At 68.8% G+C, this 115,343-nt stretch carries 100 protein-coding genes, 2 pseudogenes and 2 riboswitches (1 of these 104 running past the window's edge); of the genes and pseudogenes, 62 read left to right on the top strand and 40 right to left on the bottom strand.

Going from position 1 to position 115,343, the window contains the following annotated elements:
- Positions 1 to 368, bottom strand: a 368-nt coding sequence (locus tag A5673_RS10410; protein ID WP_231970992.1) for a molybdopterin-dependent oxidoreductase, incomplete at its 3' end; no start/stop codon positions are given.
- Between the two features lie 109 nt (positions 369 to 477).
- Here A5673_RS10410 and A5673_RS10415 point away from each other — a divergent pair.
- Positions 478 to 1,017, top strand: a pseudogene (locus A5673_RS10415) (molybdopterin-dependent oxidoreductase); the annotation flags it as partial.
- Positions 1,018 to 1,026: 9 nt separating this feature from the next.
- On the opposite strand, the gene A5673_RS10420 reads toward A5673_RS10415, so the two are convergent.
- The 3 genes from A5673_RS10420 to A5673_RS10430 form a co-directional block, all read right to left on the bottom strand.
- A complete protein-coding gene (locus A5673_RS10420) occupies positions 1,027 to 1,518 on the bottom strand; it encodes a DUF2231 domain-containing protein (RefSeq protein ID WP_068230983.1) in 492 nt (163 codons plus the stop codon).
- 34 nt (positions 1,519 to 1,552) lie between these two features.
- Positions 1,553 to 2,182 (bottom strand): hypothetical protein, encoded by a 630-nt coding sequence (locus tag A5673_RS10425; RefSeq protein WP_068230986.1) that lies wholly within the window; start codon positions 2,180 to 2,182, stop codon positions 1,553 to 1,555.
- Between the two features lie 102 nt (positions 2,183 to 2,284).
- Positions 2,285 to 3,088, bottom strand: coding sequence for a SigB/SigF/SigG family RNA polymerase sigma factor (locus tag A5673_RS10430; protein ID WP_068230989.1), 804 nt, complete (start codon positions 3,086 to 3,088; stop codon positions 2,285 to 2,287).
- 437 nt (positions 3,089 to 3,525) lie between these two features.
- Here A5673_RS10430 and A5673_RS10435 point away from each other — a divergent pair, with 437 nt between their 5' ends.
- From A5673_RS10435 to A5673_RS10460, 6 genes and pseudogenes are all read left to right on the top strand, one after another.
- The gene (locus A5673_RS10435; RefSeq protein ID WP_068230992.1) at positions 3,526 to 4,404 is read left to right on the top strand and encodes an SDR family NAD(P)-dependent oxidoreductase; all 879 of its coding nucleotides are present in this window, start codon (positions 3,526 to 3,528) and stop codon (positions 4,402 to 4,404) included.
- Positions 4,405 to 4,455: 51 nt separating this feature from the next.
- Positions 4,456 to 5,664, top strand: a complete 1,209-nt coding sequence (locus A5673_RS10440) for an FAD-dependent oxidoreductase (protein ID WP_369806474.1) — start codon at positions 4,456 to 4,458, stop codon at positions 5,662 to 5,664.
- Between the two features lie 50 nt (positions 5,665 to 5,714).
- A complete protein-coding gene (locus A5673_RS10445) occupies positions 5,715 to 6,284 on the top strand; it encodes a DUF4389 domain-containing protein (RefSeq protein WP_068231287.1) in 570 nt (189 codons plus the stop codon).
- Entirely contained in the window at positions 6,281 to 6,910 is a 630-nt protein-coding gene (locus tag A5673_RS10450; RefSeq protein ID WP_068230995.1) for a class I SAM-dependent methyltransferase, read from the top strand. Before A5673_RS10445 ends, A5673_RS10450 begins: the two co-directional genes overlap by 4 nt.
- 112 nt (positions 6,911 to 7,022) lie before the next feature.
- Positions 7,023 to 7,586 (top strand): annotated as a pseudogene (locus A5673_RS29970) (PPE family protein); the annotation flags it as partial.
- A 463-nt stretch (positions 7,587 to 8,049) separates the two neighbouring features.
- Positions 8,050 to 9,678, top strand: coding sequence for a PPE family protein (locus tag A5673_RS10460; RefSeq protein WP_068231002.1), 1,629 nt, complete (start codon positions 8,050 to 8,052; stop codon positions 9,676 to 9,678).
- A 38-nt stretch (positions 9,679 to 9,716) separates the two neighbouring features.
- Here A5673_RS10460 and A5673_RS10465 read toward each other — a convergent pair whose 3' ends face one another.
- A complete protein-coding gene (locus A5673_RS10465) occupies positions 9,717 to 12,230 on the bottom strand; it encodes an ABC transporter permease (RefSeq protein ID WP_068231005.1) in 2,514 nt (837 codons plus the stop codon).
- Complete coding sequence (locus A5673_RS10470; protein WP_369806475.1) at positions 12,227 to 12,970, bottom strand: ABC transporter ATP-binding protein; 744 nt, start codon at positions 12,968 to 12,970, stop codon at positions 12,227 to 12,229. The genes A5673_RS10465 and A5673_RS10470 overlap by 4 nt, the downstream gene beginning before the upstream one ends.
- A gap of 345 nt (positions 12,971 to 13,315) precedes the next feature.
- Between A5673_RS10470 and A5673_RS10475 the strand changes: the two genes are divergently transcribed.
- From A5673_RS10475 to A5673_RS10485, 3 genes are all read left to right on the top strand, one after another.
- Complete coding sequence (locus A5673_RS10475) at positions 13,316 to 14,716, top strand: wax ester/triacylglycerol synthase family O-acyltransferase (RefSeq protein ID WP_068231008.1); 1,401 nt, start codon at positions 13,316 to 13,318, stop codon at positions 14,714 to 14,716.
- An 82-nt stretch (positions 14,717 to 14,798) separates the two neighbouring features.
- The gene (locus A5673_RS10480; protein WP_068231011.1) at positions 14,799 to 15,584 is read left to right on the top strand and encodes a heavy metal-binding domain-containing protein; all 786 of its coding nucleotides are present in this window, start codon (positions 14,799 to 14,801) and stop codon (positions 15,582 to 15,584) included.
- The gene (locus tag A5673_RS10485) at positions 15,584 to 15,961 is read left to right on the top strand and encodes a DUF5073 family protein (RefSeq protein WP_068231014.1); all 378 of its coding nucleotides are present in this window, start codon (positions 15,584 to 15,586) and stop codon (positions 15,959 to 15,961) included. The genes A5673_RS10480 and A5673_RS10485 overlap by 1 nt, the downstream gene beginning before the upstream one ends.
- Before the next feature lie 11 nt (positions 15,962 to 15,972).
- Here the strand turns inward: A5673_RS10485 and A5673_RS10490 are convergent, their stop codons facing one another.
- The 5 genes from A5673_RS10490 to A5673_RS10510 all read right to left on the bottom strand — a co-directional run bounded on the left by A5673_RS10490 (position 15,973) and on the right by A5673_RS10510 (position 19,120).
- Entirely contained in the window at positions 15,973 to 16,443 is a 471-nt protein-coding gene (locus tag A5673_RS10490) for a nuclear transport factor 2 family protein (RefSeq protein WP_068231018.1), read from the bottom strand.
- Between the two features lie 7 nt (positions 16,444 to 16,450).
- Positions 16,451 to 17,092, bottom strand: coding sequence for a cutinase family protein (locus A5673_RS10495; RefSeq protein ID WP_197518347.1), 642 nt, complete (start codon positions 17,090 to 17,092; stop codon positions 16,451 to 16,453).
- 137 nt (positions 17,093 to 17,229) lie between these two features.
- Positions 17,230 to 17,694 (bottom strand): hypothetical protein, encoded by a 465-nt coding sequence (locus tag A5673_RS10500; RefSeq protein ID WP_197518344.1) that lies wholly within the window; start codon positions 17,692 to 17,694, stop codon positions 17,230 to 17,232.
- Positions 17,695 to 17,773: 79 nt separating this feature from the next.
- Positions 17,774 to 18,445 (bottom strand): TetR/AcrR family transcriptional regulator, encoded by a 672-nt coding sequence (locus A5673_RS10505; RefSeq protein WP_068231020.1) that lies wholly within the window; start codon positions 18,443 to 18,445, stop codon positions 17,774 to 17,776.
- Between the two features lie 99 nt (positions 18,446 to 18,544).
- A complete protein-coding gene (locus A5673_RS10510; protein WP_068231023.1) occupies positions 18,545 to 19,120 on the bottom strand; it encodes a TetR/AcrR family transcriptional regulator in 576 nt (191 codons plus the stop codon).
- A 44-nt stretch (positions 19,121 to 19,164) separates the two neighbouring features.
- Here A5673_RS10510 and A5673_RS10515 point away from each other — a divergent pair, with 44 nt between their 5' ends.
- On the top strand, positions 19,165 to 19,710 hold the full coding sequence (locus tag A5673_RS10515; RefSeq protein ID WP_068231026.1) for a bifunctional 2-polyprenyl-6-hydroxyphenol methylase/3-demethylubiquinol 3-O-methyltransferase UbiG: 546 nt from the start codon (positions 19,165 to 19,167) through the stop codon (positions 19,708 to 19,710).
- Positions 19,711 to 19,819: 109 nt separating this feature from the next.
- Positions 19,820 to 20,671: an enoyl-CoA hydratase-related protein gene (locus tag A5673_RS10520; protein WP_068231029.1), complete on the top strand. Its 852-nt coding sequence runs from the start codon at positions 19,820 to 19,822 to the stop codon at positions 20,669 to 20,671.
- Here A5673_RS10520 and A5673_RS10525 read toward each other — a convergent pair.
- The 10 genes from A5673_RS10525 to A5673_RS10570 all read right to left on the bottom strand — a co-directional run bounded on the left by A5673_RS10525 (position 20,668) and on the right by A5673_RS10570 (position 32,025).
- Positions 20,668 to 22,368 carry an FAD-binding protein gene (locus tag A5673_RS10525; RefSeq protein ID WP_068231031.1) on the bottom strand — a complete coding sequence of 567 codons (1,701 nt, stop codon included), beginning with the start codon at positions 22,366 to 22,368 and terminating at the stop codon, positions 20,668 to 20,670. The two genes, A5673_RS10520 and A5673_RS10525, sit on opposite strands and share 4 nt — an antisense overlap.
- Entirely contained in the window at positions 22,365 to 23,741 is a 1,377-nt protein-coding gene (locus A5673_RS10530; protein WP_068231033.1) for a Rieske 2Fe-2S domain-containing protein, read from the bottom strand. The genes A5673_RS10525 and A5673_RS10530 overlap by 4 nt, the downstream gene beginning before the upstream one ends.
- A 19-nt stretch (positions 23,742 to 23,760) precedes the next feature.
- A complete protein-coding gene (locus tag A5673_RS10535; RefSeq protein WP_068231036.1) occupies positions 23,761 to 25,302 on the bottom strand; it encodes an acyl-CoA synthetase in 1,542 nt (513 codons plus the stop codon).
- 83 nt (positions 25,303 to 25,385) lie between these two features.
- Positions 25,386 to 26,579 (bottom strand): PPE family protein, encoded by a 1,194-nt coding sequence (locus A5673_RS10540; RefSeq protein WP_068231039.1) that lies wholly within the window; start codon positions 26,577 to 26,579, stop codon positions 25,386 to 25,388.
- A gap of 38 nt (positions 26,580 to 26,617) precedes the next feature.
- Positions 26,618 to 27,766 (bottom strand): PPE family protein, encoded by a 1,149-nt coding sequence (locus A5673_RS10545; RefSeq protein ID WP_156748077.1) that lies wholly within the window; start codon positions 27,764 to 27,766, stop codon positions 26,618 to 26,620.
- 208 nt (positions 27,767 to 27,974) lie between these two features.
- Positions 27,975 to 28,844 (bottom strand): enoyl-CoA hydratase/isomerase family protein, encoded by an 870-nt coding sequence (locus A5673_RS10550; protein WP_068231046.1) that lies wholly within the window; start codon positions 28,842 to 28,844, stop codon positions 27,975 to 27,977.
- A 26-nt stretch (positions 28,845 to 28,870) separates the two neighbouring features.
- Entirely contained in the window at positions 28,871 to 29,107 is a 237-nt protein-coding gene (locus tag A5673_RS10555; RefSeq protein WP_068231049.1) for a lipoyl domain-containing protein, read from the bottom strand.
- The gene (locus A5673_RS10560; RefSeq protein WP_068231052.1) at positions 29,100 to 30,110 is read right to left on the bottom strand and encodes an alpha-ketoacid dehydrogenase subunit beta; all 1,011 of its coding nucleotides are present in this window, start codon (positions 30,108 to 30,110) and stop codon (positions 29,100 to 29,102) included. Before A5673_RS10560 ends, A5673_RS10555 begins: the two co-directional genes overlap by 8 nt.
- Before the next feature lie 14 nt (positions 30,111 to 30,124).
- Positions 30,125 to 31,093 (bottom strand): thiamine pyrophosphate-dependent dehydrogenase E1 component subunit alpha, encoded by a 969-nt coding sequence (locus tag A5673_RS10565; protein WP_068231299.1) that lies wholly within the window; start codon positions 31,091 to 31,093, stop codon positions 30,125 to 30,127.
- 68 nt (positions 31,094 to 31,161) lie between these two features.
- Positions 31,162 to 32,025, bottom strand: coding sequence for a mycofactocin-coupled SDR family oxidoreductase (locus tag A5673_RS10570; RefSeq protein WP_068231055.1), 864 nt, complete (start codon positions 32,023 to 32,025; stop codon positions 31,162 to 31,164).
- Positions 32,026 to 32,260: 235 nt separating this feature from the next.
- Between A5673_RS10570 and A5673_RS10575 the strand changes: the two genes are divergently transcribed.
- Positions 32,261 to 33,481: a CaiB/BaiF CoA-transferase family protein gene (locus tag A5673_RS10575; protein ID WP_068231058.1), complete on the top strand. Its 1,221-nt coding sequence runs from the start codon at positions 32,261 to 32,263 to the stop codon at positions 33,479 to 33,481.
- Positions 33,482 to 33,492: 11 nt separating this feature from the next.
- Here the strand turns inward: A5673_RS10575 and A5673_RS10580 are convergent, their stop codons facing one another.
- Complete coding sequence (locus A5673_RS10580) at positions 33,493 to 33,867, bottom strand: co-chaperone YbbN (protein WP_068231061.1); 375 nt, start codon at positions 33,865 to 33,867, stop codon at positions 33,493 to 33,495.
- A gap of 125 nt (positions 33,868 to 33,992) precedes the next feature.
- Between A5673_RS10580 and A5673_RS10585 the strand changes: the two genes are divergently transcribed.
- The 5 genes from A5673_RS10585 (at position 33,993) to A5673_RS10605 (ending at position 37,052) form a co-directional block, all read left to right on the top strand.
- On the top strand, positions 33,993 to 34,262 hold the full coding sequence (locus A5673_RS10585; RefSeq protein ID WP_067881621.1) for a metal-sensitive transcriptional regulator: 270 nt from the start codon (positions 33,993 to 33,995) through the stop codon (positions 34,260 to 34,262).
- A 41-nt stretch (positions 34,263 to 34,303) separates the two neighbouring features.
- Complete coding sequence (locus tag A5673_RS10590) at positions 34,304 to 34,714, top strand: DUF302 domain-containing protein (RefSeq protein ID WP_068231302.1); 411 nt, start codon at positions 34,304 to 34,306, stop codon at positions 34,712 to 34,714.
- Between the two features lie 16 nt (positions 34,715 to 34,730).
- Complete coding sequence (locus tag A5673_RS10595; protein WP_068231064.1) at positions 34,731 to 35,099, top strand: carboxymuconolactone decarboxylase family protein; 369 nt, start codon at positions 34,731 to 34,733, stop codon at positions 35,097 to 35,099.
- Between the two features lie 110 nt (positions 35,100 to 35,209).
- The gene (locus tag A5673_RS10600; RefSeq protein WP_068231067.1) at positions 35,210 to 36,571 is read left to right on the top strand and encodes a wax ester/triacylglycerol synthase domain-containing protein; all 1,362 of its coding nucleotides are present in this window, start codon (positions 35,210 to 35,212) and stop codon (positions 36,569 to 36,571) included.
- Between the two features lie 193 nt (positions 36,572 to 36,764).
- Complete coding sequence (locus A5673_RS10605) at positions 36,765 to 37,052, top strand: ANTAR domain-containing protein (protein WP_068231070.1); 288 nt, start codon at positions 36,765 to 36,767, stop codon at positions 37,050 to 37,052.
- Between the two features lie 76 nt (positions 37,053 to 37,128).
- Here the strand turns inward: A5673_RS10605 and A5673_RS10610 are convergent, their stop codons facing one another.
- A complete protein-coding gene (locus A5673_RS10610) occupies positions 37,129 to 38,487 on the bottom strand; it encodes a DUF2254 domain-containing protein (RefSeq protein ID WP_068231073.1) in 1,359 nt (452 codons plus the stop codon).
- Positions 38,488 to 38,604: 117 nt separating this feature from the next.
- The gene (locus tag A5673_RS10615) at positions 38,605 to 39,351 is read right to left on the bottom strand and encodes an IclR family transcriptional regulator (RefSeq protein WP_068231076.1); all 747 of its coding nucleotides are present in this window, start codon (positions 39,349 to 39,351) and stop codon (positions 38,605 to 38,607) included.
- A gap of 67 nt (positions 39,352 to 39,418) precedes the next feature.
- Between A5673_RS10615 and A5673_RS10620 the strand changes: the two genes are divergently transcribed.
- Positions 39,419 to 40,759: an FAD-binding oxidoreductase gene (locus tag A5673_RS10620; protein ID WP_068231305.1), complete on the top strand. Its 1,341-nt coding sequence runs from the start codon at positions 39,419 to 39,421 to the stop codon at positions 40,757 to 40,759.
- Positions 40,760 to 41,569 (top strand): DAPG hydrolase family protein, encoded by an 810-nt coding sequence (locus tag A5673_RS10625; RefSeq protein ID WP_068231079.1) that lies wholly within the window; start codon positions 40,760 to 40,762, stop codon positions 41,567 to 41,569.
- A 76-nt stretch (positions 41,570 to 41,645) separates the two neighbouring features.
- On the opposite strand, the gene A5673_RS10630 is transcribed toward A5673_RS10625, so the two are convergent.
- The 3 genes from A5673_RS10630 to A5673_RS10640 form a co-directional block, all read right to left on the bottom strand.
- Positions 41,646 to 42,095, bottom strand: coding sequence for a hypothetical protein (locus A5673_RS10630; protein WP_068231082.1), 450 nt, complete (start codon positions 42,093 to 42,095; stop codon positions 41,646 to 41,648).
- Positions 42,096 to 42,281: 186 nt separating this feature from the next.
- Entirely contained in the window at positions 42,282 to 42,629 is a 348-nt protein-coding gene (locus A5673_RS10635) for a DUF732 domain-containing protein (RefSeq protein WP_068231085.1), read from the bottom strand.
- Positions 42,630 to 42,776: 147 nt separating this feature from the next.
- On the bottom strand, positions 42,777 to 44,537 hold the full coding sequence (locus tag A5673_RS10640) for a DUF4407 domain-containing protein (RefSeq protein WP_068231307.1): 1,761 nt from the start codon (positions 44,535 to 44,537) through the stop codon (positions 42,777 to 42,779).
- A 234-nt stretch (positions 44,538 to 44,771) separates the two neighbouring features.
- Between A5673_RS10640 and A5673_RS10645 the strand changes: the two genes are divergently transcribed.
- Together A5673_RS10645 and A5673_RS10650 are read left to right on the top strand one after the other, a co-directional pair.
- Positions 44,772 to 45,329: a hypothetical protein gene (locus tag A5673_RS10645; protein ID WP_068231088.1), complete on the top strand. Its 558-nt coding sequence runs from the start codon at positions 44,772 to 44,774 to the stop codon at positions 45,327 to 45,329.
- Positions 45,330 to 45,407: 78 nt separating this feature from the next.
- Positions 45,408 to 45,836, top strand: a complete 429-nt coding sequence (locus A5673_RS10650; protein ID WP_197518345.1) for an SRPBCC family protein — start codon at positions 45,408 to 45,410, stop codon at positions 45,834 to 45,836.
- Between the two features lie 31 nt (positions 45,837 to 45,867).
- On the opposite strand, the gene A5673_RS10655 is transcribed toward A5673_RS10650, so the two are convergent.
- The 5 genes from A5673_RS10655 to malQ form a co-directional block, all read right to left on the bottom strand.
- Positions 45,868 to 46,113 carry a hypothetical protein gene (locus tag A5673_RS10655; RefSeq protein ID WP_068231095.1) on the bottom strand — a complete coding sequence of 82 codons (246 nt, stop codon included), beginning with the start codon at positions 46,111 to 46,113 and terminating at the stop codon, positions 45,868 to 45,870.
- 87 nt (positions 46,114 to 46,200) lie between these two features.
- On the bottom strand, positions 46,201 to 48,006 hold the full coding sequence (locus tag A5673_RS10660; protein ID WP_068231309.1) for a molybdopterin-dependent oxidoreductase: 1,806 nt from the start codon (positions 48,004 to 48,006) through the stop codon (positions 46,201 to 46,203).
- 254 nt (positions 48,007 to 48,260) lie between these two features.
- Entirely contained in the window at positions 48,261 to 48,731 is a 471-nt protein-coding gene (locus tag A5673_RS10665) for a nuclear transport factor 2 family protein (protein ID WP_068231098.1), read from the bottom strand.
- A complete protein-coding gene (locus A5673_RS10670) occupies positions 48,728 to 49,621 on the bottom strand; it encodes an LLM class F420-dependent oxidoreductase (RefSeq protein WP_068231101.1) in 894 nt (297 codons plus the stop codon). The genes A5673_RS10665 and A5673_RS10670 overlap by 4 nt, the downstream gene beginning before the upstream one ends.
- Positions 49,622 to 49,650: 29 nt before the next feature.
- Positions 49,651 to 51,798: a 4-alpha-glucanotransferase gene (gene malQ, locus A5673_RS10675; RefSeq protein WP_068231104.1), complete on the bottom strand. Its 2,148-nt coding sequence runs from the start codon at positions 51,796 to 51,798 to the stop codon at positions 49,651 to 49,653.
- Between the two features lie 364 nt (positions 51,799 to 52,162).
- On the opposite strand from malQ, the gene eccB reads away from it, so the two are divergent.
- Together eccB and eccCa are read left to right on the top strand one after the other, a co-directional pair.
- A complete protein-coding gene (gene eccB, locus A5673_RS10680; protein WP_068231107.1) occupies positions 52,163 to 53,686 on the top strand; it encodes a type VII secretion protein EccB in 1,524 nt (507 codons plus the stop codon).
- A complete protein-coding gene (gene eccCa / locus A5673_RS10685; protein WP_068231110.1) occupies positions 53,683 to 57,849 on the top strand; it encodes a type VII secretion protein EccCa in 4,167 nt (1,388 codons plus the stop codon). Before eccB ends, eccCa begins: the two co-directional genes overlap by 4 nt.
- Positions 57,850 to 57,976: 127 nt before the next feature.
- Here the strand turns inward: eccCa and A5673_RS10690 are convergent, their stop codons facing one another.
- On the bottom strand, positions 57,977 to 59,152 hold the full coding sequence (locus A5673_RS10690; RefSeq protein WP_068231113.1) for a cytochrome P450: 1,176 nt from the start codon (positions 59,150 to 59,152) through the stop codon (positions 57,977 to 57,979).
- Positions 59,153 to 59,348: 196 nt separating this feature from the next.
- Here A5673_RS10690 and A5673_RS10695 point away from each other — a divergent pair, with 196 nt between their 5' ends.
- The 20 genes from A5673_RS10695 (at position 59,349) to A5673_RS10790 (ending at position 83,704) form a co-directional block, all read left to right on the top strand.
- On the top strand, positions 59,349 to 59,543 hold the full coding sequence (locus A5673_RS10695) for a ferredoxin (RefSeq protein WP_068231312.1): 195 nt from the start codon (positions 59,349 to 59,351) through the stop codon (positions 59,541 to 59,543).
- Positions 59,544 to 59,965: 422 nt separating this feature from the next.
- On the top strand, positions 59,966 to 61,216 hold the full coding sequence (locus tag A5673_RS10700) for a PPE family protein (protein ID WP_068231117.1): 1,251 nt from the start codon (positions 59,966 to 59,968) through the stop codon (positions 61,214 to 61,216).
- Between the two features lie 166 nt (positions 61,217 to 61,382).
- Positions 61,383 to 61,682 carry a PE family protein gene (locus A5673_RS10705; protein ID WP_066912455.1) on the top strand — a complete coding sequence of 100 codons (300 nt, stop codon included), beginning with the start codon at positions 61,383 to 61,385 and terminating at the stop codon, positions 61,680 to 61,682.
- Between the two features lie 9 nt (positions 61,683 to 61,691).
- Positions 61,692 to 62,897 carry a PPE family protein gene (locus tag A5673_RS10710; protein ID WP_068231314.1) on the top strand — a complete coding sequence of 402 codons (1,206 nt, stop codon included), beginning with the start codon at positions 61,692 to 61,694 and terminating at the stop codon, positions 62,895 to 62,897.
- 420 nt (positions 62,898 to 63,317) lie between these two features.
- The gene (locus A5673_RS10715) at positions 63,318 to 64,550 is read left to right on the top strand and encodes a PPE family protein (RefSeq protein WP_068231121.1); all 1,233 of its coding nucleotides are present in this window, start codon (positions 63,318 to 63,320) and stop codon (positions 64,548 to 64,550) included.
- Positions 64,551 to 64,634: 84 nt separating this feature from the next.
- Complete coding sequence (locus tag A5673_RS10720) at positions 64,635 to 65,855, top strand: PPE family protein (RefSeq protein ID WP_068231317.1); 1,221 nt, start codon at positions 64,635 to 64,637, stop codon at positions 65,853 to 65,855.
- A 309-nt stretch (positions 65,856 to 66,164) separates the two neighbouring features.
- Positions 66,165 to 66,464: a PE family protein gene (locus A5673_RS10725; RefSeq protein ID WP_068231124.1), complete on the top strand. Its 300-nt coding sequence runs from the start codon at positions 66,165 to 66,167 to the stop codon at positions 66,462 to 66,464.
- A 221-nt stretch (positions 66,465 to 66,685) separates the two neighbouring features.
- A complete protein-coding gene (locus A5673_RS10730) occupies positions 66,686 to 66,982 on the top strand; it encodes a WXG100 family type VII secretion target (protein ID WP_066914021.1) in 297 nt (98 codons plus the stop codon).
- 39 nt (positions 66,983 to 67,021) lie between these two features.
- Entirely contained in the window at positions 67,022 to 67,306 is a 285-nt protein-coding gene (locus A5673_RS10735) for a WXG100 family type VII secretion target (RefSeq protein WP_068226688.1), read from the top strand.
- A 97-nt stretch (positions 67,307 to 67,403) separates the two neighbouring features.
- A complete protein-coding gene (locus A5673_RS10740; protein WP_068231127.1) occupies positions 67,404 to 68,306 on the top strand; it encodes an ESX secretion-associated protein EspG in 903 nt (300 codons plus the stop codon).
- Positions 68,307 to 68,575: 269 nt separating this feature from the next.
- On the top strand, positions 68,576 to 70,093 hold the full coding sequence (gene eccD / locus A5673_RS10745; protein ID WP_068231130.1) for a type VII secretion integral membrane protein EccD: 1,518 nt from the start codon (positions 68,576 to 68,578) through the stop codon (positions 70,091 to 70,093).
- Complete coding sequence (locus A5673_RS10750) at positions 70,071 to 71,897, top strand: type VII secretion-associated serine protease mycosin (protein WP_068231133.1); 1,827 nt, start codon at positions 70,071 to 70,073, stop codon at positions 71,895 to 71,897. Before eccD ends, A5673_RS10750 begins: the two co-directional genes overlap by 23 nt.
- A gap of 19 nt (positions 71,898 to 71,916) precedes the next feature.
- A complete protein-coding gene (eccE, locus tag A5673_RS10755) occupies positions 71,917 to 73,122 on the top strand; it encodes a type VII secretion protein EccE (RefSeq protein ID WP_068231136.1) in 1,206 nt (401 codons plus the stop codon).
- A complete protein-coding gene (eccA, locus tag A5673_RS10760; protein ID WP_068231139.1) occupies positions 73,119 to 74,951 on the top strand; it encodes a type VII secretion AAA-ATPase EccA in 1,833 nt (610 codons plus the stop codon). Before eccE ends, eccA begins: the two co-directional genes overlap by 4 nt.
- Before the next feature lie 813 nt (positions 74,952 to 75,764).
- On the top strand, positions 75,765 to 76,982 hold the full coding sequence (locus A5673_RS10765) for a PPE family protein (RefSeq protein WP_068231142.1): 1,218 nt from the start codon (positions 75,765 to 75,767) through the stop codon (positions 76,980 to 76,982).
- Positions 76,983 to 77,062: 80 nt separating this feature from the next.
- Positions 77,063 to 77,239: riboswitch (M-box (ykoK) riboswitch) on the top strand.
- Positions 77,240 to 77,619: 380 nt separating this feature from the next.
- The gene (locus A5673_RS10770) at positions 77,620 to 78,819 is read left to right on the top strand and encodes a PPE family protein (RefSeq protein ID WP_068231145.1); all 1,200 of its coding nucleotides are present in this window, start codon (positions 77,620 to 77,622) and stop codon (positions 78,817 to 78,819) included.
- Between the two features lie 932 nt (positions 78,820 to 79,751).
- Complete coding sequence (locus A5673_RS10775; RefSeq protein ID WP_068231148.1) at positions 79,752 to 81,041, top strand: PPE family protein; 1,290 nt, start codon at positions 79,752 to 79,754, stop codon at positions 81,039 to 81,041.
- 50 nt (positions 81,042 to 81,091) lie between these two features.
- Positions 81,092 to 82,504, top strand: a complete 1,413-nt coding sequence (locus A5673_RS10780; protein ID WP_068231152.1) for a PPE family protein — start codon at positions 81,092 to 81,094, stop codon at positions 82,502 to 82,504.
- A 29-nt stretch (positions 82,505 to 82,533) separates the two neighbouring features.
- Positions 82,534 to 82,857 (top strand): DUF732 domain-containing protein, encoded by a 324-nt coding sequence (locus tag A5673_RS10785; RefSeq protein WP_068231320.1) that lies wholly within the window; start codon positions 82,534 to 82,536, stop codon positions 82,855 to 82,857.
- A gap of 139 nt (positions 82,858 to 82,996) precedes the next feature.
- Positions 82,997 to 83,704, top strand: a complete 708-nt coding sequence (locus tag A5673_RS10790) for an MgtC/SapB family protein (protein WP_068231156.1) — start codon at positions 82,997 to 82,999, stop codon at positions 83,702 to 83,704.
- 5 nt (positions 83,705 to 83,709) lie between these two features.
- On the opposite strand, the gene A5673_RS10795 is transcribed toward A5673_RS10790, so the two are convergent.
- Positions 83,710 to 84,909, bottom strand: coding sequence for an NAD(P)/FAD-dependent oxidoreductase (locus tag A5673_RS10795; RefSeq protein ID WP_068231159.1), 1,200 nt, complete (start codon positions 84,907 to 84,909; stop codon positions 83,710 to 83,712).
- Positions 84,910 to 84,973: 64 nt separating this feature from the next.
- On the opposite strand from A5673_RS10795, the gene A5673_RS10800 reads away from it, so the two are divergent.
- Together A5673_RS10800 and A5673_RS10805 are read left to right on the top strand one after the other, a co-directional pair.
- Entirely contained in the window at positions 84,974 to 85,918 is a 945-nt protein-coding gene (locus A5673_RS10800) for a sterol desaturase family protein (RefSeq protein ID WP_068231163.1), read from the top strand.
- 97 nt (positions 85,919 to 86,015) lie between these two features.
- Entirely contained in the window at positions 86,016 to 86,690 is a 675-nt protein-coding gene (locus A5673_RS10805) for a hypothetical protein (protein ID WP_068231166.1), read from the top strand.
- 6 nt (positions 86,691 to 86,696) lie between these two features.
- Here the strand turns inward: A5673_RS10805 and A5673_RS10810 are convergent, their stop codons facing one another.
- The gene (locus A5673_RS10810) at positions 86,697 to 87,143 is read right to left on the bottom strand and encodes a nitroreductase family deazaflavin-dependent oxidoreductase (protein ID WP_068231170.1); all 447 of its coding nucleotides are present in this window, start codon (positions 87,141 to 87,143) and stop codon (positions 86,697 to 86,699) included.
- Positions 87,144 to 87,254: 111 nt separating this feature from the next.
- On the opposite strand from A5673_RS10810, the gene A5673_RS10815 reads away from it, so the two are divergent.
- The 3 genes from A5673_RS10815 to A5673_RS10825 all read left to right on the top strand — a co-directional run bounded on the left by A5673_RS10815 (position 87,255) and on the right by A5673_RS10825 (position 90,014).
- Positions 87,255 to 87,938, top strand: a complete 684-nt coding sequence (locus A5673_RS10815) for a TetR/AcrR family transcriptional regulator (protein ID WP_197518346.1) — start codon at positions 87,255 to 87,257, stop codon at positions 87,936 to 87,938.
- Between the two features lie 115 nt (positions 87,939 to 88,053).
- Positions 88,054 to 88,557 carry a VOC family protein gene (locus tag A5673_RS10820; protein ID WP_068231176.1) on the top strand — a complete coding sequence of 168 codons (504 nt, stop codon included), beginning with the start codon at positions 88,054 to 88,056 and terminating at the stop codon, positions 88,555 to 88,557.
- Positions 88,554 to 90,014 (top strand): FAD-binding protein, encoded by a 1,461-nt coding sequence (locus A5673_RS10825; RefSeq protein WP_068231179.1) that lies wholly within the window; start codon positions 88,554 to 88,556, stop codon positions 90,012 to 90,014. Before A5673_RS10820 ends, A5673_RS10825 begins: the two co-directional genes overlap by 4 nt.
- Before the next feature lie 84 nt (positions 90,015 to 90,098).
- Here the strand turns inward: A5673_RS10825 and A5673_RS10830 are convergent, their stop codons facing one another.
- Positions 90,099 to 92,018, bottom strand: coding sequence for an ABC transporter ATP-binding protein/permease (locus A5673_RS10830; protein WP_068231182.1), 1,920 nt, complete (start codon positions 92,016 to 92,018; stop codon positions 90,099 to 90,101).
- Between the two features lie 92 nt (positions 92,019 to 92,110).
- Between A5673_RS10830 and A5673_RS10835 the strand changes: the two genes are divergently transcribed.
- The 13 genes from A5673_RS10835 to gcvP all read left to right on the top strand — a co-directional run bounded on the left by A5673_RS10835 (position 92,111) and on the right by gcvP (position 108,843).
- Positions 92,111 to 93,748: an acetolactate synthase gene (locus tag A5673_RS10835; protein ID WP_068231186.1), complete on the top strand. Its 1,638-nt coding sequence runs from the start codon at positions 92,111 to 92,113 to the stop codon at positions 93,746 to 93,748.
- 110 nt (positions 93,749 to 93,858) lie between these two features.
- Positions 93,859 to 96,183, top strand: coding sequence for an accessory Sec system translocase SecA2 (secA2, locus tag A5673_RS10840; protein WP_068231189.1), 2,325 nt, complete (start codon positions 93,859 to 93,861; stop codon positions 96,181 to 96,183).
- A 94-nt stretch (positions 96,184 to 96,277) separates the two neighbouring features.
- On the top strand, positions 96,278 to 99,406 hold the full coding sequence (locus A5673_RS10845; protein WP_068231192.1) for a type 2 lanthipeptide synthetase LanM family protein: 3,129 nt from the start codon (positions 96,278 to 96,280) through the stop codon (positions 99,404 to 99,406).
- An 87-nt stretch (positions 99,407 to 99,493) separates the two neighbouring features.
- On the top strand, positions 99,494 to 100,123 hold the full coding sequence (locus tag A5673_RS10850; RefSeq protein WP_068231195.1) for a CDP-alcohol phosphatidyltransferase family protein: 630 nt from the start codon (positions 99,494 to 99,496) through the stop codon (positions 100,121 to 100,123).
- Positions 100,116 to 101,039, top strand: a complete 924-nt coding sequence (locus A5673_RS10855; RefSeq protein ID WP_068231198.1) for a DUF881 domain-containing protein — start codon at positions 100,116 to 100,118, stop codon at positions 101,037 to 101,039. The genes A5673_RS10850 and A5673_RS10855 overlap by 8 nt, the downstream gene beginning before the upstream one ends.
- Positions 101,040 to 101,091: 52 nt before the next feature.
- Complete coding sequence (locus tag A5673_RS10860; RefSeq protein ID WP_066960535.1) at positions 101,092 to 101,424, top strand: small basic family protein; 333 nt, start codon at positions 101,092 to 101,094, stop codon at positions 101,422 to 101,424.
- Between the two features lie 100 nt (positions 101,425 to 101,524).
- Positions 101,525 to 102,289 (top strand): DUF881 domain-containing protein, encoded by a 765-nt coding sequence (locus A5673_RS10865; protein ID WP_068231323.1) that lies wholly within the window; start codon positions 101,525 to 101,527, stop codon positions 102,287 to 102,289.
- A 37-nt stretch (positions 102,290 to 102,326) separates the two neighbouring features.
- Positions 102,327 to 102,725, top strand: a complete 399-nt coding sequence (gene gcvH, locus A5673_RS10870) for a glycine cleavage system protein GcvH (protein WP_068231201.1) — start codon at positions 102,327 to 102,329, stop codon at positions 102,723 to 102,725.
- A 257-nt stretch (positions 102,726 to 102,982) separates the two neighbouring features.
- Positions 102,983 to 103,462: a glycogen accumulation regulator GarA gene (gene garA, locus A5673_RS10875; RefSeq protein ID WP_068231204.1), complete on the top strand. Its 480-nt coding sequence runs from the start codon at positions 102,983 to 102,985 to the stop codon at positions 103,460 to 103,462.
- On the top strand, positions 103,462 to 104,208 hold the full coding sequence (locus A5673_RS10880) for a MerR family transcriptional regulator (protein WP_068231207.1): 747 nt from the start codon (positions 103,462 to 103,464) through the stop codon (positions 104,206 to 104,208). The genes garA and A5673_RS10880 overlap by 1 nt, the downstream gene beginning before the upstream one ends.
- A gap of 64 nt (positions 104,209 to 104,272) precedes the next feature.
- Positions 104,273 to 104,767, top strand: coding sequence for a bifunctional nuclease family protein (locus tag A5673_RS10885; protein ID WP_066933175.1), 495 nt, complete (start codon positions 104,273 to 104,275; stop codon positions 104,765 to 104,767).
- A gap of 240 nt (positions 104,768 to 105,007) precedes the next feature.
- Complete coding sequence (locus A5673_RS10890; RefSeq protein WP_068231210.1) at positions 105,008 to 105,637, top strand: MerR family transcriptional regulator; 630 nt, start codon at positions 105,008 to 105,010, stop codon at positions 105,635 to 105,637.
- Between the two features lie 123 nt (positions 105,638 to 105,760).
- Positions 105,761 to 105,858, top strand: a riboswitch (glycine riboswitch).
- 159 nt (positions 105,859 to 106,017) lie between these two features.
- Positions 106,018 to 108,843, top strand: a complete 2,826-nt coding sequence (gcvP, locus tag A5673_RS10895; protein ID WP_068231213.1) for an aminomethyl-transferring glycine dehydrogenase — start codon at positions 106,018 to 106,020, stop codon at positions 108,841 to 108,843.
- Between the two features lie 10 nt (positions 108,844 to 108,853).
- On the opposite strand, the gene A5673_RS10900 is transcribed toward gcvP, so the two are convergent.
- From A5673_RS10900 to A5673_RS10915, 4 genes are all read right to left on the bottom strand, one after another.
- The gene (locus A5673_RS10900) at positions 108,854 to 109,714 is read right to left on the bottom strand and encodes a haloalkane dehalogenase (RefSeq protein ID WP_068231216.1); all 861 of its coding nucleotides are present in this window, start codon (positions 109,712 to 109,714) and stop codon (positions 108,854 to 108,856) included.
- Positions 109,715 to 109,855: 141 nt separating this feature from the next.
- Positions 109,856 to 111,901 carry a substrate-binding domain-containing protein gene (locus tag A5673_RS10905; RefSeq protein WP_068231219.1) on the bottom strand — a complete coding sequence of 682 codons (2,046 nt, stop codon included), beginning with the start codon at positions 111,899 to 111,901 and terminating at the stop codon, positions 109,856 to 109,858.
- Between the two features lie 104 nt (positions 111,902 to 112,005).
- The gene (locus A5673_RS10910) at positions 112,006 to 114,195 is read right to left on the bottom strand and encodes a malate synthase G (RefSeq protein WP_068231222.1); all 2,190 of its coding nucleotides are present in this window, start codon (positions 114,193 to 114,195) and stop codon (positions 112,006 to 112,008) included.
- 302 nt (positions 114,196 to 114,497) lie between these two features.
- Positions 114,498 to 115,343, bottom strand: the 3' portion of a protein-coding gene (locus A5673_RS10915) for a hemolysin family protein (protein ID WP_068231225.1). The gene runs 210 nt beyond the window's last position; the window shows 846 of its 1,056 coding nt (coding positions 211-1,056); its start codon lies beyond the right edge, outside the window — the gene reads right to left on this strand; the stop codon is at positions 114,498 to 114,500.

Consider the following 115,343-nt stretch of genomic DNA (forward strand, 5'->3'; position numbering starts at 1 on the left):
GGTGGGAGGGTTTCGGAGTTCATCTGCCACGCGAGCAGCACCTCGTGCGACATGGCCTTGCTCAACGAGATGGAGCTGCCGTAGCGCTGCGCGGGCGTCGCCTCCTCGGCGATGTCCAACGCTTCGAAGGCGACGTGCAGCCCGTCGTCGTGCTGCACTCCCGCGGCTGCCAGGACGTCGGCCAGCCGGACGCCCCGCCACCGCGCGGTGGAGATCGCCCCGTGCGCCCAGGGCTCTTTCCCGGGTATGGGCCGCACCCGCAGCAGCTCGGCGCGCCGATTGCCGGCGCAGGCCAGCGTCGCCACCACCTCGTGTTGCTCGAATTCGGTGGTCAGCTGCTCATAGGTCAGGCTGAGCGGCCTGTCCACCCGCCCGTTCACCACCAGTTGCCAGTCCTGCGGCGCGGTCGCGGGGAACCGACCGTGATTGCGGGCGTAGAACGCGTCGATCGGGGTGATGCCGCCGTCGGCCAGCGCCGCCCACGGCGGTCCGGTGCGGGTGGTGGTGCCCGGCTACATCGGTGCGCGCAGCGTCAAGTGGATCTCCGCCATCACCGTGCAAGCGGGCCCCTCGGAGAACTACTTCCAATCGCGCGACTACCGCATCCTGCCGCCGGACGCCGACCCCGACGCGGTCGCCGCGGGCGAGGGCATCCCGCTGTCGTCCCTGGCGCTCAACTGCGACATCCTCGACCCCACCGACGACGACCGGGTGCCGCGCGGTCAGTTGACCATCCGCGGCTACGGCATCGCCGGCGACGGCCGCAGCGTCGAGCGCGTCGACGTATCGCTCGATGACGGGCTCACCTGGCGGCAAGCCGATCTGCATCCGGCGCCCAGTCAGTGGTCATGGCGACCGTGGTCGCTGGTCGTCGACGTGGCGCCGGGACCGTTGCGCATCACCGCCCGCGCCTGGGACGAGGCCGGCGCCGCACAGCCGGAATCCGCGGCGTCGCTGTGGAACCCGCGGGGCTACGGCAACAATGCGTGGGCGCGCGTCGCGTTGAGCGTGCACTGAGCGAGTTGGCTAGGTCCCGTTGGACTTCTTCAGGTGCGCGATCTCGCCTCCCCATACCGATTGGGCGCCCGCATCACCGGTCCGGTAGACCTGCACGATCGACGAGACGCTCACGGCGAGAACGATAATCGCGACGACGACCTGGGCGGTCACCCGGCGCTTGTCGGATCGGCGTTCGATGAAACGCAGTACGACCAGCCCGACTGCGACCACCAGCAGGGCGGCGGCGAAGTACACCATCGTGCTGCCGCGCTCGGCATGTTCCTGCAGGATCGGGCTGGGCTTCTTCCTCAGGTCATAGAGCCATTCGCCGGCGTTGGCGGTGATGGGCGTGATCACCATTGTGGCGACGGCCATCAGCAGCGTCAGCCACAGCAGCTGGCCCCGCCGGGCGGCCGGCCACAAACCGCAGGCGATTTCCAGCAGGGCCGTGAGCGGCACGAACACCACCACGATGTGCAGCAACAACGCATGCGCCGGAAGGCCGTTGACGACGTTCATGAACCCCCTCGGGTGATCGCGATGGGCACCCGGGTCAGCCGCCGAGGCCCTTCTTTACGGCCGCCTGTTGCTTCTGGGCCACGTCGGTGACGAACTCCTGCGGTGGCAGCGAGTCGACCGGTCCGTCGAACTCCAGCGTGACGAATGCCCGGCCCTCGGTGAAAAGCAAGATCAGGACACCCTTCGAGTTGTCCGGCGAGTTACCGGTCAGGGTCGTTCCGCCGGTTCCGACGTTGAATGGCTCGCTCTTCGGATTCTTGACGTTGTCGCCCTGAGCGCCCTTGGCAGCGTTCAGCGCGTTCGTGGCGGCCGCCGGGTCCGGGAAAACCTGGATGGTGTCCTTGATGACGTGGCTGTTGTCCTGGGTGCTGAAGACCGTCGCGACGCCCGGCTGGCCGTTGGGGTTGTTCGTCGGCGGGCTGCCCGTGAACTGGATCGGTGCGTCGATGTCGGTCGCCTGGATCAACAGCGAGGCGTAGTCGGCGCCTTGCGCCGGCGCCGACGGTTTCGGAGCCGAGCTGCTGGTATTCGTCCCGGGGCTGGATGACCCCGATTGCGACGTCGGGGAGGTCGACGGAGCCGGCTTACTGCCGCAACCGGCCACCGACACCGAGAGCGCCGTCGCCGCCGCGAGGCCCGCGATCACCGTCCGAGAAACCCTCATCGCATCGCGCTCCTTCCAGGCTGACTCCGGCGACACAGTCGACTCGTTTCCGAATCGCACAGTACATCGCCCGGAGCCGCCGAAGGTGGCGGCGCGAGGGAGTCAATCCAGTTGGTCGCGCAGGCAGCGCAGCGTGTTGGCCAAGATGCGAGAGACCTGCATCTGCGAGACGCCGATTCGCTCGGCGATCTGGCTTTGGGTCATCGATTCGAAGAACCGCATGTGCAGCACCTGGCGTTCCCGCTCGGGGAGCGCACCCACCAGTGCGCGCACCGCCTCGCGGTTGGTGATGTGGTCGATTTGCGGATCGTTGTCGCCCACCGCGTCCGCCACCGATCGCGGTTTGCCCGAGTCGTCGGCGCCGAGGGGCGCGTCCAGCGAGTCGAGCCGGTAGGCGTCGCCCGCGACGAGGCATTCGACGATTTCCTCCCGCGGGACTTCCAGCACCTGAGCCAGCTCGCCGGCAGTGGGCGCGCGACCCAGCCGTTGCGCCAAATCGCTTGTCGTCCTGCTGATTTGGACATGCAGCTCGCGAAGCCGGCGCGGCACACGCATGCCCCAGCTGTAGTCGCGGAAGTAACGCCGAACCTCGCCCATCATGGTGGGAACCGCGAATCCGATGAAGCTGGGCCCTTTGTCGGGGTCAAATCGGTTGACGGCGTTCATCAACCCAAGGCGGGCGACCTGAATCAGGTCGTCGAGACCTTCGCCGCGGCGGGCGAAGTGGCTGGCCACATGGTCGGCCAGGGGCAGGCATCGGGCAACGATGCGTTCGCGTTGTCGGCGGTACTCGTGAGACTCACCCGGCATCCGGCGCAGCGCAACGAACATCTCGACAACGTCGTCGTATGAATCGTCAGTGTTGGTTGATCGGGTGGGGCGGGGTGCAGTCGCGACGTCGGTCATCGGCTGAATCGCGTCGAGCCGACGCAACTCGCAGTGAAAAGATAAGCGCACGAATGGATTTGCATGGGGCCCACTTCCTATGGGTCACGTGCGGCAGGGCATCGCAACTATGCGTACAGTCGCCTCCGCCGCACTTGTATCCGCAGGACGGGTCGATGATCAGCGCACGAAACAACAACGGGAAATGGGTGACAGTGCTGATGTCGCCGAAGCCACGTCAAGCCCAGAGCCCGAGGGCTGATTGACCGCTTTGAGCTAAACGGCGACAGGTCCAGATCGGATCTCATCCGTGACTATACGCCTCATCGCACGAACACGCGATTTCGCTCCCATAACGGCGCGAGGGCGGGCTTCGCTGACCGGGAGTCCTCGAGAACGTCCGCCGCTGGTCTGCTACGGGTTTCTGTTTCGGTCCTCGCCTGAGTACCGTTCGCCCCATGGATCTGCTGGGCGGCCGCGGTGTGGTGGTCTCCGGCGGCAGCCGCGGTATCGGGCGCGCGGTGACCGAACTGATGTGCGAGCTCGGCGCCGGCGTCGTCGTCAACGGCCGCGACGCCGATGCCGTGGGGGAGACCGTCGCGGTGATCGCGGCCTCCGGCGGCCGCATCACCCCGGTGGTCGGCGCCGCGGACGACGAACGGGTGGCCGGCGCGCTGATCGACGAATGCCTGAACACTTTCGGGCGGTTCGACGCCCTGATCAATTGCGCCGGGATCGCCGAGCCGCCCGGCTCGTCGATCCTCAACATCTCGCCGGCGGACTTCGACCACCTGATCAGCGCGCACCTGGGTACGGCGTTTCACACCAGCCAGGTCGCGGCCCGCGTCATGGCCGCCCAAGGACACGGAGCGATCATCAACACCGGTTCGGTGGCCTTTCTCGGCGACTACGGCGGAACCGGCTACCCCGCGGGCAAAGGCGCCGTCAACGGGCTGACGATGGCCATCGCTGCGGAGCTGAAGCCCTATGGGGTGCGGGCGAACGTGGTGTGTCCCGGCGCGCGGACGCGCCTGTCCACCGGGGCCGAGTACGAACAACACATCGCGGACCTCCACCGCCGCGGATTGCTCGACGAGATGACGATGCGCGCCTCGCTGGACAGTGCGCCGGCCACTTTCGTGGCCCCGCTTTACGCCTATCTCGCCAGCGGGTTGTCACGCGACGTGACGGGTCAAATCTTCGTCGCCGCAGGCGGATTCGTCGGCAGCTTCGATCGGCCGGCGCCGCGCGTGCTGGCGTATCGCGACCATCACACCGCCGAACCCTGGTCCGTCGAGGACCTGCACAAAATGATCGGCCTGCCCGCACCCGGCTGACCGGCGCGCGAGCGCGTGAACCGATCGGCCGGCGGTTACGTATCCACTGGAGTGACGAGCGGCGGGGCCCTTCGGATCCTGGTTATCGGCGCGGGCGTGAGCGGCATTTCCATCGCGCGGGGACTGCTGCGGGACGGCCATGACGTCACGGTTTTCGAACAGCGCGCCGACACCCGCGCCGGCGGTGGCGCGGTGACCGTCTGGCCCAATGGCGCGGCGGTGTTGCGGCAGCTGGGCGTCGACATGGACGGGGCCGGCCAGCCGCTTTCCCGCGTGCGCGTCCAGACATCTCGGGGACGCCGGCTCGCCACCTTGGACGTGACCGCGATGGCGGACCGGCTGGGCGAACCCGTTCGAATGGTCCCCCGTCGCCTCCTGTTGGATCGGTTGTCGGACGGCTTCCCAGTCGATCGCATCCGGTGCAACGCGCGAGCGGTGGAGGTCGCCCCGGCGCCCGGTGGCGCGGAAGTCCGATTCGAAGACGGCAGCGTGGCCCGCGGCGACGTGGTGATCGGTGCCGATGGTTTGCACTCGATCCTGCGCGATGTCCTCGGCGCGCCCGCCGCCGAGCCAACCGGCTGGTGCAGCTGGCAGGGCCTCGCGGCCGTTCCGGAGGTCACCGACTCGCGCGTGGCGATGATCGCCATCGGTGCAGGGGGGAACGTCGGCGTGTGGCCGGCGGGCGGTTGCGAAGTGCAGTGGTGGTTCGACTTGCCGTGGTCGCACGACTTCGTCAGGCCGCCGCGCCCGCTCGAGCTGCTTCGGTCCAATTTCACCGGCTGGTCCGACATTGTCGACCTCGTCCTGGGCCGACTCACCGACGACGACCTGACGGGCTCGCCGTATCCGCATTTCCGGCACCCCGTTGCCGCCGCCCTGCCCGCTGGTCCGCTGACGTTGCTCGGCGACGCGGCCCACACCATGCCGCCCACCCTCGCCCAGGGAACCAACCAGGCGCTGCTCGACACCATGGTGTTGTGCAAGGCGCTGTCGCAGGTCCGCAACGAGGGCAGGCAGATTTCCCGCGCGCTGCGCCGGTATGAGCAGACCCGGCGACGCCGCGTCGCGGCCGTGTCACGGGTGGCGGCGCTGCAGGTGGCCCACGGCGAGTCCGTGCTGCGGCCCGCGGCGTTGATCCCCGACCGGCTACATACCCGGTTGCTGACCGCGTTCCTGGGCGCGACGAGTCACCGCCGGATGTCGGCGGAGATCGATCGGGGCCTCGCCGCCGCAACCCCTGTCCCGGCGGTGCGCCCGTGAGCGCGACTCCCGTCCTCACCACCGTGCGTCACGCCGACGGTCCCGTCCGGGTGCGCGGGGACCTCGACGCGCCGTCGCGCAAACGATGGCTCGTCAAGTGGTGCGTGCTGGCCGTTCCGCACTACCCGATATTGATAGCGCTGTATGCGGTGTATCCGCTGCTGACGATCGTCGCGGGCGTCGCGATCCTGTTCACCGGGCGCTATCCGCGCCCGATCTTCGACTTCAACGTGGGGGTGCTGCGCTGGTCGTGGCGGGTGATGAATTACCGATTCCCGATGAACAGCACCGACAAGTACCCGCCTTTCACGTTGGCGCCGCGGCCCGACTACCCCGGTGACCTGTCGGTCGACTACCCGGAGCGGCTGACCAGATGGGCAGTGCTGGTGAAGTGGTGGCTACTGGGGCTCCCGCAGATACTTCTGTGTTGGGCGATGGAGCCGCTGTTGCAGGTGCTGTGCGTCATCTCGGCGGCCTGGCTGTTGTGCACCGGGTCCATCCACCCCGGCATGCACGACCTCCTGATGGGGATCGTTCGGTGGCGCTACCGGGTGGCGGTGTACGTATCGTTGATGTCTGACGAATATCCACCGTTCCAACTTGATCTAGGCGGTCGATAACGCGCGAAAATCCTTTGTTCCCTTACATCTATCGGTTTGGACAGCCGGTTTTCGACCGGCTCTTCTACAACCGCTATCGTCGCGCGGCGATCGCCCACGCGACCGGCCGGCTGCTGATGGTCGGCCTGGGTCCGGGAACCGACCTGAAGTTCGTGCCGCCCGCGGTGACGGCGGTCGCCGCCGTGGAGCCGGTCGCCGCGTTCCGCCGGATGGCGTCGCGCCTCGCCGACCGACACGGCGTCGCCGTCGAAGTCGTCGACGGCACTGGCGAGTCGATCCCATTCCCGGACAACAGTTTCGACTCGGTCCACATCGGGCTGGTGCTGTGCTCGGTCGACGATGTGGCAGCGACGCTGCGCGAGATCCGGCGCGTCCTGTCCCCCGGGGGGAGGTTGGTGGTCCTCGAGCACGTCCGCGGCGAGGGCGCCACGGGCCGGCTGCAGGATCTCGTTGCGGGGCCGTGGTCGTGGTTGGCCGCCGGCTGCCATCCGAACCGCCGAACGGTCGACGCCATCGCCGCGGCCGGCTTCGATACCTCGGGGCTGCGGCGCGTCCGAACCCCGGTGCCGTTTCCGTGCAAGCCGCATCTACAAGGCTTCGCCACCGCGATCGCCGATGCCGGCTAGATCGGCATTGAACCAACGGGGCGCGTATTTCGTGTAGTCCTCGACGCTGCGTGTCGTCGGCGAGGACGGCGCCGACGCGATCGTCGCGGCCCTCAGGGAAGGGACTGTGGTCATGAATTTTTCCGTGTTGGCGCCCGAGATCAATTCGGCGCGGATGTTCGCCGGCGCGGGTTCCGCTCCCATGTTGGGAGCGGCCGCCGCTTGGGACGCGTTGGCCTCCGAGCTGGGGTCCGCGGCGTCATCGTTTTCCTCGGTCACGTCGGGCCTGACGGGCCAGGCGTGGCAGGGTCCGGCGTCGGCGGCGATGGCGGCCGCGGCGGCCCCGTACGCGAGATGGTTGAGTGCGGCGGCGAGTCAGGCGACCGGGGCGGCCGGGCAGGCCCGGGCGGTGGCCGGCGCGTTCGAAGCCGCTCGGGCCGCGACGGTGCATCCGCTGGAGGTCGCTGCCAACCGAAATGGGTTGGTGCAGTTGATAATCGCGAACTTGTTCGGGCAGAACGCGCCGGCGATCGCGGCCGCCGAGGCCGACTACGAGCGGATGTGGGCGCAGGACGTGGCCGCGATGGTTGGCTACCACGCGGGAGCCTCGACCGCCGCCGCGCAGCTGCCGCAGTGGCAGCAGTCGGTAAACGGTTTGGCAACCCGGCTGGCGGCCGCGCTGGGCCTCAGCCCGGTCACCAACCCCGTGCCCGGCGACCCGGACTTCATGAGCCAAACGGGCGGGTTCGCGGGCTTGCTGTCGAACACGTCCGTGGCCGACCCCGACGACAACAATTTCGTCGGGACGACCTTCACCAGCCCGCTCTTCACGGCCGCGGTCACCTCCGGCGCCGAGCCCACGCTGGGCTTGGGCGCTCCCGGCCAGACGATACTGACGTTCCAGAGCCCGGTTGCCCCGTTCTTGAATAGTTCGCTCGCCCTTCCGGTTACCGATCCGCTGGCGCCCCTGTTCACCGCGCTGCTTCCGCTCGGGTTCTGAGCGTTCGGCAAACGCCGGCGCAACGACCGGCAAAGGTGAGGTTTCGCATGGCGCCGGTTTCCGGCGGAACTCCAAAATTTCGCCAATCGAAGTCCTAAAATTCGGCTGCGCGGCTCTCCGGCACCCATCGTCCGGCGAGGCGGAGTGATAGGAGGCCATCATGGTCAGTTATCCGATGTTGCCGCCGGAGATCAATTCGCTGCTCATGTACAGCGGTGCGGGGTCCGCGCCCATGCTGGAAGCGGCCGCGGCGTGGAACGGGCTATCCGATGAGCTTGCGGCAGCGGCCAATTCGTTCTCCTCGGTGACTTCCGGGCTGGCCGGCGGGGCCTGGCAAGGCCCGGCGTCGGCGGCCATGGCGGCCGCCGCGGCCCCGTATGCCGGATGGCTGAGCGCCGCGTCGGCGCAGGCCGCCGGGGCGGCCGGGCAAGCCCAGGCGGTGGCCGGCGCGTTCGAGGCGGCGCTGTCGGCCACGGTGCACCCGCTGGCCGTGGCCGCGAACCGCAACGCAATCGTGCAGCTGGTGCGGTCGAATCTCCTCGGCTTCAACGCGCCGGCGATCATGGCTTTCGAGCACCTGTATGAGGACATGTGGGCCGCCGACGTCTCGGCGATGACGGCCTATCACGCCGGCGCGGCGGCGGCGGCCGCCCAGTTGAACCCCCTCGCGCAGTTGTTGGCTTCGTTGCCGGTCAACTTGGGCATCGGCAACAAGGGCGGCACCGGCAACATCGGCAACGGCAACAACGGCGCCGCCAACATCGGCGTCGGCAACCGCGGCAGCGGGAACACCGGCGGGGGTAATACCGGCAATTCCAATGTGGGCAGCGGCAACTTCGGTAACAACAACTTCGGCGCCGGGAACACCAACAACGGCAACATCGGCTTCGGCAATACCGGCAACATCGTCACCAGCTCCAACCCGGGCCACAACGTGGGCCTGGGCAATACCGGCAACAACAACATCGGCTTGGGCAACTCCGGCGACGGAAACCGGGGTGCCGGCAACACCGGCAACAACAACATCGGTTTCGGTTTGACCGGCAACAACCTCGTCGGGATCGGCAACGCGTATTTCAACACGGCAACCAATCAATTCGTCGTCACCGGGCTGAACTCCGGCGTCGGCAACATCGGTTTCGGAAACTCCGGCACCAACAACATCGGCTTCTTCAACTCGGGCAGCGGCAACATCGGCATCTTCGATTCGGGTTCCAACCCTTTCACAACAACGAGCCATCTCAACGGCTTCGGCCTCGGCAACTCCGGCACCGCCAACATCGGCATCGGCAATTCGGGGTTCAACAACTTCGGCGCCGGCAACGGGGGCCAGGTGAACACCGGGTTCGGGAACTCCGGCGGGATCAACACCGGAATCGGGAACTCCGGCAGCATCAACAGCGGTTCGTGGAATTCTGGCGGCTTCAACACCGGTGACGGAAACACGGGCGACCTGAACACCGGCTCATGGAATTCCGGCAACACCAATACCGGCGTCGGGTTTACCACCGACAGCGGGGCCACCAGTTCCGGCTTCGGCAACACCGCCAACAATTCGGGCTTCTTCAACTCGGCCGTCGGCGGATCGTTCAACGGCCATGTGTCCGGCTTCTTCAACACGGTCAGCGGCGCCACCGGCACCGACGGCCAGAGCTCCGGGGTGGGAAACATCGCCATCCCGGCCGGCCCCTACCTGGGCCCGCTCAACAGCGGGTTCGATTCGGGCGTCTTCAACACGGGAGGCAGCTTCCTGGCGGGTTTGTTCGGCCTCGCCCGACTGCTGTGGTGATGGTTTCGGAGCGGCCAGGCAAGCTAGGTCGCGGCGAACTACTCGACGCTGACGGCCTCAACGATGTTGAGCCGGGCCGCGCGCCGCGCGGGCGACACCGAGCCGAGCAGGCTGATCGCCACCGCGCCGAGACAGAACGCGAACGCCGTCCAGCTCGGGCGGAACGCGACCTGGAAATTCATCATGTCCCCGCTGACGAGGCTGAACAGCCACTGGTCCGCACACCCGAATGCCAGCCCCAACGCACCGCCGATGACCCCGATGCCGGTCGCCTCGGCCAGCACCATCCGCAACGTGAACCGGCGGCTGGATCCCATGGCGCGCAGCACACCGAGTTCGCGGCGCCGCTCCAGCACCGACAGGGTCAGCGTGTTGAGCAGTGCCACCGCCGCCACGCACACCACGATGATCCACACCGCATTCGCGATGAACATGCTCTGGCGCATCGGGGCCTGTAGACCGGCCAGCTTGGCGCGACCGTCGTACACATAATCCGGCGAGGGCACCACGCGGCGGACGTCGGCCAGCAGGCGATCGGGATCCACACCCGGCCCCGCGGCGATCTCCAGGGTGGTCGTGACCGGGCGGTCGAACCACGAACGCAGGTCGTCGAGGCTCATCCCGACCGTCCCGACGACCGTCGAGAAGTACGGGACGAGGGCCAGCACCCTCGCCTGCCGCACGCCGTGCGGCGTTGGCATCCGTAATTGATCGCCGACCCCGACGTGCAGCGTCTTGCCCAGATTCTGTGAGAGCACCACACCCGCGCCGGCGAGCACTTGGTCGCGCACCCGCGCGTCGAGCGCGCGGTAGAGCGGATCGGCCGTACCCGGCGCGAAGCCGTCGAGCATGACGCGGGTGCCCCCCACCTCGGCGAACCCGAGCGCGCCCTCGGTGACGTGCCGCACCCCCGGCAGCGCGGCTATTTTGGCCGAAAGTCCTTGCGGCAGAGCGCCGGTGGGATAGCTGTCGGGCGAGTTCGCGCTCACCCAGACGGGCGTGTCGACGACCGGGGCGAACACGTTCCGCGCGGAGCGGATCATGTCGCTGTTGGTGCCGGTGATCGTGACGGTGGTGACCACGGCGATGAGCACCGTCATCACCGTCGCCCACACTCGTCGCGGCGCCCGCTCGACGGTCGCCGCCGCGAGCGCCCCGACGGACCCGAACACGCGGGCCGCGGCGGCGGTCGCGTTGACAATCGGCGCGGCGAGCGCGAAGCCGAGCGCTACCTCGGCGGAGAACACCGCCGACACCGCGACAAAGGCCAGGGCGCCACGCTGGTTGAGCACGACCGCGATGGACAGCGCGAAGACCGCGACGGCCGCCGCCCCGGTGGTGACCCGCAGCCACCGCGGCACCCGGTCGGCGGCCGAAACCCCGACGGGCGCCAACGCCTCGATGGGGGCGACCTTGTACACCTGCCGGGCCGCCATCGCCGACGCCACCACGCTGGTCAGCGCGGTCACCGCAACTGCGGCCGGGATGGCGTAGCCGGGCAGCCAGTACTCGATGCGGGCTTCCAGACCCTGAGTCATCGCCGCGGGCAATCGGCCAATTGCGATGCGGCCCAGGACGATTCCAGCGGCCGATCCGATCGACCCGCCGATGATTCCGAGTATCGCCGCCTCCGCCAGCATGTCGCGGACGATGGTGGCGCGGCGACCGCCGATCGCGCGCAACAGCGAGATGACCGGCCGGCGCTGGGTGATCGCCATCGTCATCGTGGTGTAGATCAAAAACGCGCCGACCATCAGCGCGACCATGGCGCCCATCAGGGCCATGTAGTTCATCAACTTGACGCCGTCGCCGGCGCGCGTGGCCCGCATGCTGGGGTCGGCGACGACGGCCCGGCCGTTGACCGCGCGGGTGACGGCGGCGCGAACCTGGGCGAGATCGGCGCCGGGCTTGGTGGTGATCAGGATCGAGTCGAGCTGGCCCTGCCGCCCGGTGATGTTCTGCGCCAAGGCGAGTGGAGCCAGGACATAGTGTCCGCCGTCGAGGGCCGCGGCCTGCTTGCCGGTCAGCACCTCACCGACCGTCACCGAGGCGGAACCGAGTTGAAACGTTGCCCCCTTGGCCCGGCCGGTGCCGGGCCCGACCCGGACGGCGTTCGCCGCGGGCGGTCCCGCGGCCCCGGTTTTCGGGTCGGCCCGCAAGGCGTCTTTCAGGGCGCCGCCCAGGGCGGCGAGGCGATCGTCGGCGCCGAACAGCAGGACCGGCCCCGACGAGGTGGACACCGTCGTGCGGATCATCGGCGCCGCGGTCGCAACGCCGGGAACCGCAGCCACGTCGGCGGCGATCGCGTCGGGAAACCCGGCGTCGGTGATGCCCGACACCTCCAGCGAGGCGATGCCCGCGATCCCGTCGGCGAGCCGGTTGACCGATCCGGTGATCGAGCCGAAGATGCCGAACACCGCGACCAGGTACATGGCCGACGCCGCCATCACGGCGATCGACGCGATCGTACGGCGGCGGTGCACCGCAAGTTCACGCAGGCTGAACAGCCGCAGCCGGCTCGCCGCCGCCCCGATCGGCCAGCCCGGTGTCACACCGGGACCGCCAACCGCTCGTCGGAACCGATCCGGCCGTCCTGCAGGACGATCACCCGATCGGTCGCGTCCGCGGCCTGTTCGTTGTGGGTCACCATCACCACCAGCCGTCCGCGGCCGGGCTCGTGCGCCACCTCGCCGAGCAGCGCCAAGATGGACGCTCCCGTGGCGGAGTCGAGGTTCCCGGTCGGTTCGTCCGCGAGGATCAGGGGCGGGTCCATCATGAGGGCGCGCGCCACGGCGACGCGCTGCATCTGGCCGCCGGACAGCTCGGCGGGCCGGTGGTCTATCCGGTTGCCGAGCCCGACGCGGTCCAGCAGCCGTGTCGCATCCGGTTTGGCCTTGCCCAGCCGGACGCCGTCGAGCAGCTTGGGTACCGCGACGTTCTCCCACGCCGACAGCGTCGGCAACAGGTTGAAGAACTGAAAGATGAACCCCACGCGCCGATGGCGGAACGCCGACTGCTGCTCGTCGCTGAGCCGGCCGATCTCGTCGCCATCGAACGTGATCGACCCGGAATCGGGGGAGTCCAGCGCGCCGAGCAGGTGCAGCAGGGTGCTCTTCCCCGCCCCGGACGGGCCGACGACCGACAGGAAGTGCCCGCCCTCGAGCCGGAGGCTGATCTCGTCGAGCGCGCGCACGGATTGACCGCCCACCCGGTACTCGCGCACCACGTCGCGCAGTTCGATGGCCAACGGTCGCTGCCTCGAGGGATTGCCGGTGTCGATGCGTCTGAACATGGTCCTCCCGCGCGTCCGCACTCGTCAGCGCACGACCGCCGCCACGCAGAGCGTGCCCCCAAGACGCTGATATGGCAGATAACGAGACGGCGCCACGATCGGTTCATGGGACGGGAGGTTTAACCGTCGCGGCGTTTGGGGAAACCGGTCGGTCTCTGTCGGGGCGCACACCGCACCCGGGGGATTGGCGTGTCCTGTTTCGGAACGGGACCGGCGAAATAACATCGCGGTCATCAACAATTAACGCGAAAAGATTTGTTAAGCAGTGGCTTTCCACATTTTCGCTACCTAAACTCTGTGGGGTTAGGGCGGGGGATTTAGAGGTCACTAGTCGAGCGGGCGGCTATGGAACGACTAAGCGGACTTGACGCATTCTTTCTCTATCTGGAGACTCCGACGCAGCCGTTGAACGTGTGTTGCATTTTGGAGTTGGACACCTCGACCATGCCCGGCGGTTATACCTACGGCCGCTTGCGCTCCGCGGTGGCCAAGCGGGTGGCCGGGATGCCCGAATTTCGAATGAAGCTGGCCGACACGCAGCTGAACCTGGATCACCCGGTGTGGGTGGATGACGAAGACTTCCAACTGCGACGCCACCTGCGCCGCGTCGGGGTGCCGGCGCCCGGAGGGCGCCGCGAGCTGGCCGACATCTGCGGCTACATCGCGGGGCTTCCGCTGGACCGCGATCGCCCGTTGTGGGAGATGTGGGTGCTCGAAGGCGGCGCCCGCCCGGGTGCGGTGGCGGTGCTGCTCAAGGTCCATCACGCCGTGGTCGACGGGGTGGCCGGTGCGAACCTGCTCGCCCAGCTCTGCAGCGTCGAGCCCGACGCGCCGCCCCCGGAGCCGGTGCGCGGCGCCGGTCACGGCAATCCGCTGCAGATCGCAGCGAGTGGACTGATCGGATTCGCCTTGCGGCCGTTGCGGCTTGCGACCGTGGTGCCGGCAACGCTGCTGACGTTGGCGCAGACGGCGCTTCGCGCGCGCGACGGGCGCACCATGGCCGCACCGTTTTCGGCGCCGCCCACCCCCTTCAATGGCGCCGTCAGCCGACTCCGCAACATCGCCTACTCCCAGTTGGATATGCGTGACGTCAAGCGGGTCAAGGATCGGTTCGGGGTGACGGTCAACGACGTCGTGGTGGCGCTGTGCGCGGGAGTGCTGCGGCGGTTCCTGCTCGACCGCGGCGAGTTGCCCGACCACCCACTGGTGGCGACCGTGCCGGTGTCGGTGCACGACAAGTCGCAGCGGCCCGGCCGCAACCAGACCACCTGGATGTTCTGTCGGGTGGCAAGCCACATCGCCGATCCGGCCGAACGCATCCGCACCATCGCGGCGGGCAATGCCGCCGCGAAAGACCACACCGCGGCAATCGGTCCCACGCTGCTCCACGACTGGACGCAGTTCGGCGGACCCACGATGTTCGGTGCGGCCATGCGGATCTTGCCGCGCATCCCGATATCGCACAGCCCGGCGTACAACCTGATCCTGTCGAACGTGCCCGGCCCCCGGACCGAGTTGTACTTCCTGGGGTGTCACGTTGACGCCATGTATCCGATGGGCCCGATCATCGGCAGCGCCGGGCTCAACATCACGGTGATGTCGCTGAACGGGGAGCTCGGCATCGGCATCATCGCCTGCCCCGACCTGCTGCCGGAGCTGTGGGACATCGCCGACGCGTTCCCCGATGCGCTCAAGGAGCTGCTCGAGTGCACCGACGTTCAGCCGCAAGATAGCTGTCCGCGCTAGTTTCCGCGGGGGCAAACCGCCCGGTGATCACGCCCCGCCCGGGCTACGCTGTCCTTCCCAACCTCAGGAGGGCCGGTAGCCGATGCAACCCAACCCGCTCGACCCAGTTGCCAGCGAGCGCCTGTCTCACGCAGGCAAGGTCTTTACGTCCGACCTGTCGATCAACGAATTCGCCCTGCTGCACGGCGCCGGGTTCGAACCGATCGAACTCGTCATGGGCGTGTCGGTCTATCACGTGGGATACCAGTTCACCGGCATCAGGCAGCAGTCCGAGCTGCCGGTGCTCACCGAGGCGACCTACCGCGCGCGGTGGAACGCGATGTCGCGGATGCAGGCCGAGGCCGATTCGCTGGGCGCCGACGGGGTGGTCGGCGTCCGCCTGGAGTGGCGCCATCAGGGGGAGGGCGAGCACCTCGAGTTCATCGCGGTCGGCACCGCCGTCCGGTACACCGCAAAGCCCGGGGCATACCGGCGTCCCACCGGGCAGGCGTTCACCAGCCACCTGTCCGGCCAGGACCTGACGACCCTGCTGCGGTCCGGGTACACCCCGGTCGCCTTCGTGATGGGCAACTGCGTGTTCCACGTTGCGGTGCAAGGGTTTATGGCGATGCTGAAGCAGGCGGGGCGCAACACCGAGATGCCGCAATGGACGCAGGGCAGCTACCAGGCCCGGGAGCTGGCGATGTCGCGCATGCAGGGCGAGGCGGAGCGGGACGGCGGAAACGGCGTCGTCGGTGTGCATTTCGCCATCTCGAACTACGCGTGGGGTCACCACACGGTGGAGTTCTACGTGGCGGGCACGGCCGTCCGCCGCAGCGGCGAGGCCCAAACCCTGACGCCGTCGTTCGTCCTGCCGATGAGTGATTGATGACGGCCTTCGATCACGAGCGGGTCAGCCACGCCATCGGGGCGGCCCTGGCCGGCCCCGGGGGAGTCGCGTTGGTGGTCAAGGTGTTCTGCGCGGTTCCCGGGGTGGTCCTCGTTCCGGCGCGCCGAGGCTTTTTCCGCTCCGAGCCGGAGCGGATCCAAATCGGCGACTGGCGGTACGAACTCACCGCTGACGGCCGGTTGCGCGCCGCCCACGTGGTGAGTGGCATCGTCCTGGCCGAGGAGGTGCTGGCCGCGGGCGCCGTGGGTCCGCACGTGGCCCGTGCGCTCGGACAATTGGTGAGCAGCTACGGCCCGACGATCGTTCCGAATATCGACGCGGCGCTGGAAGTTCTCGAGAGCGCGCCCCGTTTCTGACCGCGCCCGTCTCACCCGCCGTCGCCGGGTTGAGCCTGGTCGATCGCCACCACCCACCGGCTGAACCGCCACACGCCGTCGTGTTTCGTCGCGGTGAACTCATAACGCCCGGTCAGATCGGGGACCGGCGGGCCGCCGTCTTTGACGGCGAAAACCTGGACATAACAGTGCCCCGTCGCCTCGGTGTCGCCCTGGCTGGAGAACCAAAACGAATTCAGCGCGTGGCGCCGTTGGTTGTTTTCGGCCTTGAACCCCGCCTTGCGGACCGCGAGCAGGCTCATGACCGTATCGATGTCCGCCGACAGCGGGCGACCCTCGTGCCACAGGACGAGCTCGGGTGACTCGGTGAACAGCCCACGAAAGTCGTCGAGCCGGTTCTCGTCGTAGGTGTAGGCGTAGGCGCCGAACAGGTTGATGATCGCCAACCTGTCGGCGACGTCGAAGGCGGCGCTGCCGACCCCCTCGAGCGGCCCGTTCGTCACGGCGCGGCTACAGGCGGCTCGCGGCGAAATCGGCCGCCTGATCCACCATCCCGGCGTCGACGTACTGCCGGTGCGCGGCCGGGAAGCCCGATCCGGAACAGACCGGATCGTTGGGGACGCACAGGTCGATCGTCTTGGGTGCATACAGCGGGCCGACGGTGACCGGCGGCTCGTTGATGATGCTCATGAACTGGCCCGACGGCTTGCCGAACAGGGCGACCGCGGCGACGTGATTGGCGACGTCGGGCGGCATCGGCTGGGGTGGTTGCGCGAGATTCGCGCCGTCCGGCACCTTGTTCGCGGTGACGAAGCCCATCACCGCCGCGCCCTGGGAGTATCCGCCGAGCACCATTTTGGTTCTGGGGCAGCTCGCCGCCATGGACTCGACGTGGTGGCCGGCGTCGTTGATGCCGTCAATGGCGGTGGGGAAGTCCGTGGTGGCCGGGTAGTTGACCGGATACACGCCCAGCGACTTGCCGCCCACCCGGGAGCGCAGCGTGTCGACGAAATGCTGGCCGATGCCGCCGACCCCGGGGGGCTCGCTGGTACCGCGCGCGAATACCACCTCGACGTCGGGGCACGGCTCCGCCGATGCCGAGGGAACGGGCGCGATCACCAAAACCCAAATCGGTGCTACCGCAGCGCAAATCAGCTTGAAAAGGGGAGACAACTTCACGCCAAAATTTTGGCATAAGGCGGTGACAGATGCTCGCCGAGCGCGCCGACCTGGAAGCCAACCGACCCCCCCGTCCGGCGAAGTGGCAGGTCAGGGCCATAACGGCGGCGCTAGTTCGCGGTGTCCTGTCTGCGCAGGAAAGAGGTGACGGCGCGCACCACGCCGCGGAAGGCGTACGCGGCGGTCACCACCGCCAGCAGGATCAGCAGGACGAACATCGGCAGCCAATTGCCGCGGCTGTGATCGACCTCCCACCAGATGACGGTGAACAGGACGACGCATGCCAACAGCACCACGTCCCGCCAATTGCCCCGGTACGACAGTGCGGCCTTGCGCAGCGCCCGGTTCCGGTCGGCGACATCGACCAGGTCATCGATGCGGTCGTCGATGGTGCGTTGCAGCTCGGCGCGCCGCGCGATCGCCTCCGGCGGGAGACGATCCAGCAAATCCATGTCCTGTTTGATCAGCTCCCGATAGTTCGGGCCCCTGAATTGCCCGGCCGCAACGGCCAGCATCACACCACCGAACACGGGTGCGCTGTTGAGCGCGACCTGTCCCAGACCCACCACGTCCACTCCTTAACCGGTCGTCAACGTCGGTTCGTTGAGGATCGCCGAACCCGCCAAAGGGATCAACCACCCGGCCGCGACGCCGTCAGGACGCCTTCGAGCGGCGTCCCCGGGTCGGCGCCGCATCCGGGTCCCGCAGCGCGTCCATCGCCCGCGCCAGTTGCGGATACGCGATCGCCGGCCCGATCCAGCGAGTGAGGTACCGGCGGAGATCGTCGCCACCGCGGGCCGGACGGCCCGGGTCGGCGAGGAACGAGTGCAGCACCCGCAGGCAGAACTCGTTCAGTTCGTCCAGGCCGGCCTCGTCGAAACCGTAGTGCTCCCAATCGATGTCGTAGCGATGCAACATCGAACGCCCGAACGCCAACGCCGTATCGGAGATGATGGAAACGGCCTGCCCGCCGCGGTGGCGCCGGTTCAGCACGAATTCGACCTGATTGTCCGACGCCAGTTGCTCGATGGCGAATGCCATGCCCTCGGTCATCGCGACCACCGGGTCGGTCACGCCGTCGAGGTGGCTCGCCAGCCGGTCCAGGAAGCCGTCGGCCGATCGCATCGCGGTGGCCACCAGCAACGCCTGGGTTCCGGGGAAGTATCGATACACGGTCTGCCGGGTCACGCCGAGCGCCCGCGCCACGTCGGTGATCCGGGTCGCCGGACCGCGTTGGTCGATGATCTTGTCCGCGGCGTCCAGGATGCGCTCGATCGCCTCCTCGTCGGAGGCGGGCGTGTTCCCTGCCCAGCCGTGACTGCGCATGGCTAGCGGACGCTCAACCCCATCGCTGGATCATAACGTCTCTCGCGCGCCGCACGTGCGGAACGGCCACGTCGCCGGATCCCTTTCCACCGCAATCCTTTACGCGCGGGATGCACCGAGGATCACGTCGACGGCCTCGTCCAGCTGGCCCGCGATCTCCTGGTAGCTGACGAACCGTGCCGTCAGGAGCGCCCCGGCAAACGTCATCTGCAACGCAGATTTCACCGCGCGGGGCCATCCGGGGCCCAGCGCGGCACCGATCCGCCTCGACACCTCGGCGCCGATCTCCTCGCGCAGCGGCTTGACCGCGGGATCGTCGGCCATCAGCGCGGCGCCGCAGGCCGTCATCAGCTCCGGCTCGTCGGCGACCATCAGCGCCATGTCCCGCAACGTCGCGCCGACGCGGGCGGGGATGGTGTCGTCGACGTCGGTGTGCAGGGGGAGATCGCGCAGAAAGCGTAGGTAGACCGCCGCCACCAGCGCGCTCTTCGAGGGGAAGTACGTGTATGCGCTGGCCGGGGACACCCCGGCGCGGGTCGCGACCGCCCGCATCGTCAGGTTCGCGTAGGACGACGTGCGCAGCTCCTCCAGCCCGGCGTCGAGGACCTTGCGAATCGTCTGCGCCGGCCTGCGGTCCGAGCGGCGGGGCGTGGTGGCGGCCGCTTCCCTAGACACCGGTCCAGTGTAGAAACGGCCGCGAGCGCTCTAGGGTAGCGCCTATGGCCGAGGGCGACCGGCGCCGCTGGGACGAGCGCTACGCCGCTCAGGGGCCGCCGCCGAGCCGCGCGGTGGACCCGCCCGACCTGCTGGCGCGCCATGCGGAGGAATTTCCGGCGGCCGGCCGGGCGCTGGACCTGGCCTGCGGCCAGGGGTTCGGCGCGGTGTGGCTGGCCCGGCGCGGCCTGGACGTCCGTGGCTTCGACGTCTCCGCGGTCGCCATCGGCCAGGCCCGCGAGGTGGCCCGGCTCGCCGGCGTCGGTGAGCGCTGCCGCTTCGAGGTGTTCGATCTCGACGACGGTCTGCCGCCCGGGCCGCCCGTCGACGTCATCCTCTGCCACAAGTTCCGGGACCGCCGCCTCGACGGCGCGATCGTCGAGCGGCTGGCGCCGGGCGGGCTCCTCGCCATCGCGGCGCTCAGCGAGGTCGGGGCGGCGCCGGGGCCGTTCCGGGTGGCACCCGACGAGCTGCCGGCCGCGTTCGCCCAACTCGAGCTGCTGGACGCGGGGGAGGGTGACGGTCAGGCCTGGCTGCTGGCGCGCCGCTGAGGCGGCGCGGTCGAGACTGCGTCCAGAGCGTCGATCCGGGGCAAAATTGCGATCTGAGCGCAGGCTCGGCGACCTCGTCGCGGGCTCGGAACCCGGTAGTGTCACCGAGATGGAGCGGCGCGTGCTCGAAGCGATCATCTATGAACGCGAACCGCCGATTGCGCGGATCATCCTGAATCGGGTCGACAGGGCCAACACCAAGGACGCCGTGTTGGTCACCGAAGTCGACGACTGCCTGCACGAGGCCGACCGCGACAAGGAGATCAAGGTCGTCATCCTCAAGGCCAACGGCAAGGGCTTCTGCGGCGGCCACGTCGCGCGCTGGGGACCGGACGAGAACCCATACCCCGACTTCGGGAACACCTTCGAGGACCTGTACAAGGGGACCGCCGACCTGTTTTTGTGGCCCACCCTGTACCTGTGGGAGTTTCCCAAGCCGACGATCTCGCAGATCCACGGCTACTGCATGGGCGGCGGGATCTATCTCGGCCTGCTGACCGACTTCTGCGTGGCGTCCGACGACGCGTATTTCCAGATGCCCCTTGCCCAAAGCCTCGGGGAGCCCGGCGGGCACACCATGATCGAACCCTGGCTGTTGATGAACTGGCACCGCACCATGGACTGGCTGCTGCTCGCTCCCACGCTCTCCGCCCAGGAGGCGCTGGACTGGGGCCTGCTGAACAAGGTGGTGCCACGCGAAGACCTGGAAGACACCGTCGAGGACATGGCGCGCCGGATCGCCCAGATTCCGTTGACGACCTTGATGGCGGTGAAGAACAACGTGAAGCGCGCCTGGGAATTGATGGGCATGCGGGTGCACCTACAGGTCAGCCACATCCTGACCAACATGGTGGGCGCCGCCACCGACGTGCAGGCACGGCGGGCCGAACTCATCCAATCGGGAATGAAGCCAAGGGATTTCGTCGGCCGCGACGAAAAGGACACCCCGCCAGGAACCTAGCGGCTCCGCTCGCCGGCGATCCGGCGCCCGGCGGCGTGCCGCGCGGCGACGTAGCCGAAGACCATCGAGCTGGCGATGCTCGCCCCGGCGCCCGGATACGTGCGGCCCATCACCGTCGCGGTGGTGTTGCCGGTGGCATACAGGCCGTCGATCACCAGGTCCTGCTCGTCCAGCACCTGCGCGTGCTCGTTGGTGACGACCCCGCCACACGTCCCGACGTCCGCCGGCAGCACCCGGGTGGCGTAGTACGGGGCGCGGTCGAGCGGGCCGATGGCGGCGTTGGGCCGGTAGCCCGGATCGCCGAGGCAGTCGTTGTAGGCCGACTGGCCGCGCCCAAAGTCCGGGTCCAGGCCCTTGGCGGCGAACCGGTTGAACCGCTGGATCGTCCGCGCCAATTCGTCTGGGGGAAGCTCGATCCGGTGGGCCAACTCGGCGATGGTGTCACCGCGTTTGACCGCGCCGCTGTCGATGAGCTCCGCTGGCAGGGGCTGGTTACGCTTGAGCGGGTTGCTGCTGGTGACGTAGCGGCGCACGTACCCCTCGTCGAAGATCATCCAGCAGGGCACCGCCTTGTTGGCGTACATCGCCTTGCCGACCTCGACGTAGGAGTTCGACTCGTTGCAGAATCTCCGGCCGGTCGAGTCGACGTAGATCGCCCCGGGGCGCTGGCGGCCCGAGCCCAGCGAGGCCGCGACCGCGCCGCCGTTGGCGATGAAAACCGAGGGCAGCCACCAGGCTTCGTCCAGCAGATCGGTTTTGGCGCCCAGCCGCATCGCCGCCTGCAGCACCTCGCCCGTGTCCCCGGCGTTGGCGATCGACCACTGCGCCTCGTTGGGCTGATCGCCGCTGTACTGGCGGCGCATCTCCTTGTTGTGGCCGAAACCGCCCGCCGCCAGCAGGACGCCCCGCCGGGCCTCCACGTTCAGCGATTCCTCGCCCCTGCGGACGCGGGCGCCGACGACGCGGCCGTCCTCGACGATGAGGTCTTCCATCGCCGCGTTCGTCCACAGCGGCGGCGCCCCGTCGCTGAGGTCGATGAGCGCCTTGAGCATCTGCGCGATGAGCGACGCCCCGTTGGTGAGGATCTGGCGGCGGCGCGCCCGCGCGGCCGCGGTGCGCAGGAACACGCGGATGGCAACGGCGAACGCGCGCGGCGAACGGTTGTAGTACTGCACCGAGCGCAGCTCGTTGGTCAGGACGACAAACCCGTAGTTCTTGGCCAGCGGAGGCTGGACTTTGCCGCTCCAGCTGCCCAGCTCCGCGGCGTCGAAGGGAATGCCCTCGATCGCGCGACCGGACTCGTTGCCGCCCTTGTGGTTCGGGTAGTAGTCGCTCCACCCGGCGCACCGGATCAACCGAACACCCTTGCGGACAAGGAAGTTGACCATTTCGTAGCCCGCGGTCAGGAACATCTCCCGCCGGGCGGGCGAGGACGGCGCGCCGATGTCGCCGACCACGTCGGCCAGGTACGCCATGCCGTCCTCGTGCGAGTCCGCGACCCCCTCGGCGCGCATCAGGGGGTTGTTGGGCAGCCAGACGATGCCACCCGACAGGCCCGTCGACCCCCCGACCAGCGACTGCTTCTCGAGGATCAACGGTTCCAGCCCGCAGTCGAGCGCGGCCAGCCCGGCCACCATGCCGCCGCCGCCGCTGCCCGCGACGAGCAGGTCGACCGAGCGGTCCCACCGGGTGGTCATCGGGGTCCCTCGTCAAAGCCCAGGTCGGCGACCGGCACGTCGATGGTGGTGTTGGTCTTCTGGATCGCGGGCACGAGCGCGTCGTAGGGCAGGCCGGCCAGGAAGCCGTCGATGACGCGCTCGAAGTTGGAGATCAGCCCCTCGATCTGGTCCGACAGTCGCATGTATTCAAACCCCTTGGAGTGCAGGCCCTTCTGTTGTCGCGGCAGATTGGAGAAGTCCTGGGCGGGGATGGGCGGCCAGCGCGGGTCGTCGGGCGCCATCGGCACGGGTGGGGTCGGCTTGGCCGTGACCTGGTCCGGCGGGATGCGGGTGAGTGACCAGATCTCGAACAACGTTTCCTCGGGGCCCAGCGGCCGAATCCGATACGACGAGGCGCTGCTGTATTGGGGTAACACAAAGTAGTGGGGAAAGCAGAAATTGATCGCCTCGACGATGCCGCGCCGCGCCAACTCGTTGAGGTCGGGCATATCGCACCCGCGCGCCCGGTGCCAGTGCACGATGGCGTCGTTGAGGGCGCTGCGCCAGACGGCCATCGCCTCGGCCGGATCGGGTGGCAGCTCCATGTCCTGCAGGCCTTCGGCGATGCGGACGTCGTTCTCGTGGGTCATGCCCGCCATGCCCTCGCCCAGCGTGCGCATGAAGTACAGGTTGGTCCGGGCCAGGCCCGGTGATTTCGATGTGGTGGGCATTGACGACGGCAGCAGTTGCGGGTGGGTCTGGGGGACGTGATAACCCTCCATGAACGCCGCCGTGGCTAGCTTCCAGTTCACCGGGAGCCGGCACGCCTGCCACCACTCGACGCGCAGCGACTCCACTTTCCACGCGTCGTAGATCGACGCGAACGGCTCGATCCACTCCCGCAGTGCGGGCGCACCGTCGTCGAGGTTGATCCAGGCGCAGCCGCCCCACAGCTCGCACCTGACCGGAACGAGCTGCAGGTCGTCCGGGCACAGGTTTTCCCCGGCGAACTCCTCGGGCCGCAGTACAAAGGTGTTGCGCCCGTCGATGCCCCAGCACCACCCGTGGAACGGGCACACGAAGGTGCGCCGATTCCCGTTGCCCTCCACCAGCTTTACCCCGCGGTGCCGACACGCATTGTGGTAGGCCCGCACGGTCTGGCTGTCGACTCGTACCACGATGATCGATTCGTCGAGGATCTCGTACTCCACGAAGTCGCCGGCCTTGGGGATCTCCTCGAGGCGGCACGCCATCTGCCACACCCGTGGCCAGAACATCTCGTTCTCGAGCGCGTAGAAGTCCGCGTCGTAGTACCGCTGCTTGGGGATGCGATCGGGCGTCTGAACGGCCCATGGCACCGGAAGCGGAGTCCAATTGACACCGATTCTCTCCGAACCCGTCTCTACAGCCATCTCACTGTCCCTTGTCAGCTCATACGATCCGCGAGGTCCGCCCCTGCCAGTAACGTTCACGAATGCGCCGCTTGTAAAGCTTTCCGTTCGGGTCGCGCGGCAACTCCGGCTCGAACTCGACCGTGCGCGGGCACTTGTAGCCGGCCAGGTGAGCCCGGCAGTAGGCGATGAGCTCGGCCTCCAAATCGGGGCCGGGCGCCACCCCGTCGGCCGGCTGCACGACGGCCTTGACCTCCTCGCCGAACTCGTCGTTGGGGACGCCGAAGACGGCCGCGTCGACGAGCTTGGGGTGCATGACCAGCAGGTTCTCCGCTTCCTGCGGGTAGATGTTCACCCCGCCCGAGACGATCATGAACGTCGACCGGTCGGTGAGGTAGAGGTATCCGTCGTCGTCGACGTAGCCCATGTCCCCCAGCGACCGCCAGCCCCGGTTGTTGGAGACCGACGCGGTCTTGGCCGGGTCCTTGAAGTATTCGAAATGGGGTCCGCCTTCGAAGAACAGCTCGCCGGAGGAGCCCACCGGAAGTTCGTTTCCGTCGTCGGCCAGCACGTGAACGGGGCTCAGCGGCTTGCCGACCGACCCGGGATGGGCGAGCCATTCTTCGGGTCCGATCGTGGTGCCCGCGAATCCCTCTGTGCCGCCGTAATACTCGTGGATGATGGGACCGAACCAGTCCATCATCCGGTGCTTGACGTCCACCGGGCACGGGGCGGCCGCGTGGATCACGCACTGCAGGCTGGACACGTCGTATTTCCGCCGGAGGGCCTCCGGCAACTTGAGCATCCGCACGAACATGGTGGGGACGAACTGGGCGTGGGTGACGCCTTGCGTCTCGATCAGCCGCAGCACGGCCTCGGCGTCGAACTTGCGCATCAGGATCGAGGCGGCACCGACGCGGTGCACCGCCATGGTGTAGTTCACCCCGGCGGCGTGGTACAGCGGTGCGGGGGAGAGGTACACGCTGGAGGAGTCCATCCCGTACTTGTGGATCAGCGCCATCTCCAGAACGGCCTGGGCCCACGACCCGTTGCCGTCGGCCGGCAGCGACCGGCGGACGGCCTTGGGCCGTCCCGTGGTGCCCGATGAATAGAGCATCTCCGAGCCATCCGACAGCGGCGGCGCGTCGCCCGCCGCCGCCAGAGCCTCTTCGTACGAGCGCCAGCCGGGCAGCGTGCCCCCGACGGTCAGGTGGACCGTCACGCCCGCGTTGGCGGCGCGCACGTGCGCGGCGAGTTCGGGCCCCCAGGGCTCTGATGCGTCGACGAAGACCGCCTTCGCGTCCGAGTCGTCGACGACGTAGGCCACCTCGTCGGGCGTGAAGTGGGTGTTGACGGCGGTGTAGTAGAGCCCGGAAAGCTGGCAGCCCCAGGTGATTTCGAAAAACTCGGGCCGGTTCGGCAGCACCAGCGCCACACCGTCGCCGCGCCGCAGCCCGGCACCGTGCAGCAGCGCGGCCACGCGCCGGCTCCGGGCATGCAGCTCGCCGAACGATATCGGGCCGTCATCGGTGATCAACGCAGGCGAGTCCGCGGCTGTGCTCGCATGGTCGGCGATGTTCACCCGTGCTCCCCTTTGAGCCGTCAGTGTTTAACTAGCCGTTGTTGGACTCCCTGTCGTGACGATACCGGGTGCCCGCGGGCCGGCTATCCCCCGAGGGGCGGGCGGGCCATGACGGTCGGCCGGAAGCCGTATCGCGGTCCCGCACCGCCGGCGGTGCCCGACCCCACGCCCGCCAGCGGCATGCCGCCGAGCAGGTTGCCGGGCCCGGCGCCGGCCTCCGCGGTGGGCCGGATCGCGCTGACCCACTCGGTCCCGGCATGTTGCGCCGCCGGGGCGGCCGCCGCCCAGGAGGCCGGCACCGACAGCTTGCCGATCGAGGTCGCGCTGCCCAGGTGCGCCGCCGCGCCGGCACCACCGCCGATCAGTCCACCCAGCCCGGGCAGGCCCTTGGGCACGGTGGCGACACCCGGTCCCGCCACCCCGCCGAGCCCGCCCAGCGTCTTGGAGATCTGGACACCGAAGTTGCCCATGCCGACGCTGAAGTAGGGCAGACCCTCGGTGTTGTAGAAGAAGCTCGTGTAGGGGGCGATGCCGTTGAGGAACGTCCCCACGTTCGTCGGCAGGATGGTCTGCCCGGTCAGCAAGAACCACAGTTCGGTGAGCACCGGCATCGACGCGGCGGCCGACACCGCCGAGGTCGGCGACGCCAGGCCCTGCAGCTGGCTCGGCACGCCGGCAACCAGACGTGCCAGTGTCGACTGCGCGCCGCCCGAGGTGGCCGCGGCCGTCTGTGCGGCTTGGGCGGCCGGGTTGGCGATCTGCGGTGCCGCCGTGAACGGCGTGACCTTCGTGGCGCTCGCCGAGGCGGCCGCGTAGTCGTACATGGCCGCGGCGTCCTGCGCCCAGAATTCGGCGTATTGCGCTTCCAGTTGCGCGATGATCGCGTTGTTCTGACCCAGCACGTTGGTCGCGGTCGCCTGGGTTAGTTTGGCGCGGTTGGTCGCGATCAACGGCGGCGGCACCACCGCGGCAAGCGCCGCCTCGTAGGCCGCCGCGGCCGCACCGGCCCGCGCGGCCGCCTGTTCGGCCTGCGCCGCAGTCATGTTCATCCACCCCACATAGGGCTGCACCGCCGCCACCATGGCCGCCGAGGCCGGCCCCAGCCATTCCTCGCCGGATAGCGCGGTGACCACCTTGTCGTAACCGGCCGCCGCCGAATTCAGCTCGGCCGCAAGCCCGTTCCAGGCCGACGCCGCTGCTGTCAACGACGACGAGCCCGGACCCGCGTACATCCGCGCCGAGTTGATCTCCGGGGGCAATGCTCCAAAATCAAACATCTTGACTCCTTCCGTGGATCATCGCGGTGATCATGGGGTTATCCGGCCGATGGCGGGCGGACGACCACGCTGTGGCGGGCCCCGTAGACGTTGGTGTGGCCGTAGGCGGCGGTGCGCCGGCCCACGGCCCCGGTCGGCATTCCCCGCAGCAGGGCATTGCTTGCCCCGCCCGCGGGGGCGCCCGGCGCGGCGACACTCTCGTCGATCGCAGCGCCGGCAAGTGCCACTTCCGATGTCGGTGACGTCCAATTCGGCGGCACGGACAACAGCCCGACCCGGCCGGCCTGGCCCGCGCCCGCCCACACCGCCCCGGCCGGATGGGCACCCACGCCGCCCAGCCCCTCGATGTGCAGGCCGAAAAATTGAGGCGTCGGGTACCAGGCGCCGGCCGAACCGGCCGTCGTTCCGGACCCGAACGTCAACTGCTGTCCGATGCTGTAAGCGAAGTTTGCGACACCCACCCCGAAATACGCCTGCAGCGTCTGCTTGAAGACCGTGATGTAGTTCGGGGGAGTGAGCCCGAGCCAGTTGTTGGTCGGGGTGGGCAGCCCGTACATCAGAAAATCCTGGATCGTGTTCCCAAGGAGCCCCTGCGCGGGTGGTGACGACAGTTGTTGCAGCGCTTGGGAAACCGCGGCGCTCTGCCGGACCGTCGCGTCGGGGGTGGTGATGTCGGACGGCGATGGGTACCCAGTCAGCTGGGCGGCCGTCGCCGAGGCGGCCGCATAGCCGTACATGGCGGTCGCGTCCTGCGCCCACATCTCGGCGTACTGCGCTTCAGTCGCGGCGATCGCCGGCGTGTTCTGCCCGAAGAAATTCGTGGCGATCAGCGTCATCAACAACAGCCGGTTCGCCACGATCACCGGCGGCGGCACCGTCATCACGAATGCGGTCTCGAAGGCGGCGGCGGCCGCGCGGGCCTGGCTCGCCGTCTGCTCCGCCTGGGCGGCCGCCGCCGCGAGCCAGCGCACATACGGCGCGACGGCGGACACCATGGCGACCGACGCGGGCCCCGCCCAGGGCGCGCTGGTCAGCTCCGTGATCACCGAGCTGTAGCCGCTCGCGGCCGCGCCCAATTCCGCCGCCAGCGCGTCCCAGGCCGTGGCGGCGGCCATCATCGGCTCCGAGCCCGGGCCCGAATACATTCGACCGGAATTGATTTCGGGGGGCAGCACCCCGAAATCCAACACCTCACTACCCCCTAGCCGACCGCGAAAGGATGGTCGGTCCCCGGCGGGTGTCGGCGGACACACGCAAATACTAATTCGACCCGGCGTCGATTATCGGGAATTGGAAGCGCGGCGGCGCGTCGATTCGTCTGCAGCAGCGTCGCTCAGCACGACACGTCGTCACGAGGGCCGTACGTGGCCTTCGGGGGTGGTTAACGTCCCGTCGTCACGACGGCGATGCGCCGTCCTTCGAGGCGGCCGCCGCCTGGCGCCGGGCTTGCTCGGAGGGCAGCACCTTGTCCTTGAACACCGTCTGGATCAGCTCCTGCACATCCTTGCTGATCGACGCGAGCGCGACGAGGTCGTTGGAGCTCTGCCAGTGCACCCGCATGCCCATCAGCTCCCACGCCCGCTTGAGATTGGCCTTGGTCGCCAACAGCGTCGTCATCGGCGCCTGGGCGATGTGCCGGGCGATGGCGTTGGCGCGCTCCTCTAGTTGGTCGCGCGGCACCACCTCGTTGACCAGACCGACCTCCAGCGCCTTCTTCGCGTCGATGACCTCGGCCAGGTAGAGGTAGTACGCCGCGCGGCGCCAGTTCATGAAAACCCACGGCTCGATCGAGCATTCACCCGACGGCATCCCGAATCCCTGCAAGGGCGGGTAGGAAAAGTACGCGTCCTCGGCGGCGATGACGATGTCGGTCGTCAGCCCGTAGTGGGTGCCCCCTCCGACGCAGTAGCCGTGCACGGCCGCGATGGTCGGCTTGGAGAACTCCCACAGGTTCAGCACGGGTTTGACGAACAGGTCCGTCTGCGGCTTCCACGGCGTGCCCATCACCTTGGCGCCCTCGACGAACGCCGGATAGTCGACCGCGTTGTTGCCGATGGCATGCCCGGAGCAGAAGCCCTTGCCGTTGGCCTTGAGGATCAGCACCTTGATGTCGTAGTCGCGGTCCGCGTCGAGCAGTGCGGCGTCGACTTCCTCGGCCAGCTTCTGGTCCTGGGCGTTCGCCTTCTCCGGCCAGTTGAGCGTGACGCGGGCGATCGGGCCTTCCTTTTCGTAGACGATTCTTTCGCGGGTCTCGTTGAGATCCATGCAGACTTACCTTTCAGTATTCCGAATTATGAAGTGATGACGCCGATTTCGGCGCCGATGTCGTAGGTCGTCCCGATCCGTCCGGTCCATTGCACGACGCCCGAGGCGCCGGCTTCGATTTCCTGCTCCACCTTCTCGGTGGCGATCACATAGATCGGTGTGCCCTCCTCGACGTGCGCACCCGCCTCCACGAGGAGATCGGTGAGCTCGGCTTCCGAGACGGCCACCGACACGCGGGGGATGCGGATGATGAAGTCAGCCATGCACCTTGGCCTTCCCCGCGCCTTCGAGAGTGCGTTGGGCGGCCGCGACGATGCGCGGCGGCGAGGGGTACACCTGCGCCTCGAGCGCGGCCGCGGCCGGGTTGGGGACGAACCTGGCGGCCACCCGTTCGACGGGTGCGGCCAGCTCGCCGAACAGTTCGGATTGCAGGATCGCGGCGATTTCGGCTCCGGGCCCGGCGAATTGGACCGCGTCGTGCACGATCACGACCCGCCGGGTGCGGCGGGCGGATTCGACGATGGTCTCGACGTCGAGCGGTACCAGGGTGCGCAGGTCCACGACCTCGGCGCTGACACCCTGTTCGGCCAACGTGTCCGCCGCCGCGAGTGCGTCGTGCACGGGGCGACCGTACGCGATCAGCGTCACGTCGGTACCGGGCCGCTTGATGTCGGCCTGCCCCAGCGGGATTGAGAAGCCGGGCTCGACGGGGACCAAACCTTTCTTGCCCTGCAACCGGATCGTCTCGACGAACAGGCAGGGATCCGGATCGAAGATCGCCGCTGTGAGAAGGCCTTTGCCGTCGCGCGGGGTCGACGGCACGATGACCTTCATCCCGGGGATGTGCATGAACCACGCTTCCAGGCTCTGCGAGTGGGTGGCCCCGGTGGCCAGCCCGGCGTAGACCTGGGTGCGGACGGTGATCGGCGCCGTCGTGCGGCCCGCGGTCATGAACCGCAGCTTGGCGGCGTTGTTGATGAGCTGGTCGGCGGCGATGCCGATGAAGTCCATGATCATGATCTCGGCCACGGGCAGCATCCCGTCGATCGCGGCACCGATCGCGGCGCCCACGATCGCGGCCTCCGAGATGGGCGTATCCAGGACCCGGTCGTGGCCGTACTTGGTGGACAGTCCCGCCGTGGGCCCCGAGGCGCCGGGATCGGCGATGTCCTCGCCGAGCAGGAAGACCCGCTCGTCGGCCTCCAGCGCCTCGTCGAGCGCGAGGTTCAGCGCCTCGCGCATGGTCATCTCTTTCTCTTCCGTCATGTCAAGGCTCTGCGTCATACCGGAAACCCGATCGGGGTCGCGTACACGTCGTGGTCGAGTTCGTCCCCGGCCGGTGACTGCGCGCCCATGACCGTCGCCAGCGCCGCGTCGACTACGGCCAGCGCCTCGTTGTCGATGCGGTCGAGTTCGTCCTCGCCGCAGATTCCGGCCTCCGCGAGGTGAGCGCGGAACCGCGGCACCGGGTCGGCCGCCATGGCCGCGGCCAGTTGCTCCTTCGGGATGTAGGGCATCCGGTCACCGAAGTAGTGGCCGCGGAAGCGGAACGTCACGCACTCGATGAAGGTGGGGCCCTGGCCGGCGCGGGCGCGCCGCAGGGCGTCGTCGAGCGCGGATTTCACCGCCAGCGGGTCGTTGCCGTCGACGCGGACGCCCGGCATCCCGTAGCCGGCCGCCCGCTGGGCGACGTGCTCGAGCTTCATCGTGTCCGACGTCGGCGTCATCTCGGCGAACAGATTGTTCTGGCAGACAAACACCAGCGGCAGGTCCCACAGCGCGGCCATGTTGGCCGCCTCGTGGAACGAGCCCGTGTTCGTCGCTCCGTCGCCGAAGCTGACCACCGTGACCCGGTCGAGGCCCTTGCGCTTGCCGGACATCGCCAGCCCGACGGCCACCGGGGGTCCGGCCCCGACGATCCCGGTCGAGAGCATGACGCCCTTGTCGGGCTTGGCGATGTGCATGGTGCCGCCCTTGCCCCGGCTCGCGCCGACGGTGCGGCCCATCATCTCGCCGTAGATTTCCTCGAGCGGGACGCCCTTGCCGATCAGATCGTGCAGCCCGCGGTAGGTCGTCACCAACTGGTCGCCGGGCCGCAGCGCCACGCCCATCGCCGCGGCGATTGCCTCTTGGCCGCGCGAAGGCCAATACACGCACATGAATTCGCCGGTGCCGATGCCCTTGGACAGCCGGTCGTCGGCGGCCTTCATCAGGATCATCAATTCGTAGAGGCGACGTTCGATGTCCATTGCGGCCTGACCGTCGCTCACCAACACCCTCCAGTCATTGTGCACCCCAACACGATTCGTGGCGGCCGTCAGCCGCCCGACCACGGTTTGACTTTGAGGAAGCCGCCGCCGTCCACGCGAAGCTGCTGTCCGGTGATGTAGCGCGCGGCGTCCGACGCCAAGAACAGCACGGCCTCGCTGATGTCCTCGGGTTCGACGTAGGGGATGGGCATCGCCTGAACCACCGGGAAGACCGGTTCGGCGTCCTCTCGGGTGGGCTCCAACAGGTCGGGCCGGAACGCGCGGTACATCGGTGCGCTGTGCAGCATGTCGGTGTTGACATTCGTCGGATGCACCGCGTTCATCCGGATCGAGAACTTGGCCAGTGCCAACGCGAAGTCGTTGACGTAGTGCGCGGCAGCGAGTTTCGCGAATGCGTAGCCGGCTCCGCCGGGGCCGCCGTCGATACCGGTGGTGTTCAGAGACGACATGAACGCCGCGTTCGAGCCGATCACGATGATCGACGCGCCGGCCCCCAGATGCTTGAGGCTGGCATGCACCAGGTTGAGCACGCCGACCAGGTCGACGTCGACCGCGTCGGCGAACGCCTGCGGCGGGAGGCCCGCGGTGAGCGGGCAGATGCCGGCGTTGGCCACCACGATGTCGAGGTGGCCGAACTCGGCGACACCCTGATCGATCGCGGCGGCCAGTGCCACCCGATCGCGGACGTCGGCGATCGCCGTGAACGCGCGCTGCCCCTCCTTCTCCACCAGCCGCGCCGTCTCGTCGAGATCCTCGGGACGCGCCAGCGGATACTCGTTCGTCTCGATGTCCGCGCATACGTCCACCGCGATGATGTCGGCGCCCTCCGCGGCCAGCAGCCGCGCATGGGAACGGCCCTGGCCACGCGCGGCCCCGCTGACCACGGCCACCTTGCCCATCACCCTGCCCATATTCCGCCCTTCACCCGGCGCCTACACCAGCGACCCGCGTTGGGGGCCAAAGCTATTCGGTGCCGAAGAGCCGGGAATCCGCGGACTCACCGCATCGCGGGGGAGGAGCGACGCAATGGTCGGCTCCATCACATGTCTGCCACGAAAACTGCGCGTGGCCACAGCCGGGCTCTCGATATCCCTTAGAGTAGCTAGAATACTTAAAATAGCAAGAAAGACGACCGAGGGGGTTTGGTTGGCCGGCGTGCTGAGCGGTGTCCGAGTGGTCGAGTTGGCGTCGTGGACCTATGTGCCCTCGGCCGGCGCCGCCCTTTCCGACTGGGGTGCCGACGTGATCAAGGTGGAGGGCGTCGCCTCCGGGGACCCTGGCCGCGCGCTGGTCGTCGGCGGCTTTACCCGCGAGGCGGCCCGCCCCGACGCCGATTTCATCCTCGAATTGGGCAACCGCGGCAAGCGCAGCATCGCCATCGACATCAAGTCCGAGCTGGGCCGCGACCTTTTCGGCCGCCTGTTGGCCAGTGCGGATGTGTTCCTGACCAATTGGCTGCCGGGAGCGCTCGAGCGGGCGCGGCTGACCGTCGACGACGTCCGCGGGTTCAACCCGAAGATCATCATCGCCCGCGGCACCGGGCTCGGCGTCCGCGGCCCGGACCGAGACCGCGGCGGTTTCGACGCCGCCACGTACTTGGCGCGCGGCGGGGTGGCGTACACGCTCACGCCGTTCGGCACCGACACGCCGGCGGTCCAGGGGCCGGCGTTCGGGGACCTGCAAGGCGGCGCGACGCTGGCCGGCGGCGTGTGCGCGGCGTTATTCCACCGCGAACGGACCGGCGAACCGACGATCGTGGACTCGTCGCTGCTGGCGCAGGCGATGTGGGCGATCGCTCCCTCGATTTCGGCGGCCGATTTCTTCGACATCGACGGCATTCCCGGCGCGCCACCCGGGCTGGCCATCAACCCGCTGGTGAACCGGTACAAAACCAAGGACGGCAGGTGGATTCAGCTGGTCTTCCTGCAGCCCGACAAGTTCTGGGCCGGCTTCTGCGCGCGGATGGGCCTAGCCGAGTTGGCCACCGACGAGCGGTTTGTGCCGTCGAGCAACCTGATCGCCAACGCCGCCGCCGCGACCGAGCTCGTGGCGAACGCCTTTGCCCGCCATGACCTCGCGCACTGGCAACAGGTTCTGGCGGACGAACCCGGCGTGTGGGGCGCGCTCGCGACGCCCCGCGAGACCCTCAACGATCCGCAGGTCGAGCCCAACGGATACGTGGTGACCAACGTCGACGACCATGGGGAGCGCTACCGCATCGTCGCGGCGCCCGTGCAGTTCGACGAAACCCCGCCGGCGCCCGCCCGCGCCCCGGAGCACGGGCAGCACACCGAGGAAATCCTGCTGGAACTCGGCGTCGACTGGGACGACATCGCCGGCGCGAAGGATCGCCGGGCGATCCTCTGAGCAACGCCGGATCAGCCGGCCACCGCCGCCTTGCGGGCGGCGATCTTGGCGCGCACCGCGTTCATGTCGAGCGATTTCACCTGGTTGATCAGGTCTTCCAGCACGTCGGCGGGCATCGCGCCGGGTTGGCTGTAGACCAGGACGCCGTCACGGAACGCCATGATGGTCGGGACGGACCGGATGCCGAGCGCGGCGGCCAGCTCCGGTTCGGCCTGGGTGTCGACCTTGGCGTGCACGACGTCGGGGTGCTCCTGGGCCGAACGGTCATAGACCGGTGCGAAGGCCTGACAGGGGCGGCAGTACCCGGCCCAAAAATCAACGAGCACAAGCGGGTTGTCGACGATGCCCGATTCGAATGTCTGGCCGGTCAGGGCGGTGGTTGGCATGATGCTTCCTTTCTTTCGCATGCTTGCCCGTGACAACAGATACCCTATGGGGTATATTCCACTGTAGATCGGTTGATACCCCGGCGGGTACCCTGTTCCTAGCGACAACCGAGACGGAGGATCCAGTGATTGGTGATCAAGACAGCGTCGGCGCGGTGCTCAACCGGCTGCGGCGCGCCCAGGGCCAGCTTGCGGGGGTGATCTCGATGATCGAGCAGGGCCGCGACTGCAAGGACGTCGTCACCCAGCTTGCCGCGGTTTCCCGTGCGCTGGACCGCGCCGGGTTCAAGATCGTCGCGACCGGGTTGAAGGAATGCGTCACGGGTACCACCGCGGACGGCGCGACGCCGCTGAGCGAGGCCGAGCTGGAGAAGCTGTTCCTGGCGCTCGCCTGAGCGCCCGGGGCGGTGACGACAACAAACGAAAGGAAGCCATGATGAATCTCGCCATTGCGACACCGCTGCAAACCTCGTTCGAGGACGCGGTCGCCAAGACCCGCGAGGCGCTCGCGGAGCAGGGCTTCGGCGTGCTCACCGAGATCGACGTGAAGGCCACGCTGAAGGCGAAGCTCGGCCACGACATGGAGGACTACCTGATCCTCGGCGCCTGCAACCCACCGCTGGCGCACCGGGCCCTGGACGCGCGGCGCCAGATCGGCCTGCTGCTGCCCTGCAACGTCGTCGTGCGGGCCGACCCGGACCACGCCGGCACGGTGCTCGTCGAGGCCATGAACCCCGGGCTGCTGGTCGAGGTCACCGGCGAGCCCGAACTGCGTCCGGTCGCCGAGGAGGTCACGGACCGGCTGAAGGCCGCCATCGATTCCCTCAAGCCCGCGGTTCATCACTGAGAAGCGGGACGAGGCAATGTCGGATCCCCAGCATCACCACGAAGTCCTGCAGGACCTGCTGCCGCAGCACCGCGCGCTTCGCAAGCAGATCCCCGAGGTTTACCAAGGCTTTGCGGCCCTGAGCGGCGCGGCCCTGACCGATGGGGCACTGAGCCGCAAGTTCAAGGAGCTCGTGGCGCTGGCGATCGGGGTCGTCGAGGGTTGCGACGGTTGCATCGCCTCGCATGCGCAGGGCGCCGCGCGCGCCGGCGCCACCCGGGAGGAGGCCGCCGAAGCCATCGGCGTCACCTTCCTCATGCACGGCGGCCCGGCCACCATCTACGGCGCGCGCGCCTACACGGCGTTCTGTGAATTCGCCGACGCCGAGGCCGCCAAGTCGTCATAGCCGCGGCGCCGCTGACCAAGGACCCGATGTAGAAGGACCAAAGTCATTGGCTGCCAAGGATCTGCTGACCTTTGCCGCCCCGCGTCGTAGGTTTGTGCGCGGAGCATGCGATGACCGGATTCTTGCGCAACAGCGACGCCTTCACCTGGGCGATGGAAAGCGATCCACGGCTGAGATCGACCGTGGTCAGCATCGTGTTGCTGCAGCACTCGCCCGACTGGGACGAAGTGCGCGAACGGTTCGACCTGATCAGCCGCACATTGCCCATGTTTCGGCAGCGGGTGGTCCCGTCGCCGCCGCCGGCCCCTCCGCACTGGGAACACGCCCCGGACTTCGACCTCGGCTACCACGTCCGGCGGGCGGCCGCTCCGGGGGCCGGCACGCTCGACGACGTCCTCGAGCTGGCCCGGTTGGCCGAGATGCAGGACTTCGACAGGGCCCGGCCGCTCTGGGAGACAACCCTCATCGATGGCCTGGAAGACGGTGGCGCGGCGGTCATTTGCAAGTTCCATCACGCCCTCACCGACGGGATCGGCGGCGTGCAGATCGCGATGCGCCTGTTCAACCTCTCCGAAGAGTGCCGCCGCGAACCGCTGCCGCCCGAGCCGCAAACATCCCGGTCATCGCCGCTCGCGGGTTATCGGGATGCGTGGAGCTATGACGCCGGGCTGCTGGCGAACGCCGTCGCGACAGCGGTCAAAGCGACCCCGCGGCTGCTCTACAGCGGCGTACGCCGGCCCGTCGCGACGGCCCGCTCGGCGGCGGCCACCGCGGCATCGTTCTATCGGACCGTTCGGCCGATAAGTCGCACCGGTTCCCCGCTGCTCACCGAGCGCGGCCTGATCCGTCGTCTGATGGTGCACCAGGTGCCGATGCAGCAACTGCGCGAGGCGGCGCACCGCTCCGGTGGGGCACTCAACGATGCGTTCGTCGCCGGGGTCGCCGGCGGCCTGCGCCGCTACCACGAAAAGCACGACGTCGAGATCGGCGACCTGCACCTCACGATGCCGATCAGCCTGCGGACGGAGTCGGATGACATGGGCGGCAACCGGATCACGCTGATGCGGTTCGACGTTCCCGTGGGCGAGACCGAGCCGACGGCACGCATTCAGGCAATCCACCGGCGGGCCGGCGCGGTGCGCGCCGAACGGTCCCTGCCTTACACCCAGCTGATTGCCGGCGCTTTGAACTTGATGCCACGCTGGTACATCGGTTCCGTGCTGCGCCACGTCGATTTCCTCGCCAGCGACGTGCCCGGCGTGCCGGTGCCGGTCTTTTTGGGCGGCGCGCCGGTGCGCGCGCAATACGCGTTCGGCCCGACGATCGGCTCGGCGGTCAATGTCACCCTGCTCACCTACGTCGACACCTGTGCCCTGGGCATCGACGTCGATACCGCCGCCATCCCCGACTACGACATCTTCTATGAGGCGCTGGTCGCCGGTTTCGACGAGGTCTTAGCCCTCGCGGGCTGAATCGCTCGATCCCGAAAGGGTCACAAGCGCATATCGATACCGGCGGCGGTCTGGCACAAACTCGTTCACTCCGCAAATCATTGCACAGGGCGCCTTTTCGGAAACCCCGGCGCGACGATGCGTAGGAGAACGGATTCTCTTCCGCTATGCGCGTAGGGGATTTCGTTCCGGCGCAACAGGAGGTATCGACAGCATGATGGGGAACTGGGTGCCTGCCCAGACAACGTATGGCCCGAATTCCGGCCGCATTCTCGACACCGCGCGAGGCATTCTCATCGGCCTTCGCCGCTGCCCGTCGCACGCGGCTTTCGATGAATTGCACAGCGCGGCAATGCGTCACAAGGTTCCGGTATTCGCGATGGCCTGGGCGCTGGTGCACCTGGCCGGTGACGGCGAGCAGACACCCAGCTTCATCGATGCGCAGTCCGCGGCTCGCCGCGAGTGGGGTCCGCTGTTTCGGGACGCCGCGGTGGGCTGCTGACGGCCCGATAAGACGTTGGGGCGGCCGCGCTCTCGAGGGGTAACTCGGCCGTCACCAACTTTTTCGGGGACCGCCCTCAGCGTCCGCCGTTGACCGAAGGCCGCCAGTCACCCGCCAACACGGCTTCCACGTCCCGCCCCAGGTCGGCCAGCCCGGCGAGCTCGACCTCATCGAAGTTTTGCCCGGCAGCGGTGCGCCGTACCCGCGCGAGCTGGCCGGCGATCGCCGACCGATGCTCGGGTTGCGTTGTCTGCCACGCAACCTCGCGAAGCAAGGTGAGTAACCGGGCCAGCACCGTGGGGTCGTCGGCGCCGTATCGTCGCGGCTGCGCAACGGCCATGTCGAGCAGCTCCGCGAAGCTCGGTAACCGGACCACCACCCGCGTCGCATCGCCGCACCGCAGCGTTTTGTAGCTGAGGCGGCGCTGCACCAGGCAACACAGGAGCGCTGAGCTGTAACCCAACGCGTGGACGGCCGTGGTTGGGTCGTTCACCCCGGGCGACAGGGCCTTCACCGCCACATCGGTCAGTTGACGCAGCCCGTAACCCACGTCTTGAACGGGCGTGCGCTCGTTTCCGGTGTGCACGCAGGCCGTAACGCGCCCGTTGAGCCGTTCCAACACCTTTGCCCCGGGCGGATCAGGCGAGTCGGACAGCCACACGTAACCCAGCGGTTCGCCTGCGATGAGCCAATCCCCGGGCGTGCGGATGATGAAGACCACCGCGCCGGCCTGCTCGGCGGCCGAAGCCAAGGGGCCCGCGTCGACGCTGACCAAAAAACCGGTGGACCGCGCCCGGACCAGGGCGGCGTCGGGTGGTGGTTGCGGCACCGCCTCCGGCTCTCCGGTGGGATCCCGGGCCTGGAAGACGTCGGTCCCGGCCGCGATGGCGTCGGCACACACGGTGTGCATCATGGTTTCCACGCGGATTTCGCCCACCAGGTGCGCGAGGAAGAACACCAGTCCGACAACGCTGAGCAAAGCCAGTAGCGCGGCGACCGCGGTCGCGAGGTGCGGGACGGTGTAGACCGTTTGGCTGGGCCCGTTTTGAACGTTCTGCAGGACTGTCAGCGCGTAGGCGAACGTGGCCAGGAACAGCGCCATCGTGGTTTGCACGAAGCGATCGCGGGCGAAGGTGCGCAGCAGGCGTGGGGAGTACTGCCCGCTCGCCAGCTGCAGCGTCACGACCGTCAGCGAGAAGGTCAGTGACGTGACCGTCATCATGGCGGTCGTGATGGTGCCCAGTAACTCCCGCGCGTCGTCTACGGTGCTCCCGGAAATGATGCGCAAGTCCGGCAGCGTGTCATCGATTGCCCGGTCGAGCGCCGGCACGCCCAGTCCCGCACCGATCGCCACGACAACGCCGATCAGCGGCACCGGCCACAATCGGGTGAGCAATGCATCGCTGACACGACTGCGCCACGTGGCCGACGGCATCAAGCCTCCCGTCCTGAATCGTTTGCGCTCGGGCCCTGCAGCGCCCGAGCGCCCGTGTCCCGGTCCGGTTTCGGGCCGATATAGGGGGGTTCCCGATTTTTGGTTATTGCACCGTCGTCAATGCATCCAGACCGGTGCGTCAAGCGCGGCGCGCAGTGCCGCGACGATGCGCTGCTCCTTGTCGAGGAAACGCTCGGTGGGCGCCGGGACCGAGATCGCGACCACCGCGCCGCCCACGGCTCGTCGCGCGACGGCCGCCGCCGAGATCCCCGCGGTGTGTTCGCCGCGGTCGAAAGCGAGTCCCGTGCGCTTGATCTCGGCGATTTCCTCGCGCAGCCCGGCGGCGACGCCGGGACCCAACCGCGCGATCATTGCCCCGGCGTCCGCATCGGCGAGCGCCGCCAGGGCGGCTTTGCCGTTGGCTGTCGACGGCAAGGGGAACTTGACGCCGACCGCCGAGACGGCGCGCAGGCGGTGCGACGATTCGATCTGGTCGATGAACCACATCCGCTGCCCCCGCATGATCGACAGGTCGACGGTCTCGCCGCCGGTTGCGTGCGCCACCCGTTCGATCGTCGGGCGGAAGGTCGCGGCGATCTGCGCCCCGTCGGCGCTGCCAAACCCCAGCAGGCGCTCGCCGAGGGAAATGCGGCCCTGCGCGTCGACGCTGGCCAGCCCGACCTCCGCCAGGCCGACCAGCAGGCGGCGAGCCGTCGACTTGGCCAGCCCGAGCCGCTCGCCGAGGTCGACCAGCCGGAGCCGTCCGGGCTCGGCGGCGATCTCGTCGAGCGCCGCTACGGCGCGACGTAACACCTGGATGCCTTCGTCGCGACCACTTGGCGAATTTCCTTCCGTGGACGGCACGATGACACTATAGTGTTCCGCATTGCGGTCTACCAAGTACCGCTATGTGGATCCGAAGGAGCTCCAGATGGGTGCGCTGCCGGCCGGACGACATTTTTTCCGCGGCGCGGACGGATACGAGTCCGCCCGCCAGAAAACCGTGTGGCACCAAAAGGTGCCCAACCGCTACCCGGAGCTGATCGTGCAGGCCGTCGACGCCGCGGACATCGTCGCGGGCCTGCGCTATGCCAAGGCCAACGGGCACAAGGTCAACGTCGTGTCGGGCGGGCACAGCTTCGCGGCCAGCCATCTGCGCGACGGCGCGGTGCTGCTCGACGTCAGCCGCCTGGACCACGCGACGATCGACGCCGAGAAGAAGACCGCGGTCGCGGGGCCCGGCAAGGGCGGCAGCCTGCTGATGGCCGAGCTGGAGGCGCAGAACCTGTTCTTCCCGGGCGGCCACTGCAAGGGCGTCTGTCTGGGCGGTTACCTGCTGCAGGGCGGGTACGGATGGAACAGCCGCATCTACGGGCCGGCCTGCGAGAGCGTCGTCGGCCTCGACGTCATCACCGCCGACGGCGAACAGGTTCACTGCGACGCGGAGAACCACCCCGACCTGTACTTCGCCGCCCGCGGGGCCGGCCCGGGCTTCTTCGGCGTGGTCACGTCGTACTACCTGAAGCTGTACCCGCGCCCGGCGGCCTGCGGCACCAGCGTCTACGTCTACCCGTGGGACGTCGCAGACGAGGTTTACAGCTGGGCCCGCAGCATCAGCGCCGAGGTCGACCGTCGCGTCGAGCTGCAGGCCATCGCGACCCGGAGTCTGGCGGAGATGGGCATCGACAGCCCCGGCATCGCGTTCGCGTCGCCGGCGTTCGCCGACTCCGAAGAGGAAGCCCAGCAGGCCCTCGCGATCTTCGAAACCTGCCCGGTCGTCGATCGAGCCGTGCTGAAAGTTCCTTACATGCCAAGCGATTTGCCCACGTGGTACACCGCGGTGATGACCCACTATTTGGACGATTACCGCTACACGGCGGACAACATGTGGACCTCGGCGTCGGCGGACGAGCTGCTGCCGGGAATCCGTAAGATCCTCGACACGATGCCACCGGCGCCATCCCACTTCCTGTGGCTGAACTGGGGGCCGTCGCCGGAGCGCCAAGACATGGCCTACAGCATCGAAGACGAGATCTACCTGGCCCTCTACGGCTCCTGGAAGGACGCCGCCGACGACGACAAGTACGCGGACTGGTCGGGGTCCAACATGGCCGCGATGTCGCACCTGGCCACCGGGATCCAGCTCGCCGACGAGAACCTCGGCCAGCGCCCCGCCAGGTTCGCCACCGACGAGGCCATGGCGCGGCTCGACAAGGCGCGCGCCACGTATGACCCCGACGGCCTCTTCAACAGCTGGATGGGACGACTGTAGATGACCGGCGACCTTTACCTCGGCTACCGCGGCGACGACGCGAATACGCCATTTGGCAAGTTCTTCAAGCCCGAGATGGCGCCGCTGCCAACGCATGTCGTCGAGGCGCTCCAGCATGGTCCGCAAGGGTCGATGGCGCTGCCGGCGTTCGACGACGCCGCCGCCGTCGCCGAGCAGGGCTACCAGCAGACCGAGAACGGCTACGGCGTTCTCGAAGACGGCAGCTATCAGGTATCGGTGCGCACCGACATGCCCGGGGTGACCCCGGCGATGTGGTCCTGGTGGTTCGGCTGGCACGGCTGCGACACCCGCCGCTACAAGCTGTGGCATCCGCGCGCGCATCTCTCCGCCGCGTGGAAAGACGGCGATGATGCCGGCCGTCAGGGCTCCCAGCGCTACATCGGCCGCTGGTCGATCATCAGCGAGTACATCGGCTCCACGATGCTGAACGGCGCCATACAATTCGTCGATCCGGCCGAAATGGGCTGTCCGCCCGACGGCGACGGCGCGGTGGCGATTTGCGCGCGGTTGGGCTCCAGCGACGCGCCGGTGGACGTGGGATGGTTCATCCACCACATCAGGTCGACGGCCAACGGCGCCGAGATGCGGTCACGATTCTGGATGGGCGGGCCGCACATCGCCGTGCGCAAGGCCCCGGGCGTCGCGTCCAAGGCGGTGCGGCCCATCGCGTCGCGGATCCTGGGCGACCCGGTGGCCAGCGGCCGCAACCTGCTGGTGCATTGCGCCCAGGAGATGAACCACCTGGCGAGCTTCCTGCCCGTACTCTACGAACACTTCGGCGACGAGTAGATCAGGCCAGGACCGCGAAAGTGCAACGGGCGACGCATTTCTCGGGTGGCCGAGTCGGTAGCCCGCACGCTCGCGGCTAAGCGGGTGCCGTCGGCGGGTGCGGGGCGCCGATGACCACGAACGCTTCGACCGCGGTCGCCTGCTCGAAACCCTCGACCTCCACCCGCCACTCGTAAATCCCGGGCTCCAGCGGTATTCCCGCCGGGATGTTGAGCGTGAGCGGCATGCGAACCGAGGTGCCGTGGATCGCCCCCGGCGGCCGCCCGGCCTCCGCGGACGCCTCAAACGAGATCCGCTGCGGCCCCTGCGCTCCCATCACCACGACCGGGTCGCCGTCGGTGGTCAACAGCTGGCAGCTCAGCTTGTGCGGCTTGTTGGTCTCGTCCCAGTCGATGTCCAGGAACAGCACCAAAGCGAAAGGGGGCGTGGGTGTTTGGCATTGCCGCCAGCCCAGCCCAAGGGCGTGGACCTTCCCCGATTGGGCGTCGGCCTGCGCCGCGTCCGCGAGGAACAGGGTGATCTTCATGCGCCGGCCGGAGCCATGATCGCTCTCGCGGTGCTCACCGCAAGACCCTGCCCTGCCATTGCCGCCGCCTCACGACATCCACGCGATCCGTCCCCCGATCTTGTCGGGAGGATCATACCTTCGCGTGGATCAGCGGCGGCCGGCCCCGCACCCGCTACGGCCGCTGGGCGCAGGGTGGGTCTTGCGCTATGCGCCGCTGGGCTTCGGCGGGGGAGTGCCGTCCTCGGTTTGGGAGAGTTTTTCGGGGCAGTACGCCGACGCCGCGATCGCCGCGAACTTGGCGGCCCCGGGGCCCTGGAACCCAGGATTCTTGTCCTGCAGGGCTTTGACGATTTCCTCGCCCGTCATCCCGTCGTCGGCCGACTTGCACACTTGCTTGCCGGCGGTGATCGCGCGGTCGGCGCTCAGGTACGTCAGCCCGGCTTGCGAAAGGGCGGTCAGGAAGGCTTGATCGTTGGCGGTGGGGTCGGCGTAGGCCGGGGCAGCCGTGCCGATTACCACGGCGGCGCTTGCCATCAACAGCACGAGTCTCATAGTTCCGTGATTGTTCCAAAGCGCCGATCGGCGTGCATCCGCTGTGGCCGAACGGAGCTTTAACGGCGGCCGACCAACCCATGAAATCCCGGTGATCCGAACGACCAGTCCGGCAGCACCGATCACTTCCCGGGCGGGCAGCACCGATCACTTCCCGGGCGGCAGCTGCCGGGGGCCGTCGGGACCCCGCAATTCGCGCGGGCCGTCGCGCCCGGTCAGCTCGCTCGCGTGGTCACGCTCGGCCGGCCCCAGCGTCGTCGCCTCCCGTGCGGCCACCGGCCGCATCGACGAGTGCCGGTCGTGACTCGCCGGGCCGCGCCGGCGCGACGAGGAGATCCGCTCCGCATGCGGGGTCTGCGCTCGGTGCGGCGGCTGTCCGCCGTGATCGGTGCTTTCCGCATCGAAGGTCACCTTGTGGGTGCGCTTGAGCGAAAACCGGATCTCCTCGACCTCTTCGAACACGTGGCGCGCGGTGCGCAGGGGCGCGGTCGTGTTGTCGATGACCCGCGCGACGAACGGCGGCACCAACGGGCGAATCCAGCGGGCCGCGGCCTTGGTGGCGTCGGGAATGGACGGGATGAAGGGCGTCGCGCCCTCCTGATGCCGGGGTTCGACCTCGCCGCCCGTCTCGACGGGTGCCGGCAGGTTTTCCGGGGCCGCCTCGACGGGTTGCGGCGCGGCGATCGCCCGGCTGGCCGCCTCGGCTTCCGCGGCGATCGGCAGGTAGATATCGTCATCGGCCGGCTCGAACGCGCGCTGCGACGACGCGCGCACCGGGGCGTCGAGGGCCTCGATCACCCGCCGGCGCTGGCTTTCGCGATCGATCTCGGTCTGGGCTTCGATGGCGAGCCGCGCCTGCGTCAGTCGGTGCTCGGCCCACATGATCTCGGCCTCCCGGCGAACCTGCGCGCGCTTGATCGCGATCGCGGTGTCCGCCTCCAGTTCGGCGCGTTCCTGCTCCGCCCGGGCCGTCGCGTGGCGATCGTGGGTCGTTTCACCCCGCCACCGCCGCAGGATCAGGGGCAGCACGCAGAGCAGCGCGAAGAAGGCGATCGTCGCCACCCGCAGCGCCAGTGCCCCGGGGCTGGCCAGCGTCAGCTCGTTCATCGCCACCCAGCGCGCACCGAGACCCCGGCCCGCGTCCGCGACCGCGTTCTGCCGCGCGCGGGCCAGCGTCTGCTGGTCGCGGGAGATGCCGGCGTCCAATTCGGGCGCCCGGCGATCGCGGGCCACCAGCGCGGTGTCCAGCTCGCGCTGCGCGTCGGCCAGCAGCTCGTTCGCCGTTCGCGTTTCGGGCCCGGAGCCCGCAACGCCGGTGATCCGGGTCTGCGGGCAGGCCGGGGTGGGGTGGTACTCGCAGCGCGCCACGATCAGGGCCTGATCCTGGTGGTCGCGAGCCGCCTCGACGGCCCGGTCGAGCCCGCTGCGGGCCTGCGTGGCCTGTTGGAGGTCCGCCGCCGCCTGCACGACGGCCGGCGACGCGTCGGCGCCGCGCATGGCGCGTTCGGCGAGGCGGTGGTCGATCGACCCGGCGAAGACGACCAGCGCGGCGAACTCGCCGGCGACGACGCCGATCGCCACGGCGACCGCCGCGCGCCCGGCGACGGCGGGCCGGCGCCCCTCGGTCCCGCCGGCCGTGCCGCGAGCCACCGCGCCCACCAGCAGGCCGAAGGCCAGCGTGAGCGGCACGACGGCGAGCGTCGGCCACCGTGCGGCCTCACTCACCGCCACGCCCGCGACCAGCCACGCCAGCAGGGCCCCCAACAGCACCACCGCGCCGGCCACCGCGTGGGTGGACCGCTCGTGGCGCTCACCGAGCTCCGCCCAGTGCCCGCCGCCGAGCCAGGCGAGTGGCCCCTCGATCCGCCCTGCGAACGAGCGAGGCTCAGCAATTTTTTGGGCGCACATCAGCTCCAAACACCTCCCAGTAGGTCAAGCCTCCCAGGCCGCCGGCCGACACACCGAATCGAAGCGCCACGCCTGTGGTGCTCTTCACAGAGGACAGCGGGGAAGCGGGTCACATCCTCGTGATACCCGTCGTGTCCGCTCAACGCCGAGGCCCGGCCGCCTCCGCCGCGAAATTGCTGCGACGCGGGCAGATCAGCGACCGTTCCGGCAGGGGACGTGAGACGGTATAAGCCTATGCAAAATCGCGAGTATGTCACCTACGAAGAGTTCGGACGCAGGTTCTTCGAGGTCGCCGTCACCCCCGAGCGTGTCGCCGCCGCCTTCGCCGACATCGCGGGCAACGAGTTCGCCATGGAGCCGATCGCTCAGGGCCCCGGCGGTATCGCCAAGGTCAGCGCCAACGTCAAGATTCAGGACCCGAAGGTGACCCGGCGCCTGGGCGACGACATCACGTTCGTCATCCACATCCCGCTGTCCATCGATCTGCTGCTGGACCTGCGGCTCGACAAACAGCGGTTCGTGGTCTCCGGTGACATCGCGTTGCGCGCCACCGCGCGCGCCGCCGAGCCGCTGCTCCTGATCGTCGACGTCGCCAAGCCGCGGCCATCCGATATCACGGTGAATGTGTCGTCGAAGTCCTTCCGCGGCGAGGTGCTGCGCATCCTGGCCGGCGTCGACGGCGAGATCCGCCGCTTCGTCGCCGCGTACGTCGCCGAGGAGATCGACTCACCGCAGTCGCAGGCCGCGCAAGTGATCGACGTGGCCCACCAGTTGCAGGAGGCCTGGCCCTAACGGCCCGATCGCGTTTACCTCTTCGTTTCAGGCGGGTATGCGGTCCAAGACCAAACGTCTCACGAGGAGCGAGAAGAGTTGGCACGAGTAGATGTTTCGATGTCGTCCGAGGTGGCACCCGAAACCGCCTGGAAGCTGGCGTCCGACCTGCGCCGATTCGACGAGTGGCTGACCATCTTCGGCGGCTGGCGCGGGCCGGTTCCCTCGACCATCGAGAAGGGCACCTGCGTTTCCTCGTGCATCAAGGTCAAGGGCTTCCGCAACGTCATCCACTGGGAAGTCACCTGTTACGACGCACCGGAATCGATTGAGCTGCAAGGCGGCGGCCGGGGCGGGATCCGGATTACGGTCGGGGTGACCATCTCCGACGACCACCCCGGATCGAAGTTCCACCTCACCGCGGACCTGAACGGCGGAGTGCTCAGCGGGCCGGTCGGGGGGCTGGTCGCCAGGGTGTTGCGATCCGACATCCGCAAATCGGTCAGCAACCTGGCATCCCTGCAGTAGTCCCCGCGGTGGTCGACGAGTAGTCGACGAGTTACGGTGCCGGGCGGCGCGTCCCGCGGCCGCGCTGGGCGTCGCGAAACCGCCTGCCGTCCATGACAAGCCAGGCCAGGCCGGCGCCGAAGGCCAACAAGCCGACGCTCGCGGCGACGACGCCCGCGCCCGCGTCGCCGAGGACGAAATTGATCACGCAGACCACGAGCGCCAGCGCGGCGATTCCCATGCTGACAAGGCCCGGCGAGCGCTCGGCATCCCGGCGCGTGCGCGTGATGTGGTTCATGGCCGTCCCCCAGGTGTCGTCTCGTTTCACCGCTTGGTTGCGGCTACCCGAAACACCCTCGGCGGAAACGACTTCCGGGCGCGGGCCCTATAGCGTCTGGTGGCGTCCGAAGTACTTGTGGTCTTCGCTGTAACCGCCGTAACCGCTGCCGATGTCGCGATAGTCGGCGACGAACTCGATCCCCTTGATCCACTTCACCAGCTTGAAGCCGTGCTGCAACTCGTTGCGCAGCCGCAGCGGCTTGCCGTGCAGATAGGGGAGCGGCTGGTCGTTCATGTTGTAGGCCAGCATCGTCATGTGATGGTCCATCTGGCCGATGTGGTGGGCGTTGTAGTAGATGCCGCCGGTGGCGCCGAGGCCCATCGAATAGAACACCGCCCATTTCGCCTCGGGCAGCGGCTTGACGATGTCCATGATCGCCTTCATCTGCACGCCGCCCCACTTGGCCACGCCGGACCACGCCTGGATGCAGAAGTGCTGGCTGATCTGCTCGTGGTAGGGCAGCGCCTTCAGATCGTCGAGCGAGAATTCCATCGGGTGCTCGACCAGCCCATAGACCCTCAGGCGCCAATCGCGAAAGTCGTTGGCCTCCAACTCTTTGTACTCGACGGTCTCGGGCAGCCGGCCGTTGCGCCAGTGGTGCGGTGAGATGTCTTTTTCGGTGAACGCCCCGGGCTTGGGGTCGAGCTGTTCGAGCACGCGTTGGAACGGACCGACGAGCGCATAGCCGACCCGCTGGATCACCCGGGGATGCCGAATGGTGAACGGGGTGGCCCACACCCACGCGACGGCCGTCACCACCATCGCCGCGGCGAAGATCCAGAAACCCACCCAGCTAGCGTCGTCGCGCGAGGCGAACATGTGGTTGAGATTTTGCAGCGCGCCGGTGGTCAACACCATCGTCACGTGCACCAGGATGAAGAACAAGAAGTACACCAGCACAACGAAATGCAGCGAGCGCGCGTGCTGAATGCTCAGCCGCTTGCTGAGCCAGTGCACGCGCTGCGACAGCGCCGGCGACATGCCCAGGCCGGTGATCAACGCCGCCGGCGCGGCGATGAAGACCGTGGTGAAGTACGCCAGCAGTTGCAGACCGTTGTAGGCGACCCAGCCGTTGTCCTTCGGCCAGTCCAGCGACAGGTACTGCACCGCGACCGACGCGGCGTTGGGAAAGACGTCCCAGCTGGTGGGGACGATATGGCGCCACTGCCCGGTGGCGAACAACAGCACATAGAAGACCAACCCGTTGACGAGCCACAAGACGTCGATGCCGAGGTGCCACCACCGGGCCAGCCCGATGGAGTGCCGGAATCCCGGCAACCCGAATTGCGGTGGCAGCGCGACGGTGTCGGCGTTGGCGGTCCACAGTTCGTCGTCCGGCACCGGCGGCCCCACCCGCAACCATTCGTCCTTGCCCGGCGTGGCGTTGCGGCTGAAGTAGAGCCGGGGATGGTCGCACAGGATCTGGATCCCCGTGCGGATGATGAACATCATCATGAACAGGTTGAAGAAGTGGGTCCACCCGATCCACGCGGGCAGTCCGGGGCTGACACCGGTATGCGTGTCGGTCCCCGGGTAGTGCTGGATGAACGCCTGCACCGCCGGCATGTTGTGCAGGCCTTTGCCGATCGCCACTCCCACGACCAGCAGGGCAAAGCCGATCGGGATCAGCCACAGCAGGTTGAACCACCTGTCGCGCCCGACCCGCAGCTTGGGGGCCGTCGCCCGCCGGGTCAGGTCGAAGCCGCCACCGTAGGCCGCCACGTCGATGGTGTCCTCGGCGGTGTGTATCTCGTTGCGGTAGTCCGGAGTTTCCGTCAGCGGCGCGCCTACTGCCAGTGTCGACGCGACGCCGTCCGCCGCTGCCCGCCCCCCGGCGGTCCGGGCGTGCAGGTCCCGATGCTCGGTGTTGGTCACGGGGCCGAAAATACCCGAGCGGACTTGGATAAATTGGACTCGATCGGGAACGAAGGCGCTCCGGCGGGCCGCGCCGGGCTGCGCGGCCGTCGGCGACAGTTGCCGGCGGGCAAAATCCGCACCGGCATCGATAGCGATAGCCGCAACTGCCAATCAAAAGGTCATTTGGCGCCGCAAACTCGGTTTCTTGGCGGTCACTGTGAGTTTGGGCATAACCTTCTGGACATCGGCTAGGCCGGGTCGCGCGGCAGCAGTTTCCGGGCCGGGCGGGTCTCAATGGCGTTGATGGTCAGGGCGCGGCGGCTGATCCGCCAGCCGGCGTCCGTCAGGCGGTAGTCGTCGTCGTAGCGCAGGTGCCACACCACGTCGACCACCTCACCGGAGCGCCGGCTCCAGTGGTGCGCGACGCACGCGACGCGCCCGCTCGCGGCGCCGGGGCGCGCGCCCTCGTCATAGACCTCACCGACGATGGCGTGCTCGGTGCGGTCGACCGCGGCGACGGCGGCCACCGCGGCGGCGAGGGCCTCCCGGCCCGCGTGCGAGCGGACGGGCTCCAGCGCGGCCGGCGGCTCGGGCAGCACCAGTTCGGCCGCCTCGGTGAAAAGCCCTACGACGGCGTCGAATTGGCGGTCATCGATGCGTGCGGCGTAGCGGTGCACCAGATCGCTGAGCGCCATCCGGTCATCGGCGGAAAGGGTCATGGCGCCAGCGACAGCCGTTGCGCACACGCCGACAGCAGGTCCTTGGCCTCCTCGATGTCGCCGGTCGGCGGCATCGACAACACGATCCGGTCGGCGCCCTGGTCGACCAGGGCGCCCGCGCGTTCGGCGTCGATCTTGGCGACCGCGTGGCCCAGCGACACTTCCAGGGCCGCCGGGTCGCGGCCCCCCCCGGCCGCCTCCTCGCGCATCAGCGCGATCAGCGACGCGAGTTGCGGGCCCGCCACGCCCAGCGGTTGGAAGCCATCTCCCAAGCGCCCCGCGCGCCGTGCCGCCGCCCGGCTGTGGCCGCCGATATGGATTCCAAGACGTTCGCCCGCAGCCGGTTTCGGGTAGCACATGACGTCGTCGAAGTCGAAGAACTCGCCGTGGTGCGACGCCCCTTGCGGGCGGTCGGCCCACAGCGCCCGCAGCACGGCCAACTGCTCGTCGACCCGCCTGCCCCGGCTGTCGAATTCCGCGCCGCAGGCGGCCAGCTCCTCGGAGAGCCAGCCCACGCCCACGCACAGCCGCAGTCGGCCGCCCGAGAGCGCGTCGACGGTCGCCGCCCGCTTGGCCAGCACCACCGGGTGGTGGTTGGGCAGCACCAGTACCCCGGTGGCGAGCCGGAGGCGGCTGGTGTGGCCGGCCAGGAAGGCCAGCAGGTCCAGCGGGTCGGGGATGGGGCAGTCCGCGGCCAGGCCGACGCGTCCGGAGCTGTCGTAGGGATAGACGCTCTCGTAGCGGGTGAGAAGAACGGTGTGCTCGACGACGACGATCGATTCGAACCCGCAGCGCTCCAGGTGGCCCGCGAAGCTCGCCATCCACTCGGGATCCGCGGTCACACCGTCGGCGACCGGGGCCACCACCCCGACTTTTGGGGAAGCCTCCATGGGACCAGAAGCTAACAGGCCACGTGGACCTACGGCGCGATCGCCTCGCGGACCGCCTCGGCCAGCCTGGCCGCCCGGGGATCGGCGAAGACGTCCTCGAGCGTCACCGGCCGGCCGTCGGGCCCGGTCAGCGGAACCCGCCAGTTGGGGTATTCGTCGGTGGTGCCCGGCTGGTTCTGGGTCCGGCGGTCGCCGACGGCATCCGTCAGCGCCACCCCCAGCAGGCGCGACGGCGTTCGGCCCAGGTAGCGGTACAGCGCGAGGATGACGCGTTCCGGGTCGTCCTGAACGTCCGGGCCGTCGCCCAGCAGGCCGACTCGGCGCAGCTCCGCCAGCCACGCCGCCAGCTCGGCCCGGTCGGATTCGAGCTCGGCCTCCACCGGGCGGGTGAGCAACCCCAGTGACTCCCGCAGCCGCACGTGTTCGCCGGCCAGGTAACCGGCCGTCGGCGGCAGATCGTGGGTGGTGACCGAGGACAGGCAGTACTCGCGCCAGCGCTCGGCGGGCAGCGGCCCGCCGGTTGCGTCCCGATCCAGTTCGAACCACAGGATCGAGGTGCCAAGCACGCCGCGCAACAGGAGGTAGTCGCGCACCCAGGGTTCGACGGTGCCGAGATCCTCTCCGACGACCAGCGCGCCGGCCCGGTGCGCCTCGAGGGCGACGATGCCGATCATCGCTTCGTGGTCGTAGCGCACGTAGGTGCCCTGGGTGGGCGGTGCGCCCTGCGGGATCCACCACAGCCGGAACAATCCGATGATGTGGTCGATGCGGACACCGCCGGCATGCCGCAGCTGTCCCCGGATGAGCGCGCGAAACGGCAGGTACTCGCGCTCCTCCAGCCGGTCCGGGCGCCAGGGCGGCTGCGACCAGTCCTGGCCGAGCTGGTTGAACTCGTCCGGTGGCGCGCCCGCGGTCACGCCCAGCGCCATCACATCCTGCAGGGCCCAGGCGTCGGCGCCGTCGGGGTGGACTCCGACGGCGAGGTCTCCCATGACGCCCAGCGCCATCCCGGCCCGAACCGCCTGCGACTGCGCCGAGGCGAGCTGTTCGTCGAGTTGCCATTGCAGCCACCGGTGGAAATCGACTGAGTCCGAATGCCTTTCGGCGAACCCGGCGACCCCGGGGGCGCCGGGATGCCGCAACGAATCCGGCCAGCGGTGCCAATCGCCGCCGTATTCCTCGGCCAGCGCGCAATACACGGCGAAGTCGTCCAGCGCGGTCCCCTCCCGGTCGCGGAACGCTGCGTAGGCCAGCTCACGGCCGGCCGACCGCGGCACTTCGTGCAACGACTTGAGCGCCTCGCGCTTGGCCACCCAGGCGCCGTCGCGGTCGATGGCGTCGAGCCGGGCGGCCCGCCGCTGGACGTCCGAGCGGAGCCGCCGCACCCGGCCGCGCTTGGTGAGGTCGGCGTATTCCGGGACCGCCTCGACACGCAGATAGATCGGGTTGACGAAGCGGCGCGAGGTGGGCAGGTACGGCGACGGCTCCATGCGGCCGCCCGGGCCGAACCCGGCAGCGTGCAGCGGATTGATCAGCACGTAGTCGGCGCCGTGGCGGGACGCCGACCACACCGCGAGGTCGGTCAGGTCGGTGAGGTCACCGACCCCCCACGACTGGCTGGACCGCACGCTGTAGAGCTGGGCGGCCAGCCCCCACGCGCGCCGCGCCCCGAGCTGCTCGGGAAGGCCGAGCCAGTCGGGTGTCACGATCAGCGCGGTGCTCGTTTCGGACTCGCCGGAGCGCAGGTGCACGCGGTGGTAGCCCAGCGGCAGGTGGGCGGGCAGGGCGAAGCTGGCCTCGCCGATCCAGCGTCCGTCCAGCTCGAATGGCGGCGTGAAGTTGTCCACCTGCTGCACCCCGCCGCGGACCGTGCCGTCCTCGAGCTGCAGCCACACCTCGGCGGGGTCGCCGTGGGTCACGTGCGCCCAGAACCGGATCTGCTCGCCGGTGCGCCCGACGATGGTCGCCGGCATTCGGCGCTGCCAATACGCCCGCCGCTGCGCCGTCAGGGCGGCGTTGCGCTCTTGTTCGGTGCCGGCCTCGACACCCAGCGCGGCGAGCACCGCCACCAGCGTCTCCGCGGGGACCGGCACCGCCCGCCCGGTCCAGTCCTCGTATTCGGTCGCGATGCCGAACCGACGGGCGAGTTCGACCAGCGAGGGCGCGAGCTCAGGCATGCCGCCCATCTTGCTTGAGGATGCCGGAATCCGCGCCGGGCGGGGCCTTCGCTGCAAGGTTGCCCTTCAGCAGGACGGGAAGGACATCCGCGGCTAACATGCCCAGTGAAGACGCGAAAATCCAGCCGGGGGATGAGTGGGGAAGAGCAATGTCGGCGGCGCCGCTGTCCGCGCCGCCCGTGGTCTGGGCGCTCGAAAAGAGGCGGGGTTCGCCGGCCCAGTGAGATGTAAATAGAAGGTGAAGCGCACGCCAACGCGTGGCGAGGCAGGTGCGGGTCCCTTACGGTTGTCGATGTAATTCGCGCAGTGGACATTTTCGACGGACAATATCCAGGCGTTCTAACAGACCGGATGGTGAAATAACGTGGCGGAAGAGAGTCGCGGGCAGCGGGGGTCGGGGTACGGCCTCGGGTTGTCGACCCGCACCCAGGTGACGGGCTATCAATTCCTGGCCCGCCGAACCGCGATGGCACTGACCCGCTGGCGGGTCCGCATGGAGATCGAACCGGGACGGCGCCAGACGCTGGCCGTCGTGGCCTCGGTTTCCGCCTCGTTGGTGATTTGCCTGGGCGCGCTGCTGTGGTCTTTCCTCAGCCCGAGCGGCCAGATCAACGAGTCGCCGATCATCGCCGACCGTGACTCCGGCGCGCTGTACGTCCGGGTAGGCGACAAGCTGTACCCGGCGCTGAACCTGGCGTCGGCGCGGCTGATCACCGGGCGGCCGGACAACCCGCACCTGGTGCGGTCCAGTCAGATCGCGAACCTGCCCCGCGGGCCCCTGGTGGGGATTCCCGGCGCCCCGTCGAACTTCGCGCCCAAGACCCCGGCCGCGTCGTCGTGGCTGGTGTGCGACACGGTCGCGGGTTCGACCGGGACGGGCGCGCCGTCGGGGGTGACGGTGACCGTGATCGACGGCACCCCGGACCTCAGCGGCCACCGCCAGGTGCTGAACGGATCGGACGCGGTGGTGCTGCGCTACGGCGACGAGGCGTGGGTGGTCCGGCAGGGGCGCCGGTCCAAGATCGACGCGACGAACCGCTCGGTCCTGTTGCCGCTGGGCCTGACGCCCGAGCAGGTCAGCATGGCGAAGCCGATGAGCCGCGCGCTCTACGACGCGCTGCCGGTGGGGCCGGAGCTGACGGTGCCCGAAATACCGAACGCGGGCTCCCCGGCGACGTTCGCGGGTGCGCCCGGGCCGGTGGGGACGGTGATCGTCACACCGCAAATCAGTGGACCGCAACAGTATTCGCTGGTGTTGACCGAGGGCGTGCAGACGCTGCCCCCGCTGGTGGCGCAGATCCTGCAGAACGCCGGCGGCCCGGGTGGCAACACCAAGCCGGTCACGGTGGAGCCGTCGGCGCTGGCGAAGATGCCGGTGGTCAACAAGCTGGACCTGTCGTCGTACCCCGACAATCCGTTGAACGTGATGGACATGCGGGAGAACCCGGCGACCTGCTGGTGGTGGCAGAAGTCCTCCGGTGAGAACCGGGCCCGCATCCAGGTCGTGTCCGGGTCGACCCTGCCCATCCCGACCAAGGAGTCGAACAAGGTCGTGTCCCTGGTGAAGGCCGACACGACCGGTCGCGAGGCCGACCAGGTCTACTTCGCTTCCGACCACGCGAACTTCGTGGCCGTCACCGGCAACGATCCCGGCGCCAAGACGACGGAATCGCTGTGGTGGCTCACCGACGCCGGCGCCCGGTTCGGCGTCGACGACACCCGCGAGGCCCGCGAGGCGTTGGGCTTGAAGACCACACCGAGCCTGGCGCCGTGGGTGGCGCTGCGACTGCTGCCGCAAGGCCCGACCCTGTCGAGAGCAGACGCCTTGGTGGAGCACGACACGCTACCGATGGACATGTCCCCTGGAGATTTGGTGGTACCTAAGTGAAGCGCGGATTTGCCCGGCCAACGCCGGAGAAGCCCCCGGTCATCAAGCCGGAGAACATCGTCCTACCGACCCCGCTGAGCATCCCGCCACCCGAGGGCAAGCCCTGGTGGATCGTGGTGGTCGGCGTGGTGGTGATCGGCCTGCTGGGCGGCATGGTCGCCATGACCTTCGCCAGCGGCTCGCACGTGTTCGGCGGCGTCGGCGCGATCTTCCCGATCTTCATGATCGGCGGCATGGCGATGATGATGTTCGGCGGCCGGTTCGGCGGCCAGCAGCAGATGAGCCGGCCGAAGCTGGACGCGATGCGCGCCCAGTTCATGCTGATGCTCGACATGCTGCGCGAGACGGCCCACGAGTCGGCCGACAGCATGGACGCCAACTACCGCTGGTTCCACCCGGCGCCGGACACCCTGGCCGCGGCCGTCGGGTCGTCGCGGATGTGGGAGCGCAAGCCCGACGGCAAGGACCTCAACTTCGGTGTGGTGCGGGTCGGCGTGGGCATGACGCGCCCCGAGGTGACCTGGGGCGAGCCCCAGAACATGCCGACCGACATCGAGCTTGAGCCCGTCACGGGTAAGGCGCTGCAGGAATTCGGTCGCTACCAAAGCGTCGTCTACAACCTGCCCAAGATGATCTCCCTGCTGGTGGAGCCGTGGTACTCGCTGATCGGGGACCGCGAGCAGGTGCTGGGCCTGATGCGGGCGATCGTCTGCCAGCTGGCGTTCTCCCACGGGCCGGACCACGTGCAGATGATCGTGGTCAGCTCCGAGCTGGAGCAATGGGACTGGGTGAAGTGGCTGCCGCACTTCGGCGACCCGCGCCGGCAGGACGCGGCGGGCAACGCGCGCATGGTCTACAGCTCGGTGCGGGAGTTCGCCGCGGAGCAGGCCGAATTGTTCGCCGGCCGTGGCTCGTTCACGCCCCGGCACGCCAGCTCGTCGGCGCAGACGCCGACCCCGCACACGGTGATCATCGCCGACGTCTCGGACCCGCAGTGGGAGTTCGTGATCAGCGCCGAGGGCATCGACGGCGTGACCTTCTTCGACCTGACCGGCGGATCGATGTGGTCGGCCGTCCCCGAGCGGACCTTGAAGTTCGACGAGCGCGGCGTGATCGAGGCGCTGCCCCGCGACCGCGACACCTGGATGGTCATCGACGAAAGCGCGTGGTTCTTCGCCCTGACCGACCACCTCAGCATCGCGGAGTCGGAGGAGTTCGCGCAGAAGCTGGCGCGCTGGCGACTGGCCGAGGCGTACGAAGAGATCGGTCAGCGGGTTGCCCACATCGGTGCGCGAGACATCATGGCGTACTACGGAATTGACGACCCGGCCGACATCGACTTCGACGCGCTGTGGGGCAGCCGCACCGACTCGATGGGCCGGTCGCGGCTGCGTGCGCCGTTCGGAAACCGCTCCGACAACGGCGAGCTTTTGTTCTTGGACATGAAGTCGCTCGACGAGGGCGGCGACGGCCCGCACGGTGTCATGTCCGGGACGACCGGCTCGGGTAAGTCGACGCTGGTGCGGACCGTGATCGAATCGCTGATGCTCGGACACCCGCCCGAGGAACTGCAGTTCGTGCTGGCCGACCTCAAGGGTGGTTCGGCCGTCAAGCCGTTCGCGGGCGTGCCGCACGTGTCGCGCATCATCACCGACCTGGAGGAAGACCAGGCGCTGATGGAGCGCTTCCTGGACGCGCTCTGGGGCGAAATCGCCCGCCGGAAGGCGATCTGCGACAGCGCCGGTGTCGACGACGCCAAGGAGTACAACTCCGTGCGCCTGCGGATGCGGGCGCGCGGCCAGGACATGCCGGCGCTGCCGATGCTGGTGGTCGTCATCGACGAGTTCTACGAGTGGTTCCGCATCATGCCGACCGCGGTCGACGTGCTGGACTCGATCGGGCGTCAGGGCCGCGCCTACTGGATCCACCTGATGATGGCGTCGCAGACCATCGAGAGCCGCGCCGAAAAGCTCATGGAGAACATGGGTTACCGGTTGGTGCTGAAGGCCCGCACCGCCGGCGCGGCCCAGGCGGCCGGCGTGCCGAACGCGGTGAACCTGCCGGCCCAGGCCGGCCTGGGGTATTTCCGCCGCAGCCTCGAGGACATCGTCCGATTCCAGGCCGAGTTCCTGTGGCGGGACTACATCTCGCGCGGCATCACCATCGACGGCGAGGAAGCCCCGACGCTGGTGCACAGCATCGACTACGTTCGCCCGCAACTGTTTACCAACTCGTTCACCCCGCTCGAGGTCAGCGTCGGGGGACCGGAGCTGGAGCCGGTGGCCATCCACTCGAACGGCGAGGCGCTCGATGCCGACGGCGAGGCCGAGGAGGACGAGGAAGGGATCAGGGTGCCGAAGGTCGGCACGGTGATCATCGATCAGCTGCGCAAGATCGACTTCGAGCCCTACCGGCTGTGGCAGCCGCCGCTGAACCAGCCCGTCGCAATCGACGACCTGGTCAACCGGTTCATCGGCCACCCGTGGCAGCAGGACTACGGCACCGCCCAGAACCTGGTGTTCCCGATCGGGATCATCGACCGCCCGTTCAAGCACGACCAGCCGCCGTGGACGGTCGACACCTCCGGGCCCGGTGCCAACGTCCTGATCCTGGGGGCCGGCGGTTCGGGCAAGACCACGGCGCTGCAGACGCTGATCTGCTCGGCCGCCCTGACGCACACCCCCGAGCAGGTGCAGTTCTACTGCCTGGCGTACAGCGGCACCGCGCTGACCACCATCGCGCGCCTGCCGCACGTCGGTGAGGTGGCCGGCCCGACGGACCCCTACGGCGTGCGCCGTACCGTGGCCGAACTGCTGGCGCTGGTGCGCGAGCGCAAGCGCACCTTCCTCGAATACGGCATCGCCTCGATGGACGTGTTCCGGCGGCGCAAGTTCGCCGGCGAGGCCGGGCCGGTGCCCAACGACGGGTTCGGCGACGTCTACCTGGTGATCGACAACTACCGGGCATTGGCCGAGGAAAACGAGGTGCTGATCGAGCAGGTGAACCTGATCATCAACCAGGGCCCCTCGTTCGGCGTGCACGTGGTCGTCACGGCCGACCGCGAATCGGAGCTGCGTCCGCCGGTGCGCAGCGGTTTCGGTTCCCGCATCGAGCTGCGCCTGGCCGCGGTGGAGGACGCCAAGCTGGTGCGTTCCCGGTTCGCCAAGGAGGTCCCGGTCAAGCCGGGGCGCGGCATGGTCGCGGTCAACTACGTCCGCCTGGATTCCGACCCGCAGGCCGGCCTGCACACGCTGATCGCGCGGCCCGCGCTGGCCAACACGCCCGACCATGTGTTCGCGTCCGACAGCATCATCGAGGCCGTCAGCCGCCTCGCGAGCGGCCAGGCGCCGCCGGTGCGCCGGCTGCCCGCGCGGTTCGGCGTGGAGCAGGTGCGCGAGCTCGCCGCCCGCGACACCCGCCAAGGGGTGGGCGCCGGCGGAATCGCCTGGGCCATCTCGGAATTGGACCTGGCGCCGGTGTACCTCAACTTCGCCGAGAACGCGCACCTGATGGTGACGGGCCGGCGCGAGTGTGGGCGCACCACGACGCTGGCCACCATCATGTCCGAGATCGGCCGGCTGTATGCGCCGGGATCGAGCAGCGCGCCGACAGCGCCGGCCGGACGGCCGTCGGCGCAGGTGTGGCTGGTCGACCCGCGCCGTCAGCTGTTGACCGTGCTGGGCTCCGAGTACGTCGAGAAGTTCGCCTACAACCTCGACGGCGTGCAGGAGATGATGAACGAGATGTCGGCTCTGCTGGCCAGCCGCGAACCACCGCCCGGCCTGTCGGCGCAGGAGCTGTTGTCGCACTCTTGGTGGAGCGGCCCGGAGATCTTCTTGATCGTCGACGACATCCAGCAGCTGCCGGCGGGCTTCGATTCACCGCTGCACAAGGCCGCCGCCTGGGTCACCAGGGCCGCCGACGTCGGCTTGCACGTGATCGTGACCCGCACGTTCGGTGGGTGGTCGTCGGCCGGCAGCGACCCGATGCTGCGCGCTCTGCACCAGGCGAACGCGCCGCTGCTGGTGATGGACGCCGATCCCGACGAGGGCTTCATCCGCGGCAAGATGAAGGGCGGCCCGCTGCCCCGCGGCCGAGGCCTCCTGATGGCCGAGGACACCGGCATCTTCGTGCAGGTGGCGGCCACCGAGTTCCGCCACTAGACGGCGATCGCGAGCGCGGCGAAGCCGGGCGCTGGGGGTACCCCCGCGTAGCTGGGGGACGGGTCGCCGCCATCAGGACTAGGACGGCGATACCGCTGCGCTGGGGTTTGGTCCCGATCGACCGGGATCAGCTCCAGTGCAGCGGTAATTCTTTGAGCGCGAAGGTCTTTGACGGGAATTTGATCTCGGGCTTGTAATCCGCCGGCACCTCGAAATCGGGGATCTGCTTGAGCCACTCCGCGACGATGATGGTCAGCTCGATCCGCGCCAGATGCGAACCCAGGCAGCGGTGCGGCCCGCCGCCAAATCCCCAGTGCCGGTGCACCTTGCCGTCCAGGAACAGCTCATCGGTGGACATCGCGTCGCTGCCATCGCGGTTGACCGCCGCCATGCACAGGCGCACCGGGGTGCCCGCGGGCAGCGTCATGCCGCCCACGGTGACGATCTCGGTCGTGACCCGGGGCGCCACCGGCGCCGACGGCTCGAGCCGCACGATCTCCTCGATGAAAACCCTGATCTGCCTTGGGTTGTCGCGCAGCTGTTCGCGGAGCTGCGGCCTACGCGCGAGTTCGAACAGCGAGAACCCGATCGCCGCGGTCACCGTGTCCAGGCCCGCCAGGATCAGCAGGTGGCTCATGCCCAGCAGCTCGAGGTCGGTGAAGTCGCCCTCGCCCATCATCACTTGGGACAACATGTCCTCACCCGGCTTTGCCCGGCGCTGGACGATCGCGTCGGTCAGATACGCCAACAGCTCATGCGCCTTGCCGAAGTCCTCCTGCGTCATGTAGGGCTTGTCGGCGATGATCGCGTCTTTCCACTCGATGACGCGGTCGCGGTCCTCGACCGGCAGACCGTAGAGATCGAGGAAGACCTGAAAGGGGTACAGCCTCGCGAAATCCGCCATGCCGTCGCACTTGCCGCGCCCGGCCAGCTCGGCGATCATCTCGGCGGCGTGGCGCTGCAGCACCGGTCGCGACTTGCTCAGTCCCTGCGGGCTGAAGTACGGCTGCAGGATCTTGCGGTAGCGGGTGTGCTCGGGCGGGTCGAACGCCAGCGGTATCACCGGTAACGGGCTGCCGGGGGGTTGCAGTGCCAGCCGCGAGGAAAAGACCTTGGGGTTGCGCAGCGCGGCGAGCACGTCCTCCCGACGGGTGATGTAGTAGTGGCCGTTCATGAACACCACCGGCCCGGCGTCCCGCAACGTTTTCCAGCCGACACCACGGTCGTCCGCCAACGGCAACTTGGTGTACTCGAGCCGCGGCAGGTGGAAGCTGCCCGGCTGGCCGTCGCCAAGAGTGCTCATGCGCTCGATCTCCGCTTGTCCGAGTGATTTTCGTGTCTTGCCTTCGCGGTCCCCGACGGGGCGGGTCCGCCGGTCCCGATGGCACACCAATATCGCATGGAGCAGACAAGGGCACCAATCGGCGCGTCCGCGACCGGCGGCTATCTCTTAGACTTTGTCGACCGACCAATCTACCTCCGTCGAAGAAGGAAACCTGGTGAAGGTTCGTCTCGAAAAGTCCAGATGCGTGGGCCACGCCCAGTGTTACGCCGTCGATCCCGAGCTGTTCCCCATCGACGCGTCCGGTTATTCGACCCTCGAAGAGCATGAGGTGCGGCCCGAGGACGAACAGGTGACTCGCGACGGCGTGGCCTCCTGCCCGGAAATGGCGCTGATCCTCGAGGAGGATTAGGGGCGCGAACGGTCGAACCAAAAGCAAACGGCGGGTGAACGATTGGCGGCCGTTGGTGAACTGCGGTTGGCCGGGAGTGAACAATAATTGGCTCGGAATGAACAGTTGGCATCGTCGGTCGGCCTGCCCATTATCAGCGGCTAATGTCTTTGGCGAGCGGCAGTTCGGGCACTAGGAGCTGTCGCTCGGTTGCTGACCGCGGGCTGATCGAGGCGCACATTGTGGATCTCTTGTCTGACCGGAAGTCCGGTAATCCCGTTGGCGAAGCACCCATTTGGACGGAGGGGTCGGGTGCGTCGCCGTGCGCTCGGATCCCGCGGACCGAGTTTGCTGGTCCACAAAGGCGTGACCGCGCTCACCACGATTTTTACCTGACCGCCGTGATTGCCTACGCGATCACGGCCGACTGAGGAGGACACGGGGTGTTCGACTTCGGAGCGTTACCGCCCGAAATCAATTCCGGTCGGATGTATGCGGGTCCGGGAGCTGAGTCGATCATGGTTGCCGCGACGGCCTGGGATGCGCTGGCTGCGGAGCTGAGCACCGCGGCTTCGGGCTACAACTCGGTGATCACCGAACTCACCAGCGCGCCGTGGGTGGGACCCTCGTCGACCGCGATGGTGTCGGCGGTGGTGCCCTACGTGAGCTGGCTCAGCACGGCGGCGGGGCTGGCCGAGGAGAGCGCCAGCCAGGCCCGCGCGGCCGCGGGCGCCTTCGAGGCGGCGTTCGCGATGACGGTGCCCCCGCCGGTGATCGTGGCCAACCGGGTGCTGCTGGCCACGCTGGTGGCGACGAATTTCTTCGGGCAGAACACGCCGGCGATCATGGCCACCGAGGCCCAGTACATGGAGATGTGGGCCCAGGACGCCGCCGCCATGTACGGCTACGCCGCCTCGTCGGCGGCCGCCACGGTCTTGACGCCCTACCAGGCGCCGCCCAACACCAGCACGCCGGAGGCGCCGACCGAACAGGGTGCCGCAGTCGCCCAGGCCACCGCGCAGCCGGCCGGCAACTCCGCGCAGACCGCGGCGCAGGCGGTGCAGGCCGCGTCGATCCCGCAGACCTTGCAGCAGCTGGCGCTGCAGCAGCTGAACGGTTACAACTTCACGCAATGGCCGTTCTCGATGCTGCAGAACCAGCTCAAAGATCTGTTCACCTACGGGCTGCCCACCCCGAGCAACAACTGGTTCGGGATCACTCCGCCGCTGTTCAACTCGGCCAGGCAGACCCTGCAGGCCTACTTCGGTGTCGGCATCGGGAACTTCGGCTGGTCCTATGGCCAGCAGCTGACGTTCGGTAGCGGCACCACCGTCGGTGCGGCCGGTGGCTGGTTCCCGACCCCGCAGTTCGGCGGCCTGCACCTGGGCGCGATCGGGGCGAGCTCGGTCAGCGGCCAGGGCAGCGGCGCGGTGTTGGCCAACGCGGGCCAGGCCGGCAAGGTCGGGGCGTTGTCGGTCCCGGCCAACTGGACCAACCCGACCGCCGAGGCCACCCTGGTCAGCGCCGTCAGCGAGGAGACCCCGGCCAACGCCGGCGCGAACGCCGTGCCCGGAAACGCCATCCTGCGCGGCATGCCGATGGGCGGCGTGGGACGGCGCACCGCGGGCTACGGCTACACCAACAAGTACGGCTTCCGATATAGCGTGCTGACCCGCCCACCGTCGGCGGGATGACGAGCCGACATGAACAGCAGTTGTCCACCAGTGAACAGTTGGCGCTAAGGAGGCGCGACCCGGAGGGATCCAATTAGTCTCACTAGCAAGCCATGTCTGAAGGAAACTTCAGCAGCAAATCTTTCCTTGATGGTCATCGAGCCTGAAAGTTGAGGAGGAAAACCACATGTCCTTTGTGACTACACAGCCGGAAGCGCTGGCGGCGGCCGCGGGCAGCCTGCAGGGCATCGGCTCGGCGTTGAGCGCCCAGAACGCTGCCGCGGCGGCCCCGACGACGGGGGTGGTGCCGGCGGCGGCCGACGAGGTGTCGGCGCTGACCGCGGCGCAGTTCGCCGCGCACGCACAGATGTACCAGGCCGTCAGCGCGCAGGCTGCGGCGATTCACGAGCAGTTCGTCAGCACCCTGGGCATCAGCTCGGGGTCGTACGCAGCGACCGAGGCGGCCAACGCGGCCGCGGCCGGCTAGGAGGCAGTGATGAGTGACTTGGGTATGTTGCCGCCGGAGGTCAGCTCCGCGATGATCTACGCCGGCCCCGGTTCCGGGTCGATGATGGCCGCGGCCTCTGCGTGGAATGGGATTGCCGCCGAACTGACCTCGGCCGCTATGGGCTACGACCAGATCATCACCCAGCTGGCCGGCGAGGAGTGGCTGGGGCCGGCCTCGGCGTCGATGGCGTCGGCGGCGCAGCCGTACGTGCAGTGGATGACGACCACCGCCGGTCAGGCCGAGGAAGCCGCCGCCCAGGCGCAGAACGCCGCGGCGGCCTACGAGACCGTGCTCGCCTCGGTGGTGCCCCCGCCGCTGATCGCGCTCAACCGCACGGAGCTGTCGCAGGCCATGGCGACCAACATCCTGGGCCAGAACAACGGGATCATCGCGCAGCTGGAAGCCCAGTACCAGGAATTCTGGGCTCAGAACGCGGCGGCGATGTACAACTACGCCGGTCAGTCCGCGGCCGCGGCCAAGGTGACGCCGTACCAGAACGCGCCGACGGTGGCCAACCCGGCCGCCGCCGCCGTCACGCAGTCCGCGGCGCCGGCCGCCTCGATCCAGCAGACCCTGCAGAGCTACCTCAGCCAGATCCAGGGTTCGTTGGGCGCCCTCGCCACGCCCAGCTCGACGGTCTCGGCGGTGAACCAGTTCGGGACTAACAACCCGTTGACCGAGCTCTGGTTCCTGATCAGTGGCCAGACGGTGCTCCCGTCCAACGTCGGCACGTTCCTGAGCGGCTACAACAACTTCTCGAGCTTCTTCTACAACACCGAGGGTTTGCCGTACTTCAGCGTCGGTATGGGCAACTTCGGCATCCAGATGGCCAAGACCCTCGGGGCCATCACCGGGCCCGCGGCGGCGGCGGCGGCCGTCCCGAAGGGCCTGCCCGGGTTGGGCGGCCTGCTGGGCGGCGGCGTCGGTGGCGCGGCGGCGCACCTGGGCAGCGCGACGTCGATCGGCAAGCTGTCGGTGCCGGTCTCGTGGACCGGGGCCACCGCTCCGACGGCTGCCGCGGCCCATGCGATCCCGGTCAGCAGCATCAGCGCTGCCCCGGAGGCCGCCGGGGGACCGGGCAACCTGCTCGGCGGCATGCCGCTGGCCGGTGCGGGCGCCGGCGGATCCAGCGGTGCGGGTCCCCGGTACGGGTTCCGTCCCACCGTGATGGCCCGGCCGCCCCTCGGCGGGTAGCCGGCCTTCTTCGAATCTGGCGACGTGGGCGCAGGCAGCAATGCCTGCGCCCACGGTCGTTCGCGGCGTAACGGCCCGGTCGTCGCCGCCTGCGCCCGCGCAGCCCACAAGGCCTTTATCTGCGGCCGGATTTTTATGTGACGTAGGGGTTTTCCTCGACGATCGGCCACCCGGCCGCGACCGAAGTGCAGCCGCGGCGGGACGGCGTCGCCGGCGCATCGCCGCAGGTGAACGACTGCGACGCGGAGTCCCGACGTCGCCGTCGTGGCAATCGCTCCCAGCCCGTCCGCCGCGTAGCTAACGGCTGCCGCCGGGCGGTCTGCCCGATCGCGCCAGGGCGGGCCGGGGGCGCGCCGACTTAGCCTCACTGCAAGCAACCTCGGTGAAGGTCGTCGAGCGAAGACAGCTTGAGGCGCATAAGTGTTGGATTTCGGGGCGTTACCGCCGGAGATCAATTCGGGCCGCATCTATGCCGGCCCGGGTTCCGGGTCGATGATGGCCGCGGCGGCGGCCTGGGACGGGCTGGCGGCCGAGCTGAGTCTGACGGCGACCGGCTACACGTCGGCGCTCACCGAGCTGACCGGGTCACCATGGCTGGGGCCGGCGTCGCAGGCCATGATGGCCGCGGCCACCCCCTATATCTCCTGGCTCAATACCGCGGCAGCGCTGGCCGAGGAGACGGCCAACCAGGCCAGGGCGGCCGCGGCGGCCTTCGAAACCGCGTTCGCTCTGACGGTCCCTCCTCCCGCCGTCGCGGCCAACCGCGTGTTGTTGATGACCCTGGTCGCGACGAATTTCTTCGGGCAGAACTTCCCCGCGATCGCCGCCACCGAGGCCCAGTACGCGGAGATGTGGGCCCAAGACGCCACGGCGATGTACGGCTACGCCGGCGCCTCGGCGGTCGCGGCCCGGTTGAACGCGTTCATCGAGCCGGCCCAGACGACCGACCAAAGCGGACCTGCGGCGCAGGCGGCCGCCGTCAGCCAAGCCGTTGCCACGCCCGCGGGGACCGGCGCACCCGCCGCGGCCCCCGGCCTGTCCCTCACCCCGGACGCGATCTCGGTCACATCGATCTTCACGTCGATCAATCAAGCGCTGCAACAACTTTCGACGGGAGCGTTGGCGTCGCCGCTGAACCCCTACAACTGGTGGATCGTCCAGCAGTTCGCCAACCTCAACGTGGCGAACCGCGTCGCGTTGTCTCGGTTTGGCGTGGGGCTCCCGTACTTCTCGGTCGGGATGATGAGTTTCGTCGGCTCGATCTCGCAGCAGCTGACGTTTGGCCCCGGCGGGACGACGGCCGGTTCCCAGGGCGCCTGGTTCGCCACCCCACAATTCGCCGGCCTGCACCTGGGCGCCGTCGCCGGTGGCGCCGGCGGCCCCGGCGGGGTGGCCGCGAATCTGTCCTCGGCCGCCAGGATCGGCGGGCTGTCGGTGCCGCAGGCGTGGGGCGGCTCTCCCGCCGCGGTGGAGCAGCAAGCCGCCCAGGCTCTTGCCGTCGACTACGCCACCGAGCGGCAGGGCGCCGGCCCCAACGGTGTGCTGCGCGGCATGCCGACGGGTACCGGCAGCCGACGCGCCGGCTCCGCCTGGCCGCCCCGCGAATATGGCTTCAGACGCAGCGTCCTCGCCCGCCCACCATCGGCCGGATGACCAAGATGCCCAACGACGTTCGCCGAGCGCGGTAACGAAGGCGGCCAACGCGGCCGCGACTGGTTAAGGAGTCAGGAAATGGCAATCGATTTTGGCGCATTACCGCCGGAGATCAACTCGGCGCGCCTGTACGCCGGCGCGGGCTCCACGCCGTTGGTGACCGCGGCTTCGGCGTGGAACTCACTGGCCGCCGAGCTCAACGCTGCCGCGCTGGGTTATGAGAATGTGGTGACCCAGCTGGCCGGCGAGGAGTGGCTGGGGCCGGCCTCGGAGTCGATGGCCGCGGCGGCGCAGCCATACGTGGAGTGGGTGGGCACCACGGCGGCCCAGGCCGAACAGGCGGCCACCCAGGCCAGCGCGGCCGCGGCCGCCTATGAGGCCGCGTTTGCGGCGATCGTGCCGCCGCCGCTCATCGCCGCGAACCGAGCCGAGCTGGCCCGGGCGGTGCAGACCAACGTGCTCGGCCAGAACACCGGGATCATCGCCCAATTGGAGGCGCAATACGGCGAGTTCTGGGCCCAAGACGCCGCGACCATGTACAGCTATGCCGGCAACTCGGCGTCGGCGTCCACCGTGACGCCGTTCACCGCGGCACCGACGGTCGCCAGTCCCACCGCCGCGGGCACCCAGGCGGCCGCGACCACCGCCGCCGCGGGCACTTCGGTGAGCTCGATACAGAACCAGATCAACAGCGCCATCAGTCAGATCACCGCGCAACTCACCAGCCTGGCGTCGCCGTTTTACGCGCCGTTGCAACAGGAATGGTGGTATTTCGCGTCGGGCACGGGCCCGCTGTCCTCGGTGTGGCAGCTTTTGTTCGGCAGTCCCACCTTCCCGGGCAGCAGCCTTTCGGCGTTCATGTCCGCGATTTCGCCGTACGCCGGGGTGTTCTACAACACCGAGGGCCTGCCCTACTTCAGCATCGGCATGGCCAACTCCATGACCCAGACCGCCAAGACCCTCGGCGCGATCGGCGGAGCGGCGGCGCCGGCGGCGGCCGCCGTCCCGAAAGGCTTGCCTGGGCTGGGTGGGTTGCTCGGCGGGGGCGCACCGGTTGCGGCGCACTTGGGCAGCGCGACATCGCTCGGCAAGCTGTCGGTGCCGGCCTCGTGGTCGGGACCCGTCACGGCGCCGAGCCACGCCACCGCCATACCCGTCAGCAACGTCCGCGAGGCGCCCGATGCGGGAGCCGGAAACCTCCTGGGCGGCATGCCGCTGGCCGGCGCGGGTACCGGCGGATCCAGCGCGGGTCCGCGGTACGGATTCAAGCCGGTCGTGATGGCCCGACCGCCCGCGGCCGGGTAGGCGGGTCGTCGGCTGTGATCGATTTGCTCCCGAGCGCTCTCGCCCCGTCGGTGATAAGCTCCATACGTGCTGGCCAGCAGGCCTTCCACAGCGTCGGCGGGGCGCCGGCTCTGGCTGTTTGCTGTGACGGTCCTGTGAACGCCAGCGGTAGGGGCCCGGGCGCTGTTACTGTGTCGTTACCACAAGTGAATTCGCCGTGCCATCCGGTGAACAATTGCCAACGGGTGGCCTCGGACCGAGCTTGAAGCGCAAGTTGTCATCTACTCTCTTGCACAAAGCGGTGCGGAGGAATTTCGAGGAGGGAAACCTATGTCGTTCGTTACCACACAGCCCGAGGCCCTGGCCGCGGCGGCCGGGAGCCTGCAGGGGATCGGCTCGGCGCTGAGCGCCCAGAACGCCGCCGCGGCGGCCCCGACGACCGGGGTGGTGCCCGCTGCCGCCGACGAGGTGTCGGCGCTGACCGCGGCCCAGTTCGCCGCGCACGCGCAGATGTACCAGGCCGTCAGCGCGCAGGCGGCCGCCATTCACGAGCAGTTCGTCAGCACCCTGGGCATCAGCTCGGCGTCCTACGCCGCGACCGAAGTCGCCAATGCGGCGGCGGCGGGCTGATCGGGTCCAGCGGTTAACGCCCTCGACGGAACCCGTGACGGTGCGGGTTCCATGGCGATCATCCGGCGCCTGGGGCGTCGGGGCCTGACGGCTGGGCCGAAACAGCTTTCCGGGGGACCGACTTTGTGTATGCGACTCGGCGGTGCGTTTGCGCGTAACCGTCGTGTCGTCGCTGTCCACAACTGAATACAAGCCACTCAAGAATTAAGGAGAAAGCCAACATGGCAACACGTTTTATGACCGACCCGCACGAGATGCGGGCGATGGCGGGCCGTTTCGAGGTCCACGCCCAGACCGTTGAGGACGAGGCTCGCAAGATGTGGGCGTCGTCGATGAACATCGCCGGTGCCGGCTGGAGCGGCCAGGCCCAGGCGACCTCCTACGACACCATGGGCCAGATGAATCAGGCCTTCCGCAACATCGTGAACATGCTGCACGGTGTGCGCGACGGGCTGATCCGCGACGCCAACAACTACGAGCAGCAAGAGCAGGCTTCCCAGCAAATCCTCGGCAGCTAGCCCAACGGCGCTGCGTCCCCTTTGAGATTAGGAGTAAACATGACCATCAATTACCAGTTTGGCGACGTGGACGCCCACGGCGCGACGATTCGCGCCCAGGCCGCGTCGTTGGAGGCCGAGCACCAGGCCATCGTGCGCGATGTGCTTGCCGCTGGTGACTTCTGGGGCGGCGCCGGTTCGGTCGCCTGCCAGGAGTTCATCACCCAGTTGGGTCGCAACTTCCAGGTGATCTACGAGCAGGCCAACGCCCACGGCCAGAAGGTGCAAAGCGCCGGCAGCAACATGGCCAGCACCGACAGCGCCGTCGGGTCCAGCTGGGCCTAACTCGCAACTTCGGGCGCGGCAGCACACCGGTGTGTGGTGTGCTGCCGCGTCCTGCGGTTTCAGTAAACTTCAACCACTTCGACCTCTGAGGCTATTGATGGATCAACAGAGCACCCGCACCGACATCACCGTCAACGTCGACGGCTTCTGGATGCTTCAGGCGTTGCTCGATATCCGGCACGTCGCGCCCGAATTGCGGTGCCGGCCGTACGTATCCACCGACTCGAGCGACTGGCTCAACGAACACCCGGGTATGGCGGTGATGCGCGAGCAGGGCATCGTCGTCGGCGACGAGGTGCAGGAGCAGGTCGCCGCCCGGATGCGGGTGCTCGCCGCGCCCGACCTCGAGGTCGTGGCCCTGCTGTCGCGGGGCAAGCTGCTCTATGGCGTCGTGGACGACGAGAACCAACCGCCCGGGTCGCGCGACATCCCCGACAACGAATTCCGGGTGGTGCTGGCCCGCCGCGGCCAGCACTGGGTGTCGGCGGTGCGGGTCGGCAGCGACATCACCGTCGACGACGTCGCCGTCGCGGACAGCGCCTCGATCGCGTCGTTGGTGCTGGACGGTCTGGAGTCGATCCACCACGCGGAGGCGGCGGCCATCAACGCGGTCAACGTCCCGCTGGAGGAGATGCTGGAAGCGACGAAGTCGTGGCAGGAGTCCGGGTTCAACGTCTTTTCCGGCGGTGATCTGCGGCGGATGGGCATCAGCGCCGCCACGGTCGCGGCGCTGGGCCAGGCCCTGTCGGACCCGGCGGCCGAGGTTGCCGTCTACGCGCGCCAGTACCGGGACGACGCCAAGGGCCCGAGCGCCTCGGTGCTGTCGCTGAAGGACGGCTCGGGCGGCCGCATCGCGCTCTATCAACAGGCCCGGACCGCGGGCTCGGGGGAGGCGTGGCTGGCGATCTGCCCGGCGACCCCGCAACTGGTGCAGGTGGGCATCAAGACGGTGCTGGACACCCTGCCTTACGGCGAGTGGAAAACACACAGCAGGGTTTGACATCCGCGTGAAACACAAACTTTACCAAGGCTTTTGCCGACAACATGCGGTCGGGATGCGAAGACGGCATACTTCTCTAGAATCACATCAGCAAATCTCCAAAGCACTGTCACCACAACTCCTTAGCGCAAGGCGAGGCAGATGAAATTCGAATTAGTCGAGTTGTACCTCTCAGGGGGCCGCAGCGCCGCGGCGAGTGAAACCGGCGAGGCTCCCGCACGTCTGGCGACACGGGGTTACACATTCACCATGGCAGGGGGTGCCGCGCGATGACATCGGCAGGAGTATCTGACGCCTTACAGGCGGAAATCGAGGGCATCGCACAGCCCCGGGCGGTCGTCGTCGGGATCATGGCCGGCGAGGGCGTCCAGATCGGCGTGCTGCTGGACGCCAACGCCCCGGTCTCTGTGATGACCGATCCGCTGCTGAAGGTGGTGAACAGCCGGCTGAGGGAACTCGGCGAGACCCCGCTGGAGGCCACCGGCCGCGGCCGGTGGGCGCTGTGCCTGGTCGACGGCAGCCCGCTGCGGGCCACCCAGTCGCTGACCGAGCAGGACATCTACGACGGTGACCGCTTGTGGATCCGGTTCCTGCCGGACACCGAGCACCGGTCGCAGGTCATCGAGCACATCTCGACCGCGGTCTCGGCGAACCTGAGCAAGCGCTTCGCCGCGATCGACCCGATCGTCGCCGTGCAGGTCGGCGCCTCGATGGTGGGGATCGGCGTCACCGCCGCGTCCGGCCTGCTGGGTTGGTGGCGCTGGCACCACAACTCCTGGCTGCCCACGGTCTACTCCGCCATCATCGCCGCGATCGCCTTGACGGTCGCGATCATGCTGGCGATGCGGGCGAAGACGCACTCCGACCGCCTGGTTGCCGACATCATGCTGGTGAGCGGCCTCGCGCCGCTGACGGTGGCCGCGGCGTCGGCGCCGCCGGGCGGCGTCGGCTCCCCGCAGGCGGTGCTCGGCTTCGGCGTGCTCGCGATCGCCGCGGCGCTCACCCTGCGCTTCACCGGCCGCCGGCTGGGCATTTACACCGCGATCGTCACCATCAGCGCGGTGGCGGCCATCGCCAGCCTGGCTCGCATGGTCGCCAATACCAGCGCGGTCACGAACTTCACCTGCGTGGTCCTGGTCTGCGTGCTGGCCTACCAGGCCGCGCCGGCCATGTCGCGCCGGTTGGCCGGCATTCGGCTGCCGGTGTTCCCGTCGGCCACCAGCCGGTGGGTGTTCGAGGCGCGGCCGGATCTGCCCACCACGGTGGTGCGTCCCGACGGTGGCGCCCCGGTCCTGGAGGGCCCCGCGTCCGTCCGGGATGTGGTGCTGCAGGCCGAGCGCGCCCGGTCGTTCCTGACGGGTCTGCTGCTGGGGCTGGGCGTGCTGATGGTGGTCTCGCTGACCGCCCTGTCGGATCCGCACACCTTCCAGCGCTGGCTGCCGCTGTTGCTGGCCGGCTTCAGCGCCGGGTTCCTCATGCTCCGCGGCCGTTCGTACGTCGACCGCTGGCAGGCCATCACCCTTGCCGGGACGGCGGTGCTCATCGTCGCCGCGGTGGTGGTCCGCTACGCCCTGGGGCTGCAGTCGCCGCTGGCGGTGTCGATCAGCGTGGCGATTCTGGTCCTGCTGCCGGCGCTCGGCATGACCGCCGCGGCGGTCGTGCCCAACACCATCTACAGCCCGCTGTTCCGCAAGTTGGTGGAATACGTCGAGTACCTGTGCCTGATGCCCATCTTCCCGTTGGCATTGTGGCTGATGAATGTCTATGCGGCGATCCGTTACCGCTAGCAGCGAGGTGTGGCGCGGTCGCGCATTGCGCGCGACCGTCGCCGCACTCCTGCTCACTTCAGGTGCACTGGCCGGTTTGCCGCCGGCGTCGGCCATTTCGCCCCCGACAGTTGATCCGGGCGCGGTGCCGCCGGACGGCCCGCCGGGACCGCCGGCCCCAATGAAGCAGAACTCCTACTGCACCGAGGTCGGCGTGCTGCCCGGCACCGACTTCCGGTTGCAGCCGAAGTACATGGACATGCTCAACCTGCAGGAGGCGTGGCAGTTCGGGCGCGGCGCCGGGCAGAAGGTCGCGGTCATCGACACCGGTGTGACGCCGCACCCGAGGTTCCCCCACCTGATCCCCGGCGGGGACTACATCATGTCCGGCGACGGGCTGTCGGACTGCGACGCGCACGGCACCATCGTGGCGTCGATGATCGGCGCGGCCCCGGCCAACGGCCCGGCGGCGCCGCCCGCCGCACCGCGCAAGCCCGTGACCATCCCCACCACGGAGCCGCCCCCGAAAGCGCCGCCGCCGCAGACCGTGACCCTGTCGCCGCTGCCCCAGACGGTGACGATGGTGCCTCCGCCACCGGAATCGCCTCCGCCGGGGCCGTTCGGCGCGCCACCCGCGCCCCCGGCCGCTCCGCCGGCACCGCCCGGTCCGCCGGGCGCCCCACCGCCACCCGGTCAGGCCCCGGCCGCGAGCCACTCCGGCGGCACGGTGACGATCCCCAGCTATTCCGGCGGCGGACAGGTTGTCGGCGTCGATCACCGGGGCGAGCCGCGCCCCCTCGACCCGCCCAAACCGCCGCCGCCTGGAGCGCCGTCGTCGAACGCCCCCGACGCCTATAGCGGGATCGCCCCGGACGTCGACATCATCTCGATCCGGCAGTCCAGCCAGGCGTTCGGCCTCAAGGACGCCTACACCGGGGACGAGGATCCGCAGACGCGGGCGAAGATCGACGACGTCGAGACCATGGCGCGGGCCATCGTGCACGCCGCGAACCTGGGCGCCACGGTGATCAACATCTCCGACGTCACCTGCATGAGCGCGCGCAACATCATCGACCAGCGCACGCTCGGCGCCGCCGTGCGGTACGCGGCGGTCGACAAGAACGTCGTCATCGTGTCCGCGGCCGGGGACACCAGCAAGAAGGACTGCAAACAAAACCCGTCCTACGACCCCATGCAGCCCAAGGACCCGCGCGGCTGGAGCGGTGTCAACACGGTGGTGACCCCGTCCTGGTACAGCGACTACGTGCTGACGGTCGGCGCCGTTGACACCGAGGGCCGGCCGCTCACCCAGGGCGGTGGACAGGGGTCGACGAGCGTCGCGGGACCGTGGGTCGGCATCGCCGCGCCGGGCACCGACGTCATCGGGCTCTCGCCCCGGGACGACGGCCTGATCAACGCCATCGACGGCCCTGACAACACGCTGCTGGTCCCGGCCGGCACCAGCTTCTCGACCGCGATCGTGTCCGGCGTGGCCGCTCTCGTTCGCGCGAAATACCCGCAGCTGTCGGCGTACCAGGTGATCAACCGGCTGGAGCGCACCGCCAGGGCACCGGCGCGCGGGGTGGACAACCAGGTCGGATACGGCGTGATCGACCCGGTGGCGGCGCTCACCTGGGATGTACCCGACGGTCCGGCAAAGCCGCCGCAGCAACTGTCGGCGCCCCTGAACATCCCGAAGGCGGCCCCGCACCGCGATATGGTGCCAATATGGGTGGCAGCCGGAGGATTGACCGCGGCTTTGCTGATCGGCGGCGCCGTGTTCGGGATCGCGGTGTTCATCAAGCGGACACGGAAGCAGCAATGAGGTCGGAGCAGCGATAGTAATGAAGGCTCAACGCAGTTTTGGACTGTCCTTGTCGTGGCCGCGGGTCACGGCGGTGTTCCTCGTCGACATCCTGATCCTGTTGGTGGCCAGCCACTGCCCGGCCTCCTGGCAGGGTGAGCACCACATCGCGTTCTGGGTGGGTGTGGGTCTGGCGTCCCTGGTGACGCTGCTGTCGCTCGTCACCCACCACGGGCTGACCGTGACCTCCGGCCTGGCCACGTGGCTGTGGGACTGGTCCGCCGACCCGGGCACCGCGCTGACGGCGGGATGCACGCCGGCGATCGACCACCAGCGCCGCTTCGGGCGCGACAAGGTGGGCGTCCGCCAGTACGAAGGCCACCTGGTGAGCGTCATCGCGGTCGACAGCGGGGAGGAGGATGCCCCCGGGCGCCACCGGCACCGGACGACGGCCGGCATCCTGCCGCTGCAGGCCGTCGCCGATGGCCTGCGCCAGTTCGATATTCACCTCGACGGCATCGACGTCGTCTCGATGAAGGTCCGCCGCGGCGGCCCCGAGGTCAGGGCCGCCGAGAAGTCGAAGCTGGATGACTGGGGGCCCGAAGAGTGGGGGCTGGTGAGCGACGAGCCCACCTCGTACGTGCGCCGCACCTGGCTGGTGTTGCGGATGAACCCGCAGCGCAACGTCGCCGCGGTGGCGGCCCGTGATTCGCTCGCGTCGACGCTGGCGGCGGCCACCGAGCGGCTCGCCCAGGATCTCGACGGGCAATCGTGTGTCGCCAGGCCGTTGAACGCCGACGAGCTCGCCGAGGTCGACAGCGCCGTGCTGGCCGACCTGGAACCGACCTGGAGCCGCCCCGGATGGCGGCACCTCAAGCACTTCAACGGGTTCGCCTCGAGCTTCTGGTTGACGCCGTCGGACATCTCCACCGACACCCTCGAGGACTTGTTGGTGCCCGACGTGGGGGCCGCCGTGATCACGGTCCGGCTCGGCACCAGCGGCGGCCGGCCCGAGCTGGCGGCCTGGGTGCGCTACCACAGCGAGAACCGGCTTCCCCGAAAGGTTTCGAGCGGCCTCAACCGGCTAACCGGCCGCCAGCTGGCGGCCGTGCGCGCCAGCTTGCCCGCCCCGGCGGCCCGCCCGCTCCTGGTCGTGCCCAGCCGTCCGCTGCTCGATGACGAGGATCTGGTGCTGTCGCTCGGCCAGGTTCGGGAGAGCGCAGCGAGCGTAGCCGCAGCGCAATGACGCGGCCCCAATCCACCGCCGAAGACGCCCGCAACGCAATGGTCGCCGGCCTCTTGGCGTCCGGAATATCGGTCAACGGGCTGCAGCCAAGCCACAACCCGCAGGTGGCCGCGCAGATGTTCACCACGGCGACCACGCTCGATCCGGCAATGTGCGATGGCTGGCTGGCGCGGATGCTGGCCGGGGACCAGAGCCTCGAGGTGCTCGCGGGCGCGTGGGCCTCGGTCCGGACGTTCGGCTGGGAAACCCGCCGCCTCGGCGTCACCGATCTGCAGTTCCGGCCCGAGGTCTCCGACGGCTTGTTTCTGCGCCTGGCCGTCACCAGCGTGGAGTCGCTGGCCTGCGCCTACGCCGCCGTCCTCGCCGAGGCCAAACGCTACGAGGAGGCCGCGAAACTGCTCGACGGCGTCGAGCCCCGGCACCCTTTTGACGAGGAAGTGGTCAACTACGTGCGGGGCGTGCTGTACTTCCGCACCGGGCGCTGGCCCGACGTCCTCGTGCAATTCCCGGAGGGGAAGACCTGGCGGCACCCCGAACTGAAGGCCGCGGGCGCCGCAATGGCGACCACCGCGCTGGCATCCTTGGGTGTCTTCGAGGAGGCCTTCCGGCGCGGTGAGGCCGCCATCGAGGGCGACCGGGTTCCCGGGGCCGCCAACATCGCGCTGTACACCCAGGGCATGTGCCTGCGGCACGTCGGCCGCGAGGAAGAGGCCATCGAGCTGTTGCGCCGGGTGTACTCCCGGGATCCGAAGTTCGCCCCGGCCCGCGAAGCGTTGGACAACCCCAACTATCGGCTGGTGCTGACCGATCCGGAGACGATCGAGGCCCGCACCGACCCGTGGGACCCGGACAGCGCGCCGTCGCGCGCGCAGACGGAGGCCGCCCGCCACGCCCAGGAGGCCGCCAAGTACCTGGCCGAAGGGGACGCCGAACTCAACGCGATGCTGGGCATGGAACGGGCCAAGCGGGAAATCAAGCTCATCAAGTCGACCACCAAGGTGAACCTGGCTCGGGAAAAGATGGGGCTCCCGGTGCCGGTGACGTCGCGGCACACCTTGCTGCTGGGGCCGCCCGGAACCGGCAAGACGTCGGTGGCACGGGCCTTCGCCAAGCAGCTGTGCGGGCTCACGGTCTTGCGCAAGCCCGTGGTGGTGGAGACGAGCCGCACCAAGCTGTTGGGGCGGTACATGGCCGACGCGGAGAAGAACACCGAAGAGATGCTCGAGGGGGCGCTGGGCGGGGCGGTCTTCTTCGACGAGATGCACACCCTGCACGAGACGGGCTACCACCAGGGCGACCCCTACGGCAACGCGATCATCAACACGCTGCTGCTGTACATGGAGAACCACCGCGACGAGCTGGTGGTGTTCGGCGCGGGTTACGCCAAGGCGATGGACAAGATGCTCGAGGTGAATCAGGGCCTGCGACGGCGCTTTTCGACCGTGATCGAGTTCTTCAGCTACACCCCGGAAGAGCTTGTCGCCTTGACCAAGCTGATGGGTCGTGAGAACGAGGACATCATCACCGACGAAGCGGCCGAGGGGTTGCTGCCGTCGTACACCAAGTTCTACCTCGACGAAACCTATTCGGAGGACGGGGACCTGATCCGCGGCATCGACACGCTCGGCAACGCCGGCTTCGTTCGCAACGTGGTGGAGAAGGCCCGCGATCACCGCAGCTTCCGCCTGGACGACGAGGACCTCGACGCGGTGCTGGCGAGCGAGCTGACCGACTTCAGCGAATCCCAACTGCTCCGGTTCAAGGAACTGACCCGCGACGACCTGGCCGAGGGGCTGCAGGCGGCGGTGGCCGAGAAGAAAACCGGGTAAAGCGGTTTCGCCGGATAGTCCACCGGCCAACCCTGCGGCGTCCGCACGCGACTTTTTCACCGCAGCCCCCGAGAAGGGCAGACGGCGGGCTTCTTTCGCCGCCCTAGCACCCGCTGATGACGAAATCCCTAGCCGTTAGGGCATTCGGGCCCTAGCAACTGCGCGCCCGGGGCATCGAGACTGAGGGCATTCGCCGAAGAACGGCCAACGAGAACGTGAAAGGGGCGAACCCGGCACGGCTCCAGCTGTTGAGCGGTTTTTATGAGATCTCTATTAGTTCGCAGCAGTGCAAGCGAGTCGCGTTGCCGCGCCTCGCGCTGGTGCCACCATGACGCTGAACGCTGCGCGCTGGGAGTGCTTTTGCCAGCAAAACTGGCTTACAGAAGGGGATTTGCGGCGATTATCACCAGCCCCCCGAGCCCGGGACGGCCTACCGGCAACCTCGTGAGCGGCCCGGCCACGATGGGAGGTGGGGCGAACTGACGGAATTGCCAGACACTTTGCGAGCAGGATGACCGTTTCGTTCCGATCCGGTCGCGGCGCTCCTGCCGCCGGCTGAATCGGCTGGCGCCGAATACATGAAGCACGCAGCGCTGCCAAAGTGCCGTGCCTTCGCAGCACGACGGCCAAGGGCCCGCAGCTGGTTCGGACTATCCGTTCGAAGGAGAAGTTCGATGACTTGTGTTGTGATGCAACAGGAAACGTCGACCGTCCCGGTTCGGGGTTTCTGGGATGTTGTCGTCTTGGTGGCCGCCGGCGATGCGATGACCGTACTTTCTGACACTGCTGCGGTCGGCTAAGGGGGTGCTGGCAATGGATTTCGGGGCATTACCACCGGAAGTCAACTCCGCCCGGATGTATGCCGGGCCGGGCTCGGCGCCGATGATGGCTGCCGCGACGGCATGGGCCGCACTGGCGGCGGAGCTGGGTTCGACGGCGGCCTCGTACGAGGCGGTGATTTCGCGCCTCACCGGTGAGGGGTGGATGGGGCCGGCATCGGCAACGATGGCGGCCGCGGCGGCGCCCTATGTGACGTGGATGAGCACAACCGGGGCACTTGCCGAGCAGACTTCGGCTCAGGCTGCGGCCGCGGCGGGTGCCTATGAGGCCGCGTTTGCCATGACGGTCCCTCCAGCAGAGGTCGCGGCCAACCGTGCCCTACTGATGGCGCTGGTGGCGACCAACTTTCTTGGGCAAAACACTCCGGCGATCGCCGCCACCGAGGCCCAGTACGGCGAGATGTGGGCGCAGGACGCGGCGGCGATGTACGGGTATGCCGGCAGCTCGGCGGCCGCATCCACGCTGACGCCGTTCGATCAAGCGGCGGAGACCACCAATCCCGCCGGATTGGCCGGTCAGGCCTCGGGGGTCGCGCAGGCCACGGGCACGGCGGCGGGCACCGGCGCCCAGACTGTGAACCAGGTTATGTCCGCGATACCGACTGCACTGCAAGGACTCTCGTCGCCCCTGGCGGCCGCGCAGGCGACCCCGGTCTGGGACTTCCTGAACACCAACTTCGTCAACGGGATCGTCTCGGGCGGATATATCAACCCCGCCATGGTCGAACCCGCCGTCATGGCGTCCATGGCCGACGTCAACGCGGTCGCGCTCGGGGGAGCGCCCGAGACCACAGCGCTACCACCCATGGGCTCGGGCGAGGGGAACGGCATCTGGTTGCCGATCCCGGCCAACTCCGCAATCGTGCCGTTCAGCTCCGCGGTCACGCCGCTCGGTTCGCCGGGCATGTCGGAGGCGACCGTGGCCGGGGTCTCGGCCGGCTCACACCAGGCGGCGATGGTCGGGCGATTGTCCGTACCCCAGAGTTGGACGGTGGCCGCCCAGGTCGAGAACCACGCCGGCGCTGCACTCCCAGGAGCCGGCTGGACGAGCACCGCGCTCCCGGAGAGCCCGGCGGGCGTGCCCGGTATGCCCGGGGTTCCCGCCGCGAGCACCGCCGGCCGCCACTTCGGCAGCGGACCACGATACGGATTCAACGTGACCGTGATTCCGCGTCCGCCCGCCGCCGGATGACCGGGACGGCGGGCGGATCACTGCAAACGAGTTGCAGCTTGGCTTGACTGGCCTACGCCCGGATGTCACGATGGCCTCTGCAAGCACCTCGTTAGGTGAGGCGTCTGCACGGATACAGGCCACTGACCTCGAACGTCGAAAGACGCCCAGGGTCAGGACAGCTCTTCCCGGATTAAGGGTTGAGCCCAAGTGGCTTCCAGCTCCGAGAAAGCCGGATACGCCGTGTGGTGCCAAAGCTCTGACGAGAGGGGTGCGGCGTCCGGGCTTTCTACCCTGACCCCTCTCCGCTTGTGCAACAACGGCATCCCCGTGTGCCAAGGCCGTGAGGAGGTGAGAGCGAAATGAGTCCCGACGATAGTCCGTATTCCAGATCGACCATTTCGTTTCGATCCGACCCCGGCGCCCTTCTGACGGACTGAACGGCTCGCACTTACAGGCCTCGTTTGCACCCGTCCGCTTCGTGGACTGCGGCTTTGGCATGCACGAAACGTTGCCAACACTGCCCAGGCTCCCCGGGATCGGCCCTTCCCGTGAGGAGAACCCCGATGTCGTTTGTCCCTGTGCGCGTATCTACTTTGACCGCAACGCAATTGGGTGCACATGCCAAGACCGCAGCGAGCCCGGAGGGAGGCCGGCGATGACGCTGGACTTCGCGATGCTGCCGCCGGAGGTGAACTCCGGCCGGATGTATTCCGGGGCCGGCTCGGGCCCGATGCTGGCCGCCGCATCGGGCTGGCATGGGCTTGCCGCCGAAATGCGTTCCACCGCAACGGCTTACGGTTCCGTGCTGGCCGCGCTGACCGGCGAAGAATGGCGCGGCCCGGCTTCGGCATCGATGGCCGCGGCCGCGGCGCCGTACGTCGCCTGGTTGGGCACGACGGCCGAGCAAGCCGAGCAGGCGGGCGCCCAGGCCGAGGCGGCGGCGGCGGCCTATGAGGCCGCGTTCGCCGCCACCGTCCCGCCGCCGGTGATCGCGGCCAACCGCGCCCAGCTGATGGCGCTGATCGCCACCAACATCCTGGGCCAGAACACGCCGGCGATCGCCGCCACCGAGGCCCAGTACGCGGAAATGTGGGCGCAGGACGCCGCGGCGATGTACGGCTACGCGGCCGCCTCCGCCGTCGCCACTCAACTCAGTCAGTTCACCGAGCCGGGGCAGACCACCGATGCCGGCGGGCCGGCCGCGCAGTCGGCCGCGGTGGCCCAGGCCGTCACCGCCCCGGCCGGGACCCAGCAGAACACGCTGGCGCAACTGATGTCGGCCTTGCCCGCCACGCTGCAGGGCCTGTCCTCGCCGGCGTCGTCCTCGTCGCCCGCGGCGGAGGTCGCGGGGCTGCTCACCGGGTCCGGGTCGGGATCGCCGGCGCTCGACAACCTCTGGGCAGCGTGGGGACCCAACTCCAACGTGTGGAACACCGTCTTCTCGTCGGGCTTCTACATGCCCAGCAACACCATCGCTCCGTTCCTCGGGTTGGCGGGCCAGGCCGCGGGCGACGCCGCTGGCGACGCAGCCGCGCAGGCCGGCGGCGCGCTCGGGGGTGCCCTCACCGGGCCGGTCGGCGGCGTGGGTGGTCTGGGCAGCGCGGTCTCGGCCGGACTCGGCCGCGCTCCGATGATCGGCGCGATGTCGGTGCCGCCCAGCTGGACCGCGCCCGCGCCCCTGGCCGGCCCGTTGGCGTCGGCACTGGGCGGCACGCCCATGGTGCCGCCGCCGGCCATGGCCGCCGGCATGCCCGCAGTGCCGGTCGGCGCGGCGGGCGCACAACCGTACGGGCGCGCCGTTCCCCAGTACGGCTTCCGCCCCACCTTCGTCGCGCGGCCCCCGGCGGCGGGTTAGCGGCCGGACTCTACTCCACCTCACAGCCGACCGATCGGCGGAATGAGCATTCCGCAACCTGTCTGACATGCCAACCGCGGCCTGCGACGGGCTGGCCGAGCCCGCTAGCACGCCGAACGCCACGCCTCTGGCTCACAGTGAACTTCCAGCAGCTAATCAGGGTTACGGCAGCGATCAATGCGTACGCTAGGTGAAATTCAGGGGAGCACCACATGACGAGAAACTGTCCATCCGGGCATGCCGGGGGCCACGAGCAAACGACACGTGCCTCCGACAGCAACATCAGCCGCACCGGTGCCGCGCCGGGTCCGGCTGCGCGGATTTCGTAATCCGGTCAGAATGTGAAACGGCTCTGTCCACAGTCTAGACACATATTTGCAAACGCAAATGTGCGCTTCCCGGCCGGGTTAATGCCGCCCCCCACCATTAAGTAATTTGGCGCTTACAATAGCAGCTCGACCCTCTGGCGGTTATCCGCTGCCTTATTTTTAAGCACACGCTGGCCCATGCCGCCTGCGCAAAGAAGGTAATCTACTGTAGCTTTCTGGAAAGTTGCTGAGTGACACCTATTAGACTGCTGCACAAGAACTTTCACCACAGCAAGACGTTAGCGGACGAGCAGCCTACTCACAGCGATAATGGGCGCTTGAGATGTGTTTGTTACGTTAGCCTTACACGCCAGGAACCCGCAGCAAATACGTTTCAATCACGATGATCCGGACATTGGGCAGCGGGGCCTAACGGCGGGGCGACTGCGTTCCGCTTCATTTACCAGAGTTAGCGGAGTGAGCCAGTTGTCTTTCAAGACGCCGCATACGTCCGTGGAGCCGGCGACGGATTCCATGGATTCCATTAGAGCTACGGGTCGGTTGCGGCCGGAGCTACCGAGCCGCGCCTACCATGGCGGCCACTTAGGGGACCGGAGGGCATAGATGTTCGATTTCGGGGCGCTACCACCGGAGATCAACTCCGGCCGGATGTATGTCGGCGCCGGGGCAGGGCCGATGCTGGCAGCCGCGGCGGCCTGGGACGAGTTGGCGGCGGAGTTGCAGTCGACCGCCGCCGCCTACGGCTCGACGATCCAGAGCCTGGCGGTCGGACCGTGGACCGGGCCGTCGTCCATCGCGATGGCGGCCGCCGCCGCCCCCTACGTGGCATGGATGAGCGCGACGGGCGACCAGGCCGAAGAGGCCGCCAGCCAGGCCAAGATCGCCGCGGGCGCCTACGAGGCGGCGTTCGCGGCCACGGTGCCCCCGCCGGTGATCGCGGCCAACCGCGCACTGCTCATGACGTTGATCGCCACCAACTTCCTGGGCCAGAACACCCCGGCGATAGCCGCCACCGAGGCCCAATACGCCGAGATGTGGGCCCAGGATGCCGCCGCCATGTATGCCTACGCGGCCTCGTCCGCAACCGCGTCACAGCTGACGCCGTTCACCGAACCACCGCAGACCACCAACGCGGCGGCCGCGCCGATCCAGGCGGCCGCCGTGTCCCAGTCCAGCGGCGCGAGCGGCCTGAACATCGGCGCGCAGCTGTCCCAGCTCACCGGCTCGCTGCCGACCGCGCTGCAAACCCTCGGTAGCGGCCTGGCGTCATCGCCGACGACGGGGTCGACGAACCTGTTGTCGGGGCTGGCCCTGCCGCAGTTGATTGATCTGCCGCCGGTGAACAGTTCGCTGACCAGCTGGAACACGATCTGGTCGACCCTGACCGGCACCTACAGCCCCTTGTTCAGCTGGTCGGCCATACCGGGTGGGCCCTTCCTGTCCTTCGGGCAGTTGTATGCCTACGCGCAAAACGGGCAGGGCGTGCAGGCCTTCTTCACCCCGAAAGCCATCACCGGCGCACTCGCGCCGCTGACCAGCGAGATGCCGCACCTGTCCGCGGCCACCGCGGGAGCGCCGGTGTCGGGGGCCATGGGCAAGGCCGCGCTGGTAGGCAGCATGTCGGTGCCGCAGGGCTGGACGGAAGCCGCCCCGGCGATCAAGACACTGGCCTCGGTGCTGCCCAGCAACGCGGCGGCGGTCCCCGCCGCGTCGCTGACGGGCGAGGAGGGCGTGTTCAGCCAGATGGCGCTGTCGAGCCTGGCCGGACGCGCCATGGCCGCCGCGGGCACCCACTCCGGAGGCGCTGCTGTGGCGAGCTCGCTCGGCGGTGTGGTCGCCGAGGCCGACCCCGCCGCCGCCACCATCATCGTGATCCCGGCGCTCGAGGACTGACCGCGATGACCACCCACTCGGCTCACCCGACCAGCTAAAAGGGGCACGACATGTTTTATGCAGCGTTTCCGCCGGAGATCAACTCGGGCAGGATGTACAGCGGTCCGGGAGCGGGGTCGTTGCTGGCCGCCGCGGAGGCCTGGACCGGCCTCGCCTCCGAACTGCAGACGACGACGAGCGCGTATTCGTCGGTGATCGACGGGCTGGCCGGCGGACCATGGACCGGCCCCTCGTCGCTGAGCATGGTCGCGGCGATCACGCCCTACCTGGCCTGGATGCAGGGCACCGCGGCGCAGGCCGCGCAAGCCGCGACCCAGGCCACCGCGGCGGCCAGCGCGTATGAGACGGCGTTCGCCGCCCACGTGCCCCCGGTGGAGATCGCCGCCAACCGTGCCCAACTGGCGCAGCTGGTGGCGACCAACGTCTTCGGGCAGAACACCCCGGCGATCGCGGCAACCGAGATCCAATACGGCGAAATGTGGGTTCAGGACGCCCTGGCCATGGACGATTACGCCGCCTCGTCCGCGTCGGCCAGCCAGTTGACCCCGTTCACCGCGGCGCCCCAGGTCACCAGCGCAGGCGGGGCCGCCACGCAAGCCGCCGCCGTGGGCCAGGCCGCGGGCCTGTCGGCCGGCAGCGCCCAGTCGTTGGTGTCGAATGCAAACTCGCTGTTCAACAGCGGCCCCCTGGCGGGGCTGCTCCAGTTCGGGGCCAACCTCAGCACCGACTACACGCAGACGATCAACGGGATGCTGAACAGCCTGTTCGGGGCGAACGGGACCGCGTGGTACAACGCGCTGTACAACTCGGTCAAGGTTCCGTTGGGCCTGACGACGCAGTTCAACGACATCGGGCTGCTGATCAACTTCCCGGCCTCGCAGTTCCTCAAGTTCGCCCCGCACCCCGGTCTCGGCGAGATCCCCCGCGGAGCGCTCGGCGCCGGCCTCGGCGCGCCGCACTGGGGCCAGGGCACCCTGTTCAATGCGGTCTCGCCTTCGGCGGATTTCGGGCGCGGCACGCTGGTCGGCAACCTGAGGGTTCCGCCCAGCTGGACGACGGCAACCCCGGCCATCCGGACGGTCGCCGCAGCGCTGTCGGCCGCCGGCCCGGACGCCGTGCCGGCGGCCGCGCTGGGCGAGGGCGGCTTGCTCGGTTCGATGTCACTGGCCGGCATGCTGGGCGCGGCCGCCGGCGCCGGTGCCCCCACCGTGGTGAAACGGGCCGGCGTGCGGGGCCGCCTCACGCCGATCAAGGACCTCAAGGACGCCGCGTCGCCCGAGAAGCTGAAGCGTCTGGTGGCGCAAATTTCCGATATGCCCGAAAGCGTGCAGCACCACAACGTCGATCAGGAAGGCCTTGACGCCCTGCTCGAGCAGCTGGCCAAGAAGCCCGGCATCCACGCCGTGCACCTGAAGAAGGGCGACAAGGCCAAAGTCGTGCCCTCGGAAGCGCAATCAGGCTAGGGCGCAAAGTGATTAGGAGAGTGATGAACATGAAACCGCTACTGGCAGCGCTTGTCGCTGCGGCCGCAATCGGGTTCGCCGCGCCGGCGTATGCAGATCCGCCTCCTCCGCCGCCCGGTGACGACGGGGGATTCCTCAACGCCTTGCAGCAGGTCGGCATCAACTACGCCAGCCCGGACATGGCCGTCACCTCCGGCAGGGCGGTGTGCACCTGCCTGAACCACGGCGAGTCGGGCCTCGAGCTCGTGCACGACGTCAAGATGCACAACCCCGGGATGGACATGGAGAACGCGTCAAACTTCGCGATGATCGCGGCGAAGTTCTACTGCCCCCAGCAGCTCTCCAAGTCGTAGCGACGACGGCCCCCTCCGCAGCGGTTTCGCGGAGGTGGCCGCGGGGCAACGGAATTGGCCCCGGTCCACCTACCGTTCACCTGCGCGTGGTTAGCTGCCGCCGACCAGCACCGGGAACCGGGGGAAGGAGCGCGGTGTCATGCAGACGTTGAGCGTCGCGGACTTCGCCCTTCGCCTAGGCGTCGGGGTGGGCTGTGGCGCCTTGATCGGCCTGGAGCGGCAATGGCGGGCGCGGCGCGCCGGCCTGCGCACCAACGCGCTGGTCGCCGCCGGGGCGACGCTGTTCGTGCTGTACGCGGTCGCCACCGAGGACAGCAGCCCGACACGGGTCGCGTCATATGTGGTGTCCGGCATCGGGTTTCTCGGCGGCGGGGTGATCCTGCGCGAGGGTGTCAACGTCCGCGGGCTCAACACCGCGGCCACGCTGTGGTGCTCGGCGGCGATAGGCGTGCTGGCCGCGTCGGGGCACCTGGTCTTCACCCTGATCGGCACCGGCACCGTGATCGCCATTCACCTGTTCGGGCGCCCCCTCGGCCGGCTGATCGACCGCGACAGCACCGACGAGGAAGACGAAGATCTCCAGCCCTTCCTGGTGCAGGTGAATTGCCGCCCGAAAACCGAGAAGTACGCGCGCGCGCAGATCGTGCAACATGCCAGCGGCAACGACATGACGCTGCGCGGCATCCACACCGGGCCCGCCGGCGACGACGAGATCACGTTGACCGCACACCTGCTCATGGACGGCCACACCCCGGCGAAGCTCGAGCGGTTGGTGGCCGAACTGTCGTTGCAGCCGGGTGTGCGCGCGGTGCATTGGTACGCCGGCGATCACGCGCAGTCGGACTGACCCGGTCAGGGGCGGGCCTGCAGCGCAGGCGCGGCGGAAGCCAACAGCTCGGCGCGGTCGCGGGTCAGCGGTGGGTAAATCCGACGGGTATTGATCGTCCGCTTGGTGGCCTTCGCCTGCGCACCCGTCGAGATTACCGCCCGGTCCCACCCTTCGGTGTAGACGGCGCCGGCCGGACCCAGGTCGAGAACCGTGACGTACCAAGGTATTCGCAGCGCCAGCATCGGCTCGCCGAGCAGGTCGCTGACGACGTTGTAGCCGGCGTAACGGCCCATCGGCCGCCCGTGCTGACACGACATCACCGACAGGTGCTCGTCGTCCATGCGGGCCGCGGCCACGTCACCCGCGGCGAAGACCGCGGGCACGCCGACCACGCGCAGGTAGTCGTCGACCGCCACCCGGCCCAGCCGGTCGCGCGGCACCGGCAGCTGCTCGGTCAGCGAGCTGGCCCGCATGCCCGCGCACCACACCACGGTGGCCGCCTCGAGCCGTTCGCCCGAGGACAGCGACACCCCGTTTCGGGTGACCTCCGTGACACCCACCGCGGTGCGGATCTCGACGCCGTTGTGCAACAAGGCTTCTTCGATCACCGGGCGCGCCGAGGGACCCATGTCGGACCCCACCGCGGGGTTGCGATCGATCAGGATCACCCGCGGGGCGAGGGTTCCGCGAGAGAACAAGGCGCGCAGCCGCGTCGGCAGCTCGCAGGCCGCCTCGACACCGGTCAGCCCGGCCCCGACCACGACGACGGAGGCCGCCGCCGGCGTCGGCGCGCCCTCGGCAAGCTCGCTCAGGTGGCGCTGCAGCGCCAGCGCCCCGTCGAGGGTGTCGACGTCGAAGCCGAACTCCCGCAGACCCGGTATGTCGGGTTTGAGCACATGGCTGCCCGACGCGAGCACCAGCCGGTCATAGCCGAACACCGCACCGCCCGAGGTGGCGACCCAGCGGGCGCCGGTGTCGATGGCGGTCACTTCCGCGGCGACGTGCGCAACCCCGACGGGATCGAGGAGGTCGGCGAGCGGAATGCGGCAGGCGCTCAAGTCGGTCTCGTAGTTCCGCACCCGGATGTCGTGGAAGGGCTGGGCGCTCAACACGGTGATGTCGACCGCGCCCGCGGGCACGCCCAGCTCGTCGAGGCGCCGGGCGGCACCGAGTGCCGCCCACAGCCCCGCAAACCCGGCGCCGATCACCAGCACTGCGGCCAAGTGCTCACCACCTCATTTGGTACGCGCCGTTACCGGCGGTGGCCGGTGGACGTAATCTATCCGTGTGAATGCTGTCACCGGGTTCTGGTTCGCGCTGCCCCCGCAGATGCAGGATCCCGTGCTGTTCGCCATCCCGTTCTTCCTGCTGTTGCTGACCATCGAGTGGACCGCGGCTCGCAAGCTGCAACGCATGGAGGCGGAGGAGTCGGGCACGCCGCGGCCACCCTCGGGGGCGTACCTGACCCGCGATTCCTGGACCAGCGTTTCGATGGGCCTGGTCTCCATCGCCACCAGCGCCGGCTGGAAGGCCCTGGCCCTGCTCGGTTATACCGCGATCTATGCCTACGTGGCGCCCTGGCACCTTTCGCCGGCCAAGTGGTACACCTGGGTCGTCGCGCTCGTCGGCGTCGACCTGCTGTACTACGGCTACCACCGCATGGCCCACCGGGTCCGGCTGGTCTGGGCGACGCACCAGGCGCACCACTCCAGTCAGTACTACAACCTCGCCACGGCGGTGCGCCAGAAGTGGAACAACAGCGGTGAGGTGCTGATGTGGGCCCCCTTGCCGCTGCTGGGGCTCCCGCCCTGGATGGTGTACTTCAGCTGGTCGCTCAACCTGATCTACCAGTTCTGGATCCACACCGAGCGCATCGGCAAGCTGCCGCGGCCCATCGAATTCGTGTTCAACACCCCGTCGCATCACCGCGTCCACCACGGCATGGACAAGATCTATCTGGACAAGAACTACGGCGGCATCCTGATCGTCTGGGACCGGCTGTTCGGCAGCTTCCAGCCCGAGCTCTTCCGCCCCCATTACGGCCTGACCAAGCAGGTCGACACGTTCAACATCTGGAAGCTGCAGACCCACGAGTACGTCGCCATCGCCCGCGACTGGCGATCGACAAAGCGCCTGCGTGACCGGCTCGGCTTCGTCTTCGGGCCCCCGGGCTGGGCCCCGCGGGTGGCGAACGCGCCCTCCGACGCCGTCCCGCTGGTCACGCCGGGGTAACGCCACCGCCGTCACGTGCGAAAAGATCAATGTGGGGTGAGACTTAGTCGTAACGTCACCCTTCGGATCGGCATTTTTCACGGACGGATGGGGGCTCATGGTGGACCGCCTGGTAATGCGCGCACTCGCGGCGTCGGCTTCCGTAGCGGCCTTGGCATCATGGCTACCGCCGGTGCCCGCCAAGGCGGACCCGGTGGTGTTTCCCGGGATGGAAATCCATCAGGACAACCGTGTCTGCACGCTGGGCTACGTCGACCCGGCGCTGAAGATCGCGTTCACCGCCGGGCATTGCCGGGGTAGCGGGGTCGTTTACGACCGGGACCACAACGTCATCGGCCGCCTGGCGACGTTCCGCGACAACACGCCCAGCGGCACCACCGTGGCCACCGACCAGGTGATCAACGACTACGAGGCGATCGTGCTGGACAGCGCCGTCACGCCCAACAACGTCCTGCCCGGCGGGCGCCCGCTGGAATCCAACCCCGCCGCGACGCTGCAACCCGGCGAAGCGGTGTGCCATTTCGGCGTCGTCACGGGGGAGACCTGCGGGACCGTGGAAAGCGTGAACAACGGGTGGTTCACCATGTCGCACGGCGTCCAGAGCCAGCGGGGCGACTCCGGGGGACCGGTGTACCTGGCGCCCAACGGCGGGCCGGGGGAGATCGTCGGGATTTTCAACAGCGTCTGGGGCGATCTGCCCGCCGCGGTGTCGTGGCGGGCCGCTTCCGATCAGGTCCGCCAGGACCTCGGCGGCGCGACCAACCCGCGCTGACCCGCCCTACCGGGCGCCTTCGAGCACGAACACCGGGATCGCTGGCGCCCCGGCGCGCAGCTGCTCGTCGGTGGAGTCCGGCGTCAACCCGCCGACGTAGTCCTTGACCTGCCAGTACCACCGCGCCAGATAGCGCCGCAGCACTTCGGGCTTGTCGGCGTCGTCGACCTCGCTGACCCGGGCGCGCCGCCGGCGCCAGCGCGGGCCGACCTCGACGACGCCCGCGGCCCTGACGTTGCGCGCCCACTGGGTGTTGCCCCGCGGTGACACGAGATAGTCGACGCCGTCGACGGTCAACAGGTTGATCACCACCGCCCGCGGTTTTCCGCTCTTGCGGCCCCGGACGCGCAGCGCCCGCGTCCCGGCGATGCTGATCCCCAGCTCGGCCAGCCAGCGGATCACGGTGTTGGCGGCGCGGGCCACCCGGTTCGGTTCTTCGTAGCGCGTGGCCATGGTGTGTCCTCTCGGGGCGTCGTCGAGAGCGGTGCTCTCGTCGCCCGACACGCTGCCACAGCGCCCCGCGAAAAGCAAGAGCAGTGATCTCGGTTGTGCCAGACTGGCCACGTGGGCAAACGGCAGGAATCGCGGGAGCAGATCGAGGCGAGGATCGTGGAACTGGGCCGCCGGCAGTTGGTGGACCGCGGTGCGGCGGGGCTGTCGGTGCGTGCCATCGCCCGCGAGCTGGGCGTGGTGTCCTCGGCCGTGTACCGCTACGTGTCCAGCCGCGACGAATTGCTGACCCTGCTGCTGATCGACGCCTATTCCGACCTGGCCGACGCGGTGGACCGGGCCCGCGAGACCGTGGCCGAGGCGTGGAGCGACGACGTCATCGCCATCGCACGGGCCGCGCGGCGGTGGGCGGTCACCCACCCGGCCCAATGGGCGCTGCTCTACGGCAGCCCGGTGCCCGGGTATCATGCACCGGCCGAGCGCACGGTCCCGGCCGGCACCCGCGTCGTGGGTGCCATCTTCGACGCCGTCGCCGCCGGAATCGCCACCGGGGACATCCGGCTGACGAATGACCTTGCCCCGCAACCGATGTCGTCGGACTTTGAACGCATCCGCCACGAGTTCGGGTTTCCGGGGGACGACCAGGTCATCGCCAAGTGCTTTCTGCTCTGGGCCGGCGTGCTCGGCGCCATCAGCCTCGAGGTGTTCGGGCAATACGGCGCCGACACCCTCACCGACCCGGCCGCGGTGTTCGACACCCAGCTTCGGCTGCTGGTGGACGTGCTGAGCCGGCATTGACCGTCGGCGAATTAGAACGTGTTCATCGGCCCGTTTCGGGACCGAGGCCGCCCCTCGCGGCAAAGTTTCGCCGGCCCTTTCTGGCGGCCGCCGTCCTGGGCTATCCTGCGAGACGATGACCGCTGCTCCCCGAACGCCGACGCAGATCGCATGGGTCACCCCGGACCTGGACGCCACCGAAACGGCCCTCACCGGCCTATTAGGCGTTCGGAAATGGGTGCGGATACCCGACGTGCACTTTGCCCCGGAGGCGTGCAGCTATCTTGGCAAGCCGGCCGATTTCGTCGCCAGCATCTCGCTGAGCTACCTCGGGGACATGCAGTTGGAGCTGATCCAACCGGTCCACGGGGAGAACATCTATAGTGACTTCCTCCGCGAATCGGGCGCGGGGTTGCACCACATCTGCGTGGAGGCGGCGAGCCCCGAAGACTTCGACGCGGCATTGGCAGAGGCCGCGGGTCAGGGGGCCCCGGTCGTGCAGCAGGGCGTGATGGCGGGCGGCATCCAATTCGCCTACGTCTCGGCGCCGCAGGCGGGCGTCCCGTTCCTTGAAATCGCCTACATCGCGCCCGAGATGAGGGCCTTCTACGACTACATCAAAGGGGAGCAGCGTCAGTGAGCACCGAAATCCCAACGACGATCGATGCCGACAGTGTGGCGTCGTGGTCGGACGACGTCGATGTGGTGGTGATCGGCTTCGGCATCGGCGGTGGCTGCGCGGCGGTCAGTGCGGCCGCCGCCGGCGCGCGGGTGCTGGTGCTCGAGCGCGCGGCCGCGGCGGGTGGCACCACTTCCCTTGCGGGAGGCCACTTTTACCTCGGCGGCGGGACCGCCGTCCAGCAGGCGACCGGGCACCCCGACTCGCCCGAGGAGATGTACAAATACCTGGTTGCCGTGTCGCGGCAACCGGACCACGCCAAGATCCGCGCGTACTGCGAGGGCAGCGTCGAGCACTTCAATTGGCTGGAAGACTTGGGTTTTCAATTCGAGCGCAGCTACTTCCCGGGCAAGGCGGTGATCCAGCCCAACACCGAGGGGCTGATGTTCACCGGCAACGAGAAGGTGTGGCCCTTCCTGGAGAAGGCCGTGCCCGCGCCGCGCGGCCACAAGGTGCCCGTGCCCGGCGACACCGGCGGCGCCAGCATGGTGATCGACCTGCTCCTCAAGCGCGCCGCGAGCCTCGGCGTGCAAATCCGCTACGAGACCGGCGCCACCCAGCTCGTCGTCGACGACTCGGGCGCCGTGACCGGCGTGGCGTGGAAGCATTTCACCGAAACCGGTGCGATCAAGGCAAAGTCGGTGATCATCGCCGCGGGGGGATTCGTGATGAATCCGGAGATGGTAGCCACCTACACACCCAAGCTGGGGGAAAAGCCGTTCGTGCTCGGCAACACCTACGACGACGGCCTCGGCATCCGGATGGGGGAATCGGCCGGCGGCGCCACCCAGCACATGGATCAAATCTTCATCACGGCCCCGCCGTACCCGCCGTCGATCCTGCTGACCGGGATCATCGTGAACAAGCTGGGCCAGCGGTTCGTCGCCGAGGACTCCTACCACTCCCGGACCGCCGGCTTCATCATGGATCAGCCGGACAGCGCGGCGTTTTTGATCGTCGACGAGGCGCACCTGGAGCACCCCAAGATGCCGCTGGTGCCACTGATCGACGGCTGGGAGACCGTTGCCGAAATGGAAGCCGCCCTCGGCATTCCGCAGGGCAACCTGGTCGCGACGCTGGACCGCTACAACGCCCATGCCGCGCGAGGCGAGGACCCCGATTTCCACAAGCAACCGGAATTCCTTGCGCCGCAAGACAAAGGGCCGTGGGGCGCGTTCGACATGTCGCTGGGCAAGGCGATGTACGCCGGTTTCACCGTCGGCGGGCTGGCCACCTCCGTGGACGGCCAGGTGCTGCGCGAGGACGGCTCGACGGTGCCCGGCCTGTACGCGGTGGGGGCGTGCGCGTCCAACATCGCGCAGGACGGCAAGGGCTATGCCAGCGGCACGCAGCTCGGGGAGGGGTCGTTCTTCGGGCGCCGCGCCGGAGCGCACGCGGCCCGAAGTGCCGCGGGGTAATCGGTGCGGCGCAGCGAACCTGTAATTTCGCAGCGAAAGTTCGAGTAAACCTCTGCAGATTTACAGCCTCGCGGCCGTCAGCCACTAAACCGGCGCGGGCTCCTTTTCCACCGGGCCCAGCCGCCATTCGCCGCCGCCCAGCAGGCGGAGCTGTTGGTCGTGGTGCTGTTCGACGGTGGGCCGGTGGCTCACGCTGACCAGGACGGTATCCGGCAATTCGGTGCGCACCAGCTGATAGAGCGCGAATTCGAGCCCCTCGTCCAGCGCCGAGGTGGCCTCGTCGAGGAAGACGGCCTTCGGCCTGGTCAGCAGGATGCGCGCGAACGCGACCCGCTGCTGCTCACCGGGGGAGAGCACCTTGGCCCAGTCCTGCTCCTCGTCGAGCCGGTCGATCAGCGGCGCGAGGACCACTTTGGTCAACACGTCGCGAAGCGCATCGTCGGAGACGTCGTCCGGCGAGTTCGGGTAGCACACGACGGTGCGCAGACTGCCCAGCGGCACGTACGGCAACTGCGACAAGAACATCGTCGCGTTGTCGCCATCGGGACGGCAGAGCGTCCCGGAAGCGTACGGCCACAGCTCGGCCAGGCTGCGCAGCAGCGTCGTCTTGCCGGCGCCGGAGCGCCCGGTGATCACCAGCGCGTCACCCTCGTCCAAGGCCACATCGAGCGGATCGATCAGCTGGTCACCGGCCGGCGTGCGGACCTCGACACCGCGGAGCTCGACGATCGCCTCCTCACTCGGCTTGACCAATATGGTCGGCAGCGCGCGGCCCTGGCTGTTCGCATCGACGAGGCCGTGCAACCGGATGATCGCCGCCCGAAAGGCCGCGAACGCGTCGTAGTTGTTGCGGAAGAACGACAGCGAATCCTGAATGTTGCCAAAGGCCGTCGCGCTCTGCCCGACGTCGCCGAAGTCGATCCGCCCCGCGAACAGCCGCGGCGCCTGGATCACCCACGGCAGCGGAACGATGATCTGCGACACCGACCAGTTCCATCCGTTGAAGATGATGGTGCGGCGCACGAACTTGCGGTAGTTGCCGATGATCGGGGTGAAGCGACGCCACAGCTGCGCGCGCTCGACTCGTTCACCGCGATAGAAGCCCACCGCCTCGGCCGCGTCGCGCAACCGCACCAGGGCATAACGGAACGCGGCGTTGAGCTTCTCGTTGTTGAAGCTCAGCTGGATCAGCGGATGGCCCAACCAGACCGCGACCAGGGTCGCCACCAGCACGTAGACGAGGACCGTCCAGAACATCGCCCGCGGCAACACCACGCCGAACACGTCGAGGTCTCCCGACAGCTCCCACAGGATCGCCGCGAACGAGATCACCGAGGCCACCGCGTTGACGGCCCCGAACAGCAACGTGCTGCCCGTCCCGTTCGACGGGACGTTGGGGGTACCCCCCGCGTTGGCGGTGAAGATGTCGATGTCCTGCTGGATGCGCTGATCCGGGTTGTCGATGGTGTTGTCGATGAACAGGTCCCGGTAATAGGCCTTGCCGTCCAGCCAGTCGTCGGTGAGGTGGGCGGTCAGCCAGATGCGCCAGGCAATGATGAACCGCTGCGTCAGATAGATGTCGATCATGAACCGGACGACGTACAGGGTCGCCAGCACCGAAAAGATCGCGATCGACATCCAAAAGCCATGAATCCCGGACTGTTTGACGGCGTCGTCGTCGGCCGCGATGCCCTGGACCGCTTTCTGCACCCCGGTGTAGAGGTCGTTGCCCTGGTAGCTGAGCAACACCGTGAGACGCACCGACAGCAACACCGACAGCAACAGCACTCCGAGCATCACCCACACCTTGATGCTCGCCGGGCCGACGAAATATCCGCGGGTGATCCGCCAGAACTGCCGGCCCCACGGCGTGAGAAACCGGAACACGACGAGCACGGCCAGCAGACACACCGCCCCGATCGCCCAGGCGATGGCGATCCACCGCAGCGAATCCATGGGGGCCGCCGACCAGTCGATCGACGGCTTGAACGGCTTTGGGCCCATGGTCGAGGTCTCCTTACGGCCGAGGTGTCCAGCCCGTGCTCAACAAAAATCCTTCGGCGAAGGTACCCGAAGGATCTGGATAGGCTGCGGTAATGAGTACCGACGCCATCCCCACACAAACATTGCACGCCGGCCGGCTCATCGCGCGTCGGCTCAAAGCCAGCGGCGTCGACACCGTCTTCACGCTGTCGGGCGGTCACCTGTTTTCCATCTACGACGGGTGCCGGGACGAGGGAATCCGGCTGATCGACACCCGGCACGAGCAGACCGCGACCTTCGCCGCCGAGGGCTGGTCGAAAGTGACCAGGCAGCCCGGCGTCGCCGCCCTGACCGCCGGGCCGGGCGTCACCAACGGGATGAGCGCGATGGCGGCGGCGCAGCAGAACCAGTCGCCCCTGGTGGTCCTGGGGGGGCGGGCGCCCGCAGGGCGGTGGGGCATGGGCTCGCTGCAGGAGATCGACCACGTGCCGTTCGTGGCCCCCCTGGCGCGATTCGCCGCGACGGCGCAGTCGGCCGGGGACGCCGGCCGGTTGGTCGACGAGGCGTTGCGGGCGGCGGTCGGCGCCCCGTCCGGGGTGGCGTTCGTCGACTTCCCGATGGATCACGCGTTTTCGATGTCGGAGGACGACGACTCGCCGGGCGCCCTGACCGCGCTGCCGCCGGGCCCCGCCCCGGACGGCCGGGCGCTGGATCGCGCCGCCGGCCTGCTGGCCGCCGCGAAGCGGCCGGTGATCATGGCGGGCACCAACGTCTGGTGGGGACACGCCGAGGCGGCGCTGCTGCGCCTGGCCGAGGAACGACAGATCCCGGTGCTGATGAACGGGATGGCCCGCGGCGTCGTGCCCGCCGATCACCCGATGGCGTTTTCGCGCGTCCGGGCCAAGGCGCTGGGGGAGGCCGACGTGGCGCTGATCGTCGGCGTGCCAATGGATTTCCGGCTGGGCTTCGGGAAGGTCTTCGGCGCGGACACCCAACTCGTGGTGGCCGACCGCGCCGAACCCGGCCGCGAGCCTCCGCGCCCCGTCGCGGCCGGGCTCTACGGCGACCTCACCTCGATCCTGGCCGCGCTGACGGCGGGCGGCGCCGGGCATCAGGACTGGGTCGACGAGCTGCGCGCGGCCGAGACGGCGCGCGCGCAGGAAAAGGGCGAGCTCGCCGACGACCGGGTCCCGCTGCATCCGATGCGGGTGTACGCGGAGCTGGCCGGAATGCTGGACCGCGACGCCATCGTCGTCATCGACGCCGGCGACTTCGGCTCCTACGCCGGCCGGGTGATCGACAGCTATCTGCCGGGCTGCTGGCTGGACAGCGGCCCGTTCGGCTGCCTCGGGTCGGGCCCCGGTTATGCCCTGGCCGCCAAGCTTGCCCGGCCCGACCGCCAGGTCGTGCTGCTGCAAGGCGACGGCGCGTTCGGCTTCAGCGGCATGGAGTGGGACACCCTGGCGAGGCATCACGTGCCGGTCGTGTCGGTGATCGGCAACAACGGGATCTGGGCCCTGGAAAAGCACCCCATGGAGGCGCTCTACGGCTATTCGGTGGTGGCGGAGTTGCGGCCCGGCACCCGCTACGACGAGGTGGCGCGGGCCCTGGGCTGCCACGGCGAGCTGGTCTCCGCGCCGACCGAGCTGCGCCCCGCGCTGGAACGCGCCTTCGCCGGCGGGTTACCGGCTGTCGTCAACGTGCTCACCGACCCGGCCGTCGCCTACCCACGCCGCTCCAACCTGGCGTAGCCCGGGCCGCGAGCGTGCGCACTTGTACGTCGGCGGCCGGCGCGTCGCGGCACAACACGCACGCTCGCGCGGGTGGGGGCGACGGGTGGGGGCTCGCGTACCGTTGACCTGTGCCAAAGACCACCCGGACCCAACCCGGACGCCTGAGTAGCCGGTTCTGGCGGCTGCTGGGCGCCAGCACCGAAAAGAACCGCAGCCGGTCGCTCACGGACGTCACCGCCTCGGCGGAGTACGACAAGGAAGCCGCCGACCTCAGCGATGAGAAGCTGCGCAAGGCGACCGGGCTGCTCAAACTCGACGACCTCGCGGAGTCCACCGACATCCCGCAGTTCCTCGCGATCGCCCGGGAGGCGGCCGAGCGGGCTACCGGGCTGCGGCCCTTCGACGTGCAGCTGCTGCGCGCGCTGCGGATGCTCGCCGGCGACGTGATCGAGATGGCCACCGGCGAGGGCAAAACCCTGTCGGGGGCGATCGCGGCCGCCGGATACGCGCTGGCCGGGCGGCACGTGCACGTGGTGACCATCAACGACTATCTGGCCCGCCGCGACGCGGAGTGGATGGGCCCGCTACTGGAGGCCATGGGGCTCACGGTCGGCTGGATCACCGCGGACTCCACCAGCGAGGAGCGCCGGGCCGCCTACGGCTGCGAGGTCACCTACGCCTCGGTCAACGAGATCGGCTTCGACGTGCTGCGCGACCAGCTGGTGACCGACGTCGACGACCTCGTCTCGCCCAACCCCGATGTGGCCCTGATCGACGAGGCCGACTCGGTACTGGTCGACGAGGCGCTGGTGCCGCTGGTGCTGGCCGGCACCACGCACCGCGAGACGCCACGGCTGGAGATCATCAAGCTGGTCGGCGAGCTCGACGCGGGCACGGACTACGACACCGACTCCGACAGCCGCAACGTGCATTTGACCGACGTCGGCGCCCGCAAGGTGGAAAAGGCGCTCGGCGGCATCGACCTGTACTCCGAGGAACACGTCGGCACCACGCTGACCGAGGTCAACGTGGCGTTGCACGCGCACGTGCTGTTGCAGCGCGACGTGCACTACATCGTGCGGGACGACGCGGTGCACCTGATCAACTCCGCCCGCGGGCGCATCGCGCAGCTGCAGCGCTGGCCGGACGGCCTGCAGGCCGCCGTCGAGGCGAAGGAGGGCATCGAGACCACCGAAACCGGCGAAGTGCTCGACACCATCACCGTGCAGGCGCTGATCAATCGCTACGCCACCGTGTGCGGCATGACGGGCACCGCGCTGGCCGCCGGTGAGCAGCTGCGCCAGTTCTACAAGCTGGGCGTGTCGCCGATCCCGCCGAACGAGCCCAACATTCGCGAGGACGAGTCAGACCGGGTCTACATCACGGCGGCCGCCAAGAACGACGCGATCGTCGCGCACATCGCCGAGGTGCACGAGACCGGGCAGCCGGTGCTGGTCGGCACCCGCGACGTGGCCGAGTCCGAGGAGCTGCACGAGCGGCTGCTGCGCCGCGGCGTGCCGGCGGTGGTGCTCAACGCGAAGAACGACGCCGAGGAGGCCGAGGTGATCGCCGAGGCCGGCAAGTACGGGGTTGTGACGGTGTCGACGCAGATGGCCGGGCGGGGCACCGACATCCGGCTCGGCGGGTCGGACGAGGCCGACCACGACCGGGTGGCCGAGCTGGGCGGGCTGCACGTCGTCGGCACCGGCCGCCATCACACCGAGCGGCTGGACAACCAGCTGCGCGGGCGCGCCGGTCGCCAGGGCGACCCCGGCTCGTCGGTGTTCTTCTCCAGCTGGGAGGACGACGTCGTCGCCGCCAACCTCGACCACAACAAGCTGCCGATGGAGACCGACGAGGATGGCCGCATAGTCAGCCCCAAGGCGGCCGGGATGCTCGACCACGCCCAGCGCGTCGCCGAGGGCCGGATGCTCGACGTGCACGCCAACACCTGGCGCTACAACCAGCTGATCGCCCAGCAGCGCGCCATCATCGTCGATCGGCGAAACACGTTGCTGCGCACCGCAACCGCGCGCGAGGAACTCGCGGAGCTGGCGCCGGACCGGTACGAGGAACTGGGCAAGGAAATCTCCGAGGAGGGCCTGGAGAAGATCTGCCGGCTGATCATGCTGTATCACCTCGACCGGGGCTGGGCGGACCATCTGGCGTACCTGGCCGACATCCGCGAAAGCATCCACCTGCGCGCGCTCGGCCGGCAAAACCCGCTCGACGAATTCCACCGGCTGGCGGTCGACGCCTTCGCATCGCTGGCGGCCGACGCCATCGAGGCCGCCCAGCAGACGTTCGAAACCGCAAACGTGCTCGAAGAGGAGCCCGGTCTGGACCTGTCCAAGCTGGCGCGGCCGACGTCGACGTGGACCTACATGGTCAACGACAACCCGCTCTCGGATGACACGCTGTCGACCCTGAGCCTGCCCGGGGTGTTCCGCTGAGGATTGATCACGGCTGGGCGTTCGTGCTTTGCGTCGTGCAGAATGACGCTGGTGCTGCGCCAAATGCCCAAGCTCAGCCGGATGGCGGCTGTCGATGGTTTTCGATGAGCGCCTGCTGATTCGGGCCGCCACCACCGACGAGCTGCTTTCCGACGCGTTTGAGCAACTGCCCGTTCAGAAGAGCGACACCGACTTGGCCACGCGCCGTCTCGCCGCGTGGTGCCGATCGTCCGCCGGTGGCGACGTGGCACTGTTCGCCAGACGGCTGCAGCGCGATGGGCTGTCGATGCAGGGCGTGCTGGCAAGATTCGCATCGGTTCGCCGCAACCCGTCCCTGCCCGCACCGCAATGGGCCCAGGATGCGGCTTGGATCGCCGAGGCGTTGCAGGATCGCCGCGACACCGCCGCGCTTCCCGGCGCCGGGTCGCACGCCTTCGCGGATCTGCTGGAACCGGTGGTCCGGGAGGCGGAGCGCGTCCTCTGGTCGGGGGTGGGCGACGGTGTCCGAGGTGTGCTGGACGACGGCGCGCACGCATGCCTGCGCCGCTCGCTGAGAGCACGGCTGTCGGACCTTGCGGCACCCGCGCTGTACGAGCGTTTCGCGAAGGCCCGCGACGACGGCGGGCCGGGCGGCTGCTATGACCGCTTCGTCCGCAGCATGAAGACGGACGGCTGGCGTCAGCTGTTCGACGAGAAACCGGTCCTGTTGCGGCTGATGGCCTCGCTCACCCGGCAGTGGATCGACGCGTCCCGGGAACTGCTCGCGCGGCTGGATGCCGACCTGCCCGCGCTTCGCCGCGACTTGCTCGACTCCGCCGCGCCGCACCGGGTAACCAGCATCGAGGGCGACCTCTCGGACCGGCACAACTTCGGCCGTACCGTCACGGTGATCGGCTTCCAGGACGGCTCACGGGTCGTGTACAAGCCCAAGGATCTGCGTGTCGACGCGGCGTGGCATGCGCTGATCGAAAGACTGAACCGCGGCGCCCCCTCAGGGCTGCGGGCCGTGCGCGTGGTGGCGCGGCAAGGTTACGGCTGGACCGAGTTCATCGATCACGCGAGTTGCGTTGATAGGCAAGACCTTCAGCGATACTTCCGGCGCGCCGGCGCATGGCTGGCGCTCTTCCACTGCTTCGTCGGCGTCGACATGCATCAGGAGAACATCATCGCGTGCGGCGAACACCCGGTACCGATCGATCTGGAGATGATCCTGCAGCCGGCCGAGCCGTGGGGCGACACCGGCACCGTGGCGGATCAGGACGCGTTCGGGGCGGCGATGGCGAAGGTCATGAATTCGGTGGTGATGGTCGGCGTCCTTCCCACGTACAGCTGGGACGACAACGAAACCTTCTCGATGGGCGCGGTGATCTCGAATTCCGCGCCGCAAACCACCCACACCTGGGACCACGTCAACTCCGATGCGATGCGGCCCGCGAAAGTCGTCCAGGCCGCCGCGGCCATCCCAAACCTGCCGCATATCAACGGGTCTCATGCCCGGCTGGGCGGTTATGGCGACGACTTGATATCGGGGTTCGGTGACTACGCGCGGTTTCTATCGCGGCAGCGCCCCGACGAACTGTTCGAGGGCTTCGCCGGCCTGCCGATCCGGAGGGTCGTGCGGCCGACGAGGTTCTACGGCATGCTGCTGGCGCACCTGCAAGATCACCGTGCCATGGACGACGGTGTCGGGTGGTCTGCGCAGGCGGACTTCCCGGCGCAACTGGCGGACTGGGAGCACGACGTCGACCCCGCGTGGCCGTTGCTGCGCGCCGAGCGCGCGGCCGTCGTCACCCTGAATGTTCCGCATTTCGTGATGGCCGGTGACGGGCGCAGCATCCGCGACGCGGACGGCACCTCAATCCCACAGGGGACGACGCCGGGGCTGGATCGAGCGCGCGCCCGACTGCGCGGCCTCGACGACGACGAAATCGCATGGCAGACAGAGCTGATCCGGCAAAGCATCGCCACGCTCGAGCGAGCTTCCGCGAAGCCGGGCACCCCGCCGCTTGTCCCCGCGGCCGGGCCGTCCGGCCGCGATGTGTTCGCCGCCGAAGCCGACGCGGTTGCCCTAACGCTGGCGAAGCATGCCGTGCGCAGGGGGCCGGATGCGGCCTGGATCGGCCTCGACTGGCTGGGCGAGTCCGAGTTGTCGCAGCTCGTGGTGCTCGGTCCGGACCTCTACAAAGGCACAGGTGGGCTCGCGGTGTTTCTTGCCGCGCATGCCGCCGTCACAGGCTCCACCTCGTCGAGGGCCCTTGCCGCCGCCGGGCTGTCCCGGCTTCGGGGATTCCTGCGAGGGCCCGGCTCGGAGCGCGTCGCCCGCCAGGTCGGTATCGGCGGTGGCCTCGGCCTCGGCTCGATCGTGTACGGCCTCGCGGTCGTCTCGGCGCTGCTCGACGACGACGATGTGCTCCTCGATGCTCACGCCGCGGCGGCGCTGATCACCCCGGACGTCATTTCGGCGGATCGCCGGCTCGACGTCCTGGGCGGCAGTGCCGGCGCCGTCCTGGGGCTGCTTCGGCTGTATCGCCAGACCGGGTCCGGCGACGCGCTCGAGCGGGCGACCCACTGCGGGAGGCACCTGCTTGCCCAACGGCGCGCCGGGCCGGCGGGCAGGCGGAGCTGGGCTCCGCCCGGTTCCGCCGCCCCCCTCAACGGCATGTCGCACGGCGCGGCGGGCTACGCGTACGCTTTGGCATCCCTGGCCTCAGCCACCGGATGTGACGAGTTCACAAGCGCCGCAACCGAATGCGTCACTTTCGAGAACGCATCCTTCGACGCGGACCGCGGCACTTGGCCCGACCTGCGCGGCGGGCAAACCAAGTGGTGTCATGGCGCGCAGGGCATCGGGTTGGCGCGAGCCGCCATGACCCGACACCCGGTGGCTCCGGGCGGCGTCGTCCACGCCGACGTCGAGAACGCCGTCGCGGCCACCGAGCACGAATGGCCGGACGCGACCGACGCGCTGTGCTGCGGCACGCTCGGCAGCATCGAGTTCCTGTGGGAGGCCGGCGGCGTCCTCGGGCGCGACGACCTTCGCGAGCTGGCCTCGCGGCGGCTGCTGTCGGTGATCGAAACCGCCCGGTCGCGCGGTGACTACCGGTGGACCGGCGGCACCACCGGCCGCTTCAATCTCGGCCTTTTCCGGGGCGTCGCCGGCGTCGGCTACACGGTGTTGCGGCGACTCGAGCCCTCGCTTCCCAACGTCTTGATCTGGGAATGAAATGACCCGGCGGTCGACGGCCCCGTAGCGGTGGCCGCCGCCGCCGCGGTCGGCTTCGGGCCCGGCGTTCGACTAATGTCACGGCTCATGGAGCCGGTGCTTCCGCCCGATCGGGTGCTGACAGTGCCCAACGCCCTGAGCGCCATCCGCCTGGCGCTCATCGGAGTATTCATCTACGTCCTGCTGTTCGCGCACGCCAACGGCTGGGCGGTGGCGATCCTGATGTTCAGCGGAGCCTCCGACTGGGCCGACGGCAAGATCGCCCGCACGCTCAACCAGTCCTCGCGGCTCGGCGTGCTGCTGGACCCGGCGGTGGACCGCCTCTACATGGTGACCGTCCCGATCGTCCTGGCGGTCGACGGCATCGTGCCCTGGTGGTTCGTCATCACGCTGCTGGTGCGGGACGGATTGCTCGCGGCGACGCTGCCGCTGCTGCGCAGTCGCGGGCTGTCGGCGCTGCCGGTGACCTACATCGGCAAGGCCGCCACGTTCGCGTTGATGTCCGGCTTCCCGTTGGTCCTGCTGGGGACGGGCGGCGCGGTGTGGAGCCGGGTGCTGAGGGCCTGCGGGTGGGGCTTTTTGGGTTGGGGTCTGTACTCCTACCTGTGGGCTTTCGTGTTGTACGCGGTGCAAATGGCGTTGGTGGTGCGCCGCATGCCCAAGCTGAAACACGCTGCCCCCCAGCGGGTCGCGCCCAAGGCGGGTGAGCATGACTGACCCCGACCGCCTGCTCGGCGGCTATGACCCGAACGCCGGCCGGAGCGCCCACGCCGCGGCCCGGCCACAGCTGATCCCGGTTCCCTCGCTGCTGCGCGCCCTGCTGTCGGAGCACCTGGATCCGGGGTATGCCGCGGCCGCCGCCAGGCGGGGCGGCTCCGACACACCGCGCAGCGGTCGGGAACGGGCTGTCGGCTGGCTGTGGGAGGCGCTGGCGGCGCTGTTGATCGCCGCGGTGTTCGCCGCCGCGGTCGCCCAGGCCCGCTCGGTCGCCCCCGGCGTCCGCAACGCGCAGCAGCTGCTGCTGCAAAGCGTGCGCTCGTCGGAAACCACCGCGGCCAGGCTGGGCAAGGAACGCAGCGCGCTGTCGACGAGGGTCGACGGCGTGCAGCGCCGGGCGCTGGCGGACAACGCCCAGGGCCAGCGCCTGCTCACGCGTCTCGACGCGCTCAGCCTGGCGGCGGCCAGCACCGCGGTCATCGGGCCCGGTCTGACGGTGACCGTGACGGACCCCGGTGCCGGACCGAACCTTTCCGACGTGTCCAAGCAGCGCGTCAGCGGCAGCAGGCAGATCATCCTGGACCGCGATCTGCAGCTGGTCGTCAACTCGTTGTGGGCCAGCGGCGCCGAAGCCATCTCCGTCGGCGGCGTCCGGATCGGGCCGAACGTGACCATCCGGCAGGCCGGCGGGGCGATCCTCGTCGACAACAACCCCACCAGCAGCCCGTACCAGATCCTCGCGGTCGGGGCCCCGCACGCGATGCGAGACGTCTTCGACGGCAGCCCCGGCCTGCAGCGCCTGCGGCTGCTGGAGGCCTCCTACGGCGTCGTCGTCACGGTGAACGTCGCCGACGGTCTGTCGCTGCCCGCCGGATCGATCCGGGATGTCAAGTTCGCCAAACAGATTGGGCCCTAGTGAGGAATCTCCACCCAAGACCGATCCCGCTGGCCGGCGCGGGGTGCCGCGCATGATCGGCATCGCGGCCCTCGCCGTCGGCATCGTGCTCGGCCTGATCTTCCACCCCGCCGTGCCCGAGGCCATCCAGCCCTATTTGCCGATCGCGGTGGTGGCCGCGCTCGATGCGGTGTTCGGCGGGCTGCGCGCGTACCTCGAACGGATCTTCGACCCCAAGGTCTTCGTCGTGTCGTTCGTGTTCAACGTCTTCGTGGCCGCCCTGATCGTCTACGTCGGCGACCAGCTGGGCGTCGGCACGCAGCTCTCGACGGCCATCATCGTCGTCCTGGGCATCCGCATCTTCGGCAACGCGGCCGCGCTGCGGCGCCGGCTGTTCGGGGCGTGAGGCCGGCGTGAGCCAGGACCCGCCCGACCGCCCCGCCGCCCACGACGGGGAAAGTCGCGAACCCCAGGCGGGCGAAGTTGCGGCGCGCGGCCGGCACGAACTGCCCGCCAAACGCCCCCGCCCCGAGATCGGGCCGGTTCGCCGCACGGGGCCGTTGGGCCTGCTGCGGGGCGGCCGCTCCCGGCTGGCCTTCGGGGTCTTGGCGACCGTGCTGTGCCTCGTCCTCGGGATCGCGATCGTCACCCAGGTGCGCCAGACCAAGTCGGGGGATTCGCTGGACACCGCCCGCCCCGCCGACCTGTTGGTGCTGCTGGATTCGCTGCGGCAGCGCGAGGCGACGCTGAACACCGAAGTCGGCGAGCTGCAGAACACGCTGAATTCCCTGCAGGCCTCCGGCAACAGCGATCAGGCCGCGATCCAGAGCGCCCAGGCCAGGCTGGCCGCGCTGTCGATCCTGGTCGGCGCGGTCGGTGCCACCGGGCCCGGTGTCACGATCACGATCGACGACCCCGGCCCCGGGGTGTCACCGGAGGCGATGCTCGACGTGGTCAACGAGTTGCGCGCCGCCGGCGCCGAAGCGATCGAGGTCAACGACGCGCACCAATCGGTGCGGGTCGGTGTCGATACCTGGATTGTGGGTACGCCTGGCTCGTTGACCATCGACACCAAGAACCTGTCGCCCCCGTATTCGATTCTGGCGATTGGCGATCCGCCCACACTGGCCGCGGCCATGAACATCCCGGGCGGCGCGGAGGACAGCATCAAGCGCGTCGGGGCGCGGATGTCCGTGCAGCAGGCCGACCGCGTGGAGGTGACCACCTTGCGACAACCAAAACCGCACCAATACGCTCAGCCGGTCAAGTGAACGTGCCGTGACAGAAGCGACCAGAACAGGATCCCCCGTGAGCGACATTCCGTCCGATCTGCACTACACCGCCGAACACGAGTGGGTTCGACGAAGCGGTGCGGACACCGTCCGGGTCGGGATCACCGACTTTGCGCAGTCGGCCCTCGGCGACGTCGTTTTCGTCCAGCTGCCCGACGTGGGCAGCCAGGTGAGCGCGGGCGAATCGTTTGGCGAGGTGGAATCGACGAAATCGGTGTCGGACCTGTTCGCCCCGGTCTCGGGGACGGTATCGGCGGTCAACGGAGACCTGGAGGGCAGCCCGCAGCTGGTCAACTCCGACCCCTACGGCGGCGGCTGGCTGGTGGATGTCCAGGTTTCCGACGGCGCCGAGCTCGAGTCGGCCATCGCCGCGCTGCTCGACGCCGAGGCCTACCGCGGGACGCTGACCGAATGACGGTTGCTAATGTGCCTGCCAGCCCCGCTCGCCGACGCGGGCGGCGCACCCGGTCAGGCTTTCGATCGTCAGGTGGTGGGGGCATCGCGGACCGGTGCGCGGTACGGTCGACAGATCGACACTTGATCGACACTCGAAGGCACTAGAGAAGTCAAGTAACAAGCAACACGGGGCCGAGAAAACTCAGGAAACCCAGAGGAGAACCGGGCGTGCCGACCCGGTCGGATAACGCCACAGCGGCCAGTGAGGAGCAGCGGGTGACGGACATGGACTCGGATATGGGGAAAGACCAGGACGAAGTCACGGTAGAGACGACCTCGGTCTTCCGTGCCGACTTCCTCAATGAACTGGACGCCCCCGCCCAGGCGGGGACCGAGAGCGCGGTATCCGGGGTCGAGGGGCTCCCGGCCGGCTCGGCGCTGCTGGTCGTCAAGCGGGGACCCAACGCCGGATCGCGGTTCCTGCTCGACCAGCCCATCACGTCCGCCGGCCGGCATCCCGACAGCGACATCTTCCTCGACGACGTCACCGTCAGCCGCCGCCACGCCGAATTCAGGTTGGAAAACAACGAATTTCACGTCGTGGATGTCGGTAGCCTGAACGGCACGTACGTCAACCGCGAGCCCGTCGATTCGGCGGTGCTGGCCAACGGCGACGAAGTGCAGATTGGCAAGTTCCGGCTGGTGTTTTTGACCGGCCCCAAGCAGGGTGACGACGATGGAGGTTCCGGAGGGTAGTGAGCGCGCCCGATAGCCCGGCACTTGCCGGGATGTCGATTGGGGCGGTCCTGGATCTGTTGAGGCCGGATTTCCCCGAGGTCACCATCTCCAAGATCCGATTCCTGGAGGCCGAGGGCCTGGTGACGCCGCAGCGCGCCGCGTCGGGGTATCGGAGGTTCACCGCGTACGACTGCGCGCGGCTGCGCTTCATCCTCACGGCCCAGCGCGACCACTACCTACCGCTGAAGGTGATCAGGGCGCAACTGGACGCCCAGCCCGACGGTGAGCTGCCGCCGATCGGATCGCCTTACGGCGTACCGCGATTGGTGTCGGTGCCGGACAGCTCGGAAGAGAGCGAGCCGGCGCCCGACCCGGCGGCCGTGGCTCCGACCCGAATCCGGCTGAGCCGCGAAGACCTGCTGGAACGCTCCGGGGTGGATCAGGACCTGCTGACGGCGCTGCTCAAGGCCGGGGTGATCACCACCGGTCCGGGCGGCTTCTTCGACGAGCATGCCGTGGTGATCCTGCAATGCGCGCGGGCGTTGGCCGAGTACGGCGTCGAGCCGCGGCATCTGCGCGCCTTCCGCAACGCCGCCGACCGGCAGTCCGACTTGATCGCCCAAATCGCCGGGCCGGTAGTCAAAGCGGGCAAGACCGGCGCCCGCGACCGCGCCGACGACCTGGCGCGCGAGGTGGCCGCGCTCGCCATCACGCTGCATACCTCGCTGATCAAGTCTGCCGTTCGCGACGTTCTGCATCGCTGAGGATTAGACTTCGTTGGACAGCTTGGTGTTCGACGGGCTGAAGAGATGCGGAGGGCAGACACAGATGGGTGAAGTTCGTGTTGTCGGCATTCGCGTCGAGCAGCCGCAGAACCAACCTGTGCTGCTGCTGCGCGAAGCCAACGGTGACCGATACCTGCCAATCTGGATCGGTCAGTCCGAAGCCGCCGCCATCGCCCTGGAGCAGCAAGGCGTCGAACCGCCCCGCCCGCTCACGCACGACCTGATCAGGGATCTCATTGCCGCACTTGGGCATTCGCTGAAGGAGGTGCGGATCGTCGACCTCCAGGAGGGGACCTTCTACGCCGACCTGGTCTTTGACCGCAACATCACCGTGTCGGCTCGCCCCTCGGATTCGGTGGCGATCGCGCTGCGGGTGGGCGTCCCGATCTACGTCGAGGAAGCCGTGCTCGCCCAGGCGGGACTGCTGATCCCCGACGAGAGCGACGAAGAGGCCAACACCGCCGTCCGCGAGGACGAGGTGGAGAAGTTCAAGGAGTTCCTCGACAGCGTCTCCCCGGACGACTTCAAGGCCACCTAGCCCCTCGCGGTGGGTGACCACTACCCTGGGTCTGGACATCACGGATCCATCTCATCTGGCACCGCGATGTCGACACGCTGACCGATAGTGCGGCCAGAGCGCCCCGCAGCAGCCATACTTTCATCACGACTTGAAGGCGCGGCGGCTATCGAAAAGCGTAAGCTCTCTAGCACTCGGGCCTGAGCAAACGTGGCTGCGGTGCAGCCAATGAGGACAGCGCGATCGGCGAGAGGAAGCCCCGTGAGCGAGCAGCCACGTCAAGAGCAGCTGGATCTAGCTGACAGTGCGAACGCCGCGAGCAGCGACCCGGCCGTCACCGCAGCGAGCGCGCCCGTGCAGCCGGGGCTGTTTCCCGACGATTCCGTGCCCGACGAGCTGGTGGGCTACCGCGGGCCGAGCGCCTGCCAGATCGCCGGGATCACCTACCGGCAGCTGGACTACTGGGCGCGCACGTCGCTGGTGGTCCCGTCGATCCGCAGCGCGGCCGGCTCCGGCAGCCAGCGGCTCTACTCGTTCAAGGACATCCTGGTTCTCAAGATCGTCAAGCGGTTGCTCGACACCGGCATCTCGCTGCACAACATCCGCGTGGCGGTCGACCACCTGCGCCAGCGCGGCGTCCAGGATCTGGCCAACATCACCCTGTTCTCCGACGGCACCACCGTCTACGAGTGCACCTCGGCCGAAGAGGTCGTCGACCTGTTGCAGGGCGGGCAGGGCGTGTTCGGCATCGCCGTCTCGGGCGCCATGCGCGAGCTGACCGGTGTCATCGCCGACTTCCACGGCGAGCGCGCCGACGGCGGCGAATCGATCGCCGCCCCCGAAGACGAGCTGGCCTCCCGGCGCAAGCACCGCGACCGCAAGATCGGCTAACCGCCCTTTCCCCTGCGTCCCCTGCGCGAGCGTGCACAGTTGTGCACGTTGTGCGGCGTGTCGCCGTACAAACGCGCACGCTCGCGGGGTTTGGAGAGGGCGCGGGTAAACTGGCGCACGCGTCGCACTCGAGCGGGAGAGTTCCGTGGCCGCCAGTCACGGACGCCGAAGGAGCAACACCTCTCCGTCAACCTCTCAGGCACCCGGACCGCGCGAGTTCACGACGCCTCTGGAAAGCGGTGGAGACCCGTCCCGGTCACCACCCGCCGATGGGGAAAGGCGCTCGGGCAGCACCCGGCGCCGAATCTCTCAGGCGCCCGGCGAACGGGTGAAGACAGAGGGAGAGGGCCGCTAGTCCCTCGACCTCAGGAGTCCGCCCAGTGCCCGACCAATCCACCTTCGCCGCCCGGCACATCGGCCCCGACGGCCCGGCCGTCGCGGCGATGCTCAGCGTGATCGGTGTCGACTCGTTAGACGAGCTGGCATCGAAGGCGGTTCCCAACGGCATCCTGGACGAGCTCGTGGCCGGCGGCGCCGCGCCCGGTCTGGGCGAGCTGCCGCCGCCGGCCAGTGAGGCCGAGGCGCTGGCCGAGTTGCGGCGGCTGGCCGACGCCAACACCGTGGCCGTGTCGATGATCGGGCAGGGCTACTACGACACGCTCACGCCGCCGGTGCTGCTGCGCAACATCATGGAAAACCCGGCCTGGTACACCGCCTACACGCCGTATCAACCCGAGATCAGCCAGGGCCGGCTGGAGGCGCTGCTGAATTTCCAGACGATGGTGGCCGACCTGACCGGCCTCGAGGTCGCCAACGCGTCGATGCTCGACGAGGGCACCGCGGCGGCCGAAGCCATGACCCTGATGCACCGCGCCACCCGCGGCGGCTCGAACCGGCTCGCGGTCGACACCGACGTCTTCGCCCAGACCGCGGCCGTGCTGGCCACCCGGGCCACGCCGCTGGGCATCGAGATCGTCACCGCCGACCTGCGAGACGGCCTGCCGGACGGTGACTTCTTCGGCGTCGTCGCCCAGCTGCCCGGCGCCAGCGGGCGGGTCAGCGACTGGTCGGCGCTGGTTTCTGAGGCGCACGACCGGGGCGCGCTTGTCGCCGTCGGTGCGGACCTGCTGGCGTGCACGCTGATCACGCCGCCGGGGGAGATCGGCGCCGACGTCGCGTTCGGCACCACCCAAAGATTCGGCGTGCCAATGGGATTCGGCGGCCCGCACGCCGGCTACCTGGCGGTCCACGCCAACCACGCGCGCCAGCTGCCGGGGCGGCTGGTCGGGGTGTCGGTGGACGCGGACGGGTCGCCGGCCTACCGGCTGGCGCTGCAGACCCGCGAGCAGCACATCCGGCGCGACAAGGCGACCAGCAACATCTGCACCGCCCAGGTGCTGCTGGCCGTGCTGGCCGCGATGTACGCCAGCTACCACGGCGCCGACGGCCTAACGGCGATCGCGCGCCGGGTGCACGGCCGTGCCGAGGCGATCGCCGCCGCGCTCGGCGACGCGCTGGTGCACGACACGTACTTCGACACGGTGCTGGCCCGGGTGCCGGGCCCGGCCGACGAGGTCGTCGCCGCGGCCAAAGCCGACGGCATCAACCTGTGGCGCGTCGACGACGATCACGTCTCAGTCGCCTGCGACGAGGTCACCACCGACGAGCACGTCGCCGCGGTGCTCGAGGCGTTCGGCGTCCGGGCCGCCGAGCCGGCCGGGGTCGACATCGCGACCCGCACCTCGGAGTTCCTGACGCATCCCGCGTTCACCCAATACCGCACCGAAACGGCGATGATGCGTTACCTGCGCACGCTCGCGGACAAGGATATCGCCTTGGACCGCAGCATGATTCCGCTCGGCTCCTGCACGATGAAACTCAACGCCGCCGCCGAGATGGAACCGATCACCTGGCCGGAATTCGCCCGCCTGCATCCGTTCGCGCCCGCCTCCGACACCGCGGGAGTGCGCCGGCTGATCGCCGATCTGGAGCGCTGGCTGGTGCAGATCACCGGCTACGACGCCGTCTCGCTGCAGCCCAACGCCGGCTCCCAGGGGGAGTACGCCGGCCTGCTGGCGATCCACGACTACCACGCCAGCCGGGGCGAACCGCACCGTGACGTCTGCCTGATCCCGTCCAGCGCGCACGGCACCAACGCGGCGTCGGCCGCGCTGGCCGGGCTGCGGGTGGCCGTGGTCGCCTGCCGCGACAACGGCGACGTCGACCTCGACGACCTGCGCTCCAAGGTGGCCGAACACGCCGACCGGCTGGCGGCGCTGATGATCACCTACCCGTCCACGCACGGCGTCTACGAGCACGACATCGCCGAGATCTGCGCGGCCACCCACGACGCCGGCGGCCAGGTCTACATCGACGGCGCCAACCTCAACGCGTTGGTCGGGCTGGCCCGCCCGGGCCGCTTCGGCGGCGACGTCAGCCACCTGAACCTGCACAAGACGTTCTGCGTCCCGCACGGCGGCGGGGGCCCCGGCGTCGGGCCGGTGGCGGTGCGCTCCCACCTCGCCCCGTTCCTGCCGGGCCACCCGTACGCCCCGGAATTGCCCGGGGGGCATCCGGTGTCGTCGGCGCCGTACGGGTCCGCCTCGATCCTGCCGATCACGTGGGCCTACATCAGGATGATGGGCGCCGCGGGCCTGCGGGCGGCCTCCCTCACCGCGATCGCCTCGGCCAACTACATCGCGCGGCGCCTCGACGAGTACTTCCCGGTGCTGTACGCCGGCGAGAACGGCATGGTCGCCCACGAGTGCATCCTGGACTTGCGCGGCATCACCAAGTCCACCGGGGTCACCGTCGACGATGTGGCAAAACGGTTGGCCGACTACGGCTTTCACGCGCCCACCATGAGCTTCCCGGTGGCCGGCACGCTGATGGTGGAGCCCACCGAGAGCGAGACCCTGACCGAAGTCGATGCCTTCTGCGAGGCCATGATCGCGATCCGCGGCGAGATCGACCGCGTGGGTTCAGGGGAGTGGTCCGCCGACGACAACCCGCTGCGGGGCGCGCCGCACACCGCGGAATGCCTGCTGGTCTCCGACTGGGACCACCCGTACACCCGGGAGGAGGCCGCCTACCCGCTGGGCACGGGCTTCCGGCCCAAGGTGTGGCCTCCGGTGCGCCGCATCGACGGCGCCTACGGCGACCGCAACCTGGTCTGCTCCTGCCCGCCGGTGGAGGCGTTCGCCTAGCGGCCGGTCCTCAGCCGAAGCGCTCGAGGATCGCCGCCGCGATCTCGTCGGGCGCGTCCTCCTGGATGAAGTGCTTGGCGTCGGGCAACTCGACGACGACGTGGTCGGGAAACGCCGCGCGCATCCGCGGGAGCGTCGGCCCGGGCCGAAACGCGAAGTCCTTCATGCCCCAGACGAACAGCGCGGGCTTGGCGCCCAGTGTGGCGGGCACCTCGCGGGCGAGCCGGCCCAGCAGCCGATGGGCCGCCAGGATCTGCTTGGGCATCTCGGCCACGCCCCTGCGCGCCTCCGCGCTGGGCTGCACGGCCCGGTAGTGCTGCATCACCGCCGCACTCGGCCGATGCTGGGTTCCCGCCGGGATCAGCCGTTCGACGAAGAAGTTGCGGTGCAGGACGGCGTATTGCAGGGGTGGGCTGGACATGACCCGGCTGAACGCCTTGGTGGCGAACGTGTCCGCCGGCCAGAACCAGGTGTTGCCCAGCACGACCCCGCGCACCCGGTCGGCGCGCTCGACGGCGACGGCCATGCTGATCGGGCCGCCCCAGTCCTGGCCCATGGTCAGGTAGCCGTCGAGCCCGAGGTGATCGACGAACTCGCCGACCACCCGGGCGTGCTCGTCGATGGTGAAGCCGAACCCCGCGGGCCGCTCCGACAGCCCGAAGCCGAGGTAATCGGGTGCGATGCAACGAAACCGGTCGCGCAGCGCGACGATGATGTTTCGGTACAGGAAGCTCCACGTCGGGTTGCCGTGACACAACAACAGCGGCGGGCCGTCGCCCTCGTCGACGTAATGGAGGCGTCCGCGCGAGCTGTCGAACCAGCGGGACGTAAACGGGTAGAGCTGGGGATCCGGGGTGAAATCGATCTTCATGACGCTCCCTTCGGCAACGCCCACGATGCTATGCGGGAGGGGTGACAGCGTCTCAGCTCGCGAGCGTAACCCCACCGCGAAAAACCGGGCCGAATTTCGCCGCGCAGTTACGCTCGCGGCAGGTCGAGCGGCAGCGGCCCCTCAGCTCAAGAACGAGTTCAGCGCCGCGGCGAGGTCGGGGGACGCCGACGTCGCCAGGTTCTGGTAGCCGCCGCCGCTGAGTTGGGCGACGGCCTCCCACGTCGACCGGTCCGGGTCGCCGCCGAAGTCGATGACGTTGACCGCGATCGGTTTGGCCGGATCGGCGCTCTTGCGGATGAAGTCCTGCAGGCCCGCGCCGTCCAGCGTCTGGTCGGTATGCGGCCCCGAGGTGATCACCAAAATCGAATCCGCCTGCCCCGCATGATAATTGGTCTGCATCTCCTGGTAGATCATGCGCAGGGTGGTGAACGACACCGCGCCGCCCGCCGACGAATACTGCTTGTCCAGCGCCGCCGCCAGCGCCGCCGAGCGCGGCTGGCCGTTAACCGGGTCGCCCAGCGGTCCGCCGGGCACCTCCGAGCGGCCCTCGTGGCCGTCGAACGTCCACAACCCCACGCTGGCGCTCGGCGGCAACGACTTGAGCTTGTCCCGCAGCGCGCCGATCACGTTGGCGAGCCTGGTCTTTCCGCCCTCGTCGGCGGGCATCGACTGGTCGAGCATGATGGTCGCGGCCAGCCCGCTCGACGGGGCGGCCATGGCCTCGGCGAGCGTCGCACGCATCGCGTCGTCGCCCACCGACAGCGTGGCGGGCAGCGCCGGGAAACCGGTGACCGCGCTGCTCGGCGGCTTGACTCCGTTGACCCGGAAGCCGGCCTTGGCCAGCTTCGCGAGTTGCTCGGGCTTTTGCAGGAAGCGGGCGAACCCGCTGGCCGCGGAAGTCTGCTCCTGCGTCAGCCACGAGCCCGCGAGCAGCACCGCCGGAAAATCGGCGACGGGCACGGGGCCCGGCGGCACCCAGGAGGCGAGGGTGCTCTTGGCGTCGGACAGCGACTGGCCGCGCGCGAACAGCTGCTGCTCGGTGGTGATGACCGCGTGCACCGGCGCGCTCGCCGCATCGCCGGGCCTCAGCAGGGCGTTCATCGCCTCGGTCAGCGAGCTGTCGGCCAGCTTGGGCTGCGCGCCCAACAACGTGCGGACGGCGCCGGTGCCCTGCGTCGGCGGTGCGCCGGCGGGAACCGACGCGGCGGCGACGGCCTCGCCGGCCAAAAACGCGGCGTCGGCGTTGCCGCTGGTGGGCAGCGCCAGCCGCAGCGATCCCCAGCCCGGCAGGTTCAGGCCGGCCAGCGCGTTCGGGTTGGTTTGCAGGCCGGGCAGCGCCGCCCAGCTCTGGCTGGCCAGGGCCTGCCCGAGCTCGGGCCGCACGGCGAGCATGACCGGCGAGGTGACCAGCGAATGGCTTTCGGTGATCGTCTTCTGGCCCGCGGTGGCGGCGAGCCGCGCAGCGGACACCGAGCTGCCCGGGATCCACAGCGCCGGCTGGCCGCCCAAATCGGCCGGCCACTTCCCGACGAATCCGTTGAGCACGGCGTCGGAGCCGGCCGGTTTGACGCTCACCACCATGCAGTGATCGCCGACCGGGCCGGCCGTGGAGTTGTAGCTCTCGGCGAGCTGCTGCACGGGCTCGGAGATCGACGGGTCGGCGATGACGGCGACCGCCTCCTGGCCGCCGACGCAGCGCGCGGCGGCGTTGTGCGAGCGGTGTGACAACGCGTCCCCGAAGAAGCTCCACAGGATCACGGTGCCCACCACGACGACCACGGCGACGAGAGCGACGATCACCCCGATGCTGACCCCGCGGCGCCCGCCGTCGCTGCGGTGGCCGCCGAGGCGCTCGCCGAGGCCACGGTGCCCGCCGCGGAACGGGGCGGTCGACGGCTCGGCGTCAGCCGAACCCGCGCTGCGCGGCGGGAATTCCGGATAGTCATCGGCGGTGGGCGCGAACGTGTCGTCGCCGGGATAGGGGTCGCCGCCCTCGGCGCGAAAGGCCCGGTCGACGTCGTCGTCTGAGCCCCAATAACTGTCCTCGGCCGAGGCATCGCGGTGGTGGTGGCCCGTGTCCTCGGCAGCGTCCTGATCGTCGGCGGAGTATTCGTCGGCCGGCGCAGCGACCGCGTCATCCGGGTCGGGCATGCTGTGCCTACCCATACCGGTACCCGCCGCCTTTCCGTCGACTCATCGTGTGAAACGTTGTGGACTCGGCCCAGATTCTAGTCACCGGCCGCGCTACTTACCGCATTGTCGAGCGGGTTTCACCCGCCCGCGGCGCGGGCTTTGAACTCGCGCCGGCGCCGATGCAGGATCGGCTCGGTGTAGCCATTGGGCTGCTGCGTTCCGGACAGGATCAGCTCCTGGGCGGCCAGGAAGGCGACGCTGTCGTCGAAGTTGGGCGCCATCGGCAGGTACTTCGAGTCACCCGCGTTCTGCTGATCCACCATCGGGGCCATCCGCTCCAGGCTGGCGCGGACATCCTCGCTGGTGATGACGCCGTGCTTCAGCCAGTTGGCCAGCAGCTGGCTGGAGATCCGCAGCGTGGCGCGGTCCTCCATCAGCGCGACGTTGTGGATGTCGGGCACCTTGGAGGACCCGACACCCTGGTCGATCCAGCGCACCACGTAGCCCAGGATGGACTGGCAGTTGTTGTCGACCTCCTCGCGGATCTCCTCCGGGGCCCAGGCCAGCTCCTTGGCGAGCGGAACGGTGAGCAGCTGATCGATGCCGGCCCGCTTCTTGCCGGCCAGCTCGTTCTGCACCTCGAAGACGTCGACCTTGTGGTAGTGCATGGCGTGCAGGGTGGCTGCCGTCGGCGACGGCACCCAGGCGGTGCTGGCGCCCTGCTTCGGCTGGCCGATCTTCTGCTCGACCATGTCGGCCATCAGCTCGGTCATGGTCCACATGCCCTTGCCGATCTGGGCGTGCCCGGCGAAGCCGGCCGCCAGGCCGGTGTCGACGTTGTTGTCCTCGTAGCCCAGGATCCACGGCTGGGTCTTCATCGCGCCCTTGCGGACCATCGGGCCGGCCTCCATGGAGGTGTGGATCTCGTCGCCGGTGCGGTCCAAAAAGCCGGTGTTGATGAACACGATCCGGTCGGCGGCGGCCTTGATGCACGCCTTCAGGTTGACGGTGGTGCGCCGCTCCTCGTCCATGACGCCGACCTTGAGGGTGGTCTGCGGCAGCCCGAGCACGTCCTCGACCCGGCTGAACAGCTCGGTGGTGTAGGCCACCTCGTCGGGGCCGTGCATCTTGGGCTTGACGATGTAGATGGAACCGGTGCGGCTGTTGACCAGCGGCCCGTTCGCGTCGGTGGCCTTCAGGCCGTGGACGGCGCACAGGCCGGTGAACAGCGCGTCCTGGATGCCCTCGAAGATCTCGTTGCCGTCGGCGTCGACGATCGCGTCGTTGGTCATCAGGTGCCCGACGTTGCGCACGAACAGCAGCGCGCGCCCGGGCAGCACCAGCTCGCCGCCGTCGGGGGTGGTGTAGTGGCGGTCCTGGTTGGGCACCCGGGTGAACGTCTTGCCGTCCTTGTCGACCTCGGCCGCCAGGTCGCCGCGCATCAGGCCGAGCCAGTTGCGGTAGGCGGCGGTCTTGTCGTCGGCGTCGACGGCGGCCACCGCGTCCTCGAAGTCGATGATCGTGGTCACCGCCGACTCCAGGACGACGTCCTTGATGCCGGCGCGGTCAGTCTTGCCGATGGGCGAGGAGGGGTCGATCAGGATCTCGATGTGCAGGCCGTTGTTGGTCAGCAGCACCGACCAGTCGGGGGAGCCGAGCTCGCCGCTGTATCCGACGAACTTCTCGGGGCTGGCCAGGCCGGTGGACTCACCGCCGAGGTCAACCTGCAGCCGGCCGTCGTCGATGCTCACGCCGGTCGCGTCCGCCCAGGAGCCCGACGCCAGCGGCACGGCCTCGTCGAGGAACGCCCGGGCGTAGGCGATCACCTTGTCGCCGCGCACCCTGTTGTAGCTGGTGCCCTGCTCGGCGCCATCGGTCTCCGGGATCACGTCCGTGCCGTAGAGGGCGTCGTACAGCGAGCCCCAGCGGGCGTTGGCGGCGTTGAGCGCGAAGCGGGCGTTGGTCACCGGCACCACCAGCTGGGGGCCCGCCGTGGTGGTGATCTCGGGGTCGACGCCGGACGTGGTGATGCTGAAGTCCGCGGGCTCGGGCAGCAGGTAACCGATCTCGGTCAGGAACTCGCGGTAGGCCTCCGTGTCGATCGGCTCGATGACCCGCTGGCGATGCCACTTGTCGATCTGGGCCTGCAGCTCGTCGCGCCGGTCCAGCAAGCCCTGGTTCTGCGGAGTGAGGTCGGCGACGACTTTGTCGACGCCCGCCCAGAAGCTGTCCGGGTCGAGATCGGTGCCGGGCAGGGCCTCGTTGTTCACGAAGTCGTAGAGCACTTTGGCGACGCGCAGGTTCCCCACCGACACGCGATCAGTCATGTTTCTCCTCCATAATGGGCTCCCTACCGGGCTCCCTCATGGGCCAAGTGGGACCTCACTGGCCTCAACAGGTATCGACGTCAGCCTACCGACCGGCCGCCTGACGACCGTCACCCGGCCGACCCACAACTGCAGGTCACCCGGGTTCGAGCCACAACTATGGCGCCGCGGCGGGCCCTGAGGGCCGCTGCGGTCAACGCATGTTCCGCGGGCCGGGACCCTCTGCTTTCCAGCATTTCCTTGACTGGTAGCCGTTGGAGATCATACGGCCTGCGTCGGGGTGCACCCGCCGGCCAGGCCGGCTATGCGTCGCGCATGGCGCCGACGAGGTCCTCCACCAGATCTTCCATCGCCACCATCGCCACCACCGCCCCGCCGCCGTCGGCCCCGTCGTCGGCGGTCACCAACGCCAGGTGGCTGTTGCTGCGGCGCATCCGCGACAGCGCGTCGGCCAGCGGCAACGACCGCGGGACGCGCGGCAGCGGCCGCACCAGCGCCAGGTCGATCACCGTCTGCGGGTCGTCGCCGAGCGTCAGCACGTCCTTGATGTGGACGTAGCCGATGAACTCTGCGTCGAGGTCCACCACCGGAAACCGCGAGTACCCGGTCCGGGCCAGGGCGTGTTCGACCGCGGCCACGGTCGGCCCGGAGCCCGCCGTGGCCACCGGCACCGCCTGGATCTCCGCCAGCGGCCGCGCCACCTGGCCGACCGTGCGGTGGCGCAGCTGCAGCGCCCGGGTCAGCCTGCCGTGCTCCTCGGCGTCCAGCAGGCCCTCCGACACCGATTCGGAGATCATCACCCGCAGCTCGGTGGTCGAAACCGCCGCGCTGAGTTGCGACTTGGGCTCCACCCGCAGCGCGCGCAGCACCACGTTGGCGCACTTGTCGTAGAACCCGATGAACGGCCGCGCCGCGCGCACGTAGGCCAGGTAGGGCGGAACCAGCAGCATCGCGGCGCGCTCGGGGCCGGCCAGCGCGATGTTCTTCGGCACCATCTCGCCCAGCAGCACGTGCAGCGTCACCACGATCGCCAGCGCGATCACCAACGACACCGTGTGCAGCAGCGCCGGTGGCATGCCCGTCAGCCCCAACGCGCCGCGCAGCAGGTTCGCGACCGCGGCCTCCCCGATCCGGCCCAGCAGCAGCGA

The organism is Mycobacterium sp. E3198, assembly GCF_001667015.1.
GTDB lineage: Bacteria > Actinomycetota > Actinomycetes > Mycobacteriales > Mycobacteriaceae > Mycobacterium.

Bases quoted from the DNA above. Each gene is read 5' to 3' on its own strand.
- A5673_RS10555 (WP_068231049.1), bottom strand. From the start codon at position 29,107: ATGGCTGACTTCATCATCCGCATCCCCCGCGTGTCGGTGGCCGTCTCG.
- A5673_RS10560 (WP_068231052.1), bottom strand. From the start codon at position 30,110: ATGACGGAAGAGAAAGAGATGACCATGCGCGAGGCGCTGAACCTCGCG.
- A5673_RS10645 (WP_068231088.1), top strand. From the start codon at position 44,772: ATGCAAAATCGCGAGTATGTCACCTACGAAGAGTTCGGACGCAGGTTC.
- A5673_RS10740 (WP_068231127.1), top strand. From the start codon at position 67,404: ATGGATCAACAGAGCACCCGCACCGACATCACCGTCAACGTCGACGGC.
- A5673_RS10790 (WP_068231156.1), top strand. From the start codon at position 82,997: ATGCAGACGTTGAGCGTCGCGGACTTCGCCCTTCGCCTAGGCGTCGGG.
- A5673_RS10780 (WP_068231152.1), top strand. From the start codon at position 81,092: ATGTTTTATGCAGCGTTTCCGCCGGAGATCAACTCGGGCAGGATGTAC.
- A5673_RS10910 (WP_068231222.1), bottom strand. From the start codon at position 114,195: ATGACTGATCGCGTGTCGGTGGGGAACCTGCGCGTCGCCAAAGTGCTC.
- A5673_RS10430 (WP_068230989.1), bottom strand. From the start codon at position 3,088: ATGACCGACGTCGCGACTGCACCCCGCCCCACCCGATCAACCAACACT.
- A5673_RS10820 (WP_068231176.1), top strand. From the start codon at position 88,054: ATGACCGCTGCTCCCCGAACGCCGACGCAGATCGCATGGGTCACCCCG.
- A5673_RS10530 (WP_068231033.1), bottom strand. From the start codon at position 23,741: ATGGCTGTAGAGACGGGTTCGGAGAGAATCGGTGTCAATTGGACTCCG.
- A5673_RS10480 (WP_068231011.1), top strand. From the start codon at position 14,799: ATGCAACCCAACCCGCTCGACCCAGTTGCCAGCGAGCGCCTGTCTCAC.
- A5673_RS10540 (WP_068231039.1), bottom strand. From the start codon at position 26,579: ATGTTTGATTTTGGAGCATTGCCCCCGGAGATCAACTCGGCGCGGATG.
- A5673_RS10460 (WP_068231002.1), top strand. From the start codon at position 8,050: ATGGTCAGTTATCCGATGTTGCCGCCGGAGATCAATTCGCTGCTCATG.
- A5673_RS10525 (WP_068231031.1), bottom strand. From the start codon at position 22,368: ATGACCACCCGGTGGGACCGCTCGGTCGACCTGCTCGTCGCGGGCAGC.
- A5673_RS10640 (WP_068231307.1), bottom strand. From the start codon at position 44,537: ATGTGCGCCCAAAAAATTGCTGAGCCTCGCTCGTTCGCAGGGCGGATC.
- A5673_RS10845 (WP_068231192.1), top strand. From the start codon at position 96,278: ATGGTTTTCGATGAGCGCCTGCTGATTCGGGCCGCCACCACCGACGAG.
- eccE (WP_068231136.1), top strand. From the start codon at position 71,917: ATGAAGGCTCAACGCAGTTTTGGACTGTCCTTGTCGTGGCCGCGGGTC.
- A5673_RS10735 (WP_068226688.1), top strand. From the start codon at position 67,022: ATGACCATCAATTACCAGTTTGGCGACGTGGACGCCCACGGCGCGACG.
- malQ (WP_068231104.1), bottom strand. From the start codon at position 51,798: ATGCCTGAGCTCGCGCCCTCGCTGGTCGAACTCGCCCGTCGGTTCGGC.
- A5673_RS10805 (WP_068231166.1), top strand. From the start codon at position 86,016: ATGGTGGACCGCCTGGTAATGCGCGCACTCGCGGCGTCGGCTTCCGTA.
- A5673_RS10590 (WP_068231302.1), top strand. From the start codon at position 34,304: ATGAATCTCGCCATTGCGACACCGCTGCAAACCTCGTTCGAGGACGCG.
- A5673_RS10860 (WP_066960535.1), top strand. From the start codon at position 101,092: ATGATCGGCATCGCGGCCCTCGCCGTCGGCATCGTGCTCGGCCTGATC.
- A5673_RS10550 (WP_068231046.1), bottom strand. From the start codon at position 28,844: ATGGATCTCAACGAGACCCGCGAAAGAATCGTCTACGAAAAGGAAGGC.
- A5673_RS10580 (WP_068231061.1), bottom strand. From the start codon at position 33,867: ATGCCAACCACCGCCCTGACCGGCCAGACATTCGAATCGGGCATCGTC.
- A5673_RS10570 (WP_068231055.1), bottom strand. From the start codon at position 32,025: ATGGGCAGGGTGATGGGCAAGGTGGCCGTGGTCAGCGGGGCCGCGCGT.
- eccA (WP_068231139.1), top strand. From the start codon at position 73,119: ATGACGCGGCCCCAATCCACCGCCGAAGACGCCCGCAACGCAATGGTC.
- A5673_RS10830 (WP_068231182.1), bottom strand. From the start codon at position 92,018: ATGGGCCCAAAGCCGTTCAAGCCGTCGATCGACTGGTCGGCGGCCCCC.
- A5673_RS10665 (WP_068231098.1), bottom strand. From the start codon at position 48,731: ATGACCCTTTCCGCCGATGACCGGATGGCGCTCAGCGATCTGGTGCAC.
- A5673_RS10810 (WP_068231170.1), bottom strand. From the start codon at position 87,143: ATGGCCACGCGCTACGAAGAACCGAACCGGGTGGCCCGCGCCGCCAAC.
- A5673_RS10520 (WP_068231029.1), top strand. From the start codon at position 19,820: ATGGAGCGGCGCGTGCTCGAAGCGATCATCTATGAACGCGAACCGCCG.
- A5673_RS10905 (WP_068231219.1), bottom strand. From the start codon at position 111,901: ATGGGTAGGCACAGCATGCCCGACCCGGATGACGCGGTCGCTGCGCCG.
- A5673_RS10635 (WP_068231085.1), bottom strand. From the start codon at position 42,629: ATGAGACTCGTGCTGTTGATGGCAAGCGCCGCCGTGGTAATCGGCACG.
- A5673_RS10595 (WP_068231064.1), top strand. From the start codon at position 34,731: ATGTCGGATCCCCAGCATCACCACGAAGTCCTGCAGGACCTGCTGCCG.
- A5673_RS10565 (WP_068231299.1), bottom strand. From the start codon at position 31,093: ATGGACATCGAACGTCGCCTCTACGAATTGATGATCCTGATGAAGGCC.
- A5673_RS10900 (WP_068231216.1), bottom strand. From the start codon at position 109,714: ATGAAGATCGATTTCACCCCGGATCCCCAGCTCTACCCGTTTACGTCC.
- A5673_RS10655 (WP_068231095.1), bottom strand. From the start codon at position 46,113: ATGAACCACATCACGCGCACGCGCCGGGATGCCGAGCGCTCGCCGGGC.
- A5673_RS10850 (WP_068231195.1), top strand. From the start codon at position 99,494: ATGGAGCCGGTGCTTCCGCCCGATCGGGTGCTGACAGTGCCCAACGCC.
- A5673_RS10625 (WP_068231079.1), top strand. From the start codon at position 40,760: ATGACCGGCGACCTTTACCTCGGCTACCGCGGCGACGACGCGAATACG.
- A5673_RS10630 (WP_068231082.1), bottom strand. From the start codon at position 42,095: ATGAAGATCACCCTGTTCCTCGCGGACGCGGCGCAGGCCGACGCCCAA.
- A5673_RS10600 (WP_068231067.1), top strand. From the start codon at position 35,210: ATGACCGGATTCTTGCGCAACAGCGACGCCTTCACCTGGGCGATGGAA.
- eccD (WP_068231130.1), top strand. From the start codon at position 68,576: ATGACATCGGCAGGAGTATCTGACGCCTTACAGGCGGAAATCGAGGGC.
- A5673_RS10605 (WP_068231070.1), top strand. From the start codon at position 36,765: ATGATGGGGAACTGGGTGCCTGCCCAGACAACGTATGGCCCGAATTCC.
- A5673_RS10670 (WP_068231101.1), bottom strand. From the start codon at position 49,621: ATGGAGGCTTCCCCAAAAGTCGGGGTGGTGGCCCCGGTCGCCGACGGT.
- A5673_RS10770 (WP_068231145.1), top strand. From the start codon at position 77,620: ATGACGCTGGACTTCGCGATGCTGCCGCCGGAGGTGAACTCCGGCCGG.
- A5673_RS10610 (WP_068231073.1), bottom strand. From the start codon at position 38,487: ATGCCGTCGGCCACGTGGCGCAGTCGTGTCAGCGATGCATTGCTCACC.
- A5673_RS10835 (WP_068231186.1), top strand. From the start codon at position 92,111: ATGAGTACCGACGCCATCCCCACACAAACATTGCACGCCGGCCGGCTC.
- A5673_RS10730 (WP_066914021.1), top strand. From the start codon at position 66,686: ATGGCAACACGTTTTATGACCGACCCGCACGAGATGCGGGCGATGGCG.
- A5673_RS10885 (WP_066933175.1), top strand. From the start codon at position 104,273: ATGGGTGAAGTTCGTGTTGTCGGCATTCGCGTCGAGCAGCCGCAGAAC.
- A5673_RS10435 (WP_068230992.1), top strand. From the start codon at position 3,526: ATGGATCTGCTGGGCGGCCGCGGTGTGGTGGTCTCCGGCGGCAGCCGC.
- A5673_RS10515 (WP_068231026.1), top strand. From the start codon at position 19,165: ATGGCCGAGGGCGACCGGCGCCGCTGGGACGAGCGCTACGCCGCTCAG.
- A5673_RS10775 (WP_068231148.1), top strand. From the start codon at position 79,752: ATGTTCGATTTCGGGGCGCTACCACCGGAGATCAACTCCGGCCGGATG.
- A5673_RS10710 (WP_068231314.1), top strand. From the start codon at position 61,692: ATGAGTGACTTGGGTATGTTGCCGCCGGAGGTCAGCTCCGCGATGATC.
- A5673_RS10620 (WP_068231305.1), top strand. From the start codon at position 39,419: ATGGGTGCGCTGCCGGCCGGACGACATTTTTTCCGCGGCGCGGACGGA.
- A5673_RS10470 (WP_369806475.1), bottom strand. From the start codon at position 12,970: ATGTTCAGACGCATCGACACCGGCAATCCCTCGAGGCAGCGACCGTTG.
- A5673_RS10855 (WP_068231198.1), top strand. From the start codon at position 100,116: ATGACTGACCCCGACCGCCTGCTCGGCGGCTATGACCCGAACGCCGGC.
- A5673_RS10475 (WP_068231008.1), top strand. From the start codon at position 13,316: ATGGAACGACTAAGCGGACTTGACGCATTCTTTCTCTATCTGGAGACT.
- A5673_RS10765 (WP_068231142.1), top strand. From the start codon at position 75,765: ATGGATTTCGGGGCATTACCACCGGAAGTCAACTCCGCCCGGATGTAT.
- A5673_RS10725 (WP_068231124.1), top strand. From the start codon at position 66,165: ATGTCGTTCGTTACCACACAGCCCGAGGCCCTGGCCGCGGCGGCCGGG.
- A5673_RS10690 (WP_068231113.1), bottom strand. From the start codon at position 59,152: ATGAGCACTCTTGGCGACGGCCAGCCGGGCAGCTTCCACCTGCCGCGG.
- A5673_RS10785 (WP_068231320.1), top strand. From the start codon at position 82,534: ATGAAACCGCTACTGGCAGCGCTTGTCGCTGCGGCCGCAATCGGGTTC.
- A5673_RS10705 (WP_066912455.1), top strand. From the start codon at position 61,383: ATGTCCTTTGTGACTACACAGCCGGAAGCGCTGGCGGCGGCCGCGGGC.
- A5673_RS10425 (WP_068230986.1), bottom strand. From the start codon at position 2,182: ATGAGGGTTTCTCGGACGGTGATCGCGGGCCTCGCGGCGGCGACGGCG.
- A5673_RS10750 (WP_068231133.1), top strand. From the start codon at position 70,071: ATGCGGCGATCCGTTACCGCTAGCAGCGAGGTGTGGCGCGGTCGCGCA.
- A5673_RS10505 (WP_068231020.1), bottom strand. From the start codon at position 18,445: ATGCGCAGTCACGGCTGGGCAGGGAACACGCCCGCCTCCGACGAGGAG.
- A5673_RS10485 (WP_068231014.1), top strand. From the start codon at position 15,584: ATGACGGCCTTCGATCACGAGCGGGTCAGCCACGCCATCGGGGCGGCC.
- A5673_RS10420 (WP_068230983.1), bottom strand. From the start codon at position 1,518: ATGAACGTCGTCAACGGCCTTCCGGCGCATGCGTTGTTGCTGCACATC.